Here is a 114246-nt window from a genome sequence, read left to right as displayed (position 1 = left end):
TGCCGTCCGTCACGCGCTCCGCGACGCGCACCTCGCCCTTGTCGAGCAGGTCGAGAGCCTGATCGACGGCGTCGCGCACCTCGCCTCGGGTCGCAGGCGTAACGGTGTCGCGGGCCTCGAAGGCGGCGTTGATGGTGGACTCAAGGGAAGCGAGGGACATCGGATTTCCTGTGGCTCTACTGCACGCGTGCAGTTTGTCAACGCGCTGTTCTCTTGGACGGAAACAGGCCTGTCAAGCCGAGCGGGCCGTCAGCCCCGCCAGAAACCCGGCCAGATCGTCGGTGACGTGGTCGACATGCGCCGCGCCGCGCCCCTCCATCTCCCAGTCTTCGCGCACCACCTCCCGAGTGCCGTCCGGCACGACCAGAACGGTGGTCATGCCGAGTTGATGCGGGACGGCAAGGTTGCGCGCCAGATCCTCGAACATCGCCGCCCTTGCGGCATCGACGCGGTGCCGTTCGAGAAAGCGGCGATAGGTCTGTGGCGAAGGCTTCGGCTCCAGTTCGGCCGCGATGATGTCGAACACCGCCTCGAAGTGGTGCCCGAAGCCGAGCCGCTCCAGCACCTTGCCGGCATGAGCGGTCGAGCCGTTGGTCAGGATCAGTTTGCGGCCGGGCAGCCTTTCGAGCGCCGCGCCCATCGCCGGATTGGGTTCGAGCGGCGAATGGTCGATCTGATGGACGTAAGCGAGATAGTCGTCGGCGGAAACGCCGTGCTCGGTCATCATGCCGCGCATGCTGGTGCCGAAGCGCTTGTAGTAATCCTTCTGGATGCGCCGGGCCTCGATCGGATCGACGTCGAGGAACTGTCCGATGTACTCGCCGATTCTCGCGTCGACCTGCTGCCACAGGTTGACGTGATGAGGGTACAGCGTGTTGTCGAGATCGAACACCCAAGTCTCGACGTGGCCGAAGCCGCGTTGCAATCGTCGCGCGTCGGTCACTTGTGGATCAGCGTCCCTGTGCCCTGGTCGGTGAAGAGTTCGAGCAGCACCGCATGCGGGGTCTTGCCGTCGATGATGACGACGCCGCCGACGCCCTGTTCGAGCGCGTAGATGCAGGTTTCGACCTTGGGGATCATGCCGCCCGAAATGGTGCCGTCGGCGATCAGCTTGCGCGCGTCGCTGATCGACAGATCCGGAATCAGGGTCTTCGACTTGTCGAGCACGCCGGGAACATCGGTCAGCAGCAGCAGGCGCTTGGCCTTCAGCGCGCCGGCGACTGCGCCCGCGAAGATATCGGCATTGACGTTGAAGGTTTGGCCGCCCCCGGAGGTGGCCAGCGGCGCCAGCACCGGGATCAGTTCGTGGCCGATCAGCTGGTTCAGCAATGTCAGGTCGACGTTATCGGGTTCGCCGACGAAGCCGAGATCGACGACCTTCTCGATGTTCGAATCCGGATCGGCCATGGTCCGCGTCGCCTTCGAGGCGGTGACCATGTTGCCGTCCTTGCCGCAGAGCCCGACCGCCTTGCCGCCGGCTTCGTTGATGTAGCCGACCAGTTGCTTGTTGATCGAACCGGCCAGCACCATCTCGACGATCTCGATCGTCGCCGCGTCGGTAATGCGCAGGCCGGCGGCGAATTCCGATTTGATGCCGAGCCGTTCCAGCATGGTGGCGATCTGCGGGCCGCCGCCATGCACCACCACCGGATTGATGGCGGTCTGCTCCAGAAGCACGATGTCGCGGGCGAACCGCCGGGCGACATCCTCCGAGCCCATGGCATGGCCGCCGTATTTGATGACGATGGTTTCTTCGTCATATTGCTGCATATGCGGCAGCGCCTCGGACAGGATGCGAGCCTGATCGAGCGGGCTGATTTTGGAGGCATCGGACATGAAGCGGGTCTCTTGGCCGGCGGGGTGAGTGTCAGGCCATTCCACTAGCCGATTGGCGGCACGACCGCAAAGCCGCCGGTCGCTTCCCGTCGTCAGGGACGGGCCGCGGCGCGCGGCCAGACGGCGGCGAGTGCGAGCACGAACCAGCTCAAGATCATCAGCGTTCCCCCTGACGGCGCGGCCATCGGGAAAAGCCGGTGTTTGAGGAATTGCAGTACCGTCAAATCGGTGCTGAACAAGGTCGCGCCTGCGACAAAGCCGCCGGCGGCGACAAGACCGAGACGCGGGAGAATGATCTGCCGATCGACCAGAAGCACCGCCAGGATCGCGGCGGGGGCGTGAAACAGCAGCATCGAAGATGCCGACAGGACCAGCGTGCCGCCTGTCGTCACGTGAGCGGCGACCGCTCCAAGGATGACACCGGCGGCGCCCATTAGTCCCGCCGCCAACACGATGATCCGAAACCAGGCAAAATGCGTCATCGCTGATGTTCTCCGATCAGGCGGGCCATGGCGGCGCGCAATTCCGGCATCCCGGCTCCCGTGCGCGAGGAGGTGACCAGCACGTCCGGGAACGCCGCGGGATGTCTGGCGAGCAGCGTTCTGGTCGCCTCGATGCGCTCCGCCAATTCAGCGGCCTTCACTTCGTCGGCCTTGGTCAGCACCACCTGGTAGCTGACCGCGGACCTGTCGAGCGTGGTCAGGATGTCCTGGTCGGTATCCTTGATGCCATGGCGGGAGTCGATCAACACGTAGACACGCGCAAGGCTGGCGCGTCCGAGCAGGAATTTATGGATCAGCGAGGTCCACGACGCGATCCTGGCTTTCGGCGCCGACGCAAAACCGTATCCCGGCATGTCGACCAGACGGACATCGGCGCCTTTCGGTCCCTCGAAGAAGATCAGCTCCTGGGTGCGGCCGGGCGTGCGGGAAGTCCGGGCCAGCGAGCTGCGGCCGGTCAGCGCGTTGATCAGGCTGGACTTGCCGACGTTGGAGCGTCCCGCGAATGCGACCTCGACGCCAGCCATCGGCGGCAGCGTTTCGATCGACGGCGAGGCCCAGATGAATTGCCAGTCGCCGGCAAACAGCTTCCGGCCCCGCTCCATCAGTTCCGCATCGGTGGCCGTTGTCATGCGAGTGCTTTCAGAGGAGCCGTTCCCGAGCTTGCGACCGAACCGGCCTTGCCGGTTCTGCCCCGCGCGAAGCAATCCGGCGTGCCGCGGCCCGGTCCAGGACGGTTTTGTCGCGGTCGGGACGACGCTACGCATCATCCTCGAGCTTCGCGCGACAGCGACCATGATGACTCTACGTCGTCTTCGCCGGCTTGTCGGAGGATTTGCGGCGGAAGGTGGACTTCACATTGTCGAACAGCTCCACCTTTACGCCGTTGCGGCGCATGATGAAGCTCTGCTGGATCACCGACAGCGTGTTGTTCCAGGCCCAGTAGATCACGAGGCCTGCCGGGAACGCCGCGAGCATGAAGGTGAAGATCACCGGCATCCAGTCGAAGATGATTTTCTGGGTTGGGTCCGGCGGCGTCGGGTTCAGCTTCATCTGGAACCACATCGTGATGCCCATGATGATCGGCCACGCGCCGATCGCCAGATAGGGGCCGAGCAACGGCACCGCCGAGGGATCGTAGGGCAGCAGCCCGAACAGATTGAAGACGTGGGTCGGATCGGGCGCGGACAGGTCCTTGATCCAGGCGAAGAACGGCGCGTGACGCATTTCGATGGTCACGAACAGCACCTTGTACAGCGAGAAGAACACCGGAATCTGCAAGACGACGGGAAGACAGCCCGAGATCGGGTTGATCTTCTCCTTCTTGTAGATTTCCATCATCTCCTGCTGCAGCTTCATCTTGTCGTCGGGAAAGCGTTCTTTCAACGCGTTGATCTGCGGCTGGACCGCCTTCATCTTCGCCATCGAGGCGTAGGACTTGTTGGCAAGCGGGAAGAAGACCAGCTTGACCAGCACGGTCACGACGAGGATCGCGACGCCGAAATTGCCGAATACGTGGAAGAAGAAATCCAGCGCCAGGAACATCGGCTTGGTGATGAAGTAGAACCAGCCCCAGTCGATCAGCAGGTCGAAATGGTTGAGGTTGAGCTGCTTGTTGTAGCCACCGAGCTGCACAAAGGGGAAATTGATGCCGACGACGCTGGCTTCCTTGGCGCCGGCGAACAGGCGCGTGTTTGCCGAACCGGTGCCGCCGGCCGGGATGGTCTGCGCGTCCTCCAGATAGTCGGTCTGATAGGTCCTGACCTTGCCGACCTCGTTGGACGAGAAGCGGGCCTGCAATCGCGCGCTGGTATCGGGCAGCAACGCCGAGGCCCAGTATTTGTCCGTGATGCCGAGCCAGCCGTTGGTGACATTGAAGGTCACCGATTTGACCTCGTCGATCTTCTTGTAGGTATATTCCTGTAGCTTCTGATCGCCGAGAAAGCCGATAAGGCCTTCGTGCAGAATGTAATAGCCGGAAACCGGCGGTGTGCCGTGCCGCGAAATCAGTCCGAACGGGTATAGCGTCACCGGCGCATTGCCGGCGTTCGTGACGTCATCCTTGATCGTGAACAGGTAGTGGTCGTCCACCGCGACGGTGCGGCGGAAGGTCAGCCCTTCGCCATTGTCATACTTCAACGTGACGGGGGTGGACTGCGTCAGCGCGCCCGATCCTTCCTGCTGCCACACCGTGTTCTGGTCCGGCAGCTTCACGGTCGATCCGGCAGCCGGAACCCACCCGAATTCGGCATAATACGGATTGGTCGTGCCGGAAGGCGAAAACAGCTCGATCGCAGGCGAGGCGGGGTCGACCGTCTCGCGGAACTTGGTCAGCAAAAGATCGTCGATGCGCGCGCCTTTCAGCGAAAGGCTTCCGCTCAGGCGAGGGGTGTCGATCTTGATGCGCGGGGTGGCCGCGATGGCGGCGTCGCGGCTGAGCGTCGTGGTCTCCGCAGCGGCGTGACCGGGCACGGGCGAATTTTTCGCCGGCTCGGTCTTGGACTGGTCCATCTGGCTTTGCGTCTGCTGCGCCGCGCGATCCTTTTCCATCTGCGGGATGTTGTAGAAATACTGCCATGCGATCAGGACGAGGCCCGACAGAACGATGGCGATGATGGTGTTGCGGTTCTCAGACATCGTTCAGGGTCTCGTCATTCGGTTCGGGTTGCAGCTCGGTTCGCCGTCGAAGCCGCCGATCGTGACGCCGCCATCATCCTGGATGCTGGCGATCGAGGCGACGGAACGCCGAACGCAGGTCATCGAGCATGACGGCGAAACCGCGGTCGAGCGCAGCACGGCGGCCGATTACCACATAATCGCTGTGCGGTCGCATGGATAAGGAGCCCATGCGCTTCACCAATTCGCGAAGCCTGCGGCGGATACGGTTTCGCTCGGTCGCGGTGCCGTTCTTTTTGGTCACCGTGAAGCCGATCCGGATCGGGCCGTCATCGTCGCGGCGGCGATTTTGCACCACAAAGGCGGGTGTGCTCACCCGCAGCCCATTGGCAACGGCGAGGAAATCCGCTCGCTGCCTCAACCGGTCCATGATGAAATCTCGGAGAGATTCGCTCAGGCGCTCAGGCGCTTGCGGCCGCGTGCGCGCCGCGCGGCAAGAACCTTGCGACCGCCGGTCGTTGCCAGACGGGCACGAAAGCCGTGGCGGCGCTTGCGCACCAGTTTGCTGGGTTGATAAGTCCGTTTCACGGGAATCTCCGCTGACCGGGCAAGTCGCCTGATATTGAGGTTGAGCCCGGGAATGCCGACCCGAGCCAGGCCGACGATTTCGGCCCGAACGAGCCGCCCCGGTTGAAACCGGGCCATCGCGGACAGTTGGCGCGGCTTATAAGGGAGCGGCCTCTTTTCGTCAATCTTGCCATGTAGCGTTTCCCTGCGCCGACGGAATTGGCCAAATCCCGCATTGGGTCTATATTGTCCATATTATCGAGCGTTTCAGCGGTTTTTCCGGCCGGTTTGGGATAAGGGCGGAATTACTGTCAGTTTGCCGCAGGTCTGCGGAGGGCAGCCGTGTCACAGGCGATCGAACAACTCCGGGTTCGGGCAGCGCGTTTGTCATTGCGCGGCCGGCTCGGTCTGTCCGGCAAGCTCCTGCTGCTGACGATCCCGCTGGTGATGATCGCTGAAATCCTGATCTACGTCCCCGCGATCGCCAACTTCCGGATGAACCGGCTCAACGACCGGCTCGCGGCTGCGAACACGGCCGCGCTGGTGCTCGACGCGGCCCCGTCGGGCACTGTGCCCGATTCGCTCGCACGGCAAATTCTCGGCAGCATCGGGGCGCGGGCCGTCGCCATCAAGATGGGCCAGCAGCGCCGCCTGCTTGCCAGCGCGGATTTGCCGGCAGCGATCGACCATGACATCGACATCCGCACCGTGACACCGTGGTCGGCCATTATGGGTTCGTTCGAAACCATGCTGGAAAGCGGCAACCAGGCGATCCGCATCATCGGGCCCGGACCGCGCGGTGCGCAGTTCATCGAAGTCGTGACCGACGAGGAGCCGCTGCGCCAGTCGATGTACCGTTTCTCGCGCAACCTGTTGCTGGTTTCGCTGGCGATCGCGGTTCTCACCGCGGCCTTGGTCTATCTGGCGCTGCACTATCTGTTCGTTCGCCCGATGCGGCGTCTGACCGCGAATCTCGTGGGCTTCCACCAAAATCCCGAGAGTTCGGCGCGGATTATCGTGCCGTCGCAGCGCGGCGACGAAATTGGCGTCGCCGAGCGTGAGTTATCCGACATGCAGCGTGACCTCGTGTCGATGCTGCATCAGAAAAGCCGGCTCGCGGCGCTCGGCCTCGCGGTCTCGAAAATCAATCACGATCTCCGCAATCTGCTGGCGTCCTCGCAGTTGCTGTCCGATCAGCTTGCCAGCGTGCCCGATCCGCGGGTGCAGCGGTTCGCGCCGAAGCTGATGCGCTCACTGGAGCGCGCCATCGCATTCTGCCAGTCGACACTATCTTACGGTCGCGCGCAGGAAGCCGCGCCTGACCGGCGGAAAATAGCGATCGAGCCTATCGTCAACGAGGTGCGCGAGTCGGCGGGGCTTGCGGCGGAAGGGTCGATCACCTGGATCAATGCGATCGAGCGCGGACTCACCATCGACGCCGATCCGGATCAGCTTTTCCGTATCCTGCTTAATCTGGTGCGCAATGCGGCGCAGGCCCTGGAAAGTCAGCCGCACGATGCCGCGGCCCGGCAGATCAGGATCACCGGCCGCCGCGAGGGTTCGGTGACGATCATTGAGGTCTCCGATACCGGACCTGGCGTGCCGCAACAGGCGCGCAATCATCTGTTCGAGGCCTTCCAGGGATCGGCGCGTCCGGGCGGCAGCGGCCTCGGACTTGCGATTGCAGCGGAACTGGTGCGCGCGCATGGCGGCGAGGTCAATCTGGTGGAAGGCACCATCGGTGCGACGTTCCGGGTCGCGATTCCCGATCGCCCGGTGGAATTGCAGACCATTCGCAACGAACGCGCGCGCGCATAGAACTGAATTCGAGCGCGGGGCGCGCACTTAACGTGATTTGGCCATTCCTGCCATAAGGTTAGCAGCCGTGTCGCCATCGTCCGTTATCAGGGCGGTTTCAGCGGTTTGCCGCCATTTCAGCAATGTTGGTGCAGCGGTGCCGCTTGCAAAGCCGGACGGGAGCCGTTAGCTATGGCCCGCTTTCGAGACGCCTGTCTCCGAACGCAGTTGCTGTTCGCCACTCGCGATTTCCGCGACAAACGCGCCCGTAGCTCAGCTGGATAGAGCACCAGACTACGAATCTGGGGGTCAGGAGTTCGAATCTCTTCGGGCGCGCCATTTCAGAACAGAACTGCGAACGTCGAACGCCGCCGAATCCACGTTCGAAGCGGCCACCAGGGCGCGAGGCAGCTCTGATTTCGATCCCATGATGCGAACCTCGTCGTCCGCCACCTCGACGCGCTACGCGAACGCGCGTAGGTGATCCCGCCGATAGCCGCCGCTTTCAAGGCGCAGGCCCTAGCGGGCGGTGCGGGAGAAATCGTCGATCATGTCGAGGCTGACCGACTCGCCACCGGCGCTGTCAAGCGTGGCCTGGGTCCGCTCGGCGTCGGCCGTGGCCTGATCCCGAATGGCCTTGAGGCCGGCGATGCGGTCCTTGAGCACCATATCGTCCTTATCGACGATGCTGCCTTCGATCGCGTCATAGAGGCGGTCAAGGCGCTGGTCGGTCTCGGTGATTCGCTTGTGGAGTTCGGCAAGGTGCTGGCGGCGGCGCTCGGCGCGGTCTTCACGGCCGTCAAGCAGATTGGCGAGGATCGTCTTCAGCTGCTTGGGCTGGAGCAAGCGTTCCTCTATGCGGCTCGCCACGAGATCGTCGAGCTTGTCCATCGCGATCGTGCGGCCATTTGCGCTAATCCCCAGCGGCCGTCGTCGCGCGTGAAGAAACGGCGTTCGTTGAGGTAGCTGGCGATGGCTTTGACGCCCATGGGGCCGGTCGTGCCGTTGCCTTGATGCACGCAAAGAGCCGCTTGAGACCCAGCGGCTTTTGCGATGCTTCAATCAACGCGTGAAGGTGCGCTTTCAACGAAGGACTTGCCTCGTATCGGATGCGCCCTATCTTAGCGAAGCCTGCTAACGGAGAGTGAAGATGAGCGATGAGGACGAGAAGCGGATACAGGAAATCCTTTCACGCTTCAGCGACGGGCTCGAAAGCAAGGACGCGAAGGTGCAGCAGGTCAAGGATACGCTGCAGGCTTTCCTTGAGAACGGGCCCGGTACGCGCGAGGAGCGGCAGCTGATAGTGCTCGACAAACTCCTCCTGATAGACGCCTCGTTCAACGACTTCCGGAGCAAGCGCAACTGAATATGCGCTCCATGAACGCACGGCCTCCGCTGAGAGCTTTTGAGGTCTTGCAGAACCGTGCGGTGCCCCCGGGTCTCGGCGCGGGCCGCCAGTAATTTCGGTGCGACAGCCTCGTTCCTATGATCCCGCTGAGCATCGCGGCCGGGAAGCCGGCCGCGACCTCGAATTCTAGGTAAGGCCAGCATAGTAGTCGTCGACTGCTTTGGTGCGGCCACGGTCTGTCCAATCCCAGCTGCTCGCTGATGCATACCTGGGCGCGCCGTTGAGCTGCTCCTCGGTTACGCCGACCCGGTACCCTCCAACATCGGTGTCGTATTTCAGGCTGTTCCAGGGAAGCGGATAATGGTCATTTCCGATGCCGAGAAACCCGCCGAACCCAAGGACCGCGTATGACACTCGTCCACTCCTCTTCTCGATCATGACGCGCTCGATCTCGCCGATCTTCTCGTTGTCGCGGCCGTAGACCGCGGTTCCTTCAACCTTATCGCTGCCGATTAGGGTGCCGGTTTCTCTTGCTTCTTTGGCCATGAGATTCTCCTCGCTAGGGATGGAAAACCGGCTCGCACCGCAAACGTTCCCGGTGTCCCGATGCTAATGGCCGGCGCAGCCGGCGCATGGAAGTAGAGCAGCAGCGTCAGCATCAGCATCAGAACGAGGCCGCAGTTATGGCGACGATGAAATCATGAGACATGATCCGCCAGCGCCGCCGCGTAAATGTTGGTTTCAAGCCGTAGCAAAAATACTGTCGCTTAGCTTATTGACAGTCTCTTGAACTAGCTTTGTCTTAGCAGTCCTTCCGATGTGACGTCGCGGTTGCGAACCAAGCAGCTAATCATTCCCAGACCAGGGATCGAGGCGGAACGCGAAAGCCCTACTTTGGCGTCTTGCCGTGGCAAACATCGCAGAGAATGCGCCATTTTAAGATTTCCAACTCAAGCCCGGGATTTTTGTAAACGGAAGCTCATGGCCCGGAACGCTCCGCCCGGAACGCTCCGCCGTGGTGTCCATCGGCTTAGCAGGTGCATCGCGCTGGAAGCCCAGCGTTTCAACGTCCAGGTCGAATTGGCCGAAGCTGCGGAACTGATCGAAGCCTGGCATCCTGACGTATAGCGAGTATTTTAAGTAAGTACGTGACGCAAACGTCCACCAGAGGGAATACGCCTGCTGGCGTACCGGCATCTGGCGACCGGACGCAAGTCAACGGCAGTTAGCGCAAACCAAGGCTGTTATAGTCGTGGACGATTTTTTGCGATCCCTTTTGGGATTGCCTACGCTGCGGTCCGTCTTTGTGCCATAGCTCTGGCTTCGTCCATGTCAACTGCTCCGCCTTTGTCTCCGCCGGTGACTTTTCCCGCGCCAGGACCAGCGCCTAAATCCGCGCCAGTCTTCGGGTCGCCTTCTTGTTGCGACATTGTGCGAGCGCCTAGGGCTTTGAGAGCTGCCATGTCAATCGAGCTGAGCTGAACGGTGGCCTCGCCATCGCCGCCATCTGCTGGAAGGCTTGATTCCAACTCATCCACCCTTTTCCATTGCTTGCCGCTATTCCATGGGCCGTTCGGCTCTGCGCCGCCTTGCGAAGTATTTACATAAGTATCTGCGAAAGTTTTGAGTCCCGGAAGTTTGCCAGGTGGAAAGTTATCTGCGATGGCATAGAGCGCTTTCTCGAATGACTTCTGGTGAGCGATCTCACGAGTCATAAGAAAGCCCAGTGCCTCCTTAATACCAGGATCGTCGGTTAAATTGATGAGTCGCTCGTACACAATCTTGGCCCGGCTTTCAGCGGCTATGTTCGAGCGTAGATCGCAAGTAGGATCACCCCGGCTATCGATATAGGCGGCAGTCCATGGAACTCCTGAAGAATTGGTGAGTGCCGGACCGCCACCATAGAGGATCGATTGAGTGTGGCTATTCCCACCCTTCGTGAGGGACATATAGAGTTCAGCTTCCTCCATGCTGCCTTCAGAAATTTGGGCTTTGGCGCCTTTGTTGAGCATTGCGACGATGGAACCAATCACTTCAAGATGACTGAGCTCTTCGGTAGCGATATCGAGAAGCATGTCCTTGCGGCCAGGGTCGTCGTCAGCCAGTCCCTGCGTGAAATAGCGCATCGCCGCTGCGAGCTCGCCGTCAGGACCGCCGAACTGCTCCAGCATAAACGAACCGAGCACCGGATTTGGTTCCGAAACGCGGACAGTGTATTGCAAGCGCTTGTTGTGCATGAACATGCGTGATCTCCGTTGCTTTTGCCTACAACGAACCGGCTCCCGCTTGGGCGGTTCCTAGCTGACAAGAAATATTTCGATCGACCGATTCAATGAACGGGCGGTTGCTTAGCTCCTCTGTGTCTTGTGTTAGGCATTCGCCCTTGAACTGGTATCAGCCTTGACCGCACCATGGCTGTCACAACGACCGCGGTCGGCAAGGCCTTGATCGCGCCAACGACGGCCAACCTCCCCGCTCATCTCCGAGTAGTAGGGCCGCAAATCGAGTAGTAGGGCCGCATCGTCGGAACGAACGCAGGCCGTTGCCTCCTGCGGCGCTAAAAAAATAATTCTGAGACTCCGGAACGAAGGCCTGCAGGTGCCATGAGCCGTTCACGGAGAATCTCATAAGGTGTCTTTCCGTTCTTGCGGACCCGGGCGCCTCCGGCAGCCGGCTGAAGCCGTTGCGCCTGAAGCCTTGCCGCCTGGCTCAAGAGAAGGATGTCTCGCAAGTCCGTATCCAACACAATAATCAATCATGATGCGGTTGGCCCTGTGCCGGCGCAGTGCCATGTAATCACAGACGCTGCCTTGTTGTTCGCCCCTGTCGAACCGTTGATTCTTCCGCGAGTCCGGTGCGAGCGCCGGGCTTTTGATGACGGGAACTCCGCCACTTGATGGGGATTATCCCAAATCGATACTGAGCCGCACAAGCCACGCGAAGAACCCGTTTCCGAAGTCTCGAATTACTGAAGCCTCAGGTTACCAACCACATCACATGAAGCTGGTCTAACATGAATAAGGAAAACAACATCGATCGCGTCTGGGACATCATTGAAAAGGTGGGCGTTTGCATGCTGACAACGCAATTCGCTGATGGATTGCGTGCGCGACCACTGGAAGCAAGACCTGATCGCGGCGCTGGCCTGATTTTCTTCGTAACCGATATTCACAGCGCCAAGGAGCAGGAGATTGAGGCCAGGCCCGATGTCGGACTCATCTTTATCGATGCAAACGAGAAAGCTTATCTGTCGATCACCGGTCGCGCCGACATGATCCACGATGCGGACAAGATAGAGGCGGCATGGCGAAAGACTGATGAATTGTGGTGGCCAGGAGGGCCAAGCGATCTCAATGTATGCCTGTTGCGAATCGAGCCTTTTATCGGGGAATTGTGGGATGGACCAGCAAGTGCCATGGCGACCATCTTCGAGTTCGCCAAGGCGAAGTTCACCGGAGAGAGGCCGAACCTCGGTGAGAACCGCAAGGTGACGGTCAAGATGTAAGAACGCCGTGGCGCGGTGAGTTCATCTGCATCGGCACAGGTGGCCGGCGCCCGCCTGGCTAATTGCGTGGGCCGCGGTTTCAGATATCGATACCACTCGGGCAGGAGTAACGACATGAAACACGCGGCCGCTTTAGTCTCGATGGCGACCGGGGTTCCAGCATATGTGTTTCATCAGATGCAAATCCTCGAGGCAGCCCGAGCTATCTTGGGCTCGCTATATCCGCAGTTTGAAACGCTCTCCACTCTTTTCGCCAATACTGGTATACAGCGCCGTTACGGCGTCAAACCGATCGAATGGTACTACGAGCCGCGTGGCTGGCCGGAGCGGACTCAGGCCTTTCTCGAAGGCGCGGAAGCCTTGTTCGTCGATGTCGCGCACAAAGCTATCGAGCGCGCCGATCTCAGCGCGGCCGACATCGACACCGTCGTCACGGTGTGTTCGACCGGCATTGCCACTCCGACACTGGAGGCGCGCGTCGCCGGGAAACTTGGTTTTCGGCCGGATGTGTCGCGGGTGCCAGTGTTTGGACTGGGCTGCGCGGGTGGCGTCGCGGGACTGTCGATTGCATCGCGCTTGGCGCAAGCGCGGCCTGGCACCGACGTGCTGCTAGTGGTGCTTGAACTTTGCACGCTCGCAGTTCGCCACGACGAATTGACCAAAGCCAATATCGTTGCTGCTAGTCTGTTTGGCGACGGGGCTGCCGCTGTTGTGTTGCGTGCCGGTGATGGAGGTGCAACTTGTATCGAGGCGACCGGAGAGCATCTGTGGCCGAACACGCTGAATATCATGGGGTGGCGCGTGGACCCCGAAGGATTTGGCGTGATCTTTCAGCGCACGATCCCTGACTTCGTAGCTAAGCACATGAAACCCGGCGTCACGGCAGTCTTGTCCGGGATGGGTCTGTCGATTGAAGATATCGATGGCTTCATCTGCCATCCAGGCGGCACGAAGGTCATTATCGCGATCGAGCGAGCTTTTTCGCTCGATCAGGGGACGCTCAACAACGAACGAAAGGTTATTGCCGATTACGGGAATATGTCGGCGGCCACGGTCCTGTTTGTGCTTGAGCGGGCCCGCGCGCGGGGCCTGCCGCCGCGATCGCTAATGACCTCGCTCGGGCCCGGCTTTACGGCAAGCTGCGTCACTCTGCGTCACGTCGCATCGTGACCCTCGCCATCCTCATTCTCGCGCTGGTCACCCTGCAACGGCTAGGCGAGCTCGTCATATCCCGATACAACACCCGCAGGCTATTGGCGCAAGGCGCGATCGAGATCGCTCCGGGTCATTATCCGTTCGTAGTTATGATCCATGCCGCCTGGCTGACCACCTTGTGGATATGGGGTCGCGGCCAGGACGTAAATCTTGTCGCTCTTTCGATCTTTATTTTGTTGCAGGCCCTTCGCGTTTGGGTGCTGGCGACGCTCGGATCGCGATGGACAACGCGCATCATTGTGTTGCCTAACGCGCCTATGGTTACGTCGGGGCCATACAGATATTTATCACATCCAAACTACGCAATCGTCGCTGCGGAAATCGCCATTTTGCCGCTCGCTCTTCATCTGGTGTTGATAGCGTCGATCTTCACCGTCTTGAATGCGCTGGCGCTTGTCATCCGTATTCGTGCTGAATCCCGAGCACTCGCAACTGTGCGGGGTTAATTATGTCTGCCGACATCAAGGCTGAAGACCAGCCGCAGCACGGTTGCGAACGGATCGAGGCAAAGGATCATTCTCAGTCATGTGTGACGCTCCGGCGGATTTCTTCATTCTCGCTCTCGTCAGCCTTGCTCCTAAACCGCCTTCCAGGCAATAAGCACTAGCACGACGGCAATCGCTAAATCTGAAATCATCGCCATCGTCCGCTTTGAATTGCCTCGGGCATGAGGGATATGGCCTACGCCTGCGAGCGCATAGTAAATTCCGCCAACAAACGCCCCGCCGAACAGCAGTTGCGGCCAGACAAGCGACAGCGCGCCAAGTGAGCCCATCGCTAAATTGGCGAATCCGAGTTCTCTCACGATGCCAAAAGCAGACCGATCTTCAATGTGGAAGATATCTCGTGCAGTGAATGCAGGCTGCATAACTTGACGGATGCCGGCAATGAGCAATCTCAGCATTGGCCAGAAGACAAACCATTTCATGGCTGACGTGGAGAGCGTGTGACCAAATGCGAGCGCCTCGATAGCGGTCGAAGCGATCGGAAAAATCAGAAGAAGCAAAAGAATGGTGATAAAATACATTTGAGGTATTCAAAGGCAACTTGGAAGCGATGGCAAGCAATGTTCGTCATGTTGGTGCTATCTGTCTCGGGTCAGTTGCCGTGACATTCTCCAGCGACGGTTCTTCCTAGCTCAGATTACTGATTGGCACCGTTTAGAGTGAGCTTCCTTGCTCTCTACGGAAAGCGTTTGCTGGTGCTCGATCTTTTGGATCTGTTTGATACGAACTCCACGGGATAGCGCATGCCCATTTTCGCAAGGTCAGCAGCGTTGGCGCTGGGGGGCGCAGCGGAGATCCGGGGTCCGAAGATCGAACTTGGCGCCGAAGGCGCGCGGGCCTTCAAGGCATGCGAAGTCTTCGAAGTCCAAACGGAAAAAACGGGCGATAAAGGCGATCCAGCCACGGCGAACGTCCGTGCGGTTCAGGGCGAGGGTGCCGTAAGCTGCGTTGGCAGCAAATGCTGGTTTCAGTCTGTTTCAGTGGCGAAGCGCCTGGACGGAGCTAGGCGAATTACACAGCCTGCGGTTGGTCTCTGTCTCAAAAATACGACGACGAGCTTGGCGGGTAAAGAGCTAGCCAAACTCCCCGCCAGGCTCTCCCGCATCCTAACGAGCGATTAAGGGGCGGCCCGTTTTGGGGTGAGGCCTGGCGTAAGCCGTCCAGACCTCGGCGCCGTAAATCGAGCTTCTCGGCATACGGAAGAAAGCGCGCCTGGAGCGATCGCTCAAATCCGCAGCCGACGCGCCGGCATCTGCAATGAACCGCGCGGCATGGTTCGATACCGTCCTTCCGGTTGACGGAGTTTGAATCCAATTCATACTCGTTTCTGAATTTTGTCCTCATTGTGGAAGATGCCAGTGCCGGCGTCCAAAAGGAATGCCATTCGCGATGCGGCATCGTCCCCTCGATGGCGCACGCGAAGCACGGGCGTCCTTGGCGTTGTGGTATTGGCGCTTGGTCTTGCCGCCGTTGCTTCCGTCGAAAAGCCGGATGTGTCTTTGGGCAGGCTCTGCATCGCTCTTTTTATCACAATTCTCGGCGCTTTCGCCTGCGCGGAGTTTGGCCGTCTTTCGCGTCTCCGCTTGATAGGCATCGATACGGTGCTTTGCCTGGTCATCCCGTCCTGGCTTGCAGGCATTGCCTGGATTCCCCGAGATACAGTCGTTTCGCTGGGCGCTGCGACCGAACGGTTGGATATCCTCGGATGGCTTATCAGCGTCCTCGTGCTCGGTGGCTGCTTACAAATCAACTGGAGAACGATGCGAGGCATGGCCCTGAAACTCGCGATTCCCGTGATCGGCGGGACTCTCGCGGCGTCAGCGACGACGTGGGGCCTAGCGGCGCTTTGGGGGAGCGACTTTCCGAGAACGTTTTTCCTCCAGTTGGCGCCGATGATGGCTGGCGGACTGACCGCGGGAGCGCTACCGCTCGCAGCGGGTTATGCTGATCAATGGGGGCAGGGGCATGGCGAACTGCTGGCTCAGATGCTGCCTGCGCTGTTCGTCGCCAATCTCGCCGCAATCGTCGGCGCGGGAATAATAGGGATGCTTCACCCGGTGGGCGCGGCCGGAAATGGCAGCGCTGCGGCGAGCGATGTAGAATCGTTCAGCCCTGCGGACGTCGGACTGGCCATCGTCGCAATCATTGTGCTGCACGTTTGTGGAGCCGTCGTTTCGCGTTCTTCTGGAATTTCCGCTGCTTTGGTCGTCATCGTCGTCGCCATGGCGGCGAGTGCGCTGGACGTCGTGCCGGCGCCGGTTGTGCGGGGGATGAGGGCTGTTCAGGTTTACTTCACATCCTACCTGCTGTTGCCGATACTGTGGCTGGTGGGCATGACTCTTTTGCCTTGGGAGCCCATTGTGGCTGGGTTCGCGGCGCCCTTGTTCGGTATGGTCATTGCCGCCGTTCTGGTGCTTTCCATCACCGGCTATCTCGTCTCGGGCTGGACGGGCTTGGACCCTGCCGATGCGGCGACGATCACGCTCTCGCGGATGGCGATGGGCGGCACCGGCGCTGTCGCGATGCTGAGCGCAGGAGGTCGTCTGCCTCTCCTGCCGTTCGCGCTTCTGGTGACGCGGCTCGGCGGGGCGCTGACGGTGCTGATCGCGCTGCAGGCTGCGGCCGTGATACAACCCTGACAAGGACAACCAAAAAAGGCATGCCGACAATAGGGGCGCATTTTGCAACTCAGGCACCTGCGATATTTTGTCAAGATCGTCGATGCCGGGAGCTTTTCCCGCGCGGCTGCGACGATCCACGTGGCTCAGCCCGCGCTCAGCCAGCAGATTAGAGAACTGGAGGAGGAGCTCGGGGTGGCGGTGTTGCAGCGCCATGCACGAGGCGTCAGCGCAACGCCCGCAGGCGAAGCGCTCTATCGGGAAGCGCTCGCCATATTGCGGCAGATCGAGCAGTTGCCGGGGATCGTACGTTCGAGCGGCGGCGAGCCGGACGGCGCTGTCGCACTCGGCATGTCATCGACTCTGGCTGCCGCGCTGGGCGGACCTTTCATTCAGGCGTGCCGCGAGCGATTCCCGAAGGTGTTCGTGAAGTTTCACATCTCCGACAGCGAGACGCTGAAATCCGAGATCTCTGCGCGTACGCTCGATCTGGCGCTGCTTTTCGAAGATCAACTGGCTGCCGGTTACTCTCGATCGCGGCTGTTCCGGCAGCGTCTGTACTATATTGGAAACAAGCGACTGTCTCGGTCCGCGGGGACGATATCGCTCGATCGGCTGGCGAAGAGTCCGCTTGTTCTTCCGACTGTACCAAACATCCTGCGTTCGGTTCTCGACCGCGCTTTTGCCGGAATCGGCGTCGTGCCGAATATCGTTAGCGAAGGTGATCAGCTGAGTTCGATCATGTCCCTTGTGCGGCAGGGTCTCGGCGGGACCGTGCTGCCGCGCGGCTTCCAGCATGGCGAGGGGGCAGGCGATCTCGGCGTCCCCATGATGATCGAACCGCCGCTCGCTTTGACGGCTTCCGTCATGTGGTCGAGCGATATCGCGCTCAGTCGTGCCGCGGAGTCGGTGCGCCTTGCGCTCGAGGACTACGTCATCGCATATGCGCAAAACAACGTCCTTCCCGGCCTCGAACTCTTCGAGCAAGGCTAGCTATTGGAAGCCGATAGGGCTCTATAGCGAGACCATATCTGTGCGGCCGATCCTGAGGGGACTGCATGATCTGTTACCCACCTCCGCTGGATCGGAGTTTCGATGGTAGGCACGATCGGCGCATTAACATACGAGATATTGACGATGGGAAATGCGGCTGACGCGCATCGAGGTCGGCGGAAAACAGAACACCTCGCGGTTGCGGGCAGCGATCTTGAAGATTTGAAAATTCTCGGCAGACATCTCGATCGCTGCTTCGATACGTCGGACAGAACGAATGATTGAGAAAGCACATCATCGTGAAGCTCATATCGTGTCCGTGTCGAGCGAGAAAATTTATATGAGTGGAGAAATTTGCTCCGAAAAGGGGAACATGGGCGGTTCACAATTTTGAACTCGATGGAACATTCCGCTTTGCTTGTCTCTTACTGTTCCTCGGAAGCGCCTTGAAGTGAGCCTCGGCGACGAGGCGAGGCGCTTGAGGTTTCAATGATGGACTCTCAGACTTCGCTTCGCTTGTCCCGGCGGCTGTTTCTCACATCCGCGGCCATTTTTCTGACGACCTCGGCTTCTGTTGTTCATGGGCGAACCATTCAGCAGGAAATGCCGTGGGCGCCGGGTGCCGCCGATCCTCCCGCGCAGGTGCGCCCGGGCCCGTGGGCTTTCTTCACCAGCGACGAAGCCGCGACCATCGAAGCCATCGTCGATCGCCTGATTCCACCGGACGATCACGGTCCCGGCGGCAAGGATGCCGGCTGCGCCGTATTCATCGACCGGCAACTGGCTGGACCTTACGGCCGTAGCGAGGGCCTTTATACGCGTCCTCCGTTCATGCCGGGCTCTTCGACGCAGGGATATCAAAACCCGGCTTCGCCCGCGGGCCGCTATCGCAACGGATTGAAGGCGCTGGCGGATCAGGTCGGGCAATCCCGGAGCGGGAAAGCTTTTCACGAATTGACCGCTGCCGAGCAGGACAAAATTTTGTCCGCGCTGGAGGACGGATCGGTCAAGCTGAAGGACGTCGACGCGAAAGCCTTCTTCGCGATGGTGTTGCAGGACACCCAGCAGGGGTTCTTTGCCGATCCGATCTATGGCGGCAATCGCGACATGGCGGGCTGGAAATTGGTCGGCTTCCCGGGTGCGCGATACGACTATCGCGATTGGGTCGAGCGCCACAACGAGTCTTATCCGCTGCCTCCGGTGAGCATCATGGGGCGTGCGGACTGGTTATCGAAAGGATAGACGAATGGCGCGGAAACTGCCCTCCAAGAACGTCGTGGTGATCGGACTGGGATGGACGGGGTCGATCCTCAGCTATCATCTCGCGAAGGCGGGCCTAGACGTCGTTGCGATCGAACGCGGGCCGTGGCGTGACACCGCGACCGACTTCCCGCCCGCTTATGCCCAGGACGAATTGCGCTACGCCATTCGGCTGGATCTGTTTCTGCGGCCCGCGCAGGAAACCCTGACGTTCCGCAACAGGGCCGATCAAACCGCGTTGCCGATCCGGAATTTCGCCGGCTTTCTCCCCGGCAACGGCGTGGGCGGCGCCGGAATTCACTGGAACGGCCAGACCTGGCGTTTCCTGTCCACCGACTTTCGTCTGCGCAGCCACCTTACCGAACGTTACGGCGCGAGCATGCTGCCCGGTGATATGACGATCCAGGATTGGCCGGTCAGCTACGACGAACTGGAGCCATACTACGACCGCTTCGAGAAGCTCTGCGGCACTTCGGGCAAGGCCGGCAACCTCAAAGGCGTCAAACAGGACGGTGGCAATCCGTTCGAAGGCTGGCGATCGTCCGAATACCCCACGCCGCCATTGAAGCAGGGACTCGGTGCAACGCTGTTTGCCGAAGCCGCGCGCAAGCTAGGACACTCGCCATTTCCCCAGCCGGCGTCCAACCTCAGCGAGGCCTACACCAATCCGCTCGGCATCCGCATGGGCCAATGCAGCTATTGCGGCTTCTGCGAACGCTTCGGCTGCGGCAACTATTCCAAGGCAAGCCCACAGACCTGCGTGCTGCCGGCTCTGATGCGTCTGCCGAATTTCACCGCGCAGACCGAATCCGAAGTTCTCAGGATCAACCTCGATTCAACTGGCAAGCGCGCGACCGGCGTCACCTATGTCGATACGTCGGGAGAGGAATGGGAGCAGCCCGCGGACATCGTGCTGTTATGCGCGTTTGCCCTGTTCAACGTGCAACTGATGCTGATTTCCGGCATCGGAAAACCCTATGACCCGGACAGCGGCCAAGGTGTGCTAGGCCGCAATTACGCTTATCAGACCACATCAAGCGTCAGCGTGATCCTGAAAGACAAGGTGCTCAATCCGTTCATCGCCACCGGCGCTCACGGTATGATGATCGACGACTATAACGGCGACAATTTCGATCACAGCAATCTCGGTTTTGTCGGCGGCGGCTACATGGGAGCGGGGCAGACCAATGGACGGCCGATTCAGACGCGCCCCGTGCCGAAAGGCACGCCGAAGTGGGGCGCCGCGTGGAAGAAGGCGACCGCCGAAACCTATCAGCACGCCTACAGTCTTTCGACGCACGGCAGTTCCTACAGCTATCGCGACTGCTGGCTCGATCTCGATCCCACTTACAAGGATCGTCTCGGACGGCCGCTGATGCGCATGACGTTCGATTTCCACGACAACGAACTGAAGATGTCCGCCTATCTCACCGAACGCCTCGCGGAGATCGCCAAGGCGATGAACCCGACGGAGATGCAAGCCCATCCCCGCAAGGGGCCGTATGACAGCACGATTTATCAAACAACCCATAACACTGGCGGCACGGTGATGGGTGACGACCCACAAACCAGCGTCCTCAATCGCTACTGCCAGAGCTGGGATGTTCACAACCTTTTCATTCCAGGCGGCGCCTCCGTATTCCCGCAGAACCACGGCTACAACCCGACCAATACGGTTGGCGCGCTGGCCTTCTGGACGGCGGATGCGATTACGCAGCTTTATCTAAAAAATCCCGGTCCGCTGGTGTAGAGATATGTATCGTTCGCTTGCACTCACGGTTCTGTCATTCGCATTCATTACCTGCGCGCACGCTCAGGGAGCGACGCAGGATTTCAGCCGCATCGAGCGCGGACGTTACCTGACGACGCTCAGCGATTGCGCGGGATGCCATACCGCTCCGGGCGGCAAGCCGTTCGCCGGGGGCGTGGCCCTGCAAACCCCGTTCGGAACGCTGATCGCGCCGAATATCACGCCTGATACCGAGACCGGAATCGGCAACTGGAGCGACGACGAGTTTGTCTCCGCTCTGCAAGAAGGTCGCGGCCGCAACGGGACACGGCTTTATCCCGCCATGCCTTATACGGCCTATACCAAGATGACGCGCGACGACATTCTGGCGATCCGCGCTTATCTCACCACGGTGACGCCGGTGAATCACAAGGTAAATGCCAATCAGTTGCCGTTTCCTTTCAACATTCGCCTCGCGATGATGGTTTGGAACTGGCTGAATTTCACGCCGGGGCGCTTCGTTCCGGATCCGCACCAAAGCGACGAATGGAATCGTGGCGCTTATCTCGTTCAGGGCCCCGGACATTGTGGGACGTGCCATACGCCGAAAACCATTTTGAATGCCGACAAGAACGACGCGCCGCTCGCCGGCGCAACGCTGCAAGGCTGGTTCGCGCCGAACATCACCGCCAATCGATACCAGGGGGTCGGCCGCTGGTCGAAGGACGACCTGATCCAGTATCTGAAAACCGGCGCCAATAACGCCACCCTCGCCTCCGGTCCGATGGTGGAAGCGGTGACGCATTCGACTTCGCGAATGAAGGATGCGGACGTGGCCGCGATCGCGACCTACCTGCTCGGCATCGACCAGGGTGGAATCAACAAGCCTGCGCCGCTTGCCGCAGACAATCCGTCCATGAAGGCTGGCGCGGCGATCTATAAGGACGCCTGCGCACCCTGCCATCAGGACAATGGTCGGGGCAGCGCTGAACTGTTTCCCCGCCTCGCCGGTAGCGCCATCGTGCAATCGGACGACCCGACAACGCTCGGCCGGATCGTGCTTGAGGGATCGCGCGCCGTCGCGACGAGCTCCGCTCCGACCGCCCCCGCGATGCCGGCGTTCGACTGGCGGCTCGACAGCGATCAGGTCGCCGCTGTCCTGACCTATATCCGCAACAGTTGGGGCAATGCCGCACCGGCGGTGACTGGCGCAGCGATCGCCAAGCAGCGAACGACACTGGCGCACTCGCGCTGACGAGGCGCACGGAATGATGGGCTTCATACCCGTGTCAGAAAATCCATCAGACCGAGCCACAACAGGATCGCAAGCCAAAAGAATCCAGCAGCAGCGAAGGCACGGATGATGCCGGATCGATGTCGAAGTTCCATGAATATCGCGGCAACGAGCCCGGCCTTGATCGTCGCGATCGTCATGGCAACCGGGAAATTGAATGACGCCAGCGGCTGATAGGAGAGCGTGACGGTCAGGCCAAGCAAGGCCAACAGGCCGATCCAGCAAAGAACCAGATCGACGAACGGACGCCATAGCCTCCGTTCGGGGCGCCTGATCTCGCTCATGAGCTTCGTCCCGGCAGATAGATCAGGGCAAACAGGAAGATCCAGACCAGATCGACGAAGTGCCAGTAAAGCGCCGCTGTTCTGAGCCCGGCGATGTATCGCGACCTTGCCGTCGTGGCCGTGGCCATTGCGGCGAAAACGGCCAGCACTCCGATTCCGGCCACGACATGGACCCCGTGAAGAAGCGTCGCGATAAAATAAAAGATGAAGAACAGTTCGATCCCGTGCGCATCTTGACCCGTGCGTGCAAAGTTGACACCGGGAACGAGATGCTCGCGATATTCCCCGAGATACTCGACACCCTTCAATCCCAGAAAGCCAAGCCCCAACAGGATTGCGATGCCGAGCAACGTGCGTGTCGCACGGCGCGCTCCCTGCTCCGCAGCTTGAAGCGCCGCCGCCACGCAAAAACTGGAGGTGAGAAGCAGCGCGGTGTTGACTGTTCCAATGACGATCCGGGTCTCGCGTCCGGCCGCGAGAAACGCCTGCGGGTCCGCGTGGCGATAGACGAAATAGCTGAGGATGAGCCCGCCGAACAGCAGCACTTCCGTCGACAGAAACGTCCACATCCCAAGCTCTAGCACTTCGTCACGTTGCGCGCTGGTCGCCAGATGCTCGGCGATGTCCTGACTGTCAGACATGCTGCGGCTCCGGCGCGTGCGCGTAGTCGTACGGATCTCCGTCGACAACGGGTTGCCGATCAAAATTCAGCCGTGGCGGCGGCGATGACGTCTGCCACTCCAGTCCCGTGGCGCCCCACGGATTGGCTGGCGCGCGCGCGCCGAAGAACAACGAGTAGGCGAGATAGAACATCGGCAGTAAGTAGGCGATAGCGAGAACGGATGCGCCGCCCGACGACAACACATTCCAAATCTGAAATTCTGGAGCGTAGACGTGGTAGCGCCGCGGCATCCCCTCGGCGCCGAGAACGAACTGCGGAAAGAACGTCAAATTGAATCCGAAGAAGATCAGAATCGCAGCCGCGCGCGCCCAGTATTCCGGATACATCCGGCCGGTAATCTTCGGCCACCAATAGTGAAGCCCGCCGAAATAGGCTGTCACCATTCCACCGACCATGATGTAGTGAAAGTGCGCGACGACGAAATAGGTGTCCGTGGCGTAGACGTCAAAAGCAAGGCAAGCCAAAAACAGTCCGGTCAAGCCGCCGATCGTGAAAAGCCCGATGAATGCCAACGCATACAGCATCGGCGCATCGAACCGTATCTTTCCCTTGTGCAGGGTTGCGGTCCAGTTGAACACCTTGATCGCGGAGGGTACGGCGACGATGAAACTCATGAACGAGAACACCAGGCTGGCGGTCAACGACTGCCCGGACACGAACATGTGGTGACCCCAGACCAGAAACCCCGCAGCCGCGATAGCGAGGCTGGCCCATGCCACGAACTTGTATCCGAAGATTTTCTTGCGCGCGTAACATGCGATCAACTCGTTCACGACCCCCATGCCCGGCAGGATCATGATGTAGACCGCCGGATGCGAATAGAACCAGAATAGGTGCTGGAACAGCAACGGATCGCCGCCGATTCGCGGATCGAAAATGCCAACGCCGAACAGACGCTCCGCCGTCAGCAGCACCAGCGTGATCGCGAGCACCGGCGTCGCCAGCACGAGGATCACGGAAGTGGCGTACAGTGACCAGATAAACAGCGGCAGCCGATACCAGGTCAGCCCCGGCGCCCGCAGCTTGTGGATCGTGACGATGAAGTTCAATCCGGTGAGAATCGAAGAGAAGCCGGCGATGAAGATGCCCGTGACCGCGACCGAAACATAACTGTTGGAGTACAATGTCGAGAACGGCGTGTAGAGCGTCCACCCGGTATCGATCCCGCCCATGAAGATCGCAAAGAGCGTCACGCTTCCGCCGAGCACGAACAGATACCAACTCGCCAGATTGAGTCGCGGAAAGGCCAGATCGCGGGCGCCGATCATCAGCGGAACGATGAAGTTTCCCAGCGTGTTCGGAATTGACGGGATCAGGAAAAACCACACCATGATAATGCCATGCATGGTGAACAGCCGATTGTAGGTATCAGCACTGACCACATCCGGTCCGGGTGTCGCGAGCTCGATCCGAATCAATGTCGCGGCCACACCGCCGATGAAGAAGAAAAAAATCAGCGTGGCGAAATACAGGATCGCAATTCGTTTGTGGTCCGTGGTGGTGAACCAGGAGCCGAGCCGATAGTCATCAGTGAGATAGTTCTTGCCCGTCATGGCTTCACCGTCGCCAGCGATTTGATATAGGCGACCAACTGCAACAACTGCGCCTCGTCGATCCGCCCCTCGAACGAAGGCATCACGGGCTGATAGCCAGCGGCAACCTGGCTGCGTGGCAGCAGGATCGAATCGCGCAGATACTTGTCATCAGCGATGACGGTGCTGCCGTCAGACAAGGGAACGGGCTTTCCGTACAGGCCCTCCAATCGCGGCGCGTGAATGCTGCTGGAGCCCTCATGGCAACCTGAACAGCCAAGCTGCCGGAACAACGCGCTTCCCTGCTGCGCCAACGAACTGGATGGTGCCTGCTGCGCCAGCCATGCGGCATAATCGGCAGGACGCATCGCAACGACCTCCCCCAGCATGCGCGCATGATCCGTGCCGCAATATTCGGCGCAGAACAGGTGATAGTGACCGGGACGCATGGCTTCGATTTCGATGCTCTGATAACGGCCGGGTACGACATCATGCTTCAGGCGAAGCGCCGGGATAAAGAAGCTGTGAATGACATCCTGTGAAGCCATCACCAGATTGACCGGTCGATTGATAGGCATATGAAGGGCGTTGATCTCGGCTTGCCCCCCGGGATGCTGCACTTTCCACATCCATTGCTGGGCGACCACGAAGACCGACAGGTCATCCGCCGGCGTTTGATAGATTTTAAGGAAAATCGCCGCTCCCCACGCGAACAGGCCGAGAAATGCGACCAGGGATGCGGCGGTCCAGCCGATCTCCCAATGCCAACTTTTGGCTTCGTGATTCTCGCGATCGACGTCGTTTCCGGCGCGATAGCGAATGCAGAACAGCAAAATCAGAAACAGAAGGAGTCCGAGAACAAGGGTACTGGCGACAAGAAGCCCCCGGAATAGAAGATCGACATCCCCTCCATACGGCGAGACCCCTTCGTGCCAGAATGGAATCCACTGTCGCCACATCCGCTCCCTGCTCCGCGTCAGTGACGGGATCCGCTCTGCAACTGATCTTTTCCAGATGACCCTGCGGGCCAGCCCGGCAGACCGCGCTGCGCCAGTAGCTCCATGGCGCGCGTGACTGGAATTTGCACAACGCCGTGATCGCGATCGATCCAGCCGTACCGAGCGATTGCCGTGGTATCCGCCTTGTCGAACTGCGCGAGTTTGGCGCGAGGATTCACTTCGAGAACAGCTGCTCCAGCCGCGATGTCTGGCAGCCGAGGCGCTCTAGGTTGCCGCGTTTGCGGATAGATCAACGTCATGACAAGCGGCACAGCGATAACGAAGGCGGCGACACCCGCCGCCAGCTTCGCAAGTAAACTTGGCGGCGCGTCCGTGCGCTCGAAATCAACCCGTTCGGTCATATCCACATCCTGCGACCTAACAATGCGAGCCGGCGCGGGTTGTTCCTCGACTGGAACGCAACGGCTTCCGAGAGGTTGGAATGCCGAGACACAGCATGACCCAGATATTCTCGCCTGCGGCCGATACCTGGCTACGGCTTGCCGTGGTGGGATTTCTCTCGGTCTGTGGCGGGAGTGTCGTCGGGGCGATCGGGTTTGCGAGGTCGGCCTATGTCACATCGATCGATAATGCACCGCATCAGCCGGTGCCTTTCAGCCATCGCCATCATGCCGGGGAATTGGGGATCGACTGCCGATATTGCCACGCGGACGTAGAGAAAGGCCCGAAGGCCGGGCTGCCGCCGACCGCGACCTGCATGACCTGCCATTCTCAGATCTGGACCAACGCCGCGATGCTCGAACCAGTCCGCCAAAGCCTCGTCGAGAACAAACCGCTGCGCTGGGTCCGCGTCGCGAAATTGCCGGACTACGTGTTCTTTCGTCACGATATTCATATCGCCAAGGGCGTCGGTTGCGTCACCTGCCACGGCCGGATCGACACGATGCCGCTCACCTACCGCGCCCATGCCTTCACGATGCAGTTCTGTCTCGACTGTCATCGCGATCCGACGCCGAACCTTCGCCCGGCGGACAGAATTACCGACATGACCTGGAAGCCGGCCGGAAACCCGCGCGATCCCGGCGGCAAGATCGCAGCTCATGTTGGTATCCGGTTCGGCGAATTGACCCATTGCTACGTGTGCCACCGATGACGACATCGCCGAGACAATGGACCAGCATCGAGGAACTGGCAGGCGATGCCGCCTTTGCCGAAAGGATCGCGGCCGAATTTCCCGTCGCCGCAACCTTTCCGCCAACCGCACGCCGCGACTTTCTCAAGATCATGGCGGCATCCTTTGCCCTCGCGGGATTGACCGGATGCGAGAAAAGCCCGTTCGTCGCCGGTATTCCCTATGTGGACCAGCCGGAAGCCGCTCTGCCCGGTGTGCCACGTTATTACGCAACCGCCGTCACTCTGAATGGATACGCCCAGCCGGTGCTGGCGACGACTTACGACGGCCGTCCGACTAAGCTCGATGGACTTCCCGGACATCCGGCAACGCTAGGACGCAGCGATGTGTTCATGCAGGCCGCCGTGCTCCAGCTCTATGACCCGGATCGCGCGCAAAGTCCGACCCGCGCCGGCGCGCCCGTCACATGGACCGATGTCGGCGCAATGTTCTCGGCGCAGCGCCAAGACTGGCAAAAGGACGGCGGAAAACGGCTTCGCCTGCTGCTGTCGCAAACAACCTCGCCGACATTGGCGCGCCAGATCAAAGAATTCCAATCGCAGTTTCCGGCCGCGCAGTTGCATGTTCACGATGCCTCGGGCGAGCGTGAGCGGATCGCCAATGCCATTGCAGCCTACGGCGAGCCTCTCGACCTGCACTATCAGCTTGATGCCTGCTCCGTTGTCGTCAGTTTCGACGATGACTTTCTCGGTCCCGGCCCACGCCAGCTTTTGCATGCGATCGAATGGGCGCAGGCGCGCCGTCGCACGGATGTGCCGGGCATTCATCTCTACTGCGCCGACAGCATTCCGGGAGCCACCGGCGCGGTTGCGTCGCATCGCCTTCGCGCCGCTCCGTCCCGGATGTCGCATCTGATCGAAGCGCTCGCCGCCCGGCTTGGCGTTGCGGGTGCATCGGCGGCCGATCTCTCCGAGCAAGAACGTCACTGGCTGGCGCGCGCTGGCGCGGCGATCGACGGCGCGAAAGGCGGGGCACTGGTGACGGCGGGCCTCGGAACCGGTTCGCAGACGGCGCGTTGGGCCGCGCGCATCAACGACGCCATCGGCGCATCCGGACAAACCTTGAAGTTGACCCCGCCGGTCGCCAATCCCGGTATCGATGTGGCGTCGCTCGGCGAACTTGTCACCGATATGGACAATGGGCAGGTGGATACGCTGGTGATCCTCGATGCCAATCCAGTCTACACCGCACCGGGCTCGCTCGATTTCGTCAACGCGCTATCGAAGGTGAAGACCTCGATCCACATCGGTCTTTATCGCGACGAGACCGGCCATCGCTGCAACTGGCAGCTCCCGCTGACCCACGATCTGGAAAGCTGGAGCGATGCGCGCGCGGTGGATGGCACTGCCACCATCATCCAACCGGTCATTACATCCTTCTATGACGTCCGATCGCGGCATCAGATCCTGGCGATGATGTTCGGACGAGACGAGGAGGCCGATGCGCTGGTGAAGGAAACGTGGCGGAACGCATTCGGCGACTCCTTCGACGCGCAATGGAAGAAGGCGTTGCGCGACGGCTTTGTCGCAGGCAGCACCGCTCAGGCCCAGGCGAAACCGGCCTCCGGCTGGACCGAACCGGCACCGTCGGACGTCGACGGGTTGGATATCGTATTTCGTCTCGACCCGACCGTCTGGGATGGGCGCTACGCCAATCTCGGCTGGCTCCAGGAATTGCCGAAACCGCTGACGACGCTGACATGGGGCAACGTGATTGCCGTTCCGCCAGCGTGGGCGCGCGACTTCGCCGTCGAAAACGGCGACCTGCTTGAGGTCGATATCGACGGCCGCAAGGTTTTGGGTCCGGCCTGGATCATGCCGGGTCAGGCTGACAACACCATCGGGCTCTGGCTTGGCCACGGTCGCGAGAATGCAGGCCGTGTCGGAAACGGGGTCGGCTACAACGCTTATGCCGTGCGCCCGGCGGCGACGCCGTGGACGACGAAAGGTTCCGTTCGAAAGCTCGACAGCAGAGAAGCCCTCGCGATCACCCAGATGCATCACCGGATGGAGGGGTTCGATTTCGTTCGCGAAGTCAGCGCCGCATCACCCAGCCTGCCCGCTCCGTCACCGCAACCGAGTCTCTATCCGCCATATCCATCCGCGAAGAACGCCTGGGGCATGGTGATCGATATCGATTCCTGCATCGGCTGCAACGCCTGCGTCGCGGCCTGCACGGCTGAGAACAACGTCGCGGTGGTTGGCAAGGCCCAGGTGGAGATGGGCCGCGAAATGCACTGGTTGCGGATCGCGCGCTACTACACCGGCGATGTCGAGAATCCGCGCAGCTATTTCCAGCCGGTCCCCTGCATGCAGTGCGAGGATGCGCCCTGCGAAATGGGATGCCCGGTTCATGCCACCGTGCACAGCCCCGAAGGCATCAATCAGATGGTCTACAACCGCTGCATCGGCACGCGGACCTGCTCAAGCTACTGCCCCTACAAGGTACGGCGCTTCAATTACCTCGATTATCGCAACACGCCGGAAGCGCCCGTCGAACCGGTCCATAATCCGGATGTCACGGTCCGCTCGCGCGGCGTGATGGAGAAGTGCACTTATTGTACCCAGCGCATCCAGGCGGCGCACGTCGCGGCTGACAAGGACAATCGCGACTTGCACGACGGCGACGTGGTGACGGCCTGTCAAGCCGCGTGCCCAACCCGCGCGATTGTGTTCGGAGACATCAACGATCCCAATTCGGAGGTTTCAAAACTGCGCCGAAGCGGCCGTCACTATGTATTGCTCGATGAATTGGGGACGCGACCGCGCACGACCTACCTGGCCAAGTGGAATGACGGCCCGGACAGTGAGGACGACCGAACATGACGGCCTCGGCAACCGACATTTTGCCGACCGATCAGAGCATCGGTGACGTCAGCAGGCAACTGACCGGCATACCGCTGCACTTTCCCGCACGGCGGCAATGGTGGATCGCGATGGCGGTCGCGGTCGCGCTGCTCATGCTGTTTATCGTCTCGGTGATCGAACTGTTTACCCGCGGCGTCGGCATATGGGGCCTGAACGTTCCGGTCACCTGGGCCTTTGCGATTCACAACTATGTCTGGTGGCTCGGCATCGGCCATGCCGGGACGCTGATTTCGGCGCTTCTGTTGCTCACCGGCAGCGAGTGGCGCAACTCGCTTAACCGCTTCGCCGAAACCATGACGCTGTTCGCCGTGGTGTGTGCCGGCATCTATCCGGTGCTTCACCTCGGCCGCCCCTGGTATCTCTACTGGATGTTTCCCTATCCGGCGACGATGGGCGTCTGGCCGCAATTCCGCAGTCCGCTGGAATGGGACATCTGGGCGGTGCTGACCTATCTTAGCGTCTCCGTGCTGTTCTGGTACACCGGGCTGATCCCCGATCTCGCCAACGCCCGTGACCGCGCGACGCGGCGCGGCTGGCAGGTGTTCCTCGGCATCCTCGCGCTCGGTTGGCGCGGCTCGACGATCCACTGGCACCGCTGGTCGCGAACCTATCGGATCATGGCGGCGATCGCCGTGCCACTGGTGGTCTCCGTGCATAGCGAAATCTCGCTGCTGTTCGCAGCCAGTCAGTTGCCCGGTTGGCATTCGACGCTGTTCCCGCCCTATTTCGTACTCGGCGCCGCGTTTTCGGGCTTTGCCGTCGTCTCGGTGATCGCGGTGGCGTTACGCGCGATGTTCGGGCTGGAAAACCTCGTGACGCGCAAGCATTTCGACGTGCTCGGTAAGGTGTTGCTCGCGACCGGACTGATGACCGGTTACGGCTACGTGTTCGAGGTCGTCGATGTCCTCTACGGCGGCAATCCCCACGACTTGCAAACGCTGCTCGACCGCACCACTGGCGCCTATGCCTGGCTCTATTGGGGCGCCGTGGTCTTTAACTTTGTCCCGCTGCAATTGCTATGGTGGCGCGCGGTGCGGCGAACCGGCTGGGCGCTGTTGCTGGTTTCCGTTTCGGTGATCATCGGCATGTGGCTGGAGCGTTACATGATCCTGGTGACCACGCTCTACCGCGATTTTCTGGTTTCGTCATGGAGCCACTACACGCCGACGTTCTGGGACTGGTCGACTTATTTCGGCACCATCGGCCTTTTCCTGGTGCCGTTCCTGCTGGCGATCCGGTTCATTCCCGTGATCTCGATTTTCGAAACCGAGAAAACGCTTCTGGACGAACGGGAGGCGCATGATGGCTGACACGCCCTACGGTTTTGTCGCCGAGTTCGCCACCGAGGATGCGATCGTCAAAGCCGCGCGACAGGTGCGCCAGGCGGGTTATCGGAATATCGATGCCTTCACGCCATTTCCGCTTCCGCGACTGGCGCGCATCATGCGCATCAGGGATTCGCGGCCGGCGTGGCTCGGATTGGCGGGCGGCATCTTCGGCTTTCTGCTCGCGTTCGGGATGCAAGCTTTTGTCAGCTATGACTATCCGCTCAATGTCGGCGGTCGCCCGCTCTATCCGCTGTCCGCCTACGCGGTGGTGATCTTCGAACTGACGATCCTGTTCGCCGTGCTGTTTCTCTTCGTCGGGCTGTTGGTTTTGAACCGCCTGCCGCGGTTGAACTATCCGATCTTCAACGCTCCCAGATTCCATCTCGCGAGCAAGGATCGCTTCTTCCTTTGCATCAAAGCCCAAGACAGGCAATTCGATCGGGAGAGCACCGCCCGCTTCCTGCGCGATATTGGAGCGGTGAGCATCGCGTTGGTGCCGTCGTGAAAGCCGCCGCCGCGGCCTTCGCGTTGGCGGTTCTTCTGGCCGGATGCGACCAGAACATGGAGGAGCAGCCGGCCGGTCGCAGCTATTCAACGCTGCCGCAACTTGGCGGCAGCGCAATGCGGCCTCCTCCCTCAGGGACCGTGGCACAGGACGCCGCCGCCCGAGAGGAGGCGACCCAACGGAAGCCGCAACTCACGGCGGCGTTGCTGGCACGCGGACAGGATCGCTTCAACATCTATTGTTCGCCCTGTCACGGCCGAACCGGCCAAGGTAACGGCCGCATCGTTCAGCGCGGGATGCCGCACCCGACCAGCTATAACGATCCACGGTTGCTGGCGGCCGACGACCAGCATTTCTTCGAGGTCATCACCCGGGGATACGGCGCGATGTACTCCTACGCCATGCGCGTATCACCGCAGGATCGCTGGGCGATCGTCGCCTACATTCGCGCGCTGCAACTGAGCCGTCACGCTGCGCTGGCGGATGTCCCTGACAACGAGAAGGCAAAACTGGTGGAGGACCGGAAATGAGCACAATCCGGCTCCGTGCAACCATCATCGGCGTAGCCACGCTTACCTGCCTGTGCCTCGGCGCGATCATCGACCCGCGCACGACGTTGGCGGCCTATCTGGTCGGCTGGATCACGCTCGCCGCGATCCCGATCGGCGGACTGCTGATCCTGCCGACGACATATCTTGTCCGCCGCACATGGACCCACGACCTGCCCCCCATCCTCGCCGCGATGACGGCAACATTACCCTTGTGCGGCGTGCTTTTTATTCCCGTTCTGCTCCGACAATCGCTGCTTTATCCGGTCGCGGCAGGCGCCGCCGCTCCTGCGTTCAGGGCGGCCTATCTGGCGCCGTGGGCGTTTGCGTTGCGGACGATCGCCTATTTCTCAATCTGGTTCGTACTCGGCGCCTGGCTTACTCGCGCATGGGGAGATTCGGCCCGCATGAACCGGGCGGCATCGGCCACCCTTATCGTCGCATCGCTGACGATATCGCTCGCCGGGATCGACTGGCTCGAATCGTTGAACGCGGATTTTCACTCCTCGATTTATGGGTTGCTCTTCGTCAGTTTCACGCTGATGTCCTCGCTGGCGTTCGTTCTGGCTTTTGGATTGCGTTCTTACCGACGCATCCATTCCACTCGCGGCTATGGCGGATTGTTCCTGGGCACGCTACTGCTATGGGCTTATCTCCATGCGATGCAATACATCGTCATATGGGCCGGAAACATCCCAGACGAGGTGACGTGGTATCTCGATCGCGCACAAAACGGATGGCAATATGTGACGGCCTTACTGGCCATCGGCCAGTTCGTCGTCCCGTTCCTCTTACTTCTCTCCGCCCGAGTGCGCCGCGACCGACGTTGGCTGTTCGCGATATGCACCGCGACCTTAATACTGCGCGGAGCCGAAGCCGCGCTGCTCGCTTTTCCGGAGATTGACAATCTCAACGTCATGCTTCTGCCATTCGCGAATATCGCCGCGCTACTTTTCATAGCGAGTGCATTCACTCTTGTTATTACGCGAAAGCTTGGCGATACGGCCGTCGGTCTCAATGCACCTGCCGCTCGTGCCTGAACATGAAACCCAGAAATCCGGCCAGCAGCGCAACCATGACACCACCGCCGATCGACAGCGCGCGACCGATCGCCAGATTGTAAAACCCATGGCTTGGATCGAAGCCGTAGCATAGCAGACGCACTTGATCGGCCACGCTCCCGATCCGACCGTCGCCCGCCTCGACAAGCGCAAGTCTCAGGTCGGCGGGATCAAGCCCAAAACCCGAAAGCGCATGGCTGACGCGGCCGTCGGCCGTCACCGTGAATGCGGCCGCCGGGTGGGCATATTGGTCAAGCGCCGGATCGTAAATGGAGCTGAATCCGAAAGCCGAGGTGATTCTGGCGATGTCCTCGGCAGTTCCACGCAACATGTGCGTGTGCTCTGCTATCGGACCGGAGGTCCCGACTTGCGCCGCCTTCATCGCCGACGCATCGGCGTCGCTGTCTTTCGGATCAAGCCCGAGCACGCGCACGCTGAAATCTTTTCCCGGCACGAACCCGGTTTTACCCAGCACATCGGTCATGGTTCGCAGAACCGGGCTGCAAAGCGAACGACAGGTGAAGTCTGCGACGATCCAAACGCTGGGCTTGCCTTCCAGCCATTGGCTGAGCGCAGCGGACGTATCACCGTCCGTCAACGTAACGTCGAGCGGAAGCTGCGCACCGGGCCGGGGCGAGGCCGTTACGGCGGCGATATCCTTGCTCAACAAAGCCGCATCCGCCGGACTTATCATCGCGCAGATGAGAGGGAGCGTTAGCAAACCCGCGAACGCTTTTCTGCGAACGTTGAAGGGATATCCCATCGCTGCCTCCGCGCGACCCCTGCTGCGCTCCATCATTTCTCCGACGGCAGCACGGCCGCCAAAGCCTGCCGCACCGCGCCGGAGAAGGTCCGCCGTTCGCTGGGGTCTCCCTTCAGCAACGACAGGCTGAAGTTGCGCGCCTGCTGCATCGTGATGTGCGGCGGCAGCGGCGGTACCTCCGGATCTGTCTTCACCTCGAGCACGACCGGAATATTGCTCGACAACGCCTCGTCCCACGCCGGGCCCATCTGTTCGGGGTCGTCCACGAAGATGCCGCGCAAGCCGATCAATTGGGCAAAGCGATGATACGACACGTTGGGAATCTTTTGCGAGGATTCAAACTTGGGATCGCCTTCCAGGACCCGTTGCTCCCAGGTCACCTGGTTAAGGTCTTCATTATTGAAAACACAGACGATCCAGCGCGGATCCGATCGACCAGGTGCCGAACCTGGGATGGCGATGACGCCTGCTGAACATAGGCACCGGCGACATCCTTCAGCATCGAGACCAGATCGAGTTCCTGCTGATAATGCCCGCCAAGGGCGTTGCGCGCCTGCTGACCAACGATAGCGAGCACGGGCTGATGATCGAGCAGAGCGTCGTATAGCCCGGTCACCAGATGCGAGGCGCCCGGTCCCGACGTCGCAATGCATACGCCGATCCGCCCGCTAAACTTGGCGTAGGCGGACGCCATGAAAGCCGCCATCTCCTCATGGCGCGCCTGAATGAAGTCGATCAACCCATCCGAGCGGTTCAGTGCGCCGAAAACGCCGTTGATGCCGTCGCCGGGATAGCCAAAAACCGTGTCAACCTTCCACAACGAGAGCCTTTCAACGACAAAATCACCGACGGTACGCATCGTTGGCTCTCCCTTAAACCTCACACAGGTGGCCTGATATCAATGTGTCGAACGTTTCAGGTGAGCGGGTGTTCCTCTCGCGTTCATCACCTGTGGGACGCGCGTGTCGATATTTGAACCGATGGTCTACAGCTGCTTGAGCGGCGTCTTCCTGTTGGATCGACATCCGGCTCCGCTCGCCTCCGGCCTTTATCGTGCAGCGGGCGGCTATGACTCGGCATAGCGCTCCGCAACGGAACCGCCGAGCCATTGGCTGGTTCCTATCCTCGGCGGCGGAGCGCCGAGCGGCCGCCTGATCGGGCAGATTTTGAAAGGACAGGCAGTGCTGTTTGCCTATATCGACGTATTCGTGATCGTTGGATCGATGACATCGCTCGCGCTATCTCCGCACACAGTGAAGCACGGAGGTTCGGCGCCGATACACTGACGACCTAACTATCTGAGCCGGATTGCGATAGCGGCGAGTTTGACGAAACCCATGACGGCGAGCAGCTTGTCGAAACGTGTTGCGAGGCGCCTTGCCACCACCATGGCAGCGGGCCGCGATCGCTGGCAGGCACGTTTGAGCCGATCGAGATTGCGGTGGCGCACGCCCGGCTGACCACGTCAGGGCAGGACAACGGAATGGAAAAGTCAGGCGCTACGGGAGCCAAAAAGCGACGCAGCGTCTGGCTTCTCCTCGTTAGTGCTATCGAAGCAACCACGAAAAGGAACGTCGCAAAAAGGATTCGCCGTCCGCCCTGACAATTTCTCCGTGCGCCACGACGACGTGCTCGGGGTGTTTCTCGATGAGCTCACGAATCTTCGGGCGCGCGCTGGCGCGGTTGCGGAAACTTATCCGATAGTCGATCGGCGGATAGCCCCACCCCTCGACCATTTTCGAAAGTCTTGCGATTGGTCGCATCCACCAAGGCCAATGGCGTTTCAGGAACGTTTCGCTGAGGGTCTGCGACAGGTCGGCGATGATGGCGGTGCGTGATGCGCGGTGAAAAAAGATCAGTTCGTGCACGAAAGGCGAATTGGTGAAGCAGAATTGGTCGATCTGTCCTTTCCATTCGGCTGGCGGGTCGTCGGCCAGTATCCCGGCGAAGCGGAGTTCCCTGCACTTGGCGACTGTCTCCCCCGTACCCCACAAACTCGCATCCGGGAAAGCGGTCTGCCACTCGCCTAGAAACAGATAGTGCAGCTTGTTGGGGCTGACGATATGCCGGACAGGTCCCAGCGATCGAATCTCATCTTCGATCGCGGCGGTCTTTTCGACCGGCGACCATAACCAAAGCCCTCCATCTGCAAGCCGCACGATGACCATGCGTGTCGGATAGTCGAAGCCTTTGAACGAGACGACTCCGCCATCCGCAAACCATAGGTCCGATCCAAGCTGCTCCAGCATGTCGCGTAATCTAGTCCTTTGGATGGACGCTTTCCATTGTTCCATGCCGTCACCGATCCTATTCGTTACCGATGACGGGCGTCGTCAAGCAGTTCGTCGATATGGCTGCGAATCGCTTCAAACGCCTGCTGATTTTCCATCAGGGCTTCGACGGTCCTGGCGTCATAATCGGCCGGTTGCAGGCGGAACTCCGTTATGGAGTCCGTTGATGCTAGAAAAACTTCAATCAACGTCCACGGTTCCTCGTCGCAGCGGTCTTCCGCAGCCTCGCGTTCGTTGCGGCATTGACGACCCTGCTCGTCAAACCGGGCCGGCTTTCCTTTATGCGTAAGTTCCTCCCGCTTCGCGGCAAAGTCTCATGCGAGCAGGAGTGGAAAGCGCATGATGAATCTGGCGCCGCGACCGGGGGCGTCCTCAACTGTGATGCTTCCATGGTGGGCTTCGACAATCTTTTTGACGATGGATAACCCCAGCCCTGCGCCTCCGCTCGCACGCGTGGATTGTCGCCAGAAACGCTTGAAAATCGATTCGCGATTCTCCGGCGGCACTCCGTCGCCGTTGTCGATCACGCTGATCGACCCGTCCTGTCCAACGACGATTTCGATGGTAGTGCCTTCGGGGGTGTGATGGAGAGCATTTTCGACGAGATTACGCGTCGCGCGCCGGATCATCTCCGCGTTTCCCACGATGAGAACGGGCTCATCCACGCCAATCAATTCGATGCTCTTTCCGCGCTTCAATGCGAGCGGGGCGATGAATTCCGCGATCTCAACACCAACCTCGTGGAGATCAGCAACGGATTCCGGATCGACCACCGCTGTCTCCAGCTCCGTCGCATCGAGCAACTGACTGACGACCCGGCTCATGTTCTCGACGTCGCGTCCCAGGGCGCGGCTCGCCTCGCTGTGCGGGAGAGTTTCAATTCTCGTGCGGAGAATCGCGAGCGGCGTCCGTAATTCATGCGCCGCGTCAGCGGCGAACTCGCGCTGGCTTCGGAAACCAAGCTCCAGCCGATCGAGAGCCTGATTGACCGCTTTCACCAGAGGCAGGATTTCGGGAGGCATGTCGTCGGTTGGCAGGCGGACATCAAGGCGCGTCGGGCTGATATGCTTCGCGCGGTCCGATGCCCGGTGCAGCGGCCTCATCGCCAGGCGGAAAATGATGGTGTCGGCAACGAGCAGGAGAAGCAGAACGGGAACGATTATCCAAACTACCTGCCGCAGAAAATTAGCGAGAACATCGTCGACGATCACGTCGCGATGCGACAATTTCTCTGCGACCTGGATCCAGACAGGATGGCCGTCAATATCCTTGCGCGCGCTGGCTCCCGCGATGGTCCTTGCGCCACGCGGGGTTCGCGCCCGGTACGGCACAATTCCGGTCGCATCCGGATCGATAGCAAAGAGCGGTTGCTTGCTCGCATGCGATGAAAAGATCACTTTGCCCGCGTCGTCGATGATCGCATAGCTGTAACGATCATAGGCGTCGGAATATTGATCGCGGACGCCATCCGGCAGATGCAGCGACCATCCTCCCCTCGATGCCGGCTCCAGGTGACGGGCAAAGATCTCGATCTGAGCCGCCATCGTGTTCAACTGAAGTGTTGCGATGTCCGACGCCAGCGACCAGTGCAGCACGAACCGCAAAAGAACTGCCGCAACAATTACCGCCACGAGATGAAGAGCGACGATGCGCGACAGAATGGATTTTTGCAGCGCCACCTAGTGCCCTAAATCTGAAGTTCGCCTCACTGTGCAGCGCCCTCCGGAGCGAACTTCAGATTCGAAAGGGCACTAGAAAATTTATAATTCTGGTGTGGTTCAAGTTCGGAAGCTCGCTTGAAGCGCTCGCAGAGAAAATGAAGTGAACTTCTGAACCGCCACACTAGTGGAGTGAATTTGACATTCGCTACCCACTTTGCAGCAAACCCGTCAGGCGAATGTCAAATTTAAAACTCCACCAGAAACCTGATAGCTGCTAGTGGTTTTTTGATTCTAACATTTGCAAGAACTCCCTGCCGCAACGGGATGCAAATGTTAGAATCGGACCACTAGTCGCTCTCCATCATCACATAGCCAACGCCCCGGATCGTGGTGATCTTGACCTTCGCACCGATATCGAGAAGCTGCTTGCGCAGGCGATGCACATAGACCTCGACGGCATTGGACGCGACATCGCCGGTCAGGCCGAAAATCTGGTCTTCGAGAAGTTTCTTGGAGACGACGCTGCCTTTGCGGCGCAACAGCAGTTCGAGGACCGCGATCTCCCGGGCGGAAAGATTCTGAGGCTTCATGTCGACGAATGCCTGTCGGCCATCGGTATCGAACGTCACGTTCGAGAGACGCAATGTGCTGCCGAGCATCTGTCCCGGGCGCCTGAGGAGCGCTTCGAGCCGTGCTACCAGTTCATCGAAGGCGAACGGCTTGACGAGATAGTCGTCTGCTCCGCTCCGAAGACCGTTGACCCGATCCTCCACGCCGCCGCGTGCGGTGAGTACGAGAATCGGAATGGGATCCTTGCGATGCCGCAGTTCGCGCAGGATCGAAAGCCCGTCGCCATCCGGCAAGCCCAGGTCCAAAATCAGCGCGGCATAACGGGTGGTCCCAAGCACGCTGGACGCATCCGAAACGCTGGCCAGAAGGTCGATCTCGTAGCCGGCCGCCTGCAGCCCCTTCGCCAGAAGGTCAGCCAGTTCTTCGCTGTCCTCCACGATCAGGACCCTCATGGATACGACGGGCTCCTCGATCTGCCGGATGGCACGGCGGGCCATGGACGAGCTAATGCCGCTGCCTTCGCGACCCTGCGCGATCTCGTGTTGTAAGTTCCGTGTAAGGTCGGTGTCATGAAGAGCATTGTAAGGCTGCCGTAAGATGCAACTCCTATAGCAGATATGCTGTGCATCGGATCGAGGTTTCATCATGCGTGCTCGCAAAATCGCTTGAGCCGGCAAGGTCTTGAACCGAAGTCGCCGATCCCTTGGGAGGCAGGCTGCCTCTCGGCATATCAAGCTGAGCACGAGGAAGTGGAGACACGAAGCAATGCTTCGTCTGGCATCATTCTGGCGGACGCGGGCAGTCCCGCGGGCTGTCATCGGCCTGTTGACCGTTCCGATCATGATTGCAGCGGCTGTGATCGTTTTGAGGGTCGACCGTGGCAGCGCCGCCCGTAGTTCAGCGCTGGACAGCGAGATCAAGTCAGCCGACGGAAAGCTGCGCCTCACCGCATCGCAATGGAGCGCCGTGACGGTGCAGCCCATCGAGCAACAGGCATTCCGCTCGGAATTCCGCACCGAGGGAAAGGTCGCAATCGATCAGAACCTGTCGACCCGTATCTTTGCGCCCTACGCGGGACGAGTGACGAAATTGACGGTTGCGCCCGGCGATGAGGTTCAAAAAGGCCAGCTTCTCTTTGTGATCGCGGCAGCGGACTCCGTTGACGCCCAGAAGGATTTCGTCGTCGCTCTGGCGAGCCGGAACAAGGCGGTTTCCCAGGTTAATCTGGCGCAGATCGTCGAGCGACGGATGTCGAACCTCGCGAAGGACAAGGCAGCGTCGCAGCGAGAATGGCAGGAGGCTCAGGCCAACCTCACCGCGGCGGAGAACGATTCCCGTTCGGCGGAGATCGCCCTTCAGGCCGCGCGCAACCGGCTGCGACTGGTCGGCAAAACCGATGCGGAGATCGAAACGTTCGAGAAAACCGGCGCGCTCACGCCGGACGCTCCGGTATACGCGCCGCTGGCCGGAACCGTTCTGCAACGCAAAATCGGACCCGGACAGTATGTCAGCGCGGGAGCAGGCGACAGCGATCCGGTATTCCTGATCGGAGACACCTCGAAAGTCTGGATCGCGGCCTATGTGCGCGAAACCGACGTCGCCAAGGTGCGGATCGGCGAGCGGTTGACATTCAAGGTGCTGACCGAGCCGGACCGCGTGTTCGAGACCCGGATCGACTACGTTGCGCCGGGAATCGATCCCGACAGCCGCCGATTACTGGTCCGCGCCAGCGTCGATAATGCCGACGGGCTGCTCAAGCCCGAGATGTTTGCCAGCGTCACGATCGTCACCAGCGACGGGAAGCCGACGCCGGCCGTGCCCCTCGATGCCGTGATCTATGAAGGAAACAATGCGCGCGTCTGGGTCGTCGGCGACGATCACTCCGTCGAATTACGCCAGATCAAGCTCGGTCAGTCGAGCGAACGGATGATCCAGGTTCTGGACGGACTCCACGCGGGCGAGAAGATCGTCACGCGGGGCAGTCTGTTCATTGACCGGATGACGACCGCCAAACAAACCTGATGAATACAGGCCGCCCGCAATGATCGATTCGGTCGTCGCGTTTGCATTGAGACAGCGCGTTCTGATGCTGGTTGTGTTCGTCATGACGCTGGCCGGCGGTCTCGCTGCGTTCAAAGTCCTGAACATCGAGGCCTATCCCGATCCCGTTCCGCCCATGGTGGACGTCATCACCCAAAGCGCGGGACTTTCGGCCGAAGAAATCGAACGCTACATCACGATTCCGATCGAGACGCAGCTTTCCGGCGTGCCGAACCTCCGGGTGATGAGGACGATCTCGCTTTACGGGCTGTCGGACGTCAAACTGCAATTCACCTATGACTTCACCTATGACGAGGCGCTGCAGCAGGTCATCAACCGTCTGGGGCAACTCTCCGGATTGCCGGACGGAGTTCAGCCGACCATCAGCCCGGTCAGCCCCATCGGTGAAATCTATCGTTACAGGCTGGTCGGTCCGCCCGGCTATAGCGTGCTCGATCTGAAGACTCTGCAGGACTGGGTTCTGCAGCGCCGCTTTCGTGCCGTTCCAGGCATCGTGGATGTCGTCGGCTGGGGCGGGAAGACCAAAACCTTCGAGCTGCAGGTCGATCTCGACAAGCTCATCGCCCACAATCTGACACTGTCGCAATTGCTGCAGACGTTGCGCAGCAGCAACCTGAACGTCGGCGGAAACATCGTCAATCTCGGTACGCAATCGGCCGTGGTTCGCGGTGTCGGCCTGATCCGCTCGGTCGACGACATCAAGAATACGATGCTGACCCAGACCGGCGGAAATCCGGTTCTGGTCGGCGACGTCGCCACGGTCATCGTCGGCCATCAACCCCGCCTCGGTATTGCAGGCCAGGACAATGACGACGATATCGTCGAGGGCATCGTTCTGATGCGCCGTGGCCAGCAAAGCACCCCGACGATCGAGCGGGTAAAAGCGGAGGTCGAGCGCATCAATACGTCAGGCATTCTGCCGCCCGGCGTGCGGATCGAGCGCATCTACGATCGTCAGGATCTGATCGACACGACCACCCATACTGTCCTGCACAATATGCTGGTCGGCATTCTACTGATCTTCGCATTGCAGTGGGTGTTTCTCGGCAATCTTCGCAGCGCCATGATCGTCGGCGCAACGATTCCGTTCGCACTGTTTTTTGCCGTCGGCATCATGGTTCTGCGTGGAGAATCCGCAAACCTGTTATCCGTCGGCGCCATCGATTTCGGCCTGATCGTCGATGCGACGGTGATCATGGTGGAGCGGATATTCCGGCAACTCGGGCATGACGCGCCCGCTCCTTCATCGGGGGATGCCGAATCATCCGGGCTCAGTGGAAGGCTGCTCGCCATTTATAGCGCGGCCACCGGCGTCAATCGCTCGATCCTGTTCGCGACCGGAATCATTATCGCCGGGTTCATTCCACTTTTCACCATGAGCGGCGTGGAGGGACATATCTTCGGCCCGATGGCGAAGACCTATGCATATGCCATTGCCGGTGGATTGATTGCCACATTCACAATCACGCCTGCGCTCAGCGCGCTTCTGCTGCCTGAGCATGTCGAGGAAACCGAGACGTGGCTGGTGCGGACACTTCATCGCTTTTACCGGCCTGTGCTGCGATTAGCCGTCTCGAATCGAAGGTTGACGGCCGTTCTGGCGCTGGCTTTATTTATTCTGGCCGGCGTCGCAATGCGCTTCCTGGGATTGGAGTTTCTTCCCAAGCTGGAGGAGGGCAATTTGTGGATCCGGGCCACCATGCCGGCGACCATCTCGCTTCAGGAAGGTAATGGCTATGCGAACCGCATGCGCCGGGTGATCCGCAGCTTCCCCGAAGTGGAAACTGTCGTCACCCAGCACGGCCGCCCGGACGACGGCACGGACGCAGCCGGCTTTTTCAATGTGGAGTTCTTCACGCCGCTGAAGCCGATCAGCCAGTGGCGCGCCGGAGTGGACAAGGAAAAGCTGACGGAAGAAATCCAGGCGAGGCTTGAGACTGAATTTCCGGGGATCGAGTTCAATTTCTCGCAGTACCTGCAGGACAATGTTGCCGAGCAGATATCAGGCGTGAAGGGCGAAAACTCCATCAAGGTTTTCGGCAATGACTTGCAGGAACTGACCGATACCGCCGACAGGATCAAGGCGGTGCTCGCCACCGTGCCTGGAATAACGGACCTCGGCGTCTTCACATCGCTCGGTCAGCCAACCATCCAGATCGATATCGATCGCGAGCGCGCCGCGCGTTACGGGTTGACGCCCGGCGACATCAACTCGACGATCCGGACCGCCGTCGGCGGCGAAGAAGCAGGCGATGTCTATGAGCCGGGAAGCGATCGACACTTCCCGATCGTCGTCCGGCTCGCCCCGCAATATCGCCAGAGCGCGGAAGCCATCAGCAAGCTGACGATCGGCGCGTCCGGACCCAAAGGAATCACGCAGATCCCCTTAAGCGAGGTCGCGCGCATCCAGCTCGTGAGCGGTCCTTCATACATCTATAGGGAACAGCAGCAGCGCTACCTGCCGATCAAGTTCAGCGTTCGCGACCGCGATCTCGGCAGCACTATCGAGGAGGCTCAGCAGCGCATCGCACGGGAGGTGCAATTACCACCCGGAACCCAACTCCAATGGGTCGGCGAATTCCGCAATCTGCAGGATGCGATCGGGCGGCTGCAGATCGTCGTGCCGCTGAGCCTCGCGATTATCGGTCTTTTGCTTTGGATCAATTTCACCTCCGTGCGCGATACCCTGCTTGCACTGAGCGTCATTCCGATGGCCGTGATCGGCGGCGTCTTTGCGCTATTCCTGGCGCGGATTCCGTTCAGCGTTTCGGCGGCTATCGGCTTCATCGCGCTGTTCGGAATTTCCGTGATGAACGGCATTCTGATCTTGTCGCAGTACAACCAGTTCATCGATTCCGGCCTGCAGCGCATCGACGCGATCATACGGGCCGGAGAAGCGCAGATGCGCCCGGTCCTGATGACCTGCGTGATAGCGGGAATCGGCCTGCTGCCCGCCGCCCTGTCCACCGGGATCGGATCGCAGGTGCAGAAACCGCTGGCGGTCGTGGTGGTCGGCGGAATGACGGTTGCTCCGCTCGTCATTCTCGTTGTCTTGCCGGCTTTGATCTCGCTATTTTCTCGTCGAAGAATGGTGGCTGACGCTCCCGAATCGGCGTTCGAACCGGCAAAATAAAACCGACTCTGGCAGGCGATCATAGAAAAGGAAAAGTTGTGGGGGGAGGCTGGCAAAGAGCATTGGCGTCCGGCTTTTGCGGGAGCGGATGCGCTCACGCGCGATCCCCCGCGCGTCTCCTGATCTTGTCCGGATTGCTATTCGTCTCGCAGGTGCTCTCAGGCTGCGCGGTGGGGCCTGACTTCAAACCTCAGGCACCCCCCGAAACCTCAAAATATCTTTCCGGTCCGGCGGCAGATCGCGTGCCGGGACATCCCCTCGTGCACGGCGCGGAAATTCCTTCCCAGTGGTGGGAGTTGTTCCGCTCGCCGGCGCTGAACCGAATCGTGCAAGACGGGATCGCACACAATGCCGATCTCGCGGCGGCGGAGGCAGCAGTGAGGGTGGCGCAGGCCAACGCGCTGGCACAGCGCGGCGCCCTGTTTCCGAGCGTGACCGGAGATTTCGAATCCTCGCGTCAAAAGGTGGCGGTCGATCTGTCGTCGCCTCTTGAGTCCGGCGCCAATATTTTCAATCTGCATACCGGTCAGGTCACGGTCTCCTACGTCGCCGACGTCTGGGGAGGCACGCGCCGTCTTGTTGAGTCCGCAGACGCGCAAGCCGAGATGCGCGCGTTCCAGCGTGAAGGCGTCTATCTGACGCTGGCCAGTAACATCGCGCTTGCTGCGATCGAGGAAGGGCGGTTGCGCGGACAGATCGCGGCGACCCGCCGGGTCATGGGCCTGCAGTCCGAGGTTCTCAAACTCTTGAAGCGGCAACAGGAGCAGGGCCAGATCGCCCTGACCGACGTTGCGGCGCAGGAAACTGCGGTTTCGCAGACCAGGCTCTTGTTGCCGCCGCTCGAAAGGCAGCTCGCGCAACAGCGTCATTTGTTGACGTTTTTGACCGGACGCCTGTCGAGCGACGCACCGGCCGAAACTTTCAATCTTGGCTCGTTTCGAATGCCGCGCCGTCTTCCTCTCAGCTTGCCGGCTGATCTCGTAAGACAGCGCCCCGACATTCGCGCCGCCGAGGCCAATCTCCGCTCCAGCAACGCAATGATCGGAGTGGCGATCGCCAACCGCTTGCCGCAGATCTCCCTGACCGGCAATGTCGGCGCGGCGGCTGCCCGATTTGCAGAACTGGCCACACCGGGAGCGGGCCTCTGGATGCTGGCCGGGAATGCGGCGCAAACCATTTTCGATGCGGGAACGCTGGAAAACAAGCAGGTCGCCGCGGAACAGGAAACCAATCAGGCTCTCGCTCAGTATCGCAGCACGGTGCTTGCTGCGTTTCAAAACGTCGCGGACGTCTTGCGGGCTCTTCAGGCCGGTACCCGCGCCATCAGTGCCGCGACAGATGCGGAGCGATCCGCATCGGAGAGCATCGCGTTGTTGCGCAAGCAGGTGGATCAGGGACAGATCAGCGTGCCGCTTCTGCTCGCCGCGCAACAGGCCTATCTGCAGACCTCTCTTGCGCGCCTCGATGCGCAGGCTTCTCAACTCGCCAATACGGTCGCGCTGTTTCAGGCTCTCGGCGGCGGCTGGTGGAATAGGGAATCCGGATTCGCTCGTGTTACCGAGGCAAAGCCGCTCTGATCCGGTGTAACCATTCATCCGACACGCGACCAACGGCAAGATCACGGTGTTCCGCCCGGACGGCCGATGAGCGATGGCCTCTTACAAATCGACTGGTAAGTTGCGGCGCTTACGGCGAAGACGAGCAGTGCCTCACACCTTGCGCCACTGCGCCAGACCCCACCAAGCTGGCCGTGCCGATGCTCTAGCGCTTTATGGCGATGGATAAGGCATTCCGGAAGGCGAGGGCGCAGTTTCAGCAGCCGCGGCCATGGGCGCTTCAACGTTCGCGCGCAGGTTGACGTGTTGTCGGTGACGCGACAATCGTGCCTCCGCTGTGGGGTGACGGTTGCGAGCGGGGGACTCTTTCGGACTTCATCGTCCGCCAATCGGCCATCAAAACAGGAACGGCCGTGATCCTTCCTCGCCTGTAGCCATGGGGGCGTCTGCGATTGTCCAGAGTTGGAGTTTCCCGCGCCCGCCACCGCCGCGGTCAGCGCCATGCAAACACGATTGCGAGTCCCGACATGACGGCTCACGAGATCAACCTGCGGCGACATGACCCATTTCTTATCCCAGTCACTGTCGAGAAGGAACTTGGCGCGGGATGGCGGCCGCCCCATTCATTATTCACGCCTTGCAGCAATTGCATTGACGTCCGACACTGAGTCGAAGAAAAACCGGTGATGGCTGATTCGATTTATCTGGATAACCAAGCGACGGCGCCCACAAACCCTCGGGTGCGGGCTGCGATGCTTCCGCGTGGGCGGTTGAGACGAGCTCACGGTCGAAGATCCTGGTGTCATGCGCGGCCGAAATTGGCCATGCTATGATCGGACGCCCGTGGAACGGGCGAATGCTCTTTTTCACCGTTTCGACCCGCCACGGGCGGGGATAACGGCGAATTTCATGACGACCCCCTCGAAGAGAATGAATTCAATCCTCTTAATAGTGAAATTTTGGCTAACCCACCACCACTTGCCGCTTCATTGATTGAGTCTGACTGTCCCGTCATTGACATCGCGCGGACTTCGGTTACGCCATTCCCAGGTAAAGAGAGGTCCAGGTGTTCAACGGCAAATCCGTATTTGTGTCCGGTGGTACGGGCTCTTTCGGACGCAAATTTGCGAAGATACTGCTCGAGCGCTACGACTTGGCGCGCCTTGTTTTCTATTCCCGCGATGAGCTCAAGCAATTCGAGATGCAGCAGGAAGTAAACGCGCCCTGCATTCGCTGGCTGATCGGCGATGTGCGTGATGGCGCGCGTTTGATCGAAGCGACGCGTGGGATTGACTATCTCGTTCATGCTGCCGCTATGAAGCAGGTGACAGCATCTGAATATAATCCAATGGAATGTATCCGCACCAACATTCATGGCGCGGAGAACATTGTGGCAGCCGCGCTTGCCAACAACGTTGAGCTGGTGGTTGCGCTTTCAAGCGATAAGGCGGCTAATCCGATCAACCTGTACGGCGCTACCAAGCTTGCATCGGATAAACTGTTCATTGCGGCCAACAATATGGCGGGCAAACGCCGTACCGCCTTTTCGGTCGTGCGCTACGGCAACGTTGCCGGCTCGCGTGGATCGGTCGTTCCATTTTTCGAAAAACTGATAGCGCAAGGCGCGACGTCATTGCCGATTACCGACATCGCCATGACGCGTTTCTGGATATCGTTGCAGCAAAGCGTCGACTTCGTTCTGAAGTGCTTCCAACGTATGCAGGGCGGCGAAATCTTTGTACCGAAGTTGCCGTCGATCCGGATAGTCGACCTTGCAACGGCGATGGCGCCGCACCTGCCACAGAACTTGATTGGTATCCGGCCGGGCGAAAAGCTGCACGAGATATTGTGCCCCGCGGATAATAGCCATTTGACGCTTGAATTCAGTGATCATTATGTCATGCGGCCGACGATCAAGTTCTACGATCGCGGATATGATTACTTGGAGAACCGTCTCGGTGAGACTGGCGCTCCTGTAGCGCGGGGTTTCGAGTACAACTCAGGTACAAACCCCGTCCTGTACTCTGTGGAACAAATCCGGGAATTTTATGAACGGACCAAGGCATGATTCCCTATGGTCGTCAGGACATCTCGAGCTCTGATGTCGAGGCGGTCGTCGAAGTCCTTCGGTCGGACTTCCTAACCCAGGGGCCGATGGTCCCTAGATTTGAGGAGACGTTGGCGCGTGCAGTTGACGCGCCTGAAGCGGTCGCCTTTTCCTCGGCGACTGCGGCGCTTCACGTCGCTTGTCTTGCGCTCGGGCTCGGTCCAGCTGATCGACTCTGGACGGTGCCGAACACCTTTGTAGCCTCCGCCAACTGCGGTCTCTACTGCGGAGCGACCGTCGATTTCGTCGATATCAATGCCAAGACCCGAAACATGGACGTCGAGGCACTGGCCGCCAAGCTCGAAGCGGCCGAACGCAACGGCACCTTGCCGAAGGTTGTCGTTCCAGTGGACTTCGCCGGTACGTCCGCAGATCTGGCCTCGATCCGCCGGCTGGCGGACCGATACGGCTTCCGTATCCTTGAAGACGCGAGCCATGCTGTTGGCGGATACTACCAGAACCGGCCCGTCGGTTCGAGCGAGCTCGCTGACGTTACCGTCTTTTCGTTCCATCCCGTCAAGATTGTGACGACAGGAGAAGGCGGTGCGGCGACCACGCGTTCTGCCGAGATCGCCCATCGCATGCGCTTGCTGCGCAACCATGGTATTTCGCGCGATCCCGCCGATATGACCGCCGTTCCCGAAGGACCTTGGTACTACGAGCAGGTGATGCTCGGTTTCAACTATCGTATGACCGACATTCAGGCGGCGCTTGGCGTGAGGCAATTTGATCGCCTCGCCGAATTCGTCGCCCGGCGGCAGGCGATCGCGGCGCGTTATCACGAAGGGCTTGCTGGTCTTCCCGTGATTCGCCAGTTCGTGCCGGAGGGCACTCTCTCGGCGTTGCATCTATATGTCATTGAACTGGATGAAACCGTACGACGTACTCGCGCCGAGGTTTTTGCGGCGATGCGCTCTTCAGGTGTCGGCGTCAACGTCCATTACATCCCGGTCCATCTACAACCCTGGTACCGGGCCTTGGGCTTCTCCCGTGGCGACTTTCCGGCTTCCGAAAAATATTACGACCACGCACTGACGTTGCCTATTCATCCAAACCTGAGCGCCGAACAGCAGGATTACGTTATGGAACGATTATCCCACGCGCTCGAATCCTGAGGACCTAAATTATTTTGTTTTGAGATTTCGACCAGCGATCCAAGGTCTGGTCTCGGAGTAAGACAGGCAGGGCCAAGGCCGACTGGACCTCAGATGGAGATCTGCCTATAGAACGTGATCTTTTCGGGTTGGTTTGCGCGATCAAAAATTTGAAAAACAGATCGCCGGGATCGCATGACGCCATGAATATTAGCGAGTTTCTGGAAGAAAACCGGCGATTCTGGACATTCGCTACCTCGCCCAAGTCTGACCCGCCCAAGTCCAACCCGCCCACGTCTGACGGCATCTTGATACTTGACCTTTATCACAATGACAATGTGCACTTTCACCTGTTCGCAAATTGTGTCGTTGCGAAGTGCATACAGCACATATGGGGAGGTGAAATCGTCGGAATTTTCGCCGATGACTTTGGTGATATTCAAGAGGGTGATGTTCGAGGGAGTGATGTTCGAAGGACAGACGTTGAAGCGAACCGGGCGCTCGCCCGCTCGTTTGGCGTCAGTCGCTTTTACAATGTTTCCGAATTTCGCAATCGTCTCCTGTCTGATCCGGTTTGGTCAGCCAATGCAGAGAGTGACCTTCGCAAGCGACTGCAAGGCAAGTCTGGATCCTCGCTCAGGCAAGCAATTCGCTCACTGTCAGAACAGCGATCCCCACGATGCGGCCTCCTGATTTACAATGAATTTCTGAGACGGTTTGGTGTCGGAACCATCGATAACCTCAGCGACGAGCTCATTGCAGTTGCAAAGCTCGTATTGGCTGACTACGAAGCTATTCCCATGATGTTCGGAGAGTCCCCGATCCGAGCGAGTGTATTGGGACACATTTGCTATTCGGGATCGGGACAGCTGGCTGACTTTGCGGCCATGCACGGCGCGCCAACATTCCTGGTAGAACAGTACATCCCGATTGCCGTTACGCGATACCGGGATCTGACCGACTTGTCGTGCGGTATTCCCGGCGACTGGAAGGAGATGCTGAAAAGGTACGCTTTCGATCAAGCTCTACTGGATGATCCCAGGCTTGACCTGTTCGGCGGCGCTGTTGAAGGCACGCTGGCGCGGACGATCGAGCCGCTATTGAATCGTGATGTTGTCGAGCAGCCGTCAGTTTCTCGCGAGGCCTTCCTTGAGAGCTGCGGTGTTAACCCCAAGAATCGGACGATCTGCGTATTCGCGCATGTGTTTCAGGACGCTCCGCTGACGCGACCAAAGCAACTCTCGGACGATTACTGGCAAGCTGTTGTCGACGTCGTCGATCTTGCGCGGCAACTGCCGCATCTCAACTTGATTATAAAGCCGCACCCGCTGAACGACAGCTATGACCGGAAGCGTTCGTGGGATACGCTGCGTGAATACTGTGCCGACATCGGAAATGTCGGATTTGCAGATGGCGCCCTCAGCGCCGGCGAGGCCATGAAGTATTGCGATGCCGGTCTCACGGTTCGTGGAACGGTTCTCTACGAAATGGCCGCGGCTGGACATAGAATGATCGCGACGGGCGAAGACAAGTTTTCCGGCCTCGGTATTGTCGAGGAGGCGTCCAGCATGGAAGCTCTGAGGAGCATTCTGTTAGATGTGTCGCGAAAGGATTGGTCGATGCCGGCGGAGCAGCGTCGGCGCGCAGTGGCTTATTCCTACTGCATGCTCCAGGGATTTCGTAGCAAATCGATCTTGATTCCCGATAAGCGTTGGGCTCCTGCAGAATATTTTCGCAGCGCGACGCTGGCGTTGTCGAATTTCAGATTGGAAGAAGATCCCCTCTTCATAAATCTCAAGTCGTTTCTCCGAGATGACCTGCCAATGCTGGTTTCGAAAGAGGCATTTCCCGTGCTCGATGCGGCTTGCGACCGGGATTAATCTCTTCCGGACTCTGTTCAACCGACGTTAGCGACGGGATGGCGGACCGTCACGCGATCGCTGACCACGTCAGTGCTTCACCATAGGCGATGTCGCGTGCGGCGGTGCGGCCGATAACGTCGGGTAGATGCTTTGGCGGCAGGCCAAAGCCGGGCCGGATGACGCGGATATTCTCGCTCGTCAGAGGCTCTCCCGCCTTGATCGGCTTGACTGCGTAGATCGAACGGCGAAACCGCATGTTGGCCTTCTCGCTCCGGACGGGGCCATAATCGACAGATCCGAGCGCCGACCATGCCGACTTGCAGTCGTCGACCAACCGCTTGAACTCGTGCGGTTCGAGCGAAAACGCTGCGTCCGGACCACCGTCTGCGCGCGAGAGCGTAAAGTGCTTCTCGATTATGGAGCCGCCCAGCACGATCGAAGCGACGCAGGCGGCAGAGCCCGGCGCATGATCGGAAAGGCCGGACACTGCGTTGAAAGCCTGGCCGAGATGCGCCACCGTGCGCACATTCGCTTCCTCGATCGGAGCCGGGTAGGCACTCGTGCAGTGCAAGAGCGCGATGCCGCCGGCGCCGTTGCTACGCGCCGTTTCGATCGCCTCCTGAACCTCGCCGAGACTGGCCATACCGGTCGAGATGATCATCGGTTTGCCCTGTTTGGCGACATATTTGATGAGCGGCAGGTCAATCACCTCGAACGATGCGATCTTGTAGGCGGGAGCATCGAGCCCTGCGAGCAGGTCGACAGCGGTCTCGTCGAAGGGACTGGAGAAGATCGTGATCCCCAGCTCGCGCGCCTTCGCGAACATTTGCCCATGCCATTCATAGGGTGTGTGAGCCTGCTGGTAGAGCTGGTGGAGCCCGTAGCCGTCCCACAGGCCACCCTTGACCAAAAATTCCTCGCCATCGTGAGGAATGGTCATGGTGTCGGCCGTATAGGTCTGGATCTTGATCGCGTCAGCGCCGCTAGCGGCGGCGGCTTCAATCAACTCCAGCGCTTTCAAAAGCTTGCCGTTATGGTTCGCCGACAGTTCGGCGATGATGTAAGGAGGATGGTCCGGGCCGATCTTGCGCCCCGCGATGATGAGTTCCGGGCTCTGCATCACAATTTACGCTCCTGGTGCGCACGGGAAGGCACGGTTCGCAGCAACGCTGCCACTCGGCGGAAATGACCACCCCGGCAGCCGGTTTACGAGGCGAAGATCAAAGCTGCATCGGGGCTGTCGCGGATTTTTTACGATTTTCATGAGTTATTTCAAATCCTTATAGCTTTGATCGGACGCGACTTCAAAGCCGCTGCCCAGGAAGCCGGCGCCGGGTTGCATGAGAGCATCCAGAAGGGCGGCGGAAACAGCGCCCAACGAGTAAGCCTGGTCGCGCCGAAACGCCCGCAGCTCTGCTGGTGCAACGATTTCAAGTTCAGAATATTCGCGATTCTCCAGCGCCGCGAAGCGGCGCTGGATTTGCGCAGCCGAGGAGGCGGTCGCGAGCATGATGCCGACGTCGGTGACGTGGCTTTGCGGATCCTCGACGAGCGCAACGGCTCTGGAATGCACCGACAGCTCGGACGCTCCGATGCCGGTTTCTTCCTCGAGTTCGATCAGAAGGCATTGTTCGAGGCTCACCTGTCCGGCCGGACCGACTGCCGCGTCGTCAACGCTGCCTGACGGCGCCAGCTCCCAGCACCCGGCGTCCATCTCGGAGCGAACGCTGCGCCGGCCGAATAAAATACCATCCGGACAAGACAGGATACCCGTGACGGCGAGCGGTTTGATCTTCAGCGCGGCATGAAGGCTCGGCTCGCGCCGTTGTGCAAGGAAGTAGCGGTACTCCGAAATCCAGCCGACGATCGTTCTGGCATCACAATGATCGATGCTGAACAGTCGCCCGTTGTAAAGCTCGTGCGAGCGCAGCTCCTTTTCGCGCTGCCAGATTTCGTCCACGCGCGCCTCGATGTCCGGACCAATGGTTGGCGTTGCCGCTCCCAGCGTTACTCTCGGCTCCGACTGAAGCAGATGAACATTCAGCATGCCGGTATTCTTCCCAAAAGATCGGTGAGGCGTTCGATGAACACGACCTGACCGGGCCACCCGGCGCGATCGTTCGGCGGCGCCAATGCCCACGTTTTGAGCCCCGCGGCAACCGCCGACATCGCGCCGATGCGGGAATCCTCGACGGCATGCGACAGGGCGGCCGAGCAATTCAGCCGGCTCAGCGCCCTGATGTAGGGTTCGGCGGTTGGCTTGCCTGCGCTCACCTCATCGCCGCCGACGACATCGTCGATCTTGTCGGCGAGCCCGCTGAATGCGAGCCATTTTTGCGCGTACAATTTAGGTGACGACGTAACTACGGCGATCTTCAATCCGCACGCGCGGGCGTGCGCCAGCAATTCATGTGCGCCGGCAGCGGGACGCGCGCTTTGGTGCGCCTGCGACACCATGGCCGAGTATGTTTGCAGGAGATCGGCCAGTGTTCCGGGCAGTTTGTGAGCCGTCCTCAGCCGTTCGATAATCTCGCCAAGCGGCGGTCCGTTGAGCCGCTGAAACTCGTTCTCGTCGCCGCTCGCTCCGAAGGAGGCGAGAAAGGAATAATAGACGTTTTTCAGCGCCGTCAGGCTGTCCGCGAGCGTGCCGTCAAGATCCAGAAAGAGGCCGCTGTGGAGCGGGCTGGCGGCAGTTTCCGGCATCAAGGTTTCCGACAGACAAACATCCGGCCTTGCCCAAAGGCGCCGAAGGCGTTCGATGTCTCCGCCGATACCGCTATGTTGAGCAGGGTTGCCGCATGCACCAGCGGATGGTCGTAATCTACGGTGCCCCCATTGATGGCCGGGACCAGCACATAGAGCATCAGGTCGTGAAGCGAAATGAAATCCTCGATCTCGACCTCAAGGCCGAGCGTTTTGAGGTGCGGCAGGATGCGTGTTTCGTCGAAGAACAAGTTGAATGCGGCGGGCGTGCGCGCAGGCAGGTCCAGCAGGGTGCGGCAACGATTTTGCCGATCATAGGTCGCCATCGAATTCTCGATCATGATCAGATGCCCACCCTCCCGCACCCTTGCGGCAAGGTCGGTGATGGCACGCATCTGCAGTCCGACTGATTCGATGTTAATCAGGCAGCGAACGGTAAAAACGACATCGTATTGCGCCAGCAACCCCGAGGCCGCCGAAAGTTCGAGCGCATTGCCGACCAGGAATCTGGACCTGTCCTGGAAGCCGTTGGCAACGGCTGCCTTATGCGCAGCGTCGATCATTTCCGCGGTATAGTCGATGCCGTCGAGTTGCATGCGCGGGAATTTCGCGGCAAGGCCAAAGCAGTTCAAGCCATTGCCGCAACCGACTTCGAGAACGTGTGCCGGCGTATCGCCGAGCCCGATCGCAGACATCCGGCGCGCCAATGCGTCGATCTCGAGCATTTTCGCGGTTCCGGTTCTGGTGGTGGCGCCGAGCGCGGTGCCGAATTTCGATGCCCAGTCCCGCCAATGAGCCTTGACTTGCTCGCGATCCATCATAGCCCTTCCATTTGCCTCTTCCGCAGCTCGCCTGACATTGCCGGGGGTTTACTCTCCTGTGCGCCCGGAGCCAATGAAAGGTCTTCCGCAGGTTCGTGACGAGAGCATGTACAATGATCCGCTGCTCGTTTTAGTTGTAGCAATGACGTGAAACTTCAAGGGGAAACCAGCACCTATGACCCAGATCACAGCACAGGAGGAATTCTGGGCCGGGGAGTTTGGCGACAACTACATCGAGCGGAATCAAAGCCAGGAAGTGCTGGCCGCCAAAACCGCGATGTTTGCCCGAATTGTCCAGCGATGCAGCAATATCCGGTCGGTTCGAGAGCTTGGCGCCAACATCGGCCTTAATATTCTGGCCCTCAAGACCCTGCTTCCAGACGCAGCGTTTCAAGCCATCGAAATAAACAGCCTGGCCTTCGAAAAGCTGGCGACGATACCCGAAATAGCTGCTTCCAATATGACGTTGTTCGAACCGGTCGGGTGGTCAAGCGTCGATCTGGCATTTACCGCCGGTGTTCTGATCCACCTCAATCCTGACATGCTGCCGGTGGCCTATGAAAGGCTCCATGAGGCCAGCAATCGTTATGTCCTCGTGGCGGAATATTACAATCCCTCCGTGGTGGAGATCAGCTACCGCGGTCACGGCGGGCGTTTGTGGAAGCGGGATTTCGCTGGCGAGATGATGGACAGGTACCCTGATCTAAAGCTTGTCGATTACGGGTTTATCTATCATCGGGACCCGGTATTCCCTGCTGACGACCTGACGTGGTTCCTGATGGAAAAGCGGGCCTGATGAATCAGCCAATACAGCATCAGCGGGCCGTTGCGATCTGCACGAAGCGCATGGCCCGTGGTTGGCGCGGAGCGGCTATGCTGTCGAACATGCGAGATTCTCCAAGGATCGTAACAAGGATCGTAATACGGAGCGGCAACTCGCAAAGGCCGATCGAGCCGGGATTTGGAACGGCGCGTTCACCAATCCCTGGATTATCGGCGCGCTACATCGATAGCGTGCCAGGTTGAGTGTTTCCCAAGATTGCCACGATGCCAGATGACGTCGTAATCATCACCCAGGCGCGCATGACGAGCACCCGCCTTCCGGGCAAGATCTTGATGCGGGCCGGGGGGCGCACGCTTCTTGAAACGCATCTCGATCGTCTCGCCGGTGTCGGCGTGCCCGTGATTGTCGCGACGACAACGAATCTCTCCGACGGTCCCGTTGTCGAACTCTGCGCGGCGCGCGACGTTCCCGTATTTCGCGGCAGTGAGAATGACGTACTGGAGCGTTACCAGGGAGCGGCGCGGGCACATGAGGCTCGCCACGTGATCCGCGTGACGTCGGACTGCCCGCTCATCTGTCCAGACGTGATTCGCGCTGGCCTCGACATCTATTCGGGCCTGAAGAGCGAGTCCATTTATCTTTCGAACGCCGATAAGCGAACCTACCCTCGCGGGATGGATTTCGAAATTTTTTCCCGGCGTTCACTCGACTTCGCGGCGGAGAATGCCAGGCTTCCGTCCGAGCGCGAGCATGTCACAGGATATATTCGCACATCGATGCCGGGTATTCGCCACGAGCACTGCACGGATGAAGACGATCTCAGCGACTGGCGAATCACCGTCGATACCGACGATGACTTCAAACTCGCCAGACTTTTGATTGAAGACTATCATGCAGCCGAGATGAATTACCCGGGCTTAAAGGCTTTGCTGAAAGCACATCCGGAACTCATGAAAATCAACTCTCACATTCAACAGAAATCGATCTAAGGAAAGATCAGCGGCATCCTTCAGCATCGATACCAGATCGAGTTCCTGTCGCCCGCCAAGGACGTTGCGCCTGCGGTACGATCGTTGGCTCTGCCTTAAACCTCACATAAGTCGCCTCGATATCAATATGTCGAACGCTTGAGCGGAGCAGGCGTTCCTTTCGCGTTCATCACCTGTGTGATGCTCGCGTCGGTATCTTGGATCGATAGCCCAAAGATGCTTGCGCAGTATCTTTCTGTTGGATCGCATCGCCATCCGCTTCCCGCTTTATCGTGCAACGAATCGGCATAAGCCCGACAACGGAACCGTCGGGCTACTGGCTGGTTCCTATCTTGGCGGCGGAGCGGTGTCGATGGTGAGAATTCCTTATGAATTCCCTGAACAGACCAACTGCCATGGCAGATCGCCGCTCCGTTGACGTCAAAGTACCGGCCGATTCTCACAACGCGTCCATTTCGGACGACGCTGCCACGCGCGCCGAGCGCCCGCAGGAGTCGGCCGATAAAGGCGTCGACAGGAGCAAAAAGCAGGAGAAGGCACCGCTGTCGGACAAGCCATCCGGCAGTCCGATCGATCGTATGCGTCAGCATCCGATCGCCATCGGCGTCAGCTTCGGCCTCATCGTCATCGGCCTGGTGGGAGGCATCATCTGGTATCTCAATGCGCGTCATTACGAGAGCACCGACGATGCCTTTATCGATGCCCGTCCGGTATTCGTCAGCCCGCAAGTTACCGGCAACATCATCGAAGTCGCGGTGACCGACAACCAGATCGTGCATCGCGGCGATCTTCTGGCACGGATCGATCCACGCGATTACCAGGCCGCCGTCGATCAGGCATCGGCGCAGATCCGTCAGGCTGAAGCATCCGCGCGAAATCTGGATGCCCAGATCGTCGCACAACAGGCCCAGATCGAGCAGACACAAAAGCAGGAGAGCGAAGCACAGGCTGCGCTGAAATTCGCGCAGGACGAGAACAAGCGCTATCAGGATCTGGTGCGAACGGGAGCGGGCACCGTGCAACGCGCGCAGCAGGCGTCGAGCGATCTGCAAGGCAAGCAGGCGGCATTCGATGCCGCGCAAGCCGCGAGCACAGTGGCCCAACGCCAGATCGACGTATTGAATGCGCAGAAGTCAGGCGCGCTCGCTCAGATCGCGCAGGGTAAGGCCCAGAAGGCGCAGGCCGACGCCAACTTGCAGCGCACGGAATTGCGTGCCACCGTCGATGGCCGCGTGACCAAACTCACCGCCGCGGTAGGGGCGCTTGCCGCTCCCGGTCAGTCCATCATGATCGTCGTTCCGCTCGACGTATGGGTCACCGCAAACTTCAAGGAATCGCAACTGGCCAACATGAAGGTGGGCCAGCCGGTTACGATCAGCATCGACGCCTATGGCAGGTCGTTTTCCGGTCACGTCAACAGCGTCCAGGCCGGCAGCGGCACGGCCTTCAGCCTGCTGCCGGCGGAAAACGCCACCGGAAATTATGTGAAGGTGGTGCAGCGCGTGCCGGTCAAGATCACGTTCGATCAGCGTCCGGATCTCGAACTGGGGCCGGGCATGTCGGTTGTGCCCACCGTCACGGTTCGTCCGTAAGGCGCCATGGCCGATGCGGCGGACAGCGGCAGCTCCGAATATGGCAGTGCCAATCCGTGGCTGATCGCTGTCCTGGTCTCGGTGGCAACGTTCATGGAGGTGCTCGACACCACCATCGCCAACGTCGCGCTGCGCTATATCGCCGGTGGTCTTGCGGTGAGCAGCGACGAAGCCTCGTGGGTGGTGACCACCTATCTTGTTGCAAATTCGATCGTCCTGGCCGCGAGCGGATGGCTTGCGCAGATGTTCGGACGGCGAAATTTCTTCCTTGCCTGCATCGCGCTCTTCACCGTCAGCTCATTCCTCTGCGGCATCGCATGGAATTTGCAGGCGCTGCTGATCTTTCGCGTGATGCAGGGACTGGCCGGCGGCGGCATGACGCCGGTCGCGCAATCGATTCTTGCCGCCGCCTTTCCGCCCGCCAAGCGCGGCCAGGGGTTCGCACTCTACGGCATCGCAGTGGTGGTCGCGCCCGTCGTCGGGCCGACGCTGGGCGGATGGCTCAGCGACAACTGGTCCTGGCACTGGTGCTTCCTGATGAATGTTCCGGTCGGCATCATTTCGCTGGCCCTGATCTTTTTCATCATCCCCAGTTCACCCGAGCGGCGAGCCGCGCGGCGGGCGATGTGGAGCAATGGACCCAGATTCGACCTCATCGGCTTCCTATTGGTCGCGACCTTTCTCGGCGCGCTCGAAGTTGTTCTCGACCGTGGGCAGATCGACGACTGGTTCAACTCACCCTTCATCGTGGCCTTCGCCGCCCTATCGGCGATCGCCCTTCTGCTGTTCATCCCGTGGGAATTGACGCGCGAGGAGCCGCTGATCGATCTGAAGATGCTGACGGGGCGGCAGTTCGGCACCTGCTTCGTCATCATGCTGGTCACCGGCGCGTTGTTGATTGCGACCACACAGGTTCTGCCGCAACTGCTGCAGGAACGATACAACTACACCGCCACATGGGCGGGACTGGCGATCTCGCCCGGCGGGATGGTCACCATGTGCATGATGGTGGTGGTCGGGAGGCTCGGTTTCGTGCAGCCGCGCTATCTGATAACGGCCGGCGCCTGCATCGCGGCGGTCGCGATGATCGATCTGTGGCGCATGACCCCGGATGTCGACTTCTGGTTCTTCGCCTGGTCGCGCGTCATTCTCGGCGTGGGACTGCCGCTGATCTTCATTCCGATCACAGCGGCATCCTATGACGGCATTCCGGCCTCCAGGACCGATCAGGCCTCGGCGCTGATCAATCTGGCCCGCAACTTCGGCGGATCGATCGGCGTTTCGCTCAGCCAGACCATGCTGGCGCAGCGTGAGCAGTTTCATCAGAGCCGCCTCATCGAGCACATCGGCACCTGGAATCCGGTCTACAACGACACGCTGGCCCGTGTGCAGGACTATCTCAAAACCCGGAGCGCCACCGGAAGCGTTTCGGGATCGAGCGTCGCGGTGATCGGGCAGATCCTGCAAGGACAGGCGGTGCTGCTCGCCTATATCGACGTATTCGTGATGCTCGCCGTGCTCGCCGGATTGATGATACCGCTCGCGCTATCGCTGCGCACCGTGACGCGCGGTGGTTCGGCGCCGGTACACTGACGATCTAACTATCTGAGTTAGATTGCGACAGCGGCGAGTTTGATGAAACCCGTGACGTTGGCGAGCAGCTTATCGAAACGTGTTGCGATGCGCTTGAGCTGCCTGAGAATGTGGCGCGCTTCTCGACGATCTTGTCGACGACACGATTGGCATCATCGTCGATTGTCCCCCCTCGCAGCCGATCCCATTTATACGGCCGACCGGATTTCCCTTTCGATGATTTCGGAAAAGCCCTGACGCCAGGACGGATAGTGTGGCAACCACCCGAGTTCCCGCTTGGCCCTGGCGTTCGATCCTGCGCGCGACTCGGTCATCATGACAACGAGATGTTGTCCGGCCACAAGGCGACCCAGCCAGGCGGGAACGCGGAACGGCGGTTTGGCGCCGAGCATTTTGGCGGTCGCCATGAGCCAGTCACGCACCGGCGTGGGATCATCGTCGACGATATTGTAAATGCCCTCGCCCCGATCGACAGCGAGCGAGGCCGCTTCGGCGGCATCGTCGACATGCAGAAACGACCACCATCCCGTTCCGCCGCCGATCAGCGGCATGCGGCGCTTGCGAATCTGTTCCAAAACGGACGGTTCGCAGAATCCGGTATCGGGGCCATAAAATCCGCCATAGCGGAGCGCAACGCCGACCAGGCCCGGCGTCGTCGTGACGGCGTGCTCAAGATGGCGGATCGCGTCGAGCGTGCCGCGGAGTTCCTGCGGCGGATTCCGATCGAGCGGGGCATCTTCAGTCTTCACGTGATCGCCAATCCGTGCATACGGCCAGCCGCAGAAGCTTTGCGCGACGATTCGCTTCGCGCCGCAGTCCTGCGCGGCTGCAAGAAGATAGTCGGTTCCGGCTGTACGCAGCCGGTTGCTGCTCGCGAAAGTGCGGTCAAATTTGCGCAGGTCTGACGCACCCTTCAAATCCGTGAGTTGATGTACGATCACATCCGGGCGCGCGGCCACAACCGCGTCATGCATGGCTTTCTCATCGAGCGCATCGGCGACCACGGGTTCAGCTCCGAGTTTCCGCAAGAGGTCCGTTTTCGCGGGCGTTCGCGTCAGTCCGGTCACCCGATGCCCTCTGTTGACAAGGCGTGGAACCAGGCGGCGTCCGACAGCGCCCGTCGCTCCGGCAACGAAAATGCGCATGGATCACCTCACAGGTTGCTGCTGATCTCCTTCGGATGAGGTTGGTATTGGCCCCCATGAATACAAGCGTTCGCTGGCACTTGAAGACGACGGGTAAGATCCGAGAATTCAAGGTCCGCCATTGTCGCTGCCCATGACGGTGCCATTCATACTCATCCGCTCGCCTGGTTGTTCCATCGTGTTGGCCTGACATTTGTGCCTGGGATGAGCTTCGCAAGCCGCCTCACCGGTCAAAAACCATAAGTTTGAAAGCCTGCGCTTTTGGGCGGTACTTTTCACTCGACTGTAGGCAATGTTTCTCGCTTATGGGTATATCGCCGAAGCATCTTGCCGTCCTTGTGACGGATCGCAAGCATAGGCTGACCAATCAAGAGACCGGCTGCATAGGGTCGGCTGATCCAAACGTACTGAGAAAAAATGCATCTAAATCAACCTTATAGATTTTCCGTTGCGCCTATGATGGAATGGATCGACCGACCATTCAACGTGCGGACATCAAAACGAATACCGAAACCGGAGAGACCATGTTGCACTTTCGTTGCACCATGAAATCGTTGGATCGTTCGCTCTAATCATCTGAAACAGCGGCAGAATTTCACTTCTCCGGTGCCTATTCCTGGTGGGATAGCACGGAAAATAGCCGCTAGAAATCAAGTATTTGCGTGGAGCTGAGGCGGTCGCGTTGCACTTCGTCCGAACGTGCTCTTGAAATTGGTGGAGCTGCGAGGTGTCGCGCGCCATCGACCCGTGTGGCTTCACGTCCTCCAACGGTGGCGGCAACGCGCGGAATGTGCAACGTCGCCGCTCGTAAGTGGCTCGTTGGTTACTGGCATTGAGCGACATCATTGTTCGATGTCGAATTCGTCGGGAAAGTTGATGGGCGCATAGTCAGGTATTTACGCTTTGCGATTGACCGCCGACTGGTGAATGCGGGGCTTATCAGATGAATCGTCGAGGACTCTTGGCTCCCCGTCGGGGATATAGCAATTGAGAAACTCTCGGCGCTTCCATTTTGTGGATCTCGGAAATCTACTCCAGAATCCTCCATGCTGGCGTCAGCGATTCGTGCAGCGCTCCCAATACGTCGGGCGCCACACAGATGTTTCGTCCCCCTTCACGCGGCTGCCCTAGAACAAAGTAATGGAAACGCTGGACGGTGGGTTCGCGACGTGACCCATCGATCTCGTTGAGGTCATGCAGAATGGGCTTGAGCTCGAGCCGGATGTACACCCCAGTTGCCGCTTTCGGCTGAAGGTCCAATCGCTAACTCTGTTCCCCGCGGGCTAACCCCGGAACGGAAGCTTGAAAGGCAACATGAAATGCTGCCATGTGAGGCGCCTAATGACTTAGTGCACATTGAGGGGGGAAAGTATTGGGCTATCTGACCGATGAAGAGTTCGGAAATCTGCGCGTCGAGCGAATGATCATTCACTTGGTTGGCAAGGCGGATGAGCCTTTCGCGCCGCGCGACGAGATCGACGTTCAGGAGGAAGGGTTCTTTCGCGCTCGCATCCAAAGCGAGGCAGGAGACGGCGTCCATTCCTTTGTCGACGGATCAGAGGTCAGGCAGATTGTCGAGCGTATGGCGAAGGGGAGGATGAGCTTCGCAAAGGGAGGTCAGGCACTCGCTCGTCGCTTCTTCGATCTGCACGTTCGCCAGAGCGTGAGCGGCGCGTTCTTTGTGCTCCAGCTCGGTGCCGACGACCGGGACACCAAGCTCTTTGCGCTGATCAAGTACGACTATCGCGAGGCGGTCGAACTGACCGATGCGGACGGGCGAAGTGTTCTGAGGGCAATCGTTCAAGCGTTCGTCAAGGAGCGGCGTGCCGTTCAAAAATTCTGTCTCATTCGTGTCAATAATGGCGCAGCCGACGAGCTTGTGTGCGCGTCTGATCGCATGAAAGAGGCGCCGGACCTCACCGACTACTTCGAACGATATCTCGGGGTACAACGCTCCAAGTCGAACAGCGAACTATCGAAGCGGTTGAACGAGGCTTTGCGTGGCACGCTGCAGGAGGTCAAGGACCTTCTGCTGAACGCCGATGTGGGGGCCGCGATGTCGAAGGCAAAGCTTGCGCTCCAGGGTCGGGCTACCGTTTCTAACGATGACGTCGTCGATGCTGTGATGCATGCCGCAGATCGGCCTGACGATGAGGATATCCGAACTCGGATCGACAATGTGACGCGACGCACCCTTAAGCGGCAGCAGCTCCAGGACGTTGAATTCCGGCCCGATCGTGCAACATTGCAGGTCCAGCCTCGAAGGGTCGTGCGCACCGTCGAGGAGGTCCGGCTCGAGTTTCCCGGTGAGGAGCTGGGACGTAGCGTCATACGGCAGACTATCGGCGACGAGGTCGTCTTTACGGTGCGCACAAGGCGGTTGGTGGAAGATGGGACCCTCCCAGTCAAAACTCGCTGAAGCTCTGAACGACCTTGTCGAACAGGGGCAAGTGGCCGTCACCGAGACGGAAACTGGAATCTCAATCTACCAGCTCAACGGTGTCGAGGCCGACAGGCTCTACGAGCTGCTGATCAATGCCGAGTGGACTGGGGTCCTTTGCGGCGACGCTGGCGGTGAAATCCCAAGGCATCAGATCGCGACTAACGGCGAGGGCCTTCACATAACTGCTGATAGGCCGCCGATTCCCGCGGGCGTCGAGGCGGTGCTGACACGTTCTGGATTCGAGGCGTTGCTGGATCGCGATCCGAACTCGCCGGTCGTGTGGGCCGAGGGGCTCCAATCGACGATCGATACGAGAGCTGTTCGCTACTGCGCGTGGTGGCAGGGGACACCGTTCGCCGCAGAGGGCGGTCCTACCGGCGTCGTGAAAGTGACGCGAGTCCTAGGTATGAACGGGCCGGGAGGCCACCTCGGACGATGGCTCCTGCGCTCTCCAGAGGGACAGGTTCAGGATGACGCGCTCACGCCTTGGCGGCAACGAGCAGGCTCACGGCTCCTGCGTGCAATGGCGCAGGAGATCGAGCCGGATGATCGGCTGCTGTTCAGGGGGCCGCCGGCGGCTCGCTTTACCGTTTCCAATCTTGAAGAGTTGCCTCCTGACCGCTTTGCGACGGTCCAGTCGGTTTCGTGCTGGCTGCTTGAGAATGAGCGTGAGCTCGAGAACCGCCATGGCCTGCTTGCGGCCGAGATCGCCCGTGATGCAGTGCGGGATGGTGACGCAAGGGACCTCGCGAGTGTGCTTGTTCCTGCACTTGAAGGCGCAAGGATTGCGTACAATTTCGGAGTCACGCAGCAAAGTAGAGATACGCTGAAAGCGTTGGGCGAACTCCGAAAGTCAGTGGCCGACGACACGGCCAAACTTTCCGAAACGATGCGAACACTTGGTGGGGCTGTCGTAGGCGCCGTCTTCGCCAATATCGGCCTGATCGTTGCGCGTCTCGCCTCGCCGGCAAATAGCACGTTCGTAGGGTCAGCTGCGATCTTGATCGGAATCGTTTTGACGATTTATGTTGCGACAATCGTCGGCAGTGGCATCCACTACATCTGGGTGCAGCGCTACCTTCGCAAGGAATGGCGGAACAGCCTCTACAGATTCCTCGCCGCGGACGATTACAGGCGCTTGGTCGAGGTCCCTATGCGGCGTGCAGAGTTCGCATTCTGGTGCATAGCCGGTGCTGGTATCGCCATGGTCGTTCTGCTGCTGATCGCTGTCTTTCAGACAGCTGGCGCTTGAGGAGACCGACATGGTACCTGCGGCAGTTGAGTCCAAACTTGCTCTCGCGGCGCAGACGGAAGTAGAATCGGTACTTGCAAGCGGCGGCCCGCACACGAGCAAACCGATTGGTGAAGTTAGCGCGGTGCGCACGATGACGCTCGATGGTTTCGATGCAATCGCCAATGCGTGGTCGCCGATCATGCGATCCTACGGCTATCGGACCAGCCTGCAGGCCGTCTTCTGTCACTCGCGCCCGCAAGTGACGTTTAAGCGAGTCCCGTCACCCCACGCTCCGCTACCTCCGGCCAGCGGAAGAGGGCGCTGCGAACTCGCCGACTTACTCGTCGTCATCGATCACACAGATCCTTCGACGAGCGTGAAGGATCGCCGTGCTGTCTTGATACAAGCGAAGCTACTCCACTCCGGGTCCATCAAACCCGCTAGAAAGGAATGGATACAGCACGAGTTACTCGCCTGGCGACCCGGCTTTGACTTTGTCGATTCATGTTACACTAAGAAGACTCGAGATCTCGACGCCTCGCCAGTCGTCGGTAATCCCGCCAACACCGCCGAGTATGGCGGTATCGATCTCAGAGTAACGCCGCCGGTTTGGAATCAGTGGCTAACGTCGCAGGTCGCTCCTTGCTTTACGAGTCAAGCAGATTTCGGCCCCTTCCTGGCCGGCATGGTGGTCGGCAGGCTTCAATATGGACGCGAGGCGATCGACGGCGGAGTTGATGATTGGTCGCTTACGGTCGACGAACTTTTGAGGGTTACCGGAGCCAATCCGATTGTCCAGCGAGCCTCAAAAGTGTTGCGCGGGACGTCGCATGTGGTCGGATTTATCATCGACACCGCTCCACACACACCTTGGTGGCGCGGGGAGCTACGTTCCACCGGTGGAGTATGAGGGTGCGGAATGGTCGGAAGGCCCGATCAGCACCGTCCATTTGACCTTCAGTTCGCTGGAGAGGTGAGGCTGGAGTTGGATTTGGATTAGGTTCCCCAAGTTGTCCAACTAGGTACGCGTCGCAGGCTGAGACCAAGGGCTCGATCCGCGAAGCAGGCGTGATGCATCTCGCCGTCAGCCGGCTGCTCGTTCACCGAGAAAGTTCGTAGCGCTGTGTTCTGCTTCAGCCGCATCCAAGCATCGCGACTGCCGATCGTACCGATGCCCGGATTGTAGTAGACGCGCTGATGCTCGTTCCTCTGAGCGATACGGAATAGCTTGAGGACGTTGGATAGATTGCCCTCGACCTCATTGCCGGTGCCGTCGCAGCAGATGACGATGTTCTTGCTCACGCACAAGACTCCTGGCCGGAAGACATGACCGATCAGCTATCGGATGTCGGCCCGGCCTCGGGACGCGGGCCTGCGGCCGGATTGAAGGTTGCCAACGGCGTGGCGCCGGCCTTCAGGCTGGTGAGATAGGACTCCGTGAAATCCATCTTGATCTCGGTCCACAGCGGCAGGTGGTCCGACATCTGCCATGTGCGCCAAGTTCTATAAGCCTTGTTGTCGGTCTTTGCGTCCTTGCCGGTTTTGGTCTTCGTCGGCATCAAGGGCTTGTACGCCGTATAGTCTGCCTCGTCGCGAAACACGTAGTCCTGCCAGCGGAAGCAACCGGCGCTCCTGATCTCGACTAGTTTGTTCTGTGTTCTCAGTGCGATTTGATCGTAATAATTCTCGCTCGCCAGCGCCGTTGGCTTGCGTAGTGTGGCCGGCACCTCGAAGCCGCCGCCCAGCAGCGCGTTCATGGTCGGATCGTCGGGATTCAGAATATTGAAATCGCCAAGCAGGATGTAGGTCTCGCCGTCCTTCTTCTGTCGTGCTGTGAAGAACGCAGCGATGTCGGCGATCTCCCGCTTACGCTGCGCGGTGTCCTGCGCGGTACCATAATAGATATGCACGGTACAGACGTTGAACTTGAACCAGCCGGCCTGGAAAGCGACAAGGAACGGCGTGCGGTTGAACTGGGCAACCTGTTTGCCCTTCTTCGCCGGCAGCACGATCTCGCCCGCGACATGGCGAAACCGGATCTTGCGCGTGTCAAACACGAACGCGAGGCGCTCCATGTTTCCGCTCTGGTCGGTGACGATATAGTCCCAATGCGGGCCGAGCAGCCTCACGACCTTCTGGAAGTCGGCCATGTTCTCGTTGACCTCTTGCACCGCGACCAGATCGAAAGCGGAAATGACCTCCGCAATGTAGAGGAGGGATTCCGGCAGGCGCGGGGAGGGGTTCAGCCGGCTGCCGCCGAAGTCCCGGATATTCCATGTCGCGAGGTGAAAGGAGTCCTGCTTGTTATTAGACGTGACCTCCTTGACGAGGCCCGCGCGCAACGCCAGCAAACGGTCGATGGCGCGATCCCTTGTCCCAGCATCGCTCCAGAAGCGCAGTCCTGAATATTGGACCATGACCCACCCCTTCGCTCAGGAGGCTGACCTTATCAGAAAACAAGATGCTCGGATGTGGAAGTTATGAGCGGGTCGTGCTCAACACCTGTCGCGGAGATGCCGGCCGTGAAGTTGCTCGTGCTCTTTCAGCGCGAGCGCCCGCCGTCGGTCGATGTAGTCGGCCAGATCCTGAAGATGGACGCCCTTGGCGCATTTCTGGCTGTGCTCCATGCGAACGAGCGGGATTGCGATCTCTCCGGACGATACCTTTCTGACGAGCTTCTCTGGCGTGAGGTGTCTGAAATAATCCCGGCACACAAGTTCTACCGGAATGACAGCTCGGCCATCATACTGCGCCATGAGAAGGAAAGCGGTGTTCATGTCCAAACGCACCTCGTGCATCACGTCAACGTGGTCTTACGTCGACGGGACTTAGAATTCCTTCGAAGCCCGAGCGGGTCAATCGGAGACGGAGCGTGACAGCGGCCAAGCGCAGATGACTGGATCACAGCACATTATGCCCTGACCGTCTCGGTCTCACGCGATACATGCGCGGCGGCTGAAGCTTTATTTTTTATTTCTGCTCGTGTGCACCGCAGCTCGCTCAAGGCCCGGCCCGTCGTTCGGTCACAAAGAACGCGACGGACCGTCGCTTCGATGCAACACTTCCATAAATCGTCGTTATTTTTCAAAACCATGGAACAGCGAGCGAGCCCAACCTGATTTTCTGATCGCCTTTCCTTAAATTCATTCTAAATTATTGCGTTTGCGACGGAAATTCAGGCGCGCTAAGGAAATCTATGTCGTTCATCGTGCATCTGCGGTGAAATCTTCGCGGCAGGTGTTTTGCCCGGATAACGGTTGCCTGCAAACAACATTCGCCGCGCGTGATGGTCAGGAGAGCCCGACATGTTCGGGACGTTAGTGCAGGAATTGCAGCGTTCGGAGGAAGGTCGGCTCCGGCGTTTTTTTATGCGCCGGTTTCGCAACGCCACCGAGGCATCCGACGCGACGCAGGAGACTTTCCTGCGCATGCTCGATGCGCCGCCGAAGACCATCATCGAAAATCCGCAAGCCTATCTGTTCCAGATCGCGAAGTCAGTCGCCCGAGTCACGTCAGCCCGCCTCGCGGCCGATGCCGAGCTGTTTCTGCCTGCGATCGTGGGCGAGAATCAGGCGACGGATGCTCCGGATCAGGAACGGGTCGTCATCGGTCGCCAAAGCCTGATTCTGCTGGCGAAAGCGATCGAGAAACTGCCGAACCGCTGCCAGGAAGTCTTTATCCTAAGCCGCCTGCATGGCATGTCGAATGGCGAGATCGCCGACCGGCTCGGAATTTCGCGCAACATGGTCGAGAAGCATATCATCAAGGCCTTGATCCGCTGCCGGAAGGTGCGCTCCGAGATTTGTTTCTAAGGAGACGTCAGGTAGCACCCCTGCTTTCGACTCTATTAAAGTAGCGGCGGTCGTTGGCCGATCCCGGTCGAAGATGGACTGCTGGAGCGGGTATGCCGGACAGGGTTTCGCAGAGCATCGAGGATCGGCTTGCAGAAGAAGCGGCGCGCTGGGTTGCGCGTCTGCAATCCTCCGACGCGACCGATCAGGACCGGCAAGAGTTCCACCTCTGGCTGGATCGCGATCCCGCGCATCAAGAAGCTTATGACGAATTCAAAAATCTTTGGGCCGACCTCAAGGATGTGCCGATCCCGTCGGACCGCCTGAAAAAGCTCCGGATGACACGGCGTGCAGCAGCATCCAGCATCGTGTCGATCGGCATTATCGCGATCCTGTCGACCACGCTCTACCGCATGGGATTCATCGATCATCTACGGGCGGACTATTACACGCTTGTCGGCGAAGTGCGCAGCGTCACGCTTGCCGATGGCTCCCGCGTCGACCTGAACACGGATTCTGCGATCATCGTTCGCTATTCGCAAGGTGAACGCAAAATTCAGCTCTTGCGAGGTGAGGCGTTCTTTGAAGTCGCGCGCAACCCCGAGCAACCGTTTACGGTTGATGACTCCTCTCTGAAGGCGACGGCGCTGGGTACGCAATACAGTGTGCGCGCGGCGTCCGATGACTCTCTCGGCACGGTGCGGGTCGAGCACGGACGCGTGGAGGTTAAGAGTCGCGAACAACAGGTCGTGCTGGAGGCCGGCGACGCCGCAAACCTCACGGCCAAAGGCGCCTTCGCGGTGACGAAAACCGACGTTGCGAATGAGACAGCGTGGCGGACCGGAAAGCTGGTATTTTCCGGCCAGCCACTCCGCGAGGTCCTGGCGACCCTCGAGCGCTATCGTCGCGGGCGCATCCTCGTCTTGGATAACGCCGCCGCGGACCAGCAGGTCTCAGGTATTTTCGACCTGAAGGACACGGACCAGGCGCTCCGGGTGCTGGCGGAAAGCTTACCCGTAAGTGTCACGCATCTGACCGATCTGATGGTCATCGTTCGCTCGCGCTGAAGATTCCTCAAGACAAGCGATTCTCGCCGCGAACTCAGTGAGAACGATATCCTTCAAGTTTATTTCTGAACCGACGTCAGGAGGCACCCCGGTTTTGACTCTTAGTCAGTAGGAGGGTGCGTACACAGCGCCGCACTCCGGATATTGACCAACGGGGGCAAACATGGCGTTTGGAAGTGCGTGGGTAAGAGAAGGCAGCCGAGCTGCGGCGCTGGCCGGAGTTTCGTTGCTTGCGCTCAACACGGCGCTTCATGCGCAGCCAGCCAATGTGCAACCCCCGACCGCTCGACCTTCCGGCATGATAAACGTTTCCGTCGCGGCGGGCTCACTCGAAAGCGGCCTCCTCAGCCTCGGACGTCAAACCAATCTTCGGATGCTCTATCCGAGCAATCTCACCGCGGGCAAGCGCACGGCGGGCGTCAGCGGACAGGTGAGCCCGCAACAAGCGGTGACGCAACTGCTGGCTGGAACGGGCTTGCGTGCATCGTTCACGGGCCGAAATACGGTGCAAGTTTTTGATCCGTCGACGCCTGTAGCCGGCGGCGCCTTGCCGGCCGGGGCGATCGCGCTCGACACTATTGATGTGCAGGGTGCCAACAATCCGAATGCACTGATCGGCAATCTCCCGCCGGAATATGCAGGTGGCCAAGTCGCGCGCGGCGGACAACTCGGCATTCTCGGAAACCGCGACTTGATGGACACGCCGTTCAGTCAGACAAACTACACGTCAAAGACGATGCAGAATCAGCAATCGCGCTTCATCTCCGACGCCCTAAACAACGATCCGACTGCTCGCGCTGTCGGTCCATCAGGTGGATACAACGGGTTCAATATTCGCGGTTTCCAAGTCTCCAACAGCCAGGTCTTGTTTAATGGGTTGCAAGGCGTTGCCCCGGCAAGCAACGAAGCAGTCATGGCCGAATCCTTCGAGCGGATCGAAGTGTTTAAAGGTCCCAGTTCCTTGCTGAACGGGATGGTCGGAAATGCCGGCGGCGTCATCAATCTTGTTCCCAAGCGTGCTGGCGATGAGCCACTAACACAAATTACGCCTGACTATGGAATGAACTCCCAATTTGGCGGCCACGTCGATGTCGGCCGAAGGTTTGGCGACAACAAGGAGTTTGGTGCTCGATTTAACGGTGTCTACCGTAACGGCGATACGACCATCAACCACCAATCTCGAGAACAGAAGCTCGCAACACTTGCGCTCGACTATCGTGGTGAGCGTTTGCGCGTTACGGCTGATCTTGGCTATCAGAAACAGTTAATGCAGGGAATTCGCCGCGTGACCCGCGCGGTGGCTGGCATACAGATTCCTGCTGCTCCTGACAGCCGCACCAATTGGTTCGATCCTGCCGAGTTGAGCGATGGCCGCGCCTACTATGGAGCTATACGCGGTGAATACGATCTGACTGATAAATGGACGGCGTTTGTCGCGCTCGGCGCTAGCGATAAGGAAATCACCAGGTTCTCAACTAATCGCACCATCATAAATACTCAAGGCGACTTGGCTGCCGGCAACTTGTCTTTTTCCGGCTCGCTTGACAAACGAACTCAAGAAACGCTGGAGGCCGGAGTACGTGGTCGATTCGATACGGGACCGGTCCAGCACCAAGTCGCTCTTGCCTATTCGACTTATCACCAGCTTGGCGAATTCGGTCCTTCAACAGGGGCGAGCGTACCGTTCCCAGCCTCAAATATTTACAACCCAGTGTTTGGTCCCCGGCCAGACATGTCCCTTCGGCCGGGTTTCGATTCAAATCTGACGCCGTTCTCCGATACAACCCAATCCAGTGCAGTCTTGGCAGACACGTTGTCCATCCTGAATGAGCGCGTGCAATTGACTGCCGGGGGCCGACTCCAGGAAATCAAATCAACCAACTTCACCTCTGGCGTTGTTACTTCGAGCTATGACGAAGGCGCAATAAGCCCGTCGGTTGGTTTGGTGGTCAAGCCCTGGCAGAACATCTCTCTTTACGCGAGTTATATCGAAGGCCTGCAGCAGGGCCCTGTTGCCCCACCGGGCACAGCCAATCAAGGGCAAGTCTTTGCGCCATATAAGGCCGAACAATATGAAACTGGCGCTAAGTTCGATTTTGGCGGCTTGGCTGCAACACTGGCATTCTATCAACTCGCTCTTCCGAATGCCTACACCAATCCCAATACGAACGTCTTCGGTATCGATGGAGAGCAGCGCAACCGTGGCGTCGATTTCAATATCTTCGGCGAAGTGGTGTCAGGAATTCGGATATTGGGTGGAGCCGCATACATCGACTCCGTCCTGTTGAACACGGTAGGGGGCATCGACGACGGAAATAGAGGAATCGCTGTGCCAAAGTGGCGTGTCGTGTTTGGCGCCGAATGGGATACACCATTCATCCCCGGGCTCACTCTAACTGGTCGTGCGATCCACAATGGCTCCGTCTATGTCGATACAGCCAATACCCAAAGCATTCCGGCCTGGACGCGTCTAGATATCGGCGCCCGGTACCGAATCGAGCGGCCAGGTGCCCAACCAATCATTATTCGCGCCAGCATTGAGAACGTGCTCGGCTCAAATTACTGGGAAGCAACCGATACGACGCTGGTCCTAAACGATCCACGAACGTTCAAGCTCTCGGCGAGTTTCAACTTTTGACGGCGGGTCGGCAAATGACTCGCCACGCAACATCCGTATGCCAGCGCGTGTCGGCTGCCATATTCGGTGGCTATGCGCTGGCGGCCGTCTTCTCGACCTTCTTTTCCTACATTCTTCCGACGTCGCGCGCTGAGGCGGCGATGTCGGGCCTGCTGCTGAGCTTCGCTGTTTATGCCGCTACAATTCTCTGCGCCTTCGGCGCGCGCTCGATATCGCGAATGTGGACCGGCATGATCTTGCTGACAGCCGGGTTTGGATTGCTCGCGATCCTTCTCAAACTGGCCCGCGGGCCATGAAGGACGGATTCCGGCAATCGATGGCGTGGCTGCATACCTGGACCGGGCTGCTGCTCGGCTGGGTACTGTTCTTCATCTTCCTCACCGGCACAGCGGGTTATTTCGACACCGAAATCGACCGCTGGATGCGCCCCGAGTTTCCGCCGCCGGCATCCCAGGTGCAGACGGTTAAAATGTTGGAGCGAGCCGTCGAACGTCTGCAAGCAAAAGCGCCTAACGCCGAACGATGGCGTGTCAGTCTGCCAACGGATCATGGCGTAGTCGGCTTGAACGTGTCCTGGCGGGGAAGCGGGCACGATGCCGCAGCGGCCAACGGAAGTGAGCAACTTGATCAAAATTCGGGCGAGCCTTTGAAACCGCGAGCGACCGGTGGCGGGCAGTTGCTCTATAGGATGCATTACAGGTTGCACTACCTGCCAACAACTATTTCGTACTGGCTGGTCGGGATCGCCGCCATGTTCATGCTTGTCGCTATCCTGACCGGCATCATTGTTCACCGGAAATTCTTCGTTGACTTCTTCACCTTCCGGCAACGGAAGGGACAGCGATCATGGCTCGACGCGCACAATGTCCTCGCCGTGATGGCGTTGCCCTTCCATGTGATGATCACATATTCGGGGCTGATCTTCTTTGCCTACCTCTACATGGCGCCGGTGATTGCCGCGACATACGGCTTTGGAGAGAACAGTCAACGACTCTACTTCGACGAACTGGAAGGCCGCCTTGCGCGACCTGCGCGCGCCAACACGCAAGTGCCCTTGACACCGCTTGCACCGTTGATCGCCGAGGCTGAAGCGCAATGGGGCGAGGGGCGTGTACGCAGCCTGGAGATCCTGTACCCCGGCGATTCACAGGCGCAGGTGTCAATTAGTCAGACACCGTCAGGTCCTCTGCGCCGCACGGCGACGATGGTATTCAATGGCGTCAGCGGTGCGTTGATCGAGGTGAAGCCGGCCATCCGATCAACACCGAAGGCGATACGCGACACTTTGCTGGGGTTGCATGAAGGCCTGTTCGCCGGACCAGTGTTGCGCTGGTTGTACTTCCTGTCGGGCTCGATCGGCACGGCAATGATCGCGACCGGACTGGTGCTGTGGACCGTCAAGCGCCGCGAGAAGCTCAAGCGCACCGGCGAGCCTTCATTCGGCCTGTTGCTCGTCGAGCGGCTGAACATCGGCACGGTCGTCGGATTGCCGATTGCGATCGCAGCTTACTTCTGGGCCAACCGGCTGATCCCCGCCGGGGTGGAGGGGCGCGCGGCCTGGGAAGCGCACGCGATGTTCATCGCATGGACCGGAATGCTCCTGCACCCGATTTTTCGTCCTGTGCAGCGCGCCTGGATCGAGCAATGTTGGCTCGCAACGGCTGTTTTCGGTCTGCTGCCGATGTTGAACGCGCTGACCACCAATCGCCATCTCGCCGCGAGTTTGGCGCAGGGTGATTGGGTTCTCGCGGGCTTCGATCTGACCATGCTGGCCTTCGGCGCAGCGTTTGGCTGCACAGCGTGGATGCTGTCACGCCGGGCGCGCGACAGAGTCACCAGGCACGAGACTTTGCTGTCATTCGCAGCATGCAAGAACGCGGAGCCGGCGGAATGATGGAATTGCTCGCTCTTGTGCTTGCCTATGCCGGATTCGTCGCGCTCGCACTGGCGATGAACCGTCATCACCGGCAGGTGTGGAACGGTGAGGCCTCGGAACACACTCGAATTCTCCTGCGCATTGCAGGCGCCGCGGGTCTCGCGTCGGCATTTGCGCTGTGCATCCGTTACGCAGGCTGGTCGGTCGGGCCGGTGCTAATGCTCGGCCTGCTCAGCGCTGCCGGCATCGCTGTCGTGTTGTTACTCACTTTCCGTCCTCGCATCGCTTTCGCCTCCGGAGTGGTCGCTGTTCTGTTTGCCGGCGTGATGAGTGGATATGCGTTGGTAACGAACGGTATTGCGAAAGCTCCAATATTACAGAAACTCCAGTTTCATCATTGGCCGGCGGAGCGAACTCAGCCGCAAGAACAACCGGAGAAAGTCCTATGACCAATGCCTGGTTCGTCCGTGTCCTGCCCGCAATGCTGCTGACGCTCGCAACCGTCACCACTTCGGTTCGCGCGCAAGAGCAACAACCGTCATCTCAAACACCCTTCTCGACTTCGCGCCCCCCTGGCGCGATAGCGCCGTCGGCGACTCCACCTGTCACGCCTGCCTCGTCGCCATCGTCCGGTGCCCCTTCCGTTTCCCCGGCATTGCCCGGATCGACGAGTTCTGCTCCGTCGAGCTCTGATCCGTCAGCTGCGGCCGCGTCGTCCCAGCCGTCCGCATCGTCTCCTTCGCCTGTGCCGGGTGATGCCATCACTCCGTCGCAGCCCATCCAGGGCGCGGAGCCGACAGGGGATTCTGCGGGCGCCAGCGATGCGACTCAGGATGCAGCTGCGCCGGCGGCCGCGCCAGCATCGGATGCCTCGTCCTCTACGCTTCCGCAAGACCTGTCGCCGTGGGGCATGTTCATGCAGGCCGACATCATTGTGAAGGCGGTGATGATCGGGCTTGCGTTTGCGTCGCTGGTGACGTGGACGATCTGGCTGGCGCGGGGGCTGGATCTGGCGGCTTCACGGCGGCGGGCGCAGAGCTGCTTGCGCAAGCTGGAGCGCGCCGACACTCTTGCGGCGGCACGGGCAGAGATCTCTGAAGGGTGGACCGGCAAGGGCCCGGTGTCTGATCTGATGGAGGCGGCGGAGAACGAATGCAGGCGCTCGAACGATCTGTCCTCTGAAGGCATCAAGGAGCGTCTGGCCATTGCGCTGTCGCGTATCGAGGCCAAGTCGGGGCGCGACATCGCCCGCGGCACGGGCTTGCTAGCGACGATCGGGGCCACCGCGCCGTTCGTCGGGCTGTTCGGCACGGTGTGGGGCATCATGAACTCCTTTATCGGCATCTCGCATTCCAAGACCACCAATCTTGCGGTGGTGGCGCCGGGCATCGCCGAAGCCTTGCTTGCGACCGCGCTCGGGCTCGTCGCCGCGATTCCGGCGGTGATCATCTACAACGTGTTCGCGCGTGCGCTTTCGAGCTACCGGGCGCTGCTGTCGGATGCCTCCGGCGAGATCATTCAGCACATCTCGCGCGACCTGGAACGTCAGGAGCGGGGGCTTGGACCGTCCGTGGTGCCGCTGTCGCGCGGCCGCTCCGCTGCGGAGTGAGCCCTCATGGCGGTATCTCTGAAGAACCCGCAGGACGGCGGCATCGACGAGCTGAGCGAAATCAACGTCACCCCGTTCATCGACGTGATGCTGGTGCTTTTGATCATCTTCATGGTGGCGGCGCCTTTATCGACGGTGGATATCGCGGTCGACCTGCCGGTGTCGAACGCACAGCCGCAGCCGCGTCCCGACAAGCCGGTGTTTTTGACGGTGAAGCAGGATCTGACGCTGGCGCTCGGCAACGACGAGGTGCCGCGCAATACCCTTCAGGCAACGCTCGATCAGCAGACCAGCAATGACCGCGAGCAGCGGGTGTTTCTGCGCGCCGACGGGACGGTGGCTTACAACGAGCTGATGAAGGTGATGAACCTGTTGCGCGAGGCCGGCTATCTCAAGATCGCGCTGGTTGGGCTGGAGGATACCGGACAGGTGCAAGCAGGTGGCGTGGCCGCCGGTAGCAGCGCGCCAGCGGCGGCGACCAAACCATGAGGATCGACTGGCACGATCCGGACGGGCGGCCGGAAGGCGCGGTGACCGGGGCCGCGGCGCTGCGCTGGACCGCGGCCGGACTTGCGGTGGTCGCGGTGCACGCCGGCGGCATCTGGCTGGCGTTACACTGGCCGGCGCAGGCCGAGACGCCGGGCGATCCGCCGGCCGCGATCATGATGGAGCTGGCGCCGCTGGCGGTGGCGCCGGAGGTACCGCAGCAGGACATCGCGCCGGGGCCGCAGATGGAGGAGGCCGAGGAGGAGCAGCCCGAACCGGAGAAGCCGGTCGAGGACAAGCCAGATCCGACGCCGCCGGAAGTGAAGGAGGCCGAGCTCAAGCCGCCGCCGACGCCGAAGGTGGAGAAGGCGGAGGTGGTGCTGCCGGCCAAGACGGAGCCGCCGAAACCGAAGCCGAAGAAGAAAAAGAAGAAGGCGCCGCGCACCACCGCGCCGCAGAGTTCACAGGCGCAGCGCGCCGATCGCGCCGCCGCGCCGGCCGAAGGCATGGCTTCGTCGATGTCGCCGAGCTCCTGGCGCGGCGCGCTGATGGCGCACCTCAACCGCCACAAGCGTTTCCCGTCCGGTGCGGCGGGGGCGGGTGTTGCGACGGTTGCGTTCACGATCGACCGCTCCGGCCGCGTGCTATCGGCGCGCCTGGTGCGCTCGGCCGGCGACTCCGCGCTCGATACTGAGGCCGCCTCGCTGCCGCGCCGCGCCAGTCCCGTTCCCGCCCCGCCGCCCGATGTCGGCGGTGGTTCAATCACACTCGCCGTTCCAATCAGGTTCAGTCGATGATCTCAGCAAATCTCACACGAACGAACCCTCAGACGACGAGCTTGTCACTTCGCTCAACGGCGTCAGCGCCGCGCTGGCGCGGGTGGCGAAACTCGTGAAGTAGCACAGTCGAAACCGAAAGCCGCCCTATCCGGCACACAAGGAGATCGCCCATGCTGACGCTGGTCAAGGATGCCGATGTTCCCGTTCAGCCGGCTGCGCCACCGCCAGAACGACGGCCGAGATCGACGCTGCGCGAGAGCAACTATAACCGTCGCCGATTCCTCGCCTGGCTGCACGACGAGGTGGCGGTGCTGCGTGCGCTCGGCATGGATCATCGCCGCATCGCCGCGCAACTCGACATCGCGGAGCATGACGTGCGAGCATTCTGTCCGAAACCGAAGGAGAAGATCCTGCGCCGCCATCTTCCCCGTCGCGCTGTTGAGGCGCTCCTTCATGGCCGTCACGCCTCAATTGGCGGTCGAACCGTTGCCAAGCGCAGTCGCTACCTCGTCGAGATCGCCAGTGCCTATACTTGGAATGAGCTCATGTCCGAATCCGGGGTCGGCACTGTCACGGCCTCAGAAATACGTTTGTGGCTCGAGGAGCGAGGAGCCGCACTGCGGGATGATGAGGATGACCAGCATCGGTCGGCGCAATGGTGATCGTCCGATAATGCCGATTGCGAGCGAGGTCCGATCCCGTCCGGATCTGGGATCAGCTATTCGCATCGAGTGCCGTAGGCTGCCTGCATCCGACAGCGTCTGGATCGCGCCGCCTGAATGCAGAGACCTGCTTCACGTCTCGAGGGTGGAGACAGGGTGAATGGAGCTTCGTCATCTCCGGCATTTTGTCGCGGTCGCCGAGGAACTGCACTTCCAGCGCGCAGCCGATCGCATCGGCATCGAGCAATCGCCCTTGTCGCGTTCGATCCGGAATCTCGAACAGCAGCTGGGCGTGATGTTGTTTGAGCGGACACGGCGGTCGACCAGGCTGACTCTGGCTGGCGAACGACTCTTTGTTCACGCCCGTGCGCTCCTGGCGGCTGCCGACGAAGCGCGCCTCGATGTGCGCACGAAAGACGGCGATCGGACCGGCCATCTTCATATTGGTGTTTGCGACGGTGTGCCGCTGCCGCGTCTCGCTCGCCTGCTTGCGTCGCTCAGGCAGACGACTCCGCATATCAGCGTGCATGTGCATGAAATGTCCTTGGTGCAGAAGGTCTATGAACTGCGATGCGGATTCCTCGACGCTGCGCTCGCGCCGGAGAGCGGATATGGCAAGGGCATCGTTTCCGAGGCGATCTGGCGAGATCCGCTGATCGCAGTTATGCCAAGTAAGCATCCGCTGACGCAGAGGAAACAAGTCGCTTTGGTCGACGTGGTTCTGGAACCGCTCGTGCTATGCCAACGGGATACGGGCCTTGGCCATCAATGCCAGATCGAGCAGATCATCCGCACGGTGACAGCGACGCCGAACATCACTGATACGGCGGCAACACTTAGCATGTTAGTCGCGCTGGTGATTGCCGGATATGGCATCGGGCTCGCCACCACCGCCCAACTTGAAGCCGTCAGCGCGAGCGAGCTGGTGCTGCGCCCGTTGTCCGATGTGAGCAAATTGGTCAAGACTTGGCTGATGATGCGCGCGGAAACGCCAGCCGAGCCGTTAGCTCGCTTTATCGAGCACGCGCGCCGGCCGACTTGACCGGCTTGCGCGTCCAGAGCACGCCGCTCGGAATCCCTTGTCGCGCGCCATGAAGGTTTCAAGCATGAGCGGCGCCAGGGTTGTTGCATCGACCGGCGTGCCGTTCAGTTCGGAATGAAGTGCGGCATAACGATCGAGATTCTCGCGCAACTCGGTGCTGACCGTGAGCGTCAGCTTGACGAATTCCGACTTTGGGATCGGCCCAAGGCTGAGTTTCTTGGTCAATCGTCCCTCCCGATGTTGGCGGTGAGCGGTGCGGCCTGATAGGGCCGCAAGATGAGATCCTTGTTGACGATGACGCGGACGGGAAAGCCGGGCCGCACGGTCAAGGTCGGCTGGATGTTGAGGTTTCGGCGCGTGATTTGCTGCCCGACATCGTTGATGGTGTCCTGGAATCCACTGCGCGTCGCGATGATGACGCGATTGCCGTTGGTGCTGCGGTTTACCGGCGCGGCCAGTTGTGCGCCAACGCCAAGCACCGATGAGAGCACGGCGCCGCCGATCAGGCGGAGCCAGTGATTGTCGACCTCGTCCTCCAGCCCCGCATAGCCGGCGGTGTCGACGCCGGAGAGCCGGTCCAGCACGATGGATGAGCCGTCCGGCATGACGATGCGATTCCAGACCAGCAGCACGCGGCTCTGGCCGAAAGCGACGCCGGAATCGTATTGGCCGATCAGCCGCGTGCCCTGCGGGATGAGCAGATGTCTGCCGCTCACGGTGTCGTAGACGTTTTCGGTGACGTTGCCGATGATCTGCCCGGGCAGGTCGGAATTGATGCCGGTCACCAGTGCGGCGGGAATAATCGTGCCCGCCATGACCTGATACGGCGAGCGCGGCGTTTGCAGCGTGCCGGAGCCGTAGATTTTCTGGTCGGTCTCGCGGTTCAGGAAGGCTTGCTTGCGATCCTGCATATTCTGCGTGGTCACGGCGTCGACCGGCGCGTTGGTCGGCTCCGCGCCGGGTGCGGGAATCGCCGTCAGGCCCCCGCCATTCGGCTCCGGTGGCGCGGTCGTCGCGGCGGCGACGTCCTGCCTCGGCCGGATCGACTGGAAGAAGACGGCGGCCTTGGCGGCGGCTTCCGCCTCCTGCTGCGCGCGCAGCATCGCCGCCCGCCGCGCATCTTCTTCCGGATCGGGGCGGAAGTTCGGGCGTTCGGGCATTTGCGGGATACCGGCCTCACGTTCGGAGCGAACGATCGGCCCGCCCAGCTCGCCGGGCAGCGGGGCGCCGAGCCGCGGCGGCTGGACCTGGGTGTAGTCGCGCGGCAGGGTTTGCAGACCTTCGGCCGGATTGACGCGATCGGTGCTGTAGAGTTCGTCGCCGGTCGGCTTGTCGCGATCCTTGTATTGGAGCGCCCAGATCATGGCGCCGAGCACGGCGGCTGCGGAGACGCCCGCGAGCGCGATCAGGGTCCAGCGGTTGAGCCGCGTCACAGGCTTCGGCCGCGCGCGGATGGTGAGATTCGGCGGCTGGGATTTTGGCGGTGTGGTCATAGTCCGAACAGCCCCCGCCGTATGCCGTCAGTGCGCGAGATGCGCACGACCTGCTGTTTCTCGCCGCCGAGACGCAGTTCGGCCGCGCCGAACAAGCGATCGACGACGTAATAAGGCGGCTTCGCCCGGTAGTTCACGAGCTGGTTTTCGCCGGTCGGTCCGACGACGAACAGCGGCGGAAGCTCGCCTTGCGCGATGCCGGCCGGAAACTGGATATAGACCTTCTCGCCGTCGTCGAAGACGCGCACCGGCCGCCACGACGGCGTATCGCCGGTGATCTCGTAGCGGAATTGGACGCGATCAAGCTCGACCGCGTTGGCGACCGGCGTCGCCGTTTCCACACGCTCGTTCTGGCGTTGCAGCGCCATCAACCGATCGTGCGGGTACTGCCACGAGACGGAGGCCATCCATGTCTGCGGCGTCGATGTCAGTTCGAGAAGATAGGTTCGGCGGTTGGTGTTGATGACCAAGTTGGTCTTGAGGTCGGGCCGCGTCGGCTTCACCAGAATATGCGTCTGCTTGGCGTTGCCGTTGCCGCTTGTCGTATCGCCGATCACCCAGCGCACGGTGTCGCCGGCGGAGACGGAAACCAGATCCTCGTTGGTCTGAAGCGCGATGTCAGTCACCTTCTCGGGACTGGCATAGACTTGATAAAGCGCACCGGCGGAATAAGGCCAGACCTGCGTGGCATTGATGTAGCCGGACCGTGTCGGCTGAATGCGCGCGGCAGCGTTGGCGCTCGTCACACGCTCCTTCGGATCAGCCGGCTCCGGTACCCCACCTTTGCGGGGCAGCGGTTTCAACTGACCGGGCAGCGGTAAAGGCTCTGGCAAGGGCACCACCTCGACCGAACTGGCCGGCTCGGCGATGCGCGTCGCCTCGAACGGCTCGTCGAGGGAGATTTCAGGCGACGGCGTCTTGATCGCACAGCCGGCGAGCAGCGCAGCCGAAGACAACAGAAGAAGATGGACGGGCGACATGCGGACCATGATGCGGTTACTCCCTCACGACCCGCCGGGACCGAGTTCGCGGCTCCAGTTGATGCCGTTGATAAAAATACCGAGTGGATTCTTACGCAGCCGGTCTTCGGTGCGCGGTGGTTGCAGAACGATTGTGATGATGGCGGTCCAGCGATCGGTGCCGGCGAGTTGGTTGTTCTCGTAATGCCGTTCGATCCAGCGGATCTGGAACGACGACTCGGACGCCCGCACGACACTCGTGACCTCGACAGCGACAGACGCCTTGCCGACCTTTGAGAATGGATCATTGGCTCGGGCATAATCATTAAGCGCCGCGCCACCGCGATCGGTGGTGAAGTCATAGGCTTCAAGCCAATTCTGACGGACGACGATCGGATCGGTTGGGAGTGCGCGGACGTTCTGGATGAAGTGGGCGAGTGAATGCGCGATCTGCGCATCGGTTGGCCGATAGGCTTCGATGGCCGGGCCGATCGCCTTGACTTGGCCGAGTTGATCGACCTCCACGACATAAGGTGTGACGGTCGAGCGGCCGGCTTGGTAGAGCAACCCGCCGGCCATGCCGATGGCGAGCGTGAGGCAGCCGAACGACATCAGCCGCCAGTTGCGGGCCTGAATGCGGGCGGAGCCAATCCGCTCGTCCCAGAGTTGGCCTGCGGCCTGATACGGCGTCGTCGGTTCGGGGGTTTCGGAATAGCGCACGCTGGCGCGTTTGAAGCGCATCGGTCAGTTCTCCTGTCGCAATGAAGGGTTGGCGCCCGATCCGCCGTGATCGCCGGAGCGCAAGGTGTGCGCGGCCATTGTCGCACCATGCGTCGCCTGCGAGCCGCGTGAGCCATGCCGGAAGCGGTTCGCCCATGCCGGTGCATTGCCCGAGGCGCCGCCTGCGGCGGCTTGCATTCCCGCTGTCGAGGTGCCGCATGTGGCGGTCCATGCGCCGTGCGATCCTCGGGCTGCGCTCTGGTGCATCGCGCCGGTCATGCGGGATGCGAAGTTGCGGCCAGCTTGGATGAATGCGCCGCCTCCGGCACTTGCGACGCCGGCGAGGCCGGCGCCGAGGGCTGCCGCGCCCGAGGCGCCCGATGTCGCGCGTGCCAGCCCGAATGCTGTGCGGGCGCCACCCGACATGGATGAAGCAGCTTTGACGCCGCTGCTGACGGCTGCTCCTCCCAGACGAGCGGCGCCCGCGGCCGCGGCCCCTCCCGCCACGGCCAATCCGCCAGCCGCCAGCGCGGTGCCTGCTGCTGCACCTGCGCCGAGTTGCGGGGCGCCGGAGACAAGTCCGGTGGCGATGGATGGACCGAAAATGCCGAGGCCGAGCATGGCGAGTGACGCGAGCATGATCGCGAGCGCATGATCGATCGACGGCTCAGAGGGTGCTGAGGCACGAAACTCGGCGAAAAGGCCGTTGCCGATGCCGACGATGACGGCGAGCACGAGAATCTTGATGCCGGATGAGATGACGTGGCCGAGCACACGTTCGGCGAGAAAGGCGGTCTTATTCCAGAGCGCGAACGGCACAAGCACGAAGCCGGCCAATGTTGTCAGCTTGAATTCCAGCAACGTGACAAAGAGTTGCACCGCCAACACGAAAAAGCTGATGATGACGACCAGCCAAGCGAGAAACAGGACGGCGATCGTGTCGATATTTGAAAAGACGGAGGTGAAGCCGGACAGTTCGCCAATCTGCTGAAGGATCGGGCGGCCGGCATCCATGCCAACCGACGCAAGTTTGCCGGCGCGCAGAAAGTCATCCGCTGAAAGACCTGAGCCGGCGGCCTTCAGGCCAAGACCGCTGAAGGACTTGAAGATGATCCCGGCGAGCGTGTTGAAGTTCGTGATGATGTAGGCGAAGGCGCCGACATAGAGTACCTTCTTGATGAGTTTGGCGAGTATTTCGTCATGACCTGCCGCAAACGCCCAGAAGAGTCCGGCGAGCGAAATGTCGATGACAATGAGCGTGGCGGATAGAAAGGCAATCTCGCCGCCGAGCAGACCGAATCCGCTGTCGATATATTGCGAGAACGTGTCGGTGAAGCGGTCGATGACAGAGAGATTGTCCATCGTCATCACTTCGTGTTGGGCATGGCGGGTTGCGGCTTGGCGGCGCCTCCTTGCGGGCTCCCCTCTCTCTGTGAGGGAAATATCTCAACAGGATGCGGTGTGTAGGGCGTTCGTCCGTTGCCCATGAAGCGTTTGCGACGCGCCTGGCTCGCCATCTTGCAAAGCGCGTCGCCGGTGCCGCCCCAATCCTGCGAGCACCACTTCTGGATTTCGCGCAGCCGATCTGGATCGGCTGCAAGAGTGTCGACCGTGTCGGTTGCGCGTGCGGGCGAGATCAGAACAACCGCATCCGCGCCAATCGCGAGAGCAACGCCGAGCCGGGCAAGACGTGCGAGCATGGGAGCCTCCTTCAGTTGCGAAACAGGCGAACTGTCGCTGGCGAATAGCTGCTGCCGCTTCCCATGAAGCGGCGGCGCACCTCGCGGGCGCGTTCTTCTTCGGCGATGGCGCGGGCCTGCTCCGTAGCGACGGCGCGGTCCTGCGCGAGCTTGAGCCGCGCGCTATCGATTGATTGCTTGGCACGAAGCGCGAGAAGCTGGTTGGTGGCTTGGGTCGCTTCGAGGATGCCGGCGGCCGACTGGCTGTGTGTAACCAGATCGCCGAGGTTGTTTTCGTCGGTCGACAGATTCTCCGACACCTGGGCCTGCATCTTCATGGCGGTTTCGAGCGCATCGCGCGACCGCTCCCAGCGCGTCCGCGCGTCCTGAGTCATCTGATCGCCAGAGACGGACGCTGCGTATTGTTGCGGATAGAGTTGTTTGAACTGCTGCTCCATCGTCGCGACGTCGAAGCTCAATCCCTTCGCTTCGCCAATGAGGCGTTCCGTCTGTGCGATGGTCCGCTTGAGGTCATTGAGGACGTTGAAGTCGAGGCTTGTCAGGTTCTTCGCCTGATTGATAAGCAATTTGGCCTGGTTCTGGAGCGACGTGATCTGAATGTTGATCTGCTCCAACGTCCGCGCCGCCGTGAGCACGTTCTGGCTGTAGTTGCTGGGATCGAACACCACGAGCGCCGTGGCGGGCGTGGCGGGCGTGGCGAGTGCAATGCCCAGCGCACAGGCCCCGGCCACGAGAAACGATGTCTTCATGACGATATCTCCTGATGGTGGGAAAGCTGGCGGATGAGATCGGCGGCCCATTCGAGCCCGCGCGCGTCGAGCCAGGCCGGGGCGAAACCATCCGCACCGTGCGCACGAATAATCTCGTCGATGAGGCGGTGATCGGTAGGACCGCTTGCGGCGGCAAAGGCGAGCGCGACGGGTCCGAGATCGAGGTCGAACAGGCGATTGCCGAGACGGGATTGGTAGTAGTAGTCGCGCCGCGGTTGGGCGCGCGCGATGATGTCGATCTGACGATCATTGAGGCCGAACCCCTCATAGATGGTGCGAAGTTGCGGTTCGGTCGCCTGTGGCGACGGCAGGAAGATTCGGACCGGACAGCTTTCGACGATCGCCGGTGCGATCGCGGAGCGCTGGATGTCGGCAAGCGATTGGGTTGCGAAGACGACGGAGACGTTCTTCTTGCGCAAGGTCTTCAGCCATTCACGGATGCGCGCGGCGAAGATCGGATCGTCGAGAAACACCCATGCTTCGTCGAGCACGAGCAGTGTCGGCGAGCCGTCGAAGCGTTCGTCGAGCCGGTGAAAGAGATAGGTCAGCACCGGCGTCACGGCGCTTGCCGTATGCATCAGTTCTTCCATCTCGAACCCCTGCACGTCGCCGATGCCGAGCCGATCGCCATCGGCGTCAAGCAGCCGACCGTGCGGCCCCGACAGCGTGTAGGGTTGAATCGCCTGGCGCAGCCGGTTCGATTGCAGCAACGTCGACAGGCCGGTGAGCGTGCGTTCCTCGCGCGGTGCGGATGCAAGGCTCGTGACCGCGGACCAGACCGCGTCTTTGACGTCCGGCGTGATTTCGACGCGCTCGTGTCCGAGAAGCCCGGCAATCCATTCGGCCGCCCATGCACGGGTTTCCTCGTCGTCGATGCCGGCGAGCGGCTGGAACGCGATCGATGCCGAGGAGCCAAGGTCGTAATGCTCGCCACCCAGGCCGAGGATAGTGGCGCGGGCCGAGCCACCTTTGTCGAAAACGAAGATGCGCGAGCCGACATAGCGACGGAATTGAAGCGCGAGGATTGAGAGCAGCACGGATTTGCCGGCGCCGGTCGGTCCAACAATCAGGGTATGGCCGACATCGTCGATATGGGTAACGAGGCGGAACGGTGTGCCGCCGACCGTGCGGGTGACGATCAGCGGCGGCGCGTCGAGATGGGTGTTGCGTTCGGGGCCGGCCCAGACCGCCGAGAGCGGCATCATGTGAGCGAGATTGAGGGTCGAGATCAGCGGTTGCCGCACGTTGGCATAGGCGTGGCCAGGGATGGAGGACAGCCACGCCTCCGTTGCGTTCAAGGTTTCCGGAATGGTGACGAAACCCCGGCCCCGGATAATGCGTTCGACCGCCTTCAGCTTCTCGTCGGCGAGGTCCGGACTTTCGTCCATCACCGTGACGGTCGCCGTGACATATCCATAGGCAACGGCGTCCGCGCCCAACTCCTGCAACGCCTCGTCGGCATCGTCCGACTTGTTGGCGGCGTCGGAGTCGACCAGCGGAATCTCCTGCTGGAAGATTGTCTCGCGCAGCAACGTGACGATGCCCTTGCGCTTGGCGAACCACTGCCGGCGAACCTTGGTCAGTTCGCGTTCCGCTTCCGCCTTGTCGAGTGAGAGGAAGCGGGTTGACCAGCGATAGGCGAAGCCGAGGCCATCGAGGTCGTCGAGAACGCCCGGCCAGGTCGAGGGTGGGAAGCTGCGGATGGTCAATGCGCGCAGATGGCGATCGCCGAGCATCGGCGCGAGGCCGCCGGTGAAATCGCAATCGGACAATAGCGCATCGAGATGGAATGGCACCTCGGGGACGGCGACGGGATGGCGTTGTGTGGAGATGCAGGCGTGAAGGTAGGTCAGGGTTTCGTCGTCGGAGAGCCAGCGGATTTCCGGCATGACCCCATCGAGCAGATCAAGGAAGCGGTCGGTTTCGGCGACAAAGGCTGCGAGGTGGTCGCGCCAGTTCACCGTGCGGTGCTCGGCGCTTTCGTAAAGGTACTGGCCGGCACGGGCCTTGCCCTCGGACGGCGGCAAGAAGGCGAGCGTGATATGATAGGTGCTCTCGAAATGCGAACCGCCCTCCTCAAACGCGGCGCGCCGCTCTTCCTCCACGAGCCAGGATGCGGCTTCGGGAAATTCCGATACGGGATAGTCGTCAGCCACGCGCCGCTCGGCATCGACGAACAGCGCCCAGCCGGAGCCGAGACGTTTCAGGGCGTTGTTGAGCCGCGCCGTGGTCGCGACCAGCTCGCTTTCGGTGGCGCTATCGAGATCGGGACCGCGGAATGCCGCGCTGCGCTGGAACGCACCATCCTTGTTGAGCACGATCCCCGGCGCGACCAGACCTGCCCAGGGCAAATAATCGGCAAGGCTGGCGGGACGCTTTCGGTACTCGGCGAGACTCATCATGCCGTCACGCCTCCAGAAATGTGCGGTGCTTGAGGTGGCGAGAGAACACCTCGACGAACTGCGGATCGGCCTTCGCGCCCCAGACGGCGAGCGCGTGGCCTGCGATCCAGAACACGAGCCCTCCGATCCACAATTGCAGGCCGATGCCAACGGCCGCCGCCACCGTGCCGTTGACGATCGCGATCGACCGCGGCGCGCCCCCCATCAGGATCGGCTCCGTCAGCGAACGGTGAAGCGGCACTTCGAAGCCGTCGACATGCCCCGCCATCAGATCAGCGCTCCGCCGCCAAAGCTGAAGAAGGACAGGAAGAAGCTCGACGCCGCGAAGGCGATCGAGAGGCCGAAGACGATCTGGATCAGCTTGCGGAAGCCACCGCCGGCGTCGCCGAAGGCGAGCGTCAAACCGGTCACGATGATGATGATGACGGCGACGATCTTGGCGACCGGCCCTTCGATGGATTCGAGGATTTTCTGCAAGGGCGCCTCCCACGGCATGGAGGAGCCGGAGGCGTAAGCGGGGGAAACCAGAAAGGCGCAGAACAGGAGAACCGCTGATCCGTAGATCCGGCTTCGTAAGTTGGCGCAAATCCGGAATGTCGGCATTCCGGAAAGTCGCCTTTGCAGAATTCCGTAAATCCGCCGAAGCACAGTCTCGGATTTGCGCGCTTGCGGATTTGCGGAAATGCACGAATCCGGTTCTGCGGATTTACGTTTCTGGTTTGTTCCAGAGACAAGGAAAGGCGTGAATGCGGGTCTGTTGGTCGGCATCTCTTTATTCTCCGGTGATGTGCTCGATCGCGTAGGCGTCGCCGTCGAGGCCCGTGACGCGGATGATGTCCTCGATGCGGCGTTTGCTGCCGCGTCCGGCGATGAAGACGATGACGTCAACGGCTTCGGCGATCAGCGCGCGCGGCACCGTGACGACAGCTTCTTGAATAAGTTGCTCCAGACGGATGAGCGCGCCATGCGCCGATCCGGCGTGCAGCGTGGCGAGGCCACCGGGATGTCCGGTACCCCACGCCTTCAGCAGATCGAGCGCCTCCGCGCCGCGAACCTCGCCGACGATGATGCGATCCGGCCGTAGCCGCAGGGTCGAGCGCACCAGATCGGCCGTCGAGACGCTGTTCGCCTTCGTGCGCAATGCGACATGGTCGTCGGCGACGCATTGCAATTCGATGGTGTCTTCGAGGACGAGGACGCGGTCTCCTGTCGTTGCAATCTCTTGCAGGAGCGCGTTGGCGAGCGTGGTCTTTCCTGTCGACGTACCGCCGGCCACAATGATATTGCGCCGTTGCAGCACCGCGGCTTTGAGGAATGCCGCTTGCGCCGGGCTCATGATACCGTCTGCGACGTAACGGGCGAGCGGAATAACGCTGGCGGCGCGTTTGCGAATGGCGAAGGTCGGCGCAAATGTGATCGGCGGCAAGACGCCCTCGAACCGCTCGCCGGTTTCCGGCAGTTCGGCGGACAGAATCGGATGGTCGCGATCGACCTCCAGCCCGACATGGTTCGCCACCACCTTGATGATGCGGGTGGCGTCTTCATGCGACAGTGTCGCGCCGGTCGGCTCGCGACCCGCGCCGAGCCGGTCGACCCACAGGCGGCCATCCGGATTGAGCATCACCTCGACGATGTCCGGATCGTCCAATGCCGCAATGATCGCCGGTCCCATCGCGCTGCGCAGCATCCGAAGCTGGCGATCGCTGACGATGCGGGCGGGCGAGCGCGGCAGAGCGGCAGTCATGATGGCGCCGTCTCCGTGTTGGATTTGTCCGGCGCGGTCGTTTCGTCATCATCCAGGCCGACGAAATCATCTTCGCTCGGCACGATCTCCTGATGGACCTGGCGCACAAGGCTGCCGCCACGCTGGAGGTGGCGGCCGAGTTGATCGATAAACTGATTGAAGCGCACACGTCCTTGGGCGCGGGCTGCGCTCTGGTGTGCTTCGGGAATCGGCGCCGATACCGACAGCGTGTAGCGAATGAACAGCGCGACGGTTTCGATCAAGATTGTCTGGTCGCGCTCCAGGCGATCGAACTGATGGGACAGGCGGTCGAGCCGCGAGATGATCGCGGCTTCGCGCCGGTCGGCTCCGTCTGGTGACAGATAAGAGGATAGTGCGGCTGCGACGATTGCGGATTGAGTCTCGCCCTTCAGCGCCGTGAGGCGGCGAAGCTGCCTCCTATGTTCGTGTTCGATGAAGACGTTGAGACGGGCCTTGCTCATAGCGCCATCCCGTCATCGGGATCGAGCGCGGTCAGTCGCGCCAGTCGCCGGAGTTGCCGTGTCGGCTGCGGAAGCCTGCCGTCGCGCGTGCCGGTGTCGGCGGTATCGTCGTCGAGCACGGCAAGATCGTCGCGGGGACGATCGTGCAACCGGACGACTTCGGCATCATCGAGTTGCGGTGCGAGCTGGTGCCCGCCTTCATCCTGCTCGGACGCTGCTGTACGCGCGGTGGCTGTGGGCTTCTTCGGCCGGGCAAGCCCGGTCCAGTCATCCGCGCGCGCGGTCGGCCGGTCGGCATAGCCTTTGTCGTCGAGGATCGGCGCCGGCAAAACGCGCGACGTGAAATTGTTGTCGGCGTAATAGCGGATCTTCGTCGCCTTCGCTGGCGGATGACCGGAGACCATGACGATCTCCTGATGGTCGGGAAGCTGCATCACCTCGCCGGGCGTGAGCAGCGGCCGCGCCGTCTCCTGACGCGAAACCATCAGGTGCCCGAGCCAGGGCGAGAGCCTGTGGCCGGCATAGTTGCGCTGCGCGCGCAACTCTGTCGCGGTGCCAAGCGCGTCGGAAATCCGCTTCGCGGTGCGTTCGTCATTGGTCGCGAAAGCGACGCGGACGTGGCAGTTATCCAATATGCTGTTGTTCGGCCCGTAGGCTTTTTCGATTTGATTGAGGCTTTGGGCGATCAGGAACGAGCGCAAGCCGTAACCCGCCATGAACGCCAACGCGCTCTCGAAGAAATCCAATCTCCCCAATGCCGGAAACTCGTCGAGCATCAGCAACAGCTTGTGCTTGCGCGCGATGCCATCGGAGCCGTCGAGACTCTCGGTAAGGCGACGGCCGATCTGGTTGAGGATCAAGCGAATGAGCGGCTTGGTCCGCGAAATGTCGGATGGCGGGACAACCAAGTAGAGGGAGACTGGATGATCGGCAGCAATCAGGTCGGCGATGCGCCAGTCGCAGCGCGCGGTGACTCGCGCCACCGTTGGATCACGGTACAGGCCGAGAAACGACATCGCGGTCGAGAGCACGCCGCTGCGCTCGTTCTCGGACTTGTTCAACACCTCGCGGGCGGCGCTTGCGACGACAGGATGCGGACCGGCCTCGCCGAGATGCGCCGTCGTCATCATCGACCACAAGGCTTTCTCGAACGGGTGCGCCGGATCGGAGAGAAAGTTGGCGACGCCACGCAAAGTCTTGTCGTCTTCTGCGTAGAGCACATGAAGGATCGCGCCGACCAAAAGGCTATGGCTGGTCTTCTCCCAATGATTGCGCCGCTCCAACGCGCCTTCCGGATCGACCAGAATGTCGGCGATGTTCTGGACGTCGCGGACCTCGTGAATGCCGCGTCGCACTTCCAGCAGCGGATTGTAGGCGGCGCTTTTCGGGTCGGTCGGATTGAACAGCAGGCAGTGGGAGAACTGCGCACGCCATCCGGCGGTCAACGTCCAGTTTTCTCCTTTAATATCGTGGATCACTGCGGACTGCGGCCACGACAGCAGCGTGGGCACGACCAGGCCGACGCCTTTGCCCGATCGTGTCGGCGCGAACGCCATGATGTGTTCGGGACCATCGTGACGCAGATAGGTTTTCGCCATCAGACCGAGGAAAACGCCGGACAGCGTCGTCAACTTCGCCTCGGCGATGTCCTTCTCGTCAGCCCAGCGGGCAGAGCCGTAGGTCGTGACATGCTTCGCTTGCCGCGCGCGCCAGACCGAACCGACGATCGCGGACAGCGCGGCGACGACACCGCTGCCGCCCGCGATCGTTCCCCCCATTCGGAAAATGTCGGGTGCATAGGCGTCGTAGACGTACCACCACTCGAACAGACGCCACGGGTAGTAGATCGGAAAGGTGGCGATCAGAAACCAGGGTTCGCCGAGGCGCTGCTGAAAACCGAGATGGTAAGCGACCCATTCGGTTGCGGCCCATGTGCCGGCAAGCGTGATGCCGAACACGACCAGCATTTGTCCGATGAGCACCTTCGTCGGCGTCATTCCTGCCCCGCAACAGCCCTGTGACGCCGGCCTGTTTTGCAGGCCGGCGCGCATGAGCGTTGTTGCTTGGAAGGCGCTTAGTCAAAGACCAAATTCGTTGCCGGTGGCGGCGAATCTGATCTCAATGCGAGCCGATATTATTTTGTATTTCTACGTATCGATTCCGGCAAGTCTGTCTTGCGGCGATCCGTCACGCGGCCCGCAGAGGCGTTTCGGCGTTGAGGAGGAGCAGTCGCATCGTGTTGCGTGCCGGTGTGTTGCGGAACTGGTGATTCACCGTCGCAAGCTATCCCCACGGGCCGGGCGCAACCCAGCGCGATGGCATGTCGCCATCGGAGGACAGATGTTTTGCGATCGGTTCGAGGAAGGCCCTCAAGGAACCTGCAACGTCGCTGAACGATGACGGTACATGATCCTGTCCGAGCCGTCGGTGGAATGCCTGCCATTGAACCTGCTTCGCATTGACGAACGTGTCGGCGAAAGCGTCGATCGCCTCCGGCATGACGGTGCCGCGCTGCTTGAACGTCAGGCGGATGGCCTCGGCCAGCGTCGCGCCTTCAAAGTCGAACTGCCGTGACAGCAGCCAGATGTCGTAAAAATCCTTCATGCGGCTGTTTAGGGCGCCCAGCTTCACCATCGCCTCGAATTTTTCGGCGATGGCGCTCTCCCGGCTGTAGCAGAGCAATCGCGGCGCCGGGTCATCCAGCATGGTGGGAAGTTCAGCTTCTTCCGGCTCCGGATAGATGACGTCGCCAAAGCCGATGTCGATCTGAATGGTGATGCGCGCCGTGTCGAGCCCGGCGCGAAACCGGACTCTGAGGCCCGTATAGTCTGCATCCGCGTCGATACTTTCGGTTTCGATCGAGTCCGCATCGAAGACAATGCCGTCGTCTTGCGACGGCACCGCGAGGACGTCACGGATTTGCGCGACGATGTGGGATGTCTCGTTGCTCGTTCGGCCGAGCATGTCGATGTCCATCGTCGGACGAAACTCCGGCGCGCGCCAGACACGCAGCATCAACGCGCCCTTCAAGATGAAACGGGCGGCATGATCGGAACGGGACAGCCGGTAGAGAAACCGTTCCATCGCGTAGTATTGCAGCAACTCGTTGAACGGGCGTTTGTCGTTTCGGGCGCGGTTGAGAAGCCGTTGCCGGACTGATGCGGCCACATTCTTCAAGAGATCGCCTCCAGATACGGCCGCATGACGTTCTCCACCCGGCAGACCTTGGCGTATTTGAGCAGCTTGCCGGAGTCGAATCTCTTGCGCTGCCGGTAGAGTTGGAGCGCCTCCAGAACCACGTCCATTCCGATCCGGTTGCGAAACTTGAAGCTATCGACGATCGACTTCTCGGCATCGTAGATGCGGACCGGCACGCCGTCGATGTCGTGACGCTCGATGCCGGCTTTGAACGAGGCATCCGAGAACCGATGCGCGAGGATAGGCGGATGGTCGAGCGCGGGAAGGCGCGCATCGCGTGGAACGGCCACGGAAACCGCATGAGGAATCTGCGTGGTGATCCCGTGCCAGGACAGCGCCGAAATCAGACAAATCACGGCGTGGGGATAACGCAGGCTGACGGTCACGAGATCGGGATTGCCGATCGGCGGGAGATCGGCAAGACGATAGAGGCCGCGGCTGATCTGCTCGATGGTCCCCCGCTCCTTGAGGGCATAGAGCGTATAGCGGCTCAGGCCGTGACGGATCGCTTCGATCATGCGGAGCTGGCCGCCGTGGGCGCGGAAAATGTCTTCGGGTCGGGCCGTTTTCAGCATCAGACAAAACGTCTCCATTTGTAAATAAGTGGTGACATTATGTCTGATCCCGCCAATCATATCAATGCCCGTCGCACGGCAGCGGTCTTCACTGGCAATGGAAGCGGAATCCCGCTCTTTTCGGCAGAAAGAGCGGGATTCCGCATGATAAGTCCGCCTTTCAGACACCCATCCCCCGCTGTCGCCCGAACATCCACGACACGCTGTTGCCGCGGGCGATGCCGGCGACGGATTGGCCGAGATGCTTTTCCAGCACCGGCCGCCACGGCACGAGACTGAATCCCAGGCCGTCATCGAGCATGGCGAAGCGGCCGCTGGCGAGCATGACGGAGCGGCGGTAGATGCCGCTGATGCGCTCGCCGTCCTGCACGACGTGATGCTGCAAGCCGGTCTCGCCGGCGATCTTCTTCGCGACGGCGTCGATCTCGCGGCCGCGCAACGTGGCGAGCAGGTTGCGGGCGAAGACGATGCGCTGGCCGCGCCGCTGGGCGAGGCCCTGATCGACAAGATAATCTTCGCGGTTGCGCATGGCGTCGCGGACCTCAGCGCCGAAGCCGGACTGGCCGAGTCCCGACAGGTCGCCGAAGCGTTTACGGTCGAGCCAGGTGGCGCCGATGGCGCGGGTCTGCCGATCGATCGGCAGGTGCGAGCGCAATTCGACATCGACCCCGCCGAGTCGCCTTGCGTCATAGGCTTTGCCGCGTTCCGGCAGATCGGTGGGAACACGCCACACGCCGTCCTCGACGCGCTCGACGATGCCGGCGCGGCGCAGCGCTTCGAGGCGGCGAACGTGGGCCGCGACAAAGCTGTCCGGATCGTGTTCCGGAGCCGCCTTCGCGCGCTCGACCGCGAGATGATGGTCGGTCCGATAGATGCCGTCCGTGGCGAGGCCGGCAATGGTCCGGTCCGCCGTTCGTTCGGTCGCGGCGCGGGTCTCGACGATGCCGCCGATCGGCAATGCGTCGAAGTCGGTGCCGGCCGCCAGCAGAACGTAATGGGCGCGGCCGTCGACGCCATCGACGATCAGATAGCCGCGATCGTACAGTTCATCGGCCAATCCCTTGTCGACGATGCGGCCAACGACCGGGGTGTGCGCGGTCGCGCCGTCGAGCACGACGAAGTCGCGTTTCAGGCCGGTCATGGCGCGCTGCATGGTGCGGATGATGTCGCCGCGCTCGCTCATCCGGCGCAAGATTGCCTCCGCGTCGGCATGAAGCGTCCAGATGCAATTGCCGGTCTCTTCGGCCAATCCCATCACGGTCAGCTTTTGCAACCGGCCAATCATGGGCGTGCGGCGGAAGCGCGCCTGGGCGTTCGCCGGCTCGGACAGCAGATTGACGACGCCGGCTTCGGCTTCGCGCTGGATCATGCGGTCGAGGCCGGTCCAGCGCTCTTGATCGACCTCGCGCAGCATGCCGTCGCGGATTTCCATCTGGGTGCGGGGACCAAGCCATTCGGTCGCCAGTTCGCGGGCACGATTGCGCATCCCATGCGCGATGTAGTCGCGGGCGATGACCAGATCCGATCCGTCCTGCTGGCGGCCGCGCAGCACGATATGGGTGTGCGGATTGTCGGTGTTCCAGTGATCGACCGCGACCCAATCGAGCTTGGTGCCGAGATCGGCTTCCATGCGGCTCATGAGATCGCGCGTATAGGTCTTGAGGTCGCCGATGTCGCCGGCGTCCTCGGGCGAGACGATGAAGCGGAATTGATGCCGGTCGCCGCGGCCGCGCTGCTCGAAGGCGTCGATGTCAGCCGCATCGGTGGCGGGGCCATAGGCGCATGCCTTGCTTCCGTCCTTGGTTACGCCGTCGCGCTCGATGTAGCGCAGATGGCGGATGGTCGCGCGCGGCCCGACCTTGGCCAGATTCAGCAGCCGAGTCTTGATGACGACGCGCCGAGAACTGCCGCGCAAGGACTGGCCGGCGAACTTCGCCGCGACATGGCCGCGGCCGAACCGGGCGCCGCCGCGCGAGGGCTGTCGCCGCAGCGTTCCGCCATTGGTCGGGCCGATCTTCGACGCGGCCTTGAGCACGCGGCTGGTGAACTTCGGCGCCCGCGCTGTGCCGCGCGATTTCGGCGGCGCGACCTTCGGCCGGAAGCGGTCGTCGTCACGCACCGGCATGACGACGCTCCGGACAAGCCAAGACAAGCCGATGCGACGAAGCACGCGATCGCTGCTGTCGCAACAATGGCTTGGCTCCTTCACAGGCACGCGGCAACGTCCGCCGCGCGCCGCCCCAACCGACGTGCAGACAACACCTTTCGGACGGTCGCGTGCCGTCCGCTTTTATCTTGCCGTGCGCCCCAGGCGCTCTGTACTGCTGCTTCAGCGTTGCCATGTCGTCATTCTTTCTGCACGTCGGGGCTGTCGTTCTCAGGTTCTTCCGCTGGCCTGTCGCGTCGCTTGTCGGCCGCAAACAGGCTCCGCGCGGATGACGTGGTTGCGCCGGGTCGCGCCGTCGCGTCGATCGCAAAGAGCGATGTCTTGCGCGCGCCGGCCGGACGTCCGCTGGAGCCCGCGAACAGGCTTGGCGCGGCCTCGCCGATGACGGGCGTAAGCTTGTCGAGAAAGGCCGTCGTCTCGCCCGGAAGCGGCACGCCGAGGAGCTTGTGTTCCTCGTAGCGTGCGGGTCCGGCATTGTAGGCCGCGAGTGCTCCCGGCATGCTGTAGCGATCGCGCATCTGTGCGAGATAGGCGACGCCGGCAATGATGTTGTCGCGCGGATCGAACGGATCGCTGCCAAGCCCGTGACGCGCGCGCAACTCGTCCCAGGTCGGGGGCATGATCTGCATCAGCCCCATCGCGCCTTTCGGAGAGACCGCGCGCACGTCACCGTGGCTTTCGACACGCATGATGGCGCGTATCCAGGTCTCGGGAACGCCGAACCGGCGCGATGCTTCGGTGATCGCCGTCGTCCACGGATCGGTTGCGTCGAAGCGCTCGGCGAACGTACTGCCGGGACGCGGCCGAGTCTCGGGCTCGGCCGCCGCAAGACCGCGCGATAATGCCAGTACGATGCAGATGGCGCCTACCTGCATGATGCGCCGACAGAGCGGGTAGCGCGGTGATCGCAGGCTATCGCGCCCCAGCGCCGTCAGCCTGCCACCGTGCTCGCTTCGGTCAAGGGCAAGGCTGCGCCGACCGTGCGGCCGCCCTTGACCTGCGCTGCGTGCGATGGCCGCCTGTCGGGCGATCGGGTCGGAGGGATGATCCGCGATCCGATCGATCGGAGGGATGACGAAAGTGAAGGAGCAAAGGGACGCGCGCATCATCATCTCAACTGTGCCTCCCCTGAATTTCGCCGAGTACTGGTTTTGCCGCTGGCGAGATCGACGACGGAGCCGTTGGCGAGACGCACGCCAATCACCACGTCGCCCAAGCGGTAGTTGTTGTTGTTGCCTCTGAGGCGATAGCCGGCGTCATCGACGACGCGGATATCGAACCATTCGTTCGGTTCGGTCTGGCCCCAGTATTTGCTGCGCCGTTTGATGCGCGCCACGAGTTGCTGGTCCGTCATGTCGGTCTCCGTTCGGATGAAAGCCGGATCGGGCCTCACCCCTTGTCGTCGCGCTTCGACGGTCGATTCCACATCAGGTTCCAGACCTTGGCGTCGGCCTCGGACTGGAACAGCGCGGCGCGCAGCGGCTGGGCGAACGTCGGATCGTCGAGAGTGATCGAGAGATAGTCGCCGGCCTTCTCGCCGCTGCGGCTCCACGCGGCGCCGACCTCGCGGTCGTCGGAAGCAAAGATGCGATGGTCCGGCGCGTTGTCGGCGTCGGATTTTTCGATCGGACGGATCGTCAGTTCGACGTCGAGCGAGAGCGTGCGGATACGGCCGCTGAAGCCGGTCTTGGTCTTCGTGAAAGTGCCGATCTGAGTCATCGTGTCCTCCTGCGTGCGGGTTGAAATCGGACCTTCACGGTTCGCTGTCGGCCGGCCGGGCGGATGTGTCATCCGTGGCCGGATCGGTGTCGTCGGTGGTCCACACGGGAATGGCGCGTCCGACGATGGTTTTCACGGGAAGCGGCCCGAAGTAACGGCTGTCGAATGAGTCGGGCGCATCCCAGTTCATGAGGAAGACTTCGCCATCCTGGAGCGTGCGGCAGCCCTGCCACACGGGCAGCGGCCGGCCGCGGCTGTCATGTGCGCGGGCGACGGCGTAGCGTCCGCCATAGGCGATGATGATGCGGCCCTCCCGGCAAACGGTGTCGCCGTGGAGCGCGAACACGCGCTTCAGGAGCGGCACGCCTCTCGGCAGATAGCCGCGCTCCGCGAGGAAGGTCGCCAGTTCATCCGGCGGCTGGACGATGGCGACGTCCGTGACCGCGATTCCGGTCGCCGGCGCGACGCTGTAGAGGCCGATCGGCAGGCTCGCCGAAGCATTCCAGATGAATCGCGGCGCGTGTTCCGACCAGACGGGGGCGGCGACCAGCAACGCTCCGCCGGTCATCATCGCCAAGGTCATGCTGCGCGCGGTCATGACAGCAACTCGCGGCGGCGCAGCCAGGCGCGATGTTGCTCAACCGTATAGGCATGGTGCGGCTGGCGCAGCCGGAGTCGATTATGAACGTGCTGCCAATAGTCCGGCGCCGCGTCGGACGGGTCGACGCCGAGGGCTTCGACGGCGTCGACCGTCTGCAAGACACGCTCGACCTTGTGCCAGCCGGATGCGAACAGCAGCGTCTCCGCACCGGGATGCACATAGGGCCACGCCAGGCACGTTTCGCCCGGCGCAACCGTGCGCATGATGGTGAGGTGCGAGAGGGCGGTGCCGTAAGGGCCGCGCTCCCATCGGAGCAACGCGAAGATGCTGTTAGGCGCGAATAAAGCGAGCCGGCGACGGCGATCAAGCCGCCGCTCGCGCACCGGCTTTGCAAAGCGCAGCCGGATATTGATGCGGTCGCGTTGAAAGACGGCAAGGACGCTGGTGTAACTGCGCGTGGTCATGCGTCCGCTCCGTCTTCCGGAAAGCGCGTCTCAAGCAGGTCGCGAACCATCTCGGCCACGGTGACGCCCTGCCTGAAGGCGGCGACCTTGATGCGGCCGCGCAGCTCCGGCGTCACGTCGATGGTGAGACGCGCCGTATAGATATCGGCCTTCGGTAGGACACCTTGCGGAGGCGTCTCCACGGGCATTTCCGCGCCGTTGCCCTGCTGCACCCAGGCGTCAGCCGTGGGGGCGGCAGGCTTTACGCCGAAGGCCATGCGTTTGCCGCTCATGGTAGACCTCGCGCGATCTCTACGGTGACGGCGGCGATCTCCTGCGCCGCCGTGCCGTCCGGCTCCAGTTCGCGCGCCAGCCGGCCAGTGGCGACGCTCTCAGCGAAGACGACGCGCTGGTGAATGTCGGCGGCGAGCGCGGGCAGGCCCTCCGGCGGGATCAGCACTAGGTCGGCGGCGAGGATCGCGGATTGGGCCAGCGCGGTGACGCGCGGCGGTCCGTCGATGACGACGTGATCGGCGCCGTGCGCGATGTCGGGCACTTCGACATGCAGGGTCTCGCGCGGCAATCCGATGACGCCGCCCTTCTGGTTTAGGAGCGCGACGATCATGACGCGCGCTCCCGTCGAACGCTGGTGTGCGCGTCAAAGCATTCGATTATTATCGTATGCGATTGGCAGAAAGCAGATTTCGGAGTAAGGTTTGATATTGATTTGTTTCGGGATGGATGTCCCGCCACGGCGTATCCACAAGCGACGCCGCCTCCAAAAACAAAGTTAGATTCTCGGTTAGAGAAGTTAGGGGCGCGAGTTTGCGCTGCGCCGCAATTGCTTAACGCATGATCGTGCCTTCGATAGCACGACTGTTGCGCCTTCGATAGCACGAGGCAAATTGCCTTTGATAGCACGAGAGGTTTCACAGCTTTGCACAGCCCCCTGTGAATGAGTGGATGGCCGTGACGCGGCCGGTGTGAAGGCGAGCCGTTCGCGGCCGTCGTCGAGCCGGTCGATGCGCAGCCGATAGCCGGGCAACGGCTGGCGGCGCACGATGTCGCGGAGGTCGCAGGCGAAGTTGGAGAAGCGCGAGAGGCTTCCGGACTTGGCATGGAGATGGCGGAAGTCGAAGCTCCAGCCGCCGGCCTGGCGGCCGCCATGCTTGCGCACAAGCCGGTACAGCCAGCGTTCGATGCCGCCGAGCAGCTCGAAATAGTTCCGGTCGATGGTGAGGATCAGCGCGTTGTCGAGCACGCCTTCGTAGAACCAGTCCGGCACGATCAGCTCGATGCCGAGCGGCCGGCCCTTGGTGTCGAGCCGTTCCTTCCATTCGTTGATCCAGGAGAAGCGATGCCGGCGCCGTTCGGAGGGTTGGCGGATCGAGGTGGCGACGGTGGTGGCTTGCAGGCGGTCGAGCGCGGCTTTCAGGCGCTGATAGTCGCGGACGGAGGTGCCGCGGCCGACAAACGTGAGAATCTCGTAGGGCGTGGTCGCCATCAGCCGCGAGGTGCGCAGGCCGAGGTCGCGGGCTTCGACGATCTGCGAGGCGGCCCAGATTAGGATGTCGGCATCCCAGATGGTGGCGAGGCCAAATTCGGCCGGCGCCTCGACATGGATGCGGACATTGCCGGCCTCGAACCGGATCGGCTCGATGCGCTTCGACTTGGCGAGAGAGAAGAACGGATAGGCCATAAGATCCTGCGAGTCGCGGGTTGCCATGTCGCCGGGGCGCGATCGGAACAGTTCGAGCTGGTCGCGCTCGGATGTGCGTCTGCGCGCCGCCATGCGTCGTTCGGGCGCGTTCAGCGGGCTTGGGCGTAGCGGGGATCGGAGGTGGTGTCGCAGGCCCGCGCCTCGATCCAGCTTTCGAGGTCGTCGATGGCATAGACGACGCGGGAGCCAAGCTTGCGGAACTTCGGTCCGCCGCCGATGACGCGCTTCTTGTTCAGCGTGTGCGGCGAGAGCTTGAGATAGGCGGCCGCTTCCTCGTTGGTGAGGTAGCGGCTCGCCTGTTTGGATTCGGTGCGATCCACGAATTGCCTCCGTCTCAGGCTGGCCGAGCGAAGCCCGGTCCAGCGGTTCGGAGGCAGTTTCGGAAAAGCCTATCCCGCCCGGTATGGAGAATCTTTGCGCGCGCGTTTTCTCCCTGCCGTGGCCGTCGCCGGCATGGAAAACTCGCCGGCCCTGCGCGCCGCCGCGCCCCACAGGAGACTGCGATAGCCGCCGTTCATCCCGGTGCGGCCGCGTCGGATCAGGTAGCGGACCCTGGCGCGCAGTTCGCTGTCGCCGTGCCACTTCTCCGTCACTATGCGCGTGCCGAAGATCGCGATGGCGATGTCACGCTCGCCGGCGCCGGCGAGGTGTCCGTCGAGGGCCTGCAAGGATTGCATGGTGATGATCGGCTCGGTTGCGCCGCGCCGGCCGGCCAGGTTGGCGGGGCGTCCGGATATCACGGTGAACATCTCGTGCGCTTCACGCAGGCGTGCGCTGGCCCTGTCGTCCGGCGCGATGGCAAACGTGAACGGCATGCCGGCATTGAGCACGTCGGCAATATGGAGATGCCAAGAGCGGCCGCGCCGGCAGAATTTCAGCGCGAGGCGGTTGCCGTCGTGTCCGATGGCCTTGCGGCCGGGAAAGGTCCAGGGATCGAAGACCGGCGCGGCGGTCTCCGGGTCTACATCCGGCACGATCGACAAGGCGATGTCGGGATCAGGCTGCCAGAATGGCAGCGCGTCGCGGGCATCGTGGTCGGGGTTCTCGAAGAAATCGCAACCCCCATTTCAGCGCGCGGCCGGGCGATGACGATCGCCGCCGCGAGCCGAAGCACCGCCAGTCATTGCGATAGTCGGGGTTGCGACGCAGGTGTTCCCAGGCAACAGCCGGACGATCGAGAACAAGGATGTAGAGATAGGCGGCGTTTGCCATCCAGTCTTGTGTGGGCATGATTCCTCCGCGCGCATTTCCCGCTGCTGCTTCTTCCGAAGAGCAAGTGTGTCCGTAATCGCGACAACCGAAGGTTTAGCTTCGTCGTCGAAGAGCTAAGAAGGTCTGAAGGCGGTCGGAAAAATTTTAGCTGTCGGAACGTGTCGTTGCGGCACGGCCCCGCCGCTGATCCGCATTTACGGATCGGCGGAAGTACTGCAACAGATACCGGCTATGGCCGAAGCGTTCGCCAGGGCTCGCGCGTTCCCGCGCGGCGATAGCATAGGCGGCGGCAACGAAACGGGGTCCATAGGTAAATCAGCGGCTCAAAGCCGTTCCACCAATCCGCGTCAATGTCGCCACAACGTCCCTCGAAAGAAGATTCCCGCTCGCTTCGTAGAGCCGAAACTCCATCGGCAGAGCGTCGCCCTGTTCAGGGGTTCCGCGGGTGGCAACGCCATTCGCATCCTTTCCCAAACCGATGCAGCCGCCATGATGGTCTTTCGTAACGATCCATCGCATGATGTCGTCCTTTCCGATGTTTCAATAATGAGATTGCAGCGCTCGCCCTGCGGACGGGCGCGCATGTGTCGGGAGAGAGGGGCGGCTTACGCTGCCGCCCGGTGATGTTGCGGGGATGCCGGCCGCTTGCTGGCCGTGCGATAGTGGCCGTTATCCAGTTCGATGCCGATCCAGTTTCGCCGGAGTCGCTGGGCCGCCGCCAGCGTCGAACCGCTGCCGCAGAACGGGTCCAGCACAAGGTCGCCCGGCTTCGTGAAAGCCTCAATCAACGGCGCCAGCGCCTCGACCGGCTTCTGCGTCGGGTGCAGCCGGTTTCCGGTATAGGGAAAGTCCAGAACATCGGGGACAGGCCGTTCGGGCCGGGCAGGATTTCCCTTCGCCAGCAAATAAGCCTGCTCGTGTTCGTAGCGGAGGAAGCGCGCCGCCGACGCATAACGCTTGCGGAAAACAAGATGCCCGACAACGCGGAAGCCTGCCGCCTTCCATGCGTCCATGAACAGGTCAACCTTGTTCCAGCCATAGAACGAAACGGCAAAGCCGCCATCTTTCAAAACGCGGTGCATCTGGTTGAACGCGGGGCGAAGCCAACGGCCGTTATCATCATTGGCGACGGTGCGGCCTGCGCGATCGCGGAAACGGGTCACATAGGGCGGATCGGTCAGAATGAAGTCCACCGATCCCCTATCGAATGAGCGCATCACGTCGATGCAATCGGCATTGAAGACCACATTCCGGGGGGCGTTTGCGTTGCTGGTCATGTCTCTATTCCTTCGGGTTTGGGGTTCAGAGAAGCGAAGCGTCGCTCCTGAACCCTTGCCCGTCGGCGAGACCGGGGAAGCAAGGCGCCAGAGAACTCTTCGGCACCGTGGAATAAATGGAGGGGACCCGTTTACGGGGAGGCGGCCGTTTATGCCGCGAAAGGCCGGAGAGTTTTCTTGTGCCGCGCGAGGGCAGCGCCCTGAGCAACAATTCCGGCGGAAGCTTCAGCGGACGCTGGGGAAATATCTGATCGGGATTCTGAAACCTTAAAACCGGAAACGCCATACAATCCCGATCTCCGTAATTCCTGAAAAGCGAAGACGGACATGAGCATGGGGAAGCCCCGCTCTTGCGAGCGCGGCTCGGTGGTCTCGACTAGTTAGCGACGCGGCGTCGCGACCAGATCAGGGCGAACTCACCCTCGGTGTCCGTCTCGACCAAGCTCGCGTAGATCGGGGCCGGGAACGAGGGGTCGTCGAGCTTGATCGAGTGATAGTCGCGCAACTCGCGCGAAGTCTTCTTCCATGCCGCACCGAACGCGATGGTTCCGGCGAGCACGCGGAAGGCGGGACCGTTTTTGGTGTCGCTTTCCGCCGGCGCGAAGGTCACCGACTTGACGTTGAGGGTAAGCGTGCGGATCGAACCGGAGAATCCGTTGCCGACGCGGGAGAAAGTGCCGATCGTAGCCATGATGCAATTTTCCTTCTGCTGATCGGGCTGCGGCCCATCGCGGCCTCGATGATGGTCGATGGACCGAGGACGATCGGCGTGCAGCACCCGGCGAGGACTTTTTTTGCCTTTCGCGGTGCAAAGCCGGCCCTGCCGGCGGCGAAAAAAAGCCGCAGGCGGCGTGTTGGAGGTTTAAGATCGAGGCGACGCACTTCGTCGCCGGTCTTCGGTTAGACCAAACCAATCGAGGACGCCCTTGAGGCGCGGCGTGAAAAGACAGTCAGAGGAAAACGCGATCTGGCGACAACGATCGGAAGCACGCTTTCTCGCGTCGCCCGAACGGCTGTGTAGGCTCGATCAAGCAGGTGCCGAACCCTCAACGCCGAGTGTTCTTCGTGTCGCAGCGGAAGGCTTGAGGTCGTCCGCCCTTCGCTCGCGCCACCATCTGAGTTTGGTGCGGCATGGCAAGACAGCAGTCCGTCCAGTACGCCGACAATCCTCGCACAAGCTGTTGCGACGATCCGCTCCTGGACTCGACCGATCTGCGAGAATGATTGAGCACGAGGGTCAGGATACGACTCGATCTGTCGAGGGCTTGTCGCCCGACATCGGCCCCTGCGAGCCCCTGCGTGAGTCGGTGCGGTCGCCGAAATGTCCGCCGCCGCCACGCTTCGCGTCATGGGTTCGTCACAGAAGGCGAAGACCCGCAAGGGGCTTCGGAAGCCGCCGCAGGCGGCGCGTAGAGCCCGGCCCGAAGGGCGACGCCCAAATCACTTCCAATACTCACTACGTTGTTCAAAATGATTCTGAACTATGACGGCTTGCGTGTGGCCTTATGCTTGTGGGTAATCTTCGCTACGTCACGAAGGACTTCATGGGGATCGAAGCCGATCACTTCCGCCAGTTCAAGGAACTCGACAACATCGACCCGGCGGCCACCGGATTCAATCGCCGCGACGACGGATTGATATCGGTCAAGAGCTTCGGCAAGGTCAGCCTGGCTCATGCCGGCTTCGCGACGCTTGTCGACAATGTGTTGAATGAGACGCATATGCCTGGGAGATCGAAGTGTTTTCTGCATATGCGCTGCCGGCCATTGACGAAGCCGACAGATCAATCAAACCGAAATACAGATAACCAGAAAATCTGGTTGAATCTGACACGGTGAATCCCAGTGATGGATTCTCGACTGATGGCGGACCGACACCCGGTGCTGGGCCGGCTTTATCGGGTCTGGCTCGCGCCCGTGAAGGTGCCGCCATGCCGCAACCGGGCGTCTGGCTGACTTGGATGATGTGATCGTGGTGGTTCGGCGCCCGGCCGAATCGGATGGGACGGCGAAGATCGAACGCAGCGGCAAGGCTATCGACAGGCTTTTTGGCACCGCGTTGACCGGCGAGGCGGTCGGGCGGCTCACGCCATCGCGCGAAGACGCAGAGAACGAGACGGCGATCGTTTTCACAACGGGTCGCACGCTGATGATGGAAGACCACGTACAGCTTCCGGGCGGCCTGACTCGCGTTGCGCGGCTATATCTGCCGTTTGCCGACGCCGCTGGCCGGGTGGATGGCGTTGTGGTCGGCATTGCCAGGGCTGCCTGAAATCCACAAAAGTGGATCCAAGTATCCCGGAAGACGGAGAGAGGGACGGCCTATACAGGCGCTACTAAGTGTCGATAATCCTAAGCGCAAAACTTCGCGATCATCAACAAATGCTCCGCTAGATCGCTTAGAAAGATGACAGCCATTGTTGGAGAGCCCTCTGAGTGCCAAAGCCGGCAGCTTTTAGAATTCTAACGATGTCGCGTGCGGCAATGATCACGATCGGATGCTGATCCTCTTTAATCTCCTGGTATGCCTGTGTTGCGACGTACGATGTCGTGACAAGAACTCCGAATTGCCGGTGCCGTAATCGTGAAATCAGCCGTGACAAATCCTTTACGCCTACAGATATTGAATCACTGTAGCATTTGGCTTCAAGTGCGAAATCCACAAGCACGGCTGAGGGACCAGTTCCGATGCGGTACCGGCCCACAGCGTCACGCCCGCCGTCGCGGATCCGTCTTGTGAGGTCGATTGATGCAATATTCTGTAACATCATCTCGGCGATTTTTGCCGCACAAGGTTCAAAGCGGTAATGATCTTCTGAGAAATAATCCTGAATGGTAGCGATGATCGCGCGCCCGGCGACATCCTCAGCGAGTTGCTCGCCCGGACTGCGATGGTCTAAAACACGCGGTGCTTTCAACGGTCGGCTTACACCTTTTTCCACCCAAGCCCGCCATACCGCCGGGCAGTTTTCTGAAAGCGGATCTCCGGCCTTCACGTCCTCGATCCAACGCTTGGCAACAACCTGACAGTCCAACACCGTGAATTTTGCCTGATAATTCTGAAACCGCTTGCCTTCCTTCATGCGCCAAAGTGCGACGAGATCGCTATTGGCATCCAGACTCTCGACTCCGGGAACGGCGAGACCCAGGAAGTCCACATCACGATAGATGCCAGTGTTCGAAAAGATGAGAACAGGTGGCACATTCGCGCGAGCTGCCTTCTGGCCATGAGCTTTGTCAAACATATCCCGCAGCAGAAGGTTGCCGAACCTCGGCGTCGAATGGAGTTCATGTCCAGGCCTTCGGTTGTCGCCGTAGTAGGTGAAAATACCTGTCTCCCTGTCGAGGTTGTCTGGCCAGTCATGTTCCTTTGTCGTCAGCGTGAGAATTGCCAACTTCGGTGCTTCCTTTGTGCCGATATAGCGGAAGCCGCCCTGATTGCTAACACCGACCAGATGCGGAAGAGGATCATCCGAAGCATTTCCGTTGCGCCCGCCCTGATAGATGGCATCGACCAAAAGGTCAGTTGCCCGCAATTCTTCTTTACGGCTTGCGTCCACGTCGGGCTGCCTTTCTCAGAGTACGTTTCACATGATCCGCCAACTTTCCCGGATGGCTTTTGATGTCGTGTTCCCAAAAGCGGATGACTGTCCATCCTTCATCTCGCAGCGCCGCGGCAACCCGTTCGTCTCTTGCTCTGTTTTTTCCAATCTTGGCTTTCCAAAAGGAAGAATTCGTTTTCGGACTCACACTGTGATCCGGGCAGCCATGCCAGAAGCATCCGTCACAAAACACGGCCACTCGGGATCCTGGAAAGGCGATATCCGGCCGTCCAGTTACCTTGTGACGCAGCCGATAGCGGAGCCCGGCTGACCAGAGAGCCTTACGGAGCATCATTTCGGGCTTGGTGTCCCGATCCCGTATCTGCGACATACAGTAGCTTCTTTGCCGCGGATTCAATACATCCATGGTCTGGCTCCATTTTGTGCCTGGTCAGACGGAATCCGACCTGGTAGCCTGGCCCGCGTTTTCATCGGTTGGGGCGCGGAATGACCAGGACACTCGACATTTTCAGTGGTGGCGGCGGCAGCAGCTACGGCGCACGCAATGCTGGAGCCGAAATTGTCTGTGGTATTGATCTTTGTGAAGTGGCAGCCGCTACTTATGAAGAGAATTTCCCGGAAGCCACCACCATCACAAAGGCGCTGGAAAACATCAACCCCCGAAAGCTTCACGACTCCATCGGAGACATTGACCTGCTTCTGGCGTCGCCGGAGTGCACTAACCACACCTGCGCTAAGGGTTCGGCTCCGCGGTCGGAGAAAAGCCGTGCCACAGCCATGCAGGCCTTGCGCTTCGCCAGGGAGTTCAGGCCGCGTTGGCTGATCCTGGAGAATGTCGTCCATATGCGCCCGTGGTCCCGCTACGACGAACTCAAAGAGTCGCTTGAGAATATTGGCTATCACTTGACCGAATTTGTCCTGGACGCCTCGGACTTCGGGGTGCCTCAGAGCCGCCGCCGGCTGTTTGTGGTCTGCGACCTTGAGGAGCCTGTAACCGCGATCAAGCGGCCGCGCCGCAAGCGCAAAACCGTCAGTGATATTCTCGATCCGCTTGGTACCTGGGAGACAACGGAGCTATTTAGCCCAAAGCGAGCAAGGCCGACCCTGGAGCGCGCCGAAAGAGCCTTTGCCGAAGTGGGTAAACGTGCAAGCTTTTTGCTGGTCTACTACGGAACGGATGGCGGCGGTGGATGGCAGCGGTTGGACCGTCCTTTGCGTACCATAACGACCGTTGACCGTTTTGCTTTGGTCGAGCCGGGCGATGACGGTCATCAGATGCGCATGCTACAGGTACCGGAACTGAAACGGGCCATGGGGTTCAGGTCGGACTATACGATGAGCCATGGTACGCGACGGGAGAATATAAAAATACTCGGTAATGGTGTCTGTCCGCCAGTGATGGAAGCAATTGTCGAAACCATAACTTCAGGATGAGTATGGCCGTAACGGCGCAAAAAAAGTCCGGCAGCGAAAAGCTGATTTTCAGGGTGCGACCGCGCCTGCTGACGCTCCTTGGCGATCAGCTCATCAAGGACGCCAATCTTGCGGTCTTCGAACTCGTGAAGAACGCGTATGATGCTGATGCAACTGTTTGTGCTGTGACGCTGGAATATCCCACCGATCCGACAAAAGCGTGCATTACCGTTGAGGATGACGGCATCGGAATGGACGAAGATACGTTGCAGAACGTGTGGATGATGATTGCCACTGATTTCCGTGCGTTGCAGCGTCAGGAGGACAGGCGCACCAAGAAGTTTCACCGCTTCCCGCTAGGGGAAAAGGGTCTTGGTCGCTTGTCGGCTCACAAGCTCGGGCGCTCCATTCGTCTGATCACCCGCCGGCGCGGTGGTGAAGAACTTGTACTTGATTTTAATTGGGACAGGATTGAAAGCGCAGACGATCTGGAAAGCGCGGGAATTGATCTTGAAATTCGTCAACCGGAAACATTCAAGGGCAACCAGCACGGCACCTGCTTTGAAATAACACGGCTGAGGGAGGCCTGGAACCGCGGCCAAGCTCGGCGTCTTCACCGTGCCGTCAACAGCCTTTGTTCACCCTTCAAAGGGCCTGAAGATTTTGAAGTGATGTTATCGATCCCTGATCATGAGGAGTGGCTCAAGAATCTCTTTACAGCGGAGGACGCTAACAAGTGTGCCCTCTACCATGTGCGGGGATCGTTTGAGGCGAAGTCCGGAACGTTTGATTACACATTCACACCGCCGCCCGGGTATTCAAAGCAGCTCACGAAAACAACTGAGAAGGGGAAGGAGGTTGCGCTTGAGAAGAAGGTTGAGAACAGTAGAAAGAGCGAGGCTCTCGACCTTTCAAAGCACAAGATCGGTAAAGTGAGTTTCGACTTCTGGCTTTTTGACCGTGATCCTGCGGTGCTTCGCGATGTAACCGATGACGTGAAAGGTCTCAAAGATTATCTGGATGAGAATGGCGGCATCCGTATCTATCGTGACGGCATCCGTGTCTACGATTTCGGAGAACCCGGAAACGACTGGCTCAATCTCGACATCCGGCGCGTCAATACTCCGACCGCACGTACCAGTAACAACCAGATTCTGGGTGCATTGTGGCTCGATGCGACTGAGAGCGGAGACCTCCGGGAAAAGACCAACCGCGAGGGCTTTATCGAAAATGAGGCCTTTGAGGATTTTCGCGCCGCGGTGATCAGTATGCTCACCCAGATGGAGGCGGAGAAGACCAAGGACCAGCGCAGGCTTCGGGAAGTTCTTGGCAAGGGCACGGGCAAACGGGTTTTCGAGAAGCTTGCCGAAGTGCGCGAGGTATTGGAGCGCAAAGGCGTCCTCGCAGAAGTCGAGCCGAAGCTGAAGGCCGCCGAAAAAGAGATGGAGATCTATCGTGACCAGCTTCTCCACGCAGCGGTCCCCGGTCTCACAATAGGAATGATGCTCCACGGTGCCGAGAAAATACTCGATGAATTAAGGGCGGCAACGAGTCGGGGGGCCCACCCGGTCCGGATCAAAGAACTTGTTGACCGTCTTTATCGTGCGATGCGTCCGGTTACGAACCTGCTGAAAAACCCCAATCCAGGGAAAACCTCAGCTGGTGTTCTGATCAAGGAGGCCATCTTCAGTGCGGAAATCAGACTGAGGCGCCATCATATCACGCTCATCAATGGCATGGAAATGGACTGCCCGGACTTCAAGATCCAAGGGTCCAAGCAAATGCTGGTCGCCTCGATCACCAATCTAATCGACAACAGCATACACTGGCTGGAGACCAAGGCCCCGAAGCAGAAGTATCTCTATATCGGCACCACCGAGGATATTGAGGAAGGCCCGGCTATTGTTGTTGGAGACAACGGCCCCGGCTTCGGGAAAGATGATCCCGAAGACCTGATCGCCCCATTCTTCACACGACGGGCAGGGGGTATGGGCTTGGGATTGTATATTGTCAGTGAAATTATGCGCGTCAGCCAGGGCCGCGTTGTTTTTCCGAGCAAGAGCGATGTTGACCTTCCCGATCAGATCAAGGGCGCGGTTGTCGCCCTTCAATTTCTGGAAAAGTCATGATCAATCAACTCGTGTCACCTTCGGTTTGCGTCATTGACGACGAGCCGGATGACTACAACTGCATTTTGAATGCCCTTAACGAGCTCTACATCAGCGCGGTCTGGATTCCTGGAACAAGTCTGGATCAGCTGCCTCCGCGACCATTTCCGAGACTTCAGCTGGTATTTCTCGATCTGCACCTGACCAACAACCTCGGAAAGGATGCAGCCTCACACACTGCGAATGTTTTCAAGAATGTTGTATCGGCCGATACAGCGCCAATTGTCGTTGTCATTTGGAGCAAATACGCCGATGACCCTGTAACAGAGGTAGGCGTCCCCGCGGAAGATCAGGAGACTGAAAGCGAACTGTTCAAGCGCACGCTGCTTGAGGCGGAACCAAAGTTCAAAAACCGTCTGATTTTTCTGGAGATGGACAAGCCGAAGAAGGAAGATCGCCCAGAGGATTGGAATGCCCGGTTGCAGAAGCAAATAGCTGCGACGCTTGGCAGTCAATCGGCCATTGGATTGCTCTGGACCTGGGACGGGCTTGTTAAGGACGCGAACTCTGCCCTTATGGCGAGTCTGACCGATCTTGCGGAAGAGACGGCGGGCGGTGTCGATACACAATTGACCGACGATCACTTGAAAGAAGTGCTTCAGCGTCTCTCAAAAGCAAAAGGCGAGTCCGACTTATCGGAAGCCACGGCTCCTGGCCACCTTGTCGCGATCCTTTCGCAGCTTTTGATGGATCAGCTTGAACATTCGGGCGGTGGACGGGCGCTTGTTGACCATGGGGCTTGGCTCAATGCAACGCCGACCGGAAAGACCAAAGCCAGCATCGCTGCGAAGATGAATGGTTTTCTTCTTACAGCTGGATGCACAGAGGGGGTGATCCCCTATCTGCCTGGCACTGTTTATGTAGCAAACGAGGTCGAGTCCTTCCTGTCAGTGTTCGGTTCTGATCGTGAGCATCTGGAAAAGATATTCTGCAATATCACTCGCAGCCAAACCAATTCAGTTAAGATGGATGAATGGTACGCCGCCGTCAGGCCAGTTCTGCTTGAAATATCGCCTGTTTGTGATGTTGCCCAGAACAAAAGACGCAATGCTCATCTCGTTGGAGGACTTGTTATCCCGGCTGCAAAAGTCGGGACGATAAAAACAGGTAGTGATGCTTGGGCTATTCTCCCGCCAGGGAAGACAACCTTCGCTCTCAGATGGCCTTTAGCCGGATTTGCGGCCGATGAAATTAAACTGGTTTTTCATCATAGCCTGAAAGTCACGCTGAATGCTGCTGCGGAACGGAAATGGTTCTCACCATGGTTCAGATTGCGCGAATTGCCGACTACCGCGATCAGAAACCCCCACATGTCGCATGGATCGCGCGTAGGTTATGTTTCTGTCGCGTGATCACATGTGCCTCACATCATGCGTGCTAACCAAACCACGAATTGCGTTAGATTGAGTTCACGATGGGCGTTGCCGCCCCCTTTTGCAGGCGAAGCTTGCTGAGCTCCAGGCGCGGGCCCGCAAGACGTGGAATGGGCTTGAACGCGAGGCCGTCATTGAAATCGTCCGTGCCGCTGGTTATGCCGCCCTATATTATTTATTGCCCGTTCGAAGGAGAAGATTTCTTGAATGAAGCTGCTTTGGATGAATTGCGGAAAATTCTCTCTGGCGTCGCGTCTGCACTTGCCACCTTCCTGCCTTTGATGAGGGGAGCAGAGGACTGCCCTTTAATCCATCCACGCTTCACATTCGCCCGCTGGACCGATTCGATGCTTTTCGACTCGGCACGCTCGCGCGGTTGCAGCGCTTTGCCGGCATGGAGCGATACGGTTTGTCGCGAAGCGAAAAGGTCGACGCGGCCACGATGCGAATGGAGATGCACCCGGGCATCGCGGAATTATAGCGTTTTCGAGCGAAGTGGATACCGGTTCGCGCGAAGAAAACGCGTCAAAACAACAATCTAGAGCTTCGCTTCTGATTCAATAAGAAGCGAAAATGCTCTAATGGACGTGCACGCCACGCATTGGTTGATGCGAGAAACCAAGCACCGTATTGCGCTTAAGCAGCGTCCGCCTCCACGACAGCTCTCGTCAGCGATTAGTGGCGGTGATTAGCCACTGAAAGAACGCCATTAACACGGCGACCGCGATGGCCACGACGACGAGGTTCGGCTCCCGGAGCGGGCGGTAATCTTCGTTACGCGCCGCCTTGATGCGGGCGCAGCCATGAATGAGGATCGTCAGCAGCACTGCACCGGCCAGCGCATAAATGAGATAGACGAGCAAGGGGCGCACTAAACGCGAGTCACAGACCACGCGTATCCAAGGCCCCGGCTCGAACGGACACAGAAAGTCCTGGATCACATCGCTCGGGCGTGCGAACCATCCGTTGAGCCCCAACGAAAGACATATCAGGGCCAGCGCAAACGCCCAGGTGCCGAGCATCGACGAGACCAGGGAACGGGCAGCGTCGTAGTAATTTTCCGAGCGCGGATAACCGATCGCGATTACCCCGGCGACGCAGACCATCGACGCCACCAGAATGATGACGAGAGCTGCCGACGGCAAATAGCTCTCGAGGTTGAAACCTGCTGGCAACTGCTGCGCATAATAGTATTGGAGAGGAACGACGAGCCAAAGCAGCTTCGGGAAGACCTGCTGCATCCATTTAGTCTGGAGCAGCTTGTTGATCGGCAGCAAGCGCCATTCCAGTAGACGCCGCCAGCCGGACTTCGGCGCCACGGGCATCGTGCTTCCTGCGTCCAGGCTCATCGGTCGGTCCAAGTGATCATCTTCGATGTTAACGGAATCACCCGCCTTCCCTCGAGCCGTTTTATGACGAGTAGCGTTGATTTCGGCTTCCATCCGGCGGCCGCCTGCATGGCGTCGTCATAGGCGTTGCTGAACCAGCCGCCGTGCGGCACCGGCCCGGTCGGAATAGGCGATGCAAAGGAGACGCAGACGCCGTGGGGCGTGTCGCGATAGGCGAATTGCGAGCTCAGCCCCTGGTAACTCGACGACGACGCGTAGGCACGCGGCACCAGCGTCATGGCGACTTCAAAGGCGGAGTCTAGGTCACGCCGGTTCACATCGGAGAAGCCGTACGTGCCATTGAGGTCGAACGCCTTGTCGTCGTCGGTCCAGACGCAATCATTTGCCGCGACATCCTGAATCGGCATGTGAAATCGCCGGGTCAGGTCGTAGCTCTTCTGGCGCGGATGGTGCGGATTCGACAGATGATGATCCAGATACTCCGTCAGCGTCACCAGCCGGTCACGTTCCTCGAATGCCGGAAGCACGTCCCGGGAGCAGCGCGTTCTGACTGGCGGGCGATAGACATAGGCCTTGTTCGCCCGCTTGCTCAGTTCGGCAATGGTCTGGGTCCGGACGTGCCACACGCCCTCGTAGTCGTGCCCCTGCCGTGGCCGCACCGGCGCGGTGATCAGGACGAAGCGCGCATCCCTGTCATAGGAGAGCGGCGCGCCGTTCACCGGCGCATACTGATATGGCGGCTGGCTGCGGGCGTAGAACAGCCCGGGCTTGTTGATCGCGGCGCAGATCGCCTGCTCGTCGAAGTTCTGCGCGACGACAGATCCTACAGAGACCGGCAAGAGAAGCACGGCGACAGCGAGTTTCATACGCATCACATTATCCTCCCTAAGGGCTCGTCACTGTACCGGCACAGGGACCAACCCCGGCTCCTGTAGCAGGCACTGCCGCTTGCGGCTGCGCTGGCGCTGGTCTCGTCGGCGGCGCAGCCGGCTTGGCGGCATGTGCTCTGATAGCCTCCACAAACGCGTTGACATCCAAATAGGTCGTACCCGCTGCGCCATCGATATGGTCGATCGCGAAGCGGCCGAGTGCGCGATAGGCTTCGAATTGCGACTCGCCGAAGAATTGGTCCGCAGTGCTTTCGTGCGGGAAGACCGTTGCCTTCAGGGCGTAGCTGCGGACCGAGATCGGTTCGATGCCTTGGAAGTTCGGCTTGATGTAAACAAGGATACCCTCCTTGTCGCCAAGATCACGGTACTTTATCTTGGCGACCGCAAAATAAGGCCCTTCGACGGGCGGCGTCTTGCGGGACACCATCTTCAGCGCCTCGAACTCGATATCGACATCCTGATCGATCGAGATTTTCCGGCATGCATTGCCGAGATCCTCGAAGCCGAAGTCTGGATCGCATCCTGCGTCGCTAATGATGATCAGTCGGCAGCGGCGCCGAACCATCTCGTAGAGCCCGAGGTTGTCGAAGTGCCCGCCGTCGGAAAGATAGACGTAGCCCTTCGTACCGTCAGTCAATCCTAGCGCTTCTTGGATCATCGGCCAGACGGCGATCCTTGGACCCGCGTGCTGCCAAGTGCTGTTTCCGGCGGAGTTGGGATTGCCGAGCCAGGCGCCGAGGCGGACGTTGAAGAAGGTCAGCAGCAGGCTAAGGGCGGGCGAGGAGTGATAGCCCATGTTGGGACTTGCAGCGGCGCCGGAGATCGCCATTGAGGTTCCGACGCTGATGCCCTTGCCATAGTTTTTCGATGCGCGGTAGCAGCCTGAAGCTCCGCTCAGATCCGTGCGCAGGACCTGCGATTCGCGGTTCTGATCCCCGCAGCCGCACCACCATGGCGTCACGACGAAGGACATCGCCTTGCGCTCCTGCCATGCCAGTTCGCGCGTCGCGATGATATTCATCGCAATGTTTTGCACGAGATATTGCGGCGGAATTCTTCCTTCGTCCGGTGGAGCGTTAGGCCAGAGATCGCTCAGATTGAGATTGTCCTTTTCGTAGAAATCTGTGAACGCATTGGGTTTGCGATTCTCCTTCGAGGCGCCGAGAAAAGTCCTGATCAGCCGGTTGCGATAGACACCGTGAAGCGAGAAGCGGTTGGTATTGACGAACCATGATGCGACTACGCCGACGAGCACCGTCCAGAGGAACACGACGAAGAGTGACCCAAGCACGTCATACTTTGCATCGAACCAAAGCGCATTATACCCGGGCAAGACGCACGCGGGCAGGACGAGCCAGTCGACCACCGCGGAAAGAACGCTGGTTAGTATGATGATGAACGCGGTCGCGGCCACCGCGAGGACGACGTTGAGCGAACGGCGAGCAAGAGTCGCGTAGCCCTTCTTGAAGAGAGCCATGGTCGCTGACGATTTGCCAACTAGGCTCGCGACCACGCCGGCGAGCCCGCCGGTTGCAATCAAGCCACTCAGCAAGGTGCCCGACTCTCTGTAGAGATAGTTGATGCCGTACGAACCAAGATAGATCACGGCAAAGGTTAGCGACCAGAACACCGCCGCACGCGCGTGATAGCCAGCGGCCCTGCCCAGCCACTCCCGCTCGGCGTCGCCCCAGGACACCTTGCCGGTCAACGCGCAGTAAAGCAGTTCGGCGAGAAACACCGCGGTCATGAACACCGACGGTCCGAGGCACATCAACATGAACACTTTGACCGGTGAGACCGCAGTGTCAGTCGCGTCCGACGACGGTGCACTGATGGCGTCGATGATCCTGGCAAGCAGCAGGCCAACGACGGCGCCCGAGGCGGTCAGCGCCAATACGATCAACATTCCCCTGTGCAGTACGCCCTTGTGCAGCTCTCCCGAGCGGATGTTCTCCGACGTCGACTTGTCGTCGTCTTTGCCGGCACGTGGCGGCGTGAATGACAGGGCGAGAACTGCAGCAAGGAAGTAGGTTCCGGCAGCGACCACCGCGACGTTCCCATACCATTTGAGTTCTTTCAGGAATGATAGCAACTGCAGTTGGTCACTGCCCTTGACGTTAGTGTCGACCACAAACTGCTGATAGATCTTCAGGGCGGCAACGCTGATCAGCAACCCCGCAAGAAGCGTCGGCAACAGTTCGAGCGCAAGGAAGCGCGAGCGGCTGGAGGATTCGTCGCCCCAGCCCGGCCGCTGCTGGAGGGAATCGACCATCGACGTGCCGGCAAGAACGACGGTCAGGAGGCCGAGCATGGCGATCTCTGTGTCGCTGGCCTGGAACGTCCAGGCCCATTGAGTCACCAATTTCAGCAGAATGATCGCCGCCAACAAAATGGGAATCAGCACAAACCAGTTCAGCAGCAGGTTGCGGACATACAGCGCGACCAGCGCCAACATGTCGGTCGAGAGCAGCCCTGCACTCGGTGACAGGTAACTGCTGTACCGGCGCAGATGATGAAGTGGGGAGATCGTTGCATTATGCGGACCGTCGAGGAGTTGCTTCTCGGCGTTGTCGTAGCCGGTACGTTGCACCCAGGCCGTCAGCATTGCGCCGGTATAGCCGCCACCGGACACCGTGGAGAGATAGTCGAAGCTCCTCAGAATCTTTCGTGCGGCGAGCCCTTGCACCACCCCGAGCGCGAACGCAGAGCTGCGAATGCCGCCGCCGGACAAGCACAACGCCGACAGATTGAGACTCCCGGCCCTGGTGGCAAAATCCTTCAATTTTTCCGACAACGCTTTTGGATTGTGCGGCGGCGCGGGATTGGGTTGTGGGTGGCGTGCAGCATCCGCGAGCAGCGCACGTCGTTCTTCAATCGCATGCAGCTCGCCCAGCAACACGTCGCCATTATCGACGATATCCGCGACAACAGGTTGCGGCATGGCCAAAAATCTCGCCGGCGTGAGCCTCTATCGGATCGAGGCCCGGGTGACTCCACACGGAAATCACAACATCATTTGAAATATCACTCCAAGATTGCACGGAGTTTTTGCCCGCGCCAGCACAATTTCGATATGCGCGCCTGCAACGACGTTGTCGGGCTAACGATTCCGCCAGTTGAATCGACTGCTCGCGCTCAGCCGCGATACGCGGCGTTCAAGACCGGGCCGGAGAATCGGCGTCAGCGGATGCCTTAGAACAGAGGCACCGGGATGG

General features: G+C 60.4%; 109 protein-coding genes, 1 tRNA gene and 6 pseudogenes (1 of these 116 only partly in view). 48 read left to right on the top strand and 68 right to left on the bottom strand.

Translation table 11 applies throughout. The features are described from left to right. From dapD to rpmH, 8 genes are all read right to left on the bottom strand, one after another. On the bottom strand, positions 1–160 hold the 5' end (the start) of the coding sequence (gene dapD, locus BGO16_RS09180; RefSeq protein WP_292618367.1) for a 2,3,4,5-tetrahydropyridine-2,6-dicarboxylate N-succinyltransferase. It extends 686 nt beyond the left edge of the window; the window shows 160 of its 846 coding nt (coding positions 1–160); the start codon lies at positions 158–160; the stop codon falls past the left edge of the window. A 72-nt stretch (positions 161–232) separates the two neighbouring features. Beyond that, entirely contained in the window at positions 233–943 is a 711-nt protein-coding gene (locus BGO16_RS09175; protein WP_292618366.1) for a pyrimidine 5'-nucleotidase, read from the bottom strand. Next, complete coding sequence (argB, locus tag BGO16_RS09170) at positions 940–1836, bottom strand: acetylglutamate kinase (RefSeq protein ID WP_292618365.1); 897 nt, start codon at positions 1834–1836, stop codon at positions 940–942. Before argB ends, BGO16_RS09175 begins: the two co-directional genes overlap by 4 nt. A gap of 92 nt (positions 1837–1928) precedes the next feature. Next, positions 1929–2318, bottom strand: coding sequence for a DUF423 domain-containing protein (locus BGO16_RS09165; RefSeq protein ID WP_292618364.1), 390 nt, complete (start codon positions 2316–2318; stop codon positions 1929–1931). Beyond that, positions 2315–2968 (bottom strand): ribosome biogenesis GTP-binding protein YihA/YsxC, encoded by a 654-nt coding sequence (gene yihA, locus BGO16_RS09160; protein ID WP_292618363.1) that lies wholly within the window; start codon positions 2966–2968, stop codon positions 2315–2317. The genes BGO16_RS09165 and yihA overlap by 4 nt, the downstream gene beginning before the upstream one ends. 172 nt (positions 2969–3140) lie before the next feature. Next, positions 3141–4973, bottom strand: a complete 1833-nt coding sequence (gene yidC / locus BGO16_RS09155) for a membrane protein insertase YidC (RefSeq protein WP_292618362.1) — start codon at positions 4971–4973, stop codon at positions 3141–3143. Positions 4974–5046: 73 nt separating this feature from the next. Then, a complete protein-coding gene (rnpA, locus tag BGO16_RS09150; RefSeq protein ID WP_292618361.1) occupies positions 5047–5382 on the bottom strand; it encodes a ribonuclease P protein component in 336 nt (111 codons plus the stop codon). Between the two features lie 23 nt (positions 5383–5405). Next, on the bottom strand, positions 5406–5540 hold the full coding sequence (gene rpmH, locus BGO16_RS09145; RefSeq protein ID WP_006609582.1) for a 50S ribosomal protein L34: 135 nt from the start codon (positions 5538–5540) through the stop codon (positions 5406–5408). 321 nt (positions 5541–5861) lie between these two features. Between rpmH and BGO16_RS09140 the strand changes: the two genes are divergently transcribed. Together BGO16_RS09140 and BGO16_RS09135 are read left to right on the top strand one after the other, a co-directional pair. After that, on the top strand, positions 5862–7337 hold the full coding sequence (locus tag BGO16_RS09140) for a HAMP domain-containing sensor histidine kinase (RefSeq protein WP_292618360.1): 1476 nt from the start codon (positions 5862–5864) through the stop codon (positions 7335–7337). Between the two features lie 241 nt (positions 7338–7578). After that, positions 7579–7655: transfer RNA gene (locus BGO16_RS09135), tRNA-Arg, on the top strand. A 180-nt stretch (positions 7656–7835) separates the two neighbouring features. Here the strand turns inward: BGO16_RS09135 and BGO16_RS09130 are convergent. After that, positions 7836–8207 carry a hypothetical protein gene (locus BGO16_RS09130; RefSeq protein WP_292618359.1) on the bottom strand — a complete coding sequence of 124 codons (372 nt, stop codon included), beginning with the start codon at positions 8205–8207 and terminating at the stop codon, positions 7836–7838. Between the two features lie 259 nt (positions 8208–8466). On the opposite strand from BGO16_RS09130, the gene BGO16_RS09125 reads away from it, so the two are divergent. Then, positions 8467–8682: a hypothetical protein gene (locus BGO16_RS09125; protein WP_292618358.1), complete on the top strand. Its 216-nt coding sequence runs from the start codon at positions 8467–8469 to the stop codon at positions 8680–8682. A gap of 168 nt (positions 8683–8850) precedes the next feature. Here BGO16_RS09125 and BGO16_RS09120 read toward each other — a convergent pair whose 3' ends face one another. Together BGO16_RS09120 and BGO16_RS09115 are read right to left on the bottom strand one after the other, a co-directional pair. Continuing rightward, positions 8851–9210 carry a PRC-barrel domain-containing protein gene (locus tag BGO16_RS09120; RefSeq protein WP_292618357.1) on the bottom strand — a complete coding sequence of 120 codons (360 nt, stop codon included), beginning with the start codon at positions 9208–9210 and terminating at the stop codon, positions 8851–8853. Positions 9211–9950: 740 nt separating this feature from the next. Beyond that, positions 9951–10907, bottom strand: coding sequence for a manganese catalase family protein (locus BGO16_RS09115; RefSeq protein WP_292618356.1), 957 nt, complete (start codon positions 10905–10907; stop codon positions 9951–9953). A gap of 770 nt (positions 10908–11677) precedes the next feature. Between BGO16_RS09115 and BGO16_RS09110 the strand changes: the two genes are divergently transcribed. The 3 genes from BGO16_RS09110 to BGO16_RS09100 all read left to right on the top strand — a co-directional run bounded on the left by BGO16_RS09110 (position 11678) and on the right by BGO16_RS09100 (position 13830). Beyond that, positions 11678–12169 (top strand): pyridoxamine 5'-phosphate oxidase family protein, encoded by a 492-nt coding sequence (locus BGO16_RS09110; RefSeq protein ID WP_292618355.1) that lies wholly within the window; start codon positions 11678–11680, stop codon positions 12167–12169. A 114-nt stretch (positions 12170–12283) separates the two neighbouring features. After that, positions 12284–13339, top strand: coding sequence for a type III polyketide synthase (locus BGO16_RS09105; RefSeq protein WP_292618353.1), 1056 nt, complete (start codon positions 12284–12286; stop codon positions 13337–13339). Beyond that, a complete protein-coding gene (locus BGO16_RS09100) occupies positions 13336–13830 on the top strand; it encodes an isoprenylcysteine carboxylmethyltransferase family protein (protein ID WP_292618351.1) in 495 nt (164 codons plus the stop codon). The genes BGO16_RS09105 and BGO16_RS09100 overlap by 4 nt, the downstream gene beginning before the upstream one ends. Before the next feature lie 131 nt (positions 13831–13961). Here the strand turns inward: BGO16_RS09100 and BGO16_RS09095 are convergent, their stop codons facing one another. Further along, positions 13962–14411 carry a hypothetical protein gene (locus BGO16_RS09095; protein WP_292618349.1) on the bottom strand — a complete coding sequence of 150 codons (450 nt, stop codon included), beginning with the start codon at positions 14409–14411 and terminating at the stop codon, positions 13962–13964. Positions 14412–15332: 921 nt separating this feature from the next. Here BGO16_RS09095 and BGO16_RS09090 point away from each other — a divergent pair. The 6 genes from BGO16_RS09090 (at position 15333) to BGO16_RS09065 (ending at position 21745) form a co-directional block, all read left to right on the top strand. Continuing rightward, positions 15333–16529, top strand: a complete 1197-nt coding sequence (locus tag BGO16_RS09090; RefSeq protein WP_292618348.1) for a 2-hydroxycarboxylate transporter family protein — start codon at positions 15333–15335, stop codon at positions 16527–16529. A 42-nt stretch (positions 16530–16571) separates the two neighbouring features. Beyond that, the gene (locus BGO16_RS09085; protein ID WP_292618347.1) at positions 16572–17501 is read left to right on the top strand and encodes a LysR substrate-binding domain-containing protein; all 930 of its coding nucleotides are present in this window, start codon (positions 16572–16574) and stop codon (positions 17499–17501) included. Between the two features lie 102 nt (positions 17502–17603). Next, positions 17604–17786 carry a hypothetical protein gene (locus BGO16_RS09080; protein WP_292618346.1) on the top strand — a complete coding sequence of 61 codons (183 nt, stop codon included), beginning with the start codon at positions 17604–17606 and terminating at the stop codon, positions 17784–17786. 204 nt (positions 17787–17990) lie between these two features. Then, complete coding sequence (locus BGO16_RS09075; protein ID WP_292618345.1) at positions 17991–18743, top strand: gluconate 2-dehydrogenase subunit 3 family protein; 753 nt, start codon at positions 17991–17993, stop codon at positions 18741–18743. Between the two features lie 4 nt (positions 18744–18747). Beyond that, complete coding sequence (locus BGO16_RS09070) at positions 18748–20511, top strand: GMC family oxidoreductase (RefSeq protein ID WP_292618344.1); 1764 nt, start codon at positions 18748–18750, stop codon at positions 20509–20511. Positions 20512–20515: 4 nt separating this feature from the next. Next, positions 20516–21745, top strand: a complete 1230-nt coding sequence (locus tag BGO16_RS09065) for a cytochrome c (RefSeq protein ID WP_292618342.1) — start codon at positions 20516–20518, stop codon at positions 21743–21745. A 23-nt stretch (positions 21746–21768) separates the two neighbouring features. Here the strand turns inward: BGO16_RS09065 and BGO16_RS09060 are convergent, their stop codons facing one another. Genes BGO16_RS09060 through BGO16_RS09040 form a run of 5 tightly spaced genes read right to left on the bottom strand, consistent with a single transcriptional unit; the run spans position 21769 to position 25642 of the window. Continuing rightward, positions 21769–22068, bottom strand: coding sequence for a cytochrome C oxidase subunit IV family protein (locus tag BGO16_RS09060; protein ID WP_292618341.1), 300 nt, complete (start codon positions 22066–22068; stop codon positions 21769–21771). Beyond that, complete coding sequence (locus BGO16_RS09055) at positions 22065–22709, bottom strand: cytochrome c oxidase subunit 3 (protein WP_292618339.1); 645 nt, start codon at positions 22707–22709, stop codon at positions 22065–22067. Before BGO16_RS09055 ends, BGO16_RS09060 begins: the two co-directional genes overlap by 4 nt. After that, positions 22702–24303 (bottom strand): cytochrome c oxidase subunit I, encoded by a 1602-nt coding sequence (gene ctaD / locus BGO16_RS09050; protein WP_292618338.1) that lies wholly within the window; start codon positions 24301–24303, stop codon positions 22702–22704. The genes BGO16_RS09055 and ctaD overlap by 8 nt, the downstream gene beginning before the upstream one ends. Beyond that, positions 24300–25241, bottom strand: a complete 942-nt coding sequence (gene coxB / locus BGO16_RS09045) for a cytochrome c oxidase subunit II (RefSeq protein ID WP_292618337.1) — start codon at positions 25239–25241, stop codon at positions 24300–24302. Before coxB ends, ctaD begins: the two co-directional genes overlap by 4 nt. Before the next feature lie 17 nt (positions 25242–25258). Next, positions 25259–25642 carry a hypothetical protein gene (locus BGO16_RS09040; protein WP_292618336.1) on the bottom strand — a complete coding sequence of 128 codons (384 nt, stop codon included), beginning with the start codon at positions 25640–25642 and terminating at the stop codon, positions 25259–25261. Between the two features lie 95 nt (positions 25643–25737). Here BGO16_RS09040 and BGO16_RS09035 point away from each other — a divergent pair, with 95 nt between their 5' ends. From BGO16_RS09035 to BGO16_RS09010, 6 genes are read left to right on the top strand one after another with little or no spacing between them, the layout of a single operon-like run. After that, the gene (locus BGO16_RS09035; protein WP_292618335.1) at positions 25738–26394 is read left to right on the top strand and encodes a cytochrome c3 family protein; all 657 of its coding nucleotides are present in this window, start codon (positions 25738–25740) and stop codon (positions 26392–26394) included. Beyond that, the gene (locus BGO16_RS09030) at positions 26391–29258 is read left to right on the top strand and encodes a TAT-variant-translocated molybdopterin oxidoreductase (RefSeq protein WP_292618334.1); all 2868 of its coding nucleotides are present in this window, start codon (positions 26391–26393) and stop codon (positions 29256–29258) included. The genes BGO16_RS09035 and BGO16_RS09030 overlap by 4 nt, the downstream gene beginning before the upstream one ends. Next, entirely contained in the window at positions 29255–30610 is a 1356-nt protein-coding gene (gene nrfD / locus BGO16_RS09025) for an NrfD/PsrC family molybdoenzyme membrane anchor subunit (protein WP_292618333.1), read from the top strand. The genes BGO16_RS09030 and nrfD overlap by 4 nt, the downstream gene beginning before the upstream one ends. Then, positions 30603–31133, top strand: coding sequence for a DUF3341 domain-containing protein (locus tag BGO16_RS09020; protein ID WP_292618332.1), 531 nt, complete (start codon positions 30603–30605; stop codon positions 31131–31133). The genes nrfD and BGO16_RS09020 overlap by 8 nt, the downstream gene beginning before the upstream one ends. Further along, the gene (locus BGO16_RS09015) at positions 31130–31663 is read left to right on the top strand and encodes a cytochrome c (RefSeq protein WP_292618331.1); all 534 of its coding nucleotides are present in this window, start codon (positions 31130–31132) and stop codon (positions 31661–31663) included. The genes BGO16_RS09020 and BGO16_RS09015 overlap by 4 nt, the downstream gene beginning before the upstream one ends. Then, positions 31660–32721, top strand: a complete 1062-nt coding sequence (locus BGO16_RS09010) for a hypothetical protein (RefSeq protein WP_292618329.1) — start codon at positions 31660–31662, stop codon at positions 32719–32721. The genes BGO16_RS09015 and BGO16_RS09010 overlap by 4 nt, the downstream gene beginning before the upstream one ends. On the opposite strand, the gene BGO16_RS09005 is transcribed toward BGO16_RS09010, so the two are convergent. The 3 genes and pseudogenes from BGO16_RS09005 to BGO16_RS08995 form a co-directional block, all read right to left on the bottom strand. Beyond that, positions 32696–33409, bottom strand: coding sequence for an SCO family protein (locus BGO16_RS09005; protein WP_292618328.1), 714 nt, complete (start codon positions 33407–33409; stop codon positions 32696–32698). The genes BGO16_RS09010 and BGO16_RS09005 overlap by 26 nt on opposite strands. A 128-nt stretch (positions 33410–33537) precedes the next feature. Continuing rightward, positions 33538–34364 (bottom strand): annotated as a pseudogene (locus BGO16_RS09000) (thiamine pyrophosphate-binding protein). A gap of 435 nt (positions 34365–34799) precedes the next feature. Then, positions 34800–34883 (bottom strand): annotated as a pseudogene (locus BGO16_RS08995) (IS5/IS1182 family transposase); the annotation flags it as partial. 3 nt (positions 34884–34886) lie between these two features. On the opposite strand from BGO16_RS08995, the pseudogene BGO16_RS08990 reads away from it, so the two are divergent. Continuing rightward, positions 34887–35010 (top strand): annotated as a pseudogene (locus BGO16_RS08990) (IS256 family transposase); the annotation flags it as partial. A gap of 42 nt (positions 35011–35052) precedes the next feature. Here the strand turns inward: BGO16_RS08990 and BGO16_RS08985 are convergent. The 3 genes from BGO16_RS08985 to BGO16_RS08975 all read right to left on the bottom strand — a co-directional run bounded on the left by BGO16_RS08985 (position 35053) and on the right by BGO16_RS08975 (position 38479). Continuing rightward, positions 35053–35799, bottom strand: a complete 747-nt coding sequence (locus BGO16_RS08985; RefSeq protein WP_292618327.1) for a DUF4336 domain-containing protein — start codon at positions 35797–35799, stop codon at positions 35053–35055. 311 nt (positions 35800–36110) lie between these two features. Continuing rightward, on the bottom strand, positions 36111–37475 hold the full coding sequence (locus BGO16_RS08980; protein ID WP_292618326.1) for an ATP-binding protein: 1365 nt from the start codon (positions 37473–37475) through the stop codon (positions 36111–36113). Positions 37476–37804: 329 nt separating this feature from the next. Beyond that, on the bottom strand, positions 37805–38479 hold the full coding sequence (locus BGO16_RS08975; RefSeq protein WP_292618382.1) for a response regulator transcription factor: 675 nt from the start codon (positions 38477–38479) through the stop codon (positions 37805–37807). Positions 38480–38792: 313 nt separating this feature from the next. On the opposite strand from BGO16_RS08975, the gene BGO16_RS08970 reads away from it, so the two are divergent. The 6 genes from BGO16_RS08970 to BGO16_RS08945 all read left to right on the top strand — a co-directional run bounded on the left by BGO16_RS08970 (position 38793) and on the right by BGO16_RS08945 (position 49858). After that, positions 38793–40049: an efflux RND transporter periplasmic adaptor subunit gene (locus BGO16_RS08970; RefSeq protein ID WP_292618325.1), complete on the top strand. Its 1257-nt coding sequence runs from the start codon at positions 38793–38795 to the stop codon at positions 40047–40049. A gap of 19 nt (positions 40050–40068) precedes the next feature. After that, the gene (locus BGO16_RS08965) at positions 40069–43221 is read left to right on the top strand and encodes a CusA/CzcA family heavy metal efflux RND transporter (RefSeq protein WP_292618324.1); all 3153 of its coding nucleotides are present in this window, start codon (positions 40069–40071) and stop codon (positions 43219–43221) included. Between the two features lie 38 nt (positions 43222–43259). Continuing rightward, positions 43260–44798 carry an efflux transporter outer membrane subunit gene (locus tag BGO16_RS08960; protein ID WP_292618323.1) on the top strand — a complete coding sequence of 513 codons (1539 nt, stop codon included), beginning with the start codon at positions 43260–43262 and terminating at the stop codon, positions 44796–44798. A gap of 1045 nt (positions 44799–45843) precedes the next feature. Next, positions 45844–46845 (top strand): UDP-N-acetylglucosamine 4,6-dehydratase (inverting), encoded by a 1002-nt coding sequence (pseB, locus tag BGO16_RS08955; protein WP_292618321.1) that lies wholly within the window; start codon positions 45844–45846, stop codon positions 46843–46845. Further along, entirely contained in the window at positions 46842–47999 is a 1158-nt protein-coding gene (gene pseC, locus BGO16_RS08950) for a UDP-4-amino-4,6-dideoxy-N-acetyl-beta-L-altrosamine transaminase (protein WP_292618320.1), read from the top strand. The genes pseB and pseC overlap by 4 nt, the downstream gene beginning before the upstream one ends. 182 nt (positions 48000–48181) lie before the next feature. Then, positions 48182–49858 carry a hypothetical protein gene (locus BGO16_RS08945; protein ID WP_292618319.1) on the top strand — a complete coding sequence of 559 codons (1677 nt, stop codon included), beginning with the start codon at positions 48182–48184 and terminating at the stop codon, positions 49856–49858. Between the two features lie 49 nt (positions 49859–49907). Here BGO16_RS08945 and pseI read toward each other — a convergent pair whose 3' ends face one another. The 4 genes from pseI to BGO16_RS08925 form a co-directional block, all read right to left on the bottom strand. Continuing rightward, a complete protein-coding gene (gene pseI / locus BGO16_RS08940; RefSeq protein WP_292618317.1) occupies positions 49908–50960 on the bottom strand; it encodes a pseudaminic acid synthase in 1053 nt (350 codons plus the stop codon). 147 nt (positions 50961–51107) lie between these two features. Then, on the bottom strand, positions 51108–51887 hold the full coding sequence (locus BGO16_RS08935) for an NUDIX domain-containing protein (protein WP_292618315.1): 780 nt from the start codon (positions 51885–51887) through the stop codon (positions 51108–51110). Next, positions 51881–52543 (bottom strand): HAD family phosphatase, encoded by a 663-nt coding sequence (locus BGO16_RS08930; RefSeq protein ID WP_292618313.1) that lies wholly within the window; start codon positions 52541–52543, stop codon positions 51881–51883. Before BGO16_RS08930 ends, BGO16_RS08935 begins: the two co-directional genes overlap by 7 nt. Further along, on the bottom strand, positions 52543–53361 hold the full coding sequence (locus BGO16_RS08925) for a class I SAM-dependent methyltransferase (RefSeq protein ID WP_292618311.1): 819 nt from the start codon (positions 53359–53361) through the stop codon (positions 52543–52545). The genes BGO16_RS08930 and BGO16_RS08925 overlap by 1 nt, the downstream gene beginning before the upstream one ends. 178 nt (positions 53362–53539) lie before the next feature. Between BGO16_RS08925 and BGO16_RS08920 the strand changes: the two genes are divergently transcribed. The 4 genes from BGO16_RS08920 to BGO16_RS08905 all read left to right on the top strand — a co-directional run bounded on the left by BGO16_RS08920 (position 53540) and on the right by BGO16_RS08905 (position 58322). After that, entirely contained in the window at positions 53540–54160 is a 621-nt protein-coding gene (locus tag BGO16_RS08920; protein WP_292618309.1) for a pseudaminic acid biosynthesis-associated methylase, read from the top strand. A gap of 251 nt (positions 54161–54411) precedes the next feature. Further along, positions 54412–55137, top strand: coding sequence for a glycosyltransferase family protein (locus tag BGO16_RS08915; RefSeq protein ID WP_292618307.1), 726 nt, complete (start codon positions 54412–54414; stop codon positions 55135–55137). 395 nt (positions 55138–55532) lie between these two features. Continuing rightward, complete coding sequence (locus BGO16_RS08910) at positions 55533–56729, top strand: HlyD family secretion protein (RefSeq protein ID WP_292618305.1); 1197 nt, start codon at positions 55533–55535, stop codon at positions 56727–56729. Between the two features lie 6 nt (positions 56730–56735). Next, positions 56736–58322, top strand: a complete 1587-nt coding sequence (locus BGO16_RS08905; RefSeq protein WP_292618303.1) for a DHA2 family efflux MFS transporter permease subunit — start codon at positions 56736–56738, stop codon at positions 58320–58322. 17 nt (positions 58323–58339) lie between these two features. Here the strand turns inward: BGO16_RS08905 and BGO16_RS08900 are convergent. After that, positions 58340–58429 (bottom strand): annotated as a pseudogene (locus BGO16_RS08900) (IS5/IS1182 family transposase); the annotation flags it as partial. Positions 58430–58510: 81 nt separating this feature from the next. Further along, the gene (locus BGO16_RS08895) at positions 58511–59467 is read right to left on the bottom strand and encodes an NAD(P)-dependent oxidoreductase (protein ID WP_292618301.1); all 957 of its coding nucleotides are present in this window, start codon (positions 59465–59467) and stop codon (positions 58511–58513) included. Between the two features lie 1372 nt (positions 59468–60839). Between BGO16_RS08895 and BGO16_RS08890 the strand changes: the two genes are divergently transcribed. Genes BGO16_RS08890 through BGO16_RS08880 form a run of 3 tightly spaced genes read left to right on the top strand, consistent with a single transcriptional unit; the run spans position 60840 to position 64054 of the window. Beyond that, entirely contained in the window at positions 60840–61886 is a 1047-nt protein-coding gene (locus BGO16_RS08890) for a nucleoid-associated protein (RefSeq protein ID WP_292618298.1), read from the top strand. Next, positions 61858–63162 (top strand): hypothetical protein, encoded by a 1305-nt coding sequence (locus BGO16_RS08885; protein ID WP_292618296.1) that lies wholly within the window; start codon positions 61858–61860, stop codon positions 63160–63162. The genes BGO16_RS08890 and BGO16_RS08885 overlap by 29 nt, the downstream gene beginning before the upstream one ends. Positions 63163–63172: 10 nt before the next feature. Then, positions 63173–64054, top strand: a complete 882-nt coding sequence (locus BGO16_RS08880; RefSeq protein WP_292618294.1) for a hypothetical protein — start codon at positions 63173–63175, stop codon at positions 64052–64054. Positions 64055–64140: 86 nt separating this feature from the next. Here BGO16_RS08880 and BGO16_RS08875 read toward each other — a convergent pair whose 3' ends face one another. From BGO16_RS08875 to BGO16_RS08865, 3 genes are all read right to left on the bottom strand, one after another. After that, entirely contained in the window at positions 64141–64446 is a 306-nt protein-coding gene (locus tag BGO16_RS08875) for a DUF2235 domain-containing protein (protein ID WP_292618292.1), read from the bottom strand. A gap of 32 nt (positions 64447–64478) precedes the next feature. Beyond that, on the bottom strand, positions 64479–65561 hold the full coding sequence (locus BGO16_RS08870; RefSeq protein WP_292618290.1) for an endonuclease/exonuclease/phosphatase family protein: 1083 nt from the start codon (positions 65559–65561) through the stop codon (positions 64479–64481). 78 nt (positions 65562–65639) lie between these two features. Next, entirely contained in the window at positions 65640–65921 is a 282-nt protein-coding gene (locus BGO16_RS08865; RefSeq protein WP_292618289.1) for a pyocin activator PrtN family protein, read from the bottom strand. A 528-nt stretch (positions 65922–66449) separates the two neighbouring features. Here BGO16_RS08865 and BGO16_RS08860 point away from each other — a divergent pair. The 6 genes from BGO16_RS08860 to BGO16_RS08835 all read left to right on the top strand — a co-directional run bounded on the left by BGO16_RS08860 (position 66450) and on the right by BGO16_RS08835 (position 72965). Continuing rightward, positions 66450–66956 carry a sigma-70 family RNA polymerase sigma factor gene (locus BGO16_RS08860; protein WP_292618287.1) on the top strand — a complete coding sequence of 169 codons (507 nt, stop codon included), beginning with the start codon at positions 66450–66452 and terminating at the stop codon, positions 66954–66956. Between the two features lie 53 nt (positions 66957–67009). Further along, entirely contained in the window at positions 67010–68002 is a 993-nt protein-coding gene (locus tag BGO16_RS08855) for a FecR family protein (protein ID WP_292618285.1), read from the top strand. 163 nt (positions 68003–68165) lie between these two features. Beyond that, positions 68166–70640, top strand: a complete 2475-nt coding sequence (locus BGO16_RS08850; RefSeq protein WP_292618283.1) for a TonB-dependent receptor — start codon at positions 68166–68168, stop codon at positions 70638–70640. 14 nt (positions 70641–70654) lie between these two features. After that, entirely contained in the window at positions 70655–70936 is a 282-nt protein-coding gene (locus BGO16_RS08845; RefSeq protein WP_292618281.1) for a hypothetical protein, read from the top strand. Continuing rightward, positions 70933–72534, top strand: coding sequence for a PepSY-associated TM helix domain-containing protein (locus tag BGO16_RS08840; RefSeq protein WP_292618279.1), 1602 nt, complete (start codon positions 70933–70935; stop codon positions 72532–72534). Before BGO16_RS08845 ends, BGO16_RS08840 begins: the two co-directional genes overlap by 4 nt. Next, positions 72531–72965 carry a DUF3325 domain-containing protein gene (locus tag BGO16_RS08835; RefSeq protein ID WP_292618277.1) on the top strand — a complete coding sequence of 145 codons (435 nt, stop codon included), beginning with the start codon at positions 72531–72533 and terminating at the stop codon, positions 72963–72965. Before BGO16_RS08840 ends, BGO16_RS08835 begins: the two co-directional genes overlap by 4 nt. Before the next feature lie 94 nt (positions 72966–73059). Here BGO16_RS08835 and BGO16_RS08830 read toward each other — a convergent pair whose 3' ends face one another. Further along, positions 73060–73278 carry a hypothetical protein gene (locus BGO16_RS08830; protein ID WP_292618274.1) on the bottom strand — a complete coding sequence of 73 codons (219 nt, stop codon included), beginning with the start codon at positions 73276–73278 and terminating at the stop codon, positions 73060–73062. 148 nt (positions 73279–73426) lie between these two features. On the opposite strand from BGO16_RS08830, the gene exbB reads away from it, so the two are divergent. The 6 genes and pseudogenes from exbB (at position 73427) to BGO16_RS08800 (ending at position 77094) form a co-directional block, all read left to right on the top strand. Further along, positions 73427–74125, top strand: coding sequence for a tonB-system energizer ExbB (gene exbB, locus BGO16_RS08825; protein ID WP_087881164.1), 699 nt, complete (start codon positions 73427–73429; stop codon positions 74123–74125). A gap of 6 nt (positions 74126–74131) precedes the next feature. Continuing rightward, a complete protein-coding gene (gene exbD, locus BGO16_RS08820; RefSeq protein WP_292618271.1) occupies positions 74132–74614 on the top strand; it encodes a TonB system transport protein ExbD in 483 nt (160 codons plus the stop codon). Next, positions 74611–75408 carry a TonB family protein gene (locus BGO16_RS08815; protein WP_292618269.1) on the top strand — a complete coding sequence of 266 codons (798 nt, stop codon included), beginning with the start codon at positions 74611–74613 and terminating at the stop codon, positions 75406–75408. Before exbD ends, BGO16_RS08815 begins: the two co-directional genes overlap by 4 nt. Before the next feature lie 152 nt (positions 75409–75560). Beyond that, positions 75561–76052, top strand: a complete 492-nt coding sequence (locus BGO16_RS08810) for a hypothetical protein (RefSeq protein ID WP_292618267.1) — start codon at positions 75561–75563, stop codon at positions 76050–76052. Positions 76053–76212: 160 nt separating this feature from the next. Beyond that, positions 76213–76338 (top strand): annotated as a pseudogene (locus tag BGO16_RS18145) (LysR family transcriptional regulator); the annotation flags it as partial. A gap of 117 nt (positions 76339–76455) precedes the next feature. Further along, entirely contained in the window at positions 76456–77094 is a 639-nt protein-coding gene (locus BGO16_RS08800; protein WP_292618263.1) for a LysR family substrate-binding domain-containing protein, read from the top strand. On the opposite strand, the gene BGO16_RS08795 is transcribed toward BGO16_RS08800, so the two are convergent. The 30 genes and pseudogenes from BGO16_RS08795 to BGO16_RS08655 all read right to left on the bottom strand — a co-directional run bounded on the left by BGO16_RS08795 (position 77056) and on the right by BGO16_RS08655 (position 101997). After that, complete coding sequence (locus tag BGO16_RS08795) at positions 77056–77319, bottom strand: DUF2274 domain-containing protein (RefSeq protein ID WP_292618261.1); 264 nt, start codon at positions 77317–77319, stop codon at positions 77056–77058. The genes BGO16_RS08800 and BGO16_RS08795 overlap by 39 nt on opposite strands. Continuing rightward, complete coding sequence (locus BGO16_RS08790; RefSeq protein WP_292618259.1) at positions 77316–78587, bottom strand: TrbI/VirB10 family protein; 1272 nt, start codon at positions 78585–78587, stop codon at positions 77316–77318. Before BGO16_RS08790 ends, BGO16_RS08795 begins: the two co-directional genes overlap by 4 nt. Continuing rightward, positions 78584–79576 carry a P-type conjugative transfer protein TrbG gene (trbG, locus tag BGO16_RS08785; protein WP_292618257.1) on the bottom strand — a complete coding sequence of 331 codons (993 nt, stop codon included), beginning with the start codon at positions 79574–79576 and terminating at the stop codon, positions 78584–78586. The genes BGO16_RS08790 and trbG overlap by 4 nt, the downstream gene beginning before the upstream one ends. Before the next feature lie 15 nt (positions 79577–79591). Then, positions 79592–80287: a conjugal transfer protein TrbF gene (gene trbF / locus BGO16_RS08780; protein ID WP_292618255.1), complete on the bottom strand. Its 696-nt coding sequence runs from the start codon at positions 80285–80287 to the stop codon at positions 79592–79594. Positions 80288–80290: 3 nt separating this feature from the next. Further along, entirely contained in the window at positions 80291–81628 is a 1338-nt protein-coding gene (trbL, locus tag BGO16_RS08775) for a P-type conjugative transfer protein TrbL (RefSeq protein ID WP_292618253.1), read from the bottom strand. Positions 81629–81633: 5 nt separating this feature from the next. Continuing rightward, positions 81634–81966 carry a hypothetical protein gene (locus BGO16_RS08770; RefSeq protein ID WP_292618251.1) on the bottom strand — a complete coding sequence of 111 codons (333 nt, stop codon included), beginning with the start codon at positions 81964–81966 and terminating at the stop codon, positions 81634–81636. Between the two features lie 11 nt (positions 81967–81977). Next, a complete protein-coding gene (gene trbJ / locus BGO16_RS08765) occupies positions 81978–82715 on the bottom strand; it encodes a P-type conjugative transfer protein TrbJ (RefSeq protein WP_292618249.1) in 738 nt (245 codons plus the stop codon). After that, positions 82712–85138: a conjugal transfer protein TrbE gene (gene trbE / locus BGO16_RS08760; RefSeq protein WP_292618247.1), complete on the bottom strand. Its 2427-nt coding sequence runs from the start codon at positions 85136–85138 to the stop codon at positions 82712–82714. Before trbE ends, trbJ begins: the two co-directional genes overlap by 4 nt. A 4-nt stretch (positions 85139–85142) precedes the next feature. Beyond that, positions 85143–85406 carry a VirB3 family type IV secretion system protein gene (locus BGO16_RS08755; protein ID WP_292618245.1) on the bottom strand — a complete coding sequence of 88 codons (264 nt, stop codon included), beginning with the start codon at positions 85404–85406 and terminating at the stop codon, positions 85143–85145. Continuing rightward, positions 85406–85741, bottom strand: a complete 336-nt coding sequence (locus tag BGO16_RS08750; RefSeq protein WP_292618243.1) for a TrbC/VirB2 family protein — start codon at positions 85739–85741, stop codon at positions 85406–85408. Before BGO16_RS08750 ends, BGO16_RS08755 begins: the two co-directional genes overlap by 1 nt. 205 nt (positions 85742–85946) lie before the next feature. Beyond that, a pseudogene (gene trbB, locus BGO16_RS08745) lies at positions 85947–86882 on the bottom strand (P-type conjugative transfer ATPase TrbB); the annotation flags it as partial. Beyond that, entirely contained in the window at positions 86879–87364 is a 486-nt protein-coding gene (locus BGO16_RS08740) for a CopG family transcriptional regulator (protein WP_292618241.1), read from the bottom strand. The gene BGO16_RS08740 and the pseudogene trbB, both read right to left, overlap by 4 nt. Then, positions 87361–89361 carry a conjugal transfer protein TraG gene (locus BGO16_RS08735; protein ID WP_292618239.1) on the bottom strand — a complete coding sequence of 667 codons (2001 nt, stop codon included), beginning with the start codon at positions 89359–89361 and terminating at the stop codon, positions 87361–87363. Before BGO16_RS08735 ends, BGO16_RS08740 begins: the two co-directional genes overlap by 4 nt. Before the next feature lie 286 nt (positions 89362–89647). Next, positions 89648–90532, bottom strand: coding sequence for a nucleotidyl transferase AbiEii/AbiGii toxin family protein (locus BGO16_RS08730; protein ID WP_292618381.1), 885 nt, complete (start codon positions 90530–90532; stop codon positions 89648–89650). Between the two features lie 5 nt (positions 90533–90537). Next, positions 90538–91137: a type IV toxin-antitoxin system AbiEi family antitoxin domain-containing protein gene (locus BGO16_RS08725; protein WP_292618238.1), complete on the bottom strand. Its 600-nt coding sequence runs from the start codon at positions 91135–91137 to the stop codon at positions 90538–90540. 160 nt (positions 91138–91297) lie between these two features. Next, on the bottom strand, positions 91298–93262 hold the full coding sequence (locus BGO16_RS08720; RefSeq protein WP_292618236.1) for a relaxase/mobilization nuclease and DUF3363 domain-containing protein: 1965 nt from the start codon (positions 93260–93262) through the stop codon (positions 91298–91300). A gap of 221 nt (positions 93263–93483) precedes the next feature. Next, a complete protein-coding gene (locus tag BGO16_RS08715) occupies positions 93484–94179 on the bottom strand; it encodes a lytic transglycosylase domain-containing protein (protein WP_292618234.1) in 696 nt (231 codons plus the stop codon). A gap of 233 nt (positions 94180–94412) precedes the next feature. Beyond that, entirely contained in the window at positions 94413–94658 is a 246-nt protein-coding gene (locus BGO16_RS08710; RefSeq protein ID WP_292618232.1) for a hypothetical protein, read from the bottom strand. 35 nt (positions 94659–94693) lie between these two features. Then, positions 94694–95023: a DUF736 domain-containing protein gene (locus BGO16_RS08705; protein ID WP_292618230.1), complete on the bottom strand. Its 330-nt coding sequence runs from the start codon at positions 95021–95023 to the stop codon at positions 94694–94696. A gap of 34 nt (positions 95024–95057) precedes the next feature. Beyond that, on the bottom strand, positions 95058–95621 hold the full coding sequence (locus tag BGO16_RS08700) for a S26 family signal peptidase (RefSeq protein ID WP_292618228.1): 564 nt from the start codon (positions 95619–95621) through the stop codon (positions 95058–95060). Continuing rightward, positions 95618–96088: a DUF2840 domain-containing protein gene (locus BGO16_RS08695; protein ID WP_292618226.1), complete on the bottom strand. Its 471-nt coding sequence runs from the start codon at positions 96086–96088 to the stop codon at positions 95618–95620. Before BGO16_RS08695 ends, BGO16_RS08700 begins: the two co-directional genes overlap by 4 nt. Then, positions 96085–96360, bottom strand: coding sequence for a chromosome partitioning protein ParB (locus BGO16_RS08690; protein ID WP_292618225.1), 276 nt, complete (start codon positions 96358–96360; stop codon positions 96085–96087). Before BGO16_RS08690 ends, BGO16_RS08695 begins: the two co-directional genes overlap by 4 nt. Then, entirely contained in the window at positions 96357–96692 is a 336-nt protein-coding gene (locus BGO16_RS08685) for a hypothetical protein (protein WP_292618224.1), read from the bottom strand. The genes BGO16_RS08690 and BGO16_RS08685 overlap by 4 nt, the downstream gene beginning before the upstream one ends. 186 nt (positions 96693–96878) lie before the next feature. Continuing rightward, positions 96879–97859 carry a replication initiator protein A gene (locus BGO16_RS08680; protein WP_292618223.1) on the bottom strand — a complete coding sequence of 327 codons (981 nt, stop codon included), beginning with the start codon at positions 97857–97859 and terminating at the stop codon, positions 96879–96881. 17 nt (positions 97860–97876) lie between these two features. Next, positions 97877–98107, bottom strand: a complete 231-nt coding sequence (locus BGO16_RS08675) for a helix-turn-helix domain-containing protein (RefSeq protein WP_363091720.1) — start codon at positions 98105–98107, stop codon at positions 97877–97879. A gap of 69 nt (positions 98108–98176) precedes the next feature. Further along, a complete protein-coding gene (locus BGO16_RS08670; protein ID WP_292618379.1) occupies positions 98177–98761 on the bottom strand; it encodes a DUF2285 domain-containing protein in 585 nt (194 codons plus the stop codon). Positions 98762–98783: 22 nt separating this feature from the next. After that, complete coding sequence (locus tag BGO16_RS18140) at positions 98784–99017, bottom strand: DUF6499 domain-containing protein (RefSeq protein ID WP_363091718.1); 234 nt, start codon at positions 99015–99017, stop codon at positions 98784–98786. 587 nt (positions 99018–99604) lie between these two features. After that, on the bottom strand, positions 99605–100276 hold the full coding sequence (locus BGO16_RS08665) for a DNA methyltransferase (protein WP_292618222.1): 672 nt from the start codon (positions 100274–100276) through the stop codon (positions 99605–99607). A gap of 376 nt (positions 100277–100652) precedes the next feature. After that, positions 100653–100967, bottom strand: coding sequence for a DUF736 domain-containing protein (locus BGO16_RS08660; protein ID WP_292618220.1), 315 nt, complete (start codon positions 100965–100967; stop codon positions 100653–100655). 790 nt (positions 100968–101757) lie between these two features. Next, the gene (locus BGO16_RS08655) at positions 101758–101997 is read right to left on the bottom strand and encodes a helix-turn-helix transcriptional regulator (protein ID WP_363091755.1); all 240 of its coding nucleotides are present in this window, start codon (positions 101995–101997) and stop codon (positions 101758–101760) included. Positions 101998–102247: 250 nt separating this feature from the next. Here BGO16_RS08655 and BGO16_RS08650 point away from each other — a divergent pair, with 250 nt between their 5' ends. After that, a complete protein-coding gene (locus tag BGO16_RS08650; RefSeq protein WP_292618217.1) occupies positions 102248–102547 on the top strand; it encodes a hypothetical protein in 300 nt (99 codons plus the stop codon). Positions 102548–102674: 127 nt separating this feature from the next. Here the strand turns inward: BGO16_RS08650 and BGO16_RS08645 are convergent, their stop codons facing one another. Next, positions 102675–103835 (bottom strand): restriction endonuclease, encoded by a 1161-nt coding sequence (locus BGO16_RS08645; RefSeq protein ID WP_292618216.1) that lies wholly within the window; start codon positions 103833–103835, stop codon positions 102675–102677. Further along, complete coding sequence (locus tag BGO16_RS08640; RefSeq protein ID WP_292618378.1) at positions 103819–104208, bottom strand: very short patch repair endonuclease; 390 nt, start codon at positions 104206–104208, stop codon at positions 103819–103821. The genes BGO16_RS08645 and BGO16_RS08640 overlap by 17 nt, the downstream gene beginning before the upstream one ends. Before the next feature lie 116 nt (positions 104209–104324). Between BGO16_RS08640 and BGO16_RS08635 the strand changes: the two genes are divergently transcribed. From BGO16_RS08635 to BGO16_RS08625, 3 genes are read left to right on the top strand one after another with little or no spacing between them, the layout of a single operon-like run. Next, positions 104325–105272 (top strand): DNA cytosine methyltransferase, encoded by a 948-nt coding sequence (locus BGO16_RS08635; protein WP_292618215.1) that lies wholly within the window; start codon positions 104325–104327, stop codon positions 105270–105272. 2 nt (positions 105273–105274) lie between these two features. Beyond that, on the top strand, positions 105275–107380 hold the full coding sequence (locus BGO16_RS08630) for a sensor histidine kinase (RefSeq protein WP_292618214.1): 2106 nt from the start codon (positions 105275–105277) through the stop codon (positions 107378–107380). After that, positions 107377–108771, top strand: coding sequence for a hypothetical protein (locus BGO16_RS08625; RefSeq protein WP_292618213.1), 1395 nt, complete (start codon positions 107377–107379; stop codon positions 108769–108771). The genes BGO16_RS08630 and BGO16_RS08625 overlap by 4 nt, the downstream gene beginning before the upstream one ends. Before the next feature lie 689 nt (positions 108772–109460). On the opposite strand, the gene BGO16_RS08620 is transcribed toward BGO16_RS08625, so the two are convergent. Genes BGO16_RS08620 through BGO16_RS08610 form a run of 3 tightly spaced genes read right to left on the bottom strand, consistent with a single transcriptional unit; the run spans position 109461 to position 113972 of the window. Continuing rightward, entirely contained in the window at positions 109461–110141 is a 681-nt protein-coding gene (locus BGO16_RS08620) for a hypothetical protein (RefSeq protein WP_292618212.1), read from the bottom strand. Then, a complete protein-coding gene (locus BGO16_RS08615; protein ID WP_292618211.1) occupies positions 110138–111013 on the bottom strand; it encodes a hypothetical protein in 876 nt (291 codons plus the stop codon). The genes BGO16_RS08620 and BGO16_RS08615 overlap by 4 nt, the downstream gene beginning before the upstream one ends. A gap of 13 nt (positions 111014–111026) precedes the next feature. Further along, positions 111027–113972, bottom strand: coding sequence for a patatin-like phospholipase family protein (locus BGO16_RS08610; protein WP_292618210.1), 2946 nt, complete (start codon positions 113970–113972; stop codon positions 111027–111029). Positions 113973–114246 lie beyond the last annotated feature (274 nt).

It is taken from the genome of Nitrobacter sp. 62-23, from assembly GCF_001897285.1.
Classification (GTDB): domain Bacteria; phylum Pseudomonadota; class Alphaproteobacteria; order Rhizobiales; family Xanthobacteraceae; genus Nitrobacter.
This window is presented reverse-complemented; position numbering and strand designations above follow the sequence as displayed.

Bases quoted from the DNA above. Each gene is read 5' to 3' on its own strand.
- argB (WP_292618365.1), bottom strand. From the start codon at position 1,836: ATGTCCGATGCCTCCAAAATCAGCCCGCTCGATCAGGCTCGCATCCTG.
- BGO16_RS09165 (WP_292618364.1), bottom strand. From the start codon at position 2,318: ATGACGCATTTTGCCTGGTTTCGGATCATCGTGTTGGCGGCGGGACTA.
- yihA (WP_292618363.1), bottom strand. From the start codon at position 2,968: ATGACAACGGCCACCGATGCGGAACTGATGGAGCGGGGCCGGAAGCTG.
- yidC (WP_292618362.1), bottom strand. From the start codon at position 4,973: ATGTCTGAGAACCGCAACACCATCATCGCCATCGTTCTGTCGGGCCTC.
- rnpA (WP_292618361.1), bottom strand. From the start codon at position 5,382: ATGGACCGGTTGAGGCAGCGAGCGGATTTCCTCGCCGTTGCCAATGGG.
- BGO16_RS09130 (WP_292618359.1), bottom strand. From the start codon at position 8,207: ATGGACAAGCTCGACGATCTCGTGGCGAGCCGCATAGAGGAACGCTTG.
- BGO16_RS09125 (WP_292618358.1), top strand. From the start codon at position 8,467: ATGAGCGATGAGGACGAGAAGCGGATACAGGAAATCCTTTCACGCTTC.
- BGO16_RS09120 (WP_292618357.1), bottom strand. From the start codon at position 9,210: ATGGCCAAAGAAGCAAGAGAAACCGGCACCCTAATCGGCAGCGATAAG.
- BGO16_RS09115 (WP_292618356.1), bottom strand. From the start codon at position 10,907: ATGTTCATGCACAACAAGCGCTTGCAATACACTGTCCGCGTTTCGGAA.
- BGO16_RS09110 (WP_292618355.1), top strand. From the start codon at position 11,678: ATGAATAAGGAAAACAACATCGATCGCGTCTGGGACATCATTGAAAAG.
- BGO16_RS09105 (WP_292618353.1), top strand. From the start codon at position 12,284: ATGAAACACGCGGCCGCTTTAGTCTCGATGGCGACCGGGGTTCCAGCA.
- BGO16_RS09095 (WP_292618349.1), bottom strand. From the start codon at position 14,411: ATGTATTTTATCACCATTCTTTTGCTTCTTCTGATTTTTCCGATCGCT.
- BGO16_RS09080 (WP_292618346.1), top strand. From the start codon at position 17,604: ATGGTAGGCACGATCGGCGCATTAACATACGAGATATTGACGATGGGA.
- BGO16_RS09075 (WP_292618345.1), top strand. From the start codon at position 17,991: ATGATGGACTCTCAGACTTCGCTTCGCTTGTCCCGGCGGCTGTTTCTC.
- BGO16_RS09070 (WP_292618344.1), top strand. From the start codon at position 18,748: ATGGCGCGGAAACTGCCCTCCAAGAACGTCGTGGTGATCGGACTGGGA.
- BGO16_RS09065 (WP_292618342.1), top strand. From the start codon at position 20,516: ATGTATCGTTCGCTTGCACTCACGGTTCTGTCATTCGCATTCATTACC.
- BGO16_RS09060 (WP_292618341.1), bottom strand. From the start codon at position 22,068: ATGAGCGAGATCAGGCGCCCCGAACGGAGGCTATGGCGTCCGTTCGTC.
- BGO16_RS09055 (WP_292618339.1), bottom strand. From the start codon at position 22,709: ATGTCTGACAGTCAGGACATCGCCGAGCATCTGGCGACCAGCGCGCAA.
- ctaD (WP_292618338.1), bottom strand. From the start codon at position 24,303: ATGACGGGCAAGAACTATCTCACTGATGACTATCGGCTCGGCTCCTGG.
- coxB (WP_292618337.1), bottom strand. From the start codon at position 25,241: ATGTGGCGACAGTGGATTCCATTCTGGCACGAAGGGGTCTCGCCGTAT.
- BGO16_RS09040 (WP_292618336.1), bottom strand. From the start codon at position 25,642: ATGACCGAACGGGTTGATTTCGAGCGCACGGACGCGCCGCCAAGTTTA.
- BGO16_RS09035 (WP_292618335.1), top strand. From the start codon at position 25,738: ATGACCCAGATATTCTCGCCTGCGGCCGATACCTGGCTACGGCTTGCC.
- BGO16_RS09030 (WP_292618334.1), top strand. From the start codon at position 26,391: ATGACGACATCGCCGAGACAATGGACCAGCATCGAGGAACTGGCAGGC.
- nrfD (WP_292618333.1), top strand. From the start codon at position 29,255: ATGACGGCCTCGGCAACCGACATTTTGCCGACCGATCAGAGCATCGGT.
- BGO16_RS09020 (WP_292618332.1), top strand. From the start codon at position 30,603: ATGGCTGACACGCCCTACGGTTTTGTCGCCGAGTTCGCCACCGAGGAT.
- BGO16_RS09010 (WP_292618329.1), top strand. From the start codon at position 31,660: ATGAGCACAATCCGGCTCCGTGCAACCATCATCGGCGTAGCCACGCTT.
- BGO16_RS08985 (WP_292618327.1), bottom strand. From the start codon at position 35,799: ATGGAACAATGGAAAGCGTCCATCCAAAGGACTAGATTACGCGACATG.
- BGO16_RS08975 (WP_292618382.1), bottom strand. From the start codon at position 38,479: ATGAGGGTCCTGATCGTGGAGGACAGCGAAGAACTGGCTGACCTTCTG.
- BGO16_RS08970 (WP_292618325.1), top strand. From the start codon at position 38,793: ATGCTTCGTCTGGCATCATTCTGGCGGACGCGGGCAGTCCCGCGGGCT.
- BGO16_RS08965 (WP_292618324.1), top strand. From the start codon at position 40,069: ATGATCGATTCGGTCGTCGCGTTTGCATTGAGACAGCGCGTTCTGATG.
- pseC (WP_292618320.1), top strand. From the start codon at position 46,842: ATGATTCCCTATGGTCGTCAGGACATCTCGAGCTCTGATGTCGAGGCG.
- BGO16_RS08945 (WP_292618319.1), top strand. From the start codon at position 48,182: ATGAATATTAGCGAGTTTCTGGAAGAAAACCGGCGATTCTGGACATTC.
- pseI (WP_292618317.1), bottom strand. From the start codon at position 50,960: ATGCAGAGCCCGGAACTCATCATCGCGGGGCGCAAGATCGGCCCGGAC.
- BGO16_RS08935 (WP_292618315.1), bottom strand. From the start codon at position 51,887: ATGCTGAATGTTCATCTGCTTCAGTCGGAGCCGAGAGTAACGCTGGGA.
- BGO16_RS08930 (WP_292618313.1), bottom strand. From the start codon at position 52,543: ATGCCGGAAACTGCCGCCAGCCCGCTCCACAGCGGCCTCTTTCTGGAT.
- BGO16_RS08925 (WP_292618311.1), bottom strand. From the start codon at position 53,361: ATGGATCGCGAGCAAGTCAAGGCTCATTGGCGGGACTGGGCATCGAAA.
- BGO16_RS08920 (WP_292618309.1), top strand. From the start codon at position 53,540: ATGACCCAGATCACAGCACAGGAGGAATTCTGGGCCGGGGAGTTTGGC.
- BGO16_RS08915 (WP_292618307.1), top strand. From the start codon at position 54,412: ATGCCAGATGACGTCGTAATCATCACCCAGGCGCGCATGACGAGCACC.
- BGO16_RS08910 (WP_292618305.1), top strand. From the start codon at position 55,533: ATGGCAGATCGCCGCTCCGTTGACGTCAAAGTACCGGCCGATTCTCAC.
- BGO16_RS08905 (WP_292618303.1), top strand. From the start codon at position 56,736: ATGGCCGATGCGGCGGACAGCGGCAGCTCCGAATATGGCAGTGCCAAT.
- BGO16_RS08895 (WP_292618301.1), bottom strand. From the start codon at position 59,467: ATGCGCATTTTCGTTGCCGGAGCGACGGGCGCTGTCGGACGCCGCCTG.
- BGO16_RS08885 (WP_292618296.1), top strand. From the start codon at position 61,858: ATGGGACCCTCCCAGTCAAAACTCGCTGAAGCTCTGAACGACCTTGTC.
- BGO16_RS08880 (WP_292618294.1), top strand. From the start codon at position 63,173: ATGGTACCTGCGGCAGTTGAGTCCAAACTTGCTCTCGCGGCGCAGACG.
- BGO16_RS08870 (WP_292618290.1), bottom strand. From the start codon at position 65,561: ATGGTCCAATATTCAGGACTGCGCTTCTGGAGCGATGCTGGGACAAGG.
- BGO16_RS08865 (WP_292618289.1), bottom strand. From the start codon at position 65,921: ATGAACACCGCTTTCCTTCTCATGGCGCAGTATGATGGCCGAGCTGTC.
- BGO16_RS08860 (WP_292618287.1), top strand. From the start codon at position 66,450: ATGTTCGGGACGTTAGTGCAGGAATTGCAGCGTTCGGAGGAAGGTCGG.
- BGO16_RS08850 (WP_292618283.1), top strand. From the start codon at position 68,166: ATGGCGTTTGGAAGTGCGTGGGTAAGAGAAGGCAGCCGAGCTGCGGCG.
- BGO16_RS08845 (WP_292618281.1), top strand. From the start codon at position 70,655: ATGACTCGCCACGCAACATCCGTATGCCAGCGCGTGTCGGCTGCCATA.
- BGO16_RS08840 (WP_292618279.1), top strand. From the start codon at position 70,933: ATGAAGGACGGATTCCGGCAATCGATGGCGTGGCTGCATACCTGGACC.
- BGO16_RS08835 (WP_292618277.1), top strand. From the start codon at position 72,531: ATGATGGAATTGCTCGCTCTTGTGCTTGCCTATGCCGGATTCGTCGCG.
- BGO16_RS08830 (WP_292618274.1), bottom strand. From the start codon at position 73,278: ATGGCATCACCCGGCACAGGCGAAGGAGACGATGCGGACGGCTGGGAC.
- exbB (WP_087881164.1), top strand. From the start codon at position 73,427: ATGTTCATGCAGGCCGACATCATTGTGAAGGCGGTGATGATCGGGCTT.
- exbD (WP_292618271.1), top strand. From the start codon at position 74,132: ATGGCGGTATCTCTGAAGAACCCGCAGGACGGCGGCATCGACGAGCTG.
- BGO16_RS08815 (WP_292618269.1), top strand. From the start codon at position 74,611: ATGAGGATCGACTGGCACGATCCGGACGGGCGGCCGGAAGGCGCGGTG.
- BGO16_RS08810 (WP_292618267.1), top strand. From the start codon at position 75,561: ATGCTGACGCTGGTCAAGGATGCCGATGTTCCCGTTCAGCCGGCTGCG.
- BGO16_RS08790 (WP_292618259.1), bottom strand. From the start codon at position 78,587: ATGACCACACCGCCAAAATCCCAGCCGCCGAATCTCACCATCCGCGCG.
- trbG (WP_292618257.1), bottom strand. From the start codon at position 79,576: ATGGTCCGCATGTCGCCCGTCCATCTTCTTCTGTTGTCTTCGGCTGCG.
- trbF (WP_292618255.1), bottom strand. From the start codon at position 80,287: ATGCGCTTCAAACGCGCCAGCGTGCGCTATTCCGAAACCCCCGAACCG.
- trbL (WP_292618253.1), bottom strand. From the start codon at position 81,628: ATGGACAATCTCTCTGTCATCGACCGCTTCACCGACACGTTCTCGCAA.
- BGO16_RS08770 (WP_292618251.1), bottom strand. From the start codon at position 81,966: ATGCTCGCACGTCTTGCCCGGCTCGGCGTTGCTCTCGCGATTGGCGCG.
- trbJ (WP_292618249.1), bottom strand. From the start codon at position 82,715: ATGAAGACATCGTTTCTCGTGGCCGGGGCCTGTGCGCTGGGCATTGCA.
- trbE (WP_292618247.1), bottom strand. From the start codon at position 85,138: ATGATGAGTCTCGCCGAGTACCGAAAGCGTCCCGCCAGCCTTGCCGAT.
- BGO16_RS08755 (WP_292618245.1), bottom strand. From the start codon at position 85,406: ATGGCGGGGCATGTCGACGGCTTCGAAGTGCCGCTTCACCGTTCGCTG.
- BGO16_RS08750 (WP_292618243.1), bottom strand. From the start codon at position 85,741: ATGCCGACATTCCGGATTTGCGCCAACTTACGAAGCCGGATCTACGGA.
- BGO16_RS08740 (WP_292618241.1), bottom strand. From the start codon at position 87,364: ATGAGCAAGGCCCGTCTCAACGTCTTCATCGAACACGAACATAGGAGG.
- BGO16_RS08735 (WP_292618239.1), bottom strand. From the start codon at position 89,361: ATGACGCCGACGAAGGTGCTCATCGGACAAATGCTGGTCGTGTTCGGC.
- BGO16_RS08725 (WP_292618238.1), bottom strand. From the start codon at position 91,137: ATGCTGAAAACGGCCCGACCCGAAGACATTTTCCGCGCCCACGGCGGC.
- BGO16_RS08720 (WP_292618236.1), bottom strand. From the start codon at position 93,262: ATGCCGGTGCGTGACGACGACCGCTTCCGGCCGAAGGTCGCGCCGCCG.
- BGO16_RS08715 (WP_292618234.1), bottom strand. From the start codon at position 94,179: ATGCAGGTAGGCGCCATCTGCATCGTACTGGCATTATCGCGCGGTCTT.
- BGO16_RS08710 (WP_292618232.1), bottom strand. From the start codon at position 94,658: ATGACGGACCAGCAACTCGTGGCGCGCATCAAACGGCGCAGCAAATAC.
- BGO16_RS08705 (WP_292618230.1), bottom strand. From the start codon at position 95,023: ATGACTCAGATCGGCACTTTCACGAAGACCAAGACCGGCTTCAGCGGC.
- BGO16_RS08700 (WP_292618228.1), bottom strand. From the start codon at position 95,621: ATGACCGCGCGCAGCATGACCTTGGCGATGATGACCGGCGGAGCGTTG.
- BGO16_RS08695 (WP_292618226.1), bottom strand. From the start codon at position 96,088: ATGACCACGCGCAGTTACACCAGCGTCCTTGCCGTCTTTCAACGCGAC.
- BGO16_RS08690 (WP_292618225.1), bottom strand. From the start codon at position 96,360: ATGAGCGGCAAACGCATGGCCTTCGGCGTAAAGCCTGCCGCCCCCACG.
- BGO16_RS08685 (WP_292618224.1), bottom strand. From the start codon at position 96,692: ATGATCGTCGCGCTCCTAAACCAGAAGGGCGGCGTCATCGGATTGCCG.
- BGO16_RS08680 (WP_292618223.1), bottom strand. From the start codon at position 97,859: ATGGCGGCGCGCAGACGCACATCCGAGCGCGACCAGCTCGAACTGTTC.
- BGO16_RS18140 (WP_363091718.1), bottom strand. From the start codon at position 99,017: ATGCCCACACAAGACTGGATGGCAAACGCCGCCTATCTCTACATCCTT.
- BGO16_RS08665 (WP_292618222.1), bottom strand. From the start codon at position 100,276: ATGACCAGCAACGCAAACGCCCCCCGGAATGTGGTCTTCAATGCCGAT.
- BGO16_RS08660 (WP_292618220.1), bottom strand. From the start codon at position 100,967: ATGGCTACGATCGGCACTTTCTCCCGCGTCGGCAACGGATTCTCCGGT.
- BGO16_RS08655 (WP_363091755.1), bottom strand. From the start codon at position 101,997: ATGCGTCTCATTCAACACATTGTCGACAAGCGTCGCGAAGCCGGCATG.
- BGO16_RS08640 (WP_292618378.1), bottom strand. From the start codon at position 104,208: ATGTCGCAGATACGGGATCGGGACACCAAGCCCGAAATGATGCTCCGT.
- BGO16_RS08635 (WP_292618215.1), top strand. From the start codon at position 104,325: ATGACCAGGACACTCGACATTTTCAGTGGTGGCGGCGGCAGCAGCTAC.
- BGO16_RS08630 (WP_292618214.1), top strand. From the start codon at position 105,275: ATGGCCGTAACGGCGCAAAAAAAGTCCGGCAGCGAAAAGCTGATTTTC.
- BGO16_RS08625 (WP_292618213.1), top strand. From the start codon at position 107,377: ATGATCAATCAACTCGTGTCACCTTCGGTTTGCGTCATTGACGACGAG.
- BGO16_RS08620 (WP_292618212.1), bottom strand. From the start codon at position 110,141: ATGAGCCTGGACGCAGGAAGCACGATGCCCGTGGCGCCGAAGTCCGGC.
- BGO16_RS08615 (WP_292618211.1), bottom strand. From the start codon at position 111,013: ATGCGTATGAAACTCGCTGTCGCCGTGCTTCTCTTGCCGGTCTCTGTA.
- BGO16_RS08610 (WP_292618210.1), bottom strand. From the start codon at position 113,972: ATGCCGCAACCTGTTGTCGCGGATATCGTCGATAATGGCGACGTGTTG.